Origin of the sequence: Xanthomonas sp. SI (genome assembly GCF_014236855.1) — a bacterium.
In the GTDB taxonomy this organism is placed as follows: domain Bacteria; phylum Pseudomonadota; class Gammaproteobacteria; order Xanthomonadales; family Xanthomonadaceae; genus Xanthomonas_A.
In genome coordinates this window covers 3211979-3327321 of sequence record NZ_CP051261.1, presented here as the reverse complement: position 1 = coordinate 3327321, position 115343 = coordinate 3211979, and the positions used below count along the sequence as shown (strand labels likewise).

Here is a 115343-nt window from a genome sequence, read left to right as displayed (position 1 = left end):
AAAAGGTCGAGGTGCTGTCCGACAACTGGTACGTGCTGCGCAAGGTCACCTTCGATTTCCAGCGCAGCGACGGCAGCTGGCAGACGCTGTCGCGCGAGGCTTACGACCGCGGCAACGGCTCCACCATCCTGCTCTACAGCCGCGCCAAGCAGACGGTGATGCTGACCCGCCAGTTCCGGTTGCCGACGCTGCTCAACGGCAATCCCGACGGCATGCTGATCGAAGCCTGCGCCGGGCTGCTCGACCAGCACGATGCGCAGACCTGCATCCGCAAGGAGACCGAAGAGGAAACCGGCTACCGGATCGAGAACGTGCGCAAGGTGTTCGAGGCGTTCATGAGTCCGGGCTCGGTCACCGAAAAGCTGTATTTCTTCGTGGGCGAGTATTTCGATCGCGACAAGGTCGGCACGGGCGGCGGCGTTGCCGCCGAGGGCGAGGAGATCGAGGTGCTGGAACTGGCGCTCGACGTGGCGCTGGCGATGATCGAATCCGGCGAGATTGCCGATGGCAAGACCATCATGTTGTTGCAGTACGCCAAGCTGCATGGGGTGCTGGGGTAGGGCGTTTTTTTAGTGGTTCTGTATGTGTTTGGGATTGGCTGCGGACAGCCTCGGGCTATCGGCCGCGCCGGTTTCCTCGGGGAATCCTGTCGCGGCTGAAGCCGCTCCTACAGGTGGGGTGTCGGGATCTGAAATGTATTGGCCGTGTCCGCAAGGCGCGCGCATCGTCGCGCCACCGGCCTTGCCATCCGCCCGCACTCAGCGCTTGCCGCCGAAGATGCTGCCGAAGATGCCGCGCACGATCTGCTGGCCGATGCGGTTGCCGACAGTGCGCGAGGTCTGCTTGGCCATCGTCTCCAGCATGCCCTGGCGGCGCTTGGTGCCGAACACCGCGTCCTTGACCGCCTGGCCGAAGCCGCTGTCCTGCGCGTCGTCCTGCTCGCGGGTGCGCGCCGCCGGTGCCGCAGTCTTTTCGGCCACCTGCTCGACCCGGCGCGCCAGCATTTCCGCCGCCGAATCGCGGTTGACCGCGGTGTCGTAGCGGTTGCCGACCACGCTGGCGGCGCGGACCTGCGCACGCTCGGCGTCGGAGATCGCGCCCATCCGGCAGCGCGGCGGCGCGATCAGGGTCTGCTGCACCGGCATCGGCACGCCCTTGTCCTGCAGCGTCGAGACCAGGGCCTCGCCGGTGCCGAGCTGGGAAATGGCCTTGGCCACGTCCAGCTTGGGATTGGCGACGAAGGTCTCGGCGGCGGTGCGCACCGCTTTCTGGTCGCGCGGGGTGTAGGCGCGCAGCGCGTGCTGCACGCGGTTGCCGAGTTGGCCGAGGATGTTGTCCGGCACGTCGTCGGGGAACTGCGAACAGAAGTACACGCCCACGCCCTTGGAGCGGATCAGCCGCACCACCTGCTCGATGCGCTGCACCAGCGCCGGCGGCGCGTCGTCGAACAGCAGGTGCGCCTCGTCGAACACGAACACCAGCTTGGGCTTGTCCAGGTCGCCCACTTCCGGCAATTTTTCGAACAGCTCCGACAGCAGCCACAGCAGGAAGGTGGAGTACAGGCGCGGCTTGAGCACCAACTGCGCGGCGGCGAGGATGCCGATCACGCCGCGGCCGTCGCTGCCGACCCGCATCAGTTCGGCCAGGTCCAGCGCCGGTTCGCCGAAGAAGCCTTCGCCGCCGTCCTGCGCCAGGCGCAGCAGCGCGCGCTGGATCGCCGCCACCGACGGTGCGCTGACCAGGCCGTATTCGGTGGAGACGTCCTTGCGCTGCTCGACCACCAGCGCCAGCAAGGCGCGCAGGTCGTCCAGGTCGAGCAGCAGCAGGCCGCGGTCATCGGCCAGCTTGAACACGATGTCGAGCACCCCGGCCTGGGTGTCGTTGAGTTCCAGGATCCGCGCCAGCAGGGTCGGCCCCATCTCGCTGACGGTGGTGCGCACTGGGTGCCCGAGCTGGCCGTACAGGTCCCAGAACACCACCGGGTTGGCGGCAGGGGCGTAGTCGGCCACGCCGATGTCCCTGGCGCGCTGCAGCACCTTCTCGCTGCCGTCGCCGGCCACCGCCAGCCCGGCCACGTCGCCCTTCACGTCGGCCATGAACACCGGCACGCCGATCCGCGAGAAGCCCTCGGCCAGGGTCATCAGGGTCACGGTCTTGCCGGTGCCGGTGGCCCCGGCGACCAGACCGTGGCGATTGCCCAGGCGCGGCTGCAGCAGCACTGCGATGTCGTCGGTCAGGCCTTTGCCCAGCAGGATCGGGTCCATGAACAGCTCCGCGGTGAGGTGGGCGGATTCTAGGCGTTCGCGCCGGCGCCCGCTCGCGGCGAGGGCGTCAGGGCCGCGGTTTGCCTGGCCTGAGCGATGAACGGATGCCCCGCCGGCGCGGTACCGGCGCGTGCCCGACCTTGCCGCGATGTGACAGCGGCGGCTACCCTGCGGCCTTTCCGTCGCCGCGTCCCATCATGCCCCTTTCGTTCCGTATCACCCATGGATGGCCCGCCGTGGCTGCCTTGGCGCTGGCTTGCGCCGCGCCTTCTGCCCACGCCGAACGCGTCTCCACACGCGACAAGGCCGCCATCGCCGTCCTCGACCAGCGCCTGGCGGCGGCCGAGAAACGCTACAACGACGCGATGGTGCTGGTCGGCAACAGCGACCCCAAGGGCACTCAGGAAAGCGACGCGGCGCTGGAGGACATCGAGGACGTGGTCGATGCCTGCATCAAGCAGCGCGGCTGCCAGGTCGGCACCTACCTGAGCGCGTACAAGCGCCTGCTCAAGGCCAAGGCCGACGCGCAGGGCGCGGCGACCGATGCCGATGCGAGCGACGATGACGCCATGCCGCTGCAGGCCGATCCTGACCACATCAGTCCGCTGGCCGCCAATGTGCCGGAAGCGGCGCGCGCGGCGAGCCTGCTCAACGACCAGCGCCATGCCTTCGACGCGATGGTCGAATACAACCCGGCGGTGCAGGCCGGCATCCGCCGCTGGCTCACCGACATGCGCCCGTCGCTGATGAACAGCTACGAGAACTACCAGAACCTGCGCGCGATCATGTGGCCGGAATGGGAAAAGCGCGGGCTGCCGGAGGCGCTGCTGTTCGGCATCATCGCCAAGGAATCCAATGGTCGCGTGCACGCCAATTCGCGGGTCGGCGCCGCCGGGCTGATGCAGTTCATGCCGGCCACCGGGCGCCGCTTCGGGCTGGGCCCGGACGGCACCGGCTTCGATACCCGCTACGACGCGCGCAGCGCCGCCGAGGCCAGCGCGGTGTACATCAACGAGCGCATGGCCGAGCTCAACCGCAGCATCGAATTGTCGCTGGCCGGCTACAACGGCGGCGAGGGCCGTGCCGCGCGCGTGTACAACCAGATGCAGGGGCGCAGCTTCTGGGATGCCCAGGTGTACAACCAGTTCCCGGCCGAGACCAAGGACTACGTGCCGATGGTGATCGCCGCGGCGTGGATCTTCCTGCACCCGCAGCAGTACGGGGTGGCGTTCCCGAAGATCAACGCGCAGCCGGCGACGCTGCGCCTGGCCAAGTCCACCACGATCTACGAGCTGACCATCTGCCTGGGCAGCGACGGCACCCGCGACGGCTACATGCGCGCGCTGCGCAACCTCAACCCGCGCTATGAACCCGATGGCTGGATCCCGGCCGGGGTCACCATCAACGCCACCACCAAGATCGTCGGCCTGTACAACCGCTATTGCGTCAGCGGCCCGCGTGCCGACCTGGCGCGCGCGCTGATCACCGCCGACGTCAACGCCGCGATCCGCAGTAACACGCCCGTGGTCGCCGATCCCACCGGCAACGTGGCGGTGGGCGACGTGACCCCGGTGGCCGGCGTGCCGACCACCATCGCCACCGGACGCCCGGCGCCGGTCAAGCCCAAGCCCAAGCAGGTGCGCAGCTACCGCGTGGCCAAGGGCGACACGCTGGGCCGCATCGCCGACCGCTACAGCTGCGACATCAAGCAGTTGGCCAAGGCCAACGGCCTGCGCGCGCCGGGCTATGCGTTGAAGCCGGGGCAGTCGCTGAAGATGACCGGCTGCGACAAGTAGCGCTTCCCTTCTCCCATCGGGAGAAGGTGCCCGAAGGGCGGATGAGGGTACGGCGCAGCAGCCAGGCGGGCGACGCTTCCGATAGCAGGGTTAGAACGCAAGCACTGCTGGCGGACGCACCCTCATCCGGCGCTGCGCGCCACCTCCCGAGGGGAGAAGGAGCGTGCGCGCATGCAACGCGTGGTGATGGTCCAGCCGCGCGCACATCAGAAGCGGAGCCATGATGTCCCTCTCCCGTCGGGAGAGGGGTTGGGGTGAGGGTACGGCAGCACCGGGAATGCAAGGCCGCCGGGCGCGCTGTTACCGCCCCAATACCCGCGCGACGATGGAGGAAGCGCCCTGTGTGCCGAGCGTTTAACTGAGTCGGACCGGCGCTTCCGCTGCCAGCGCCAGATCGAGCGTCGCCATGGTTGTCCGCGGCAGCACGATCACGGTGCAGCCGTAATTGAAATCGTGCCGCGCCGCAGGACAAGGACGGCGCCCCTGCGTGCGTCGCGCCGCCGTGCGTCAGCTTTGCATCCGCCTGGCGAGCGCCTGCCCGAGCCGGACCGCGGTTTCCGCCGCCAGTGCCGGATCCAACTGCGCCACCCCCGGCGGCAACAGCACGATCACGGTCGAACCGTAGTTGAAGCGGGCCATCTCCGCGAACCGCTCCAGCACGATGCCCTTGCCACGCCAATCCTTGCGGGTGATACGGTCGCCGTAGCGTGGGATTTCCACGCCGCTCCACACCGTTTCCACGCCGCTGACCAGCAGCGCGCCGACCATCACCGAGGCCATCGGCCCGAACTCGGTGTCGAAATGGCAGACCAGACGCTCGTTGCGCGCGAACAGCCGCGGCACGTTGCGCACGGCGTCCGGGCCGACGCTGAACAGCCGTCCCGGCACGTGCACGGTCTCGCGCAGGGTGCCGGTCCAGGGCATGTGCACACGGTGGTAGTCGCGCGGCGACAGGTACACGGTGGCGTACAGGCCGTTGGCAAACGGCGCGGCCGCGGCCTCGTCGCCGAGCAGCTCGGCAGCGGTGAACGACTGGCCCTTGGCCTGGAAGATGCGCCCGTCCTGGATCGGGCCGAGCTGGCTGATGCGGCCGTCGGCCGGCATCAGCAGCGCCTGCGGGTCCGGATCGGCGACGCGCGCGCCAGGCTTCAGCGCGCGGGTGAAGAAGGCATTGAAGGTCGGGTAGGCGCGCGGATCGGGTTCGGCGGCCTCGGCCAGGTCCACCCCGAAGCGGCGCACCACGGTGTCGATCAGCCATTGCTTCAGCCCCGGCCGCGACGAGTAGGCCAGGCGCCGGGCCAGCGAGGACAGCAGCCGGTGCGGCAGCACGTAGGTCAGCGTGGTCAGCAGGCTCATGGCGCGGTCGCCTTGGTCAGCGCCTGCAGGTCGGCGGCGATCGCCGCCGGCTCGAACGGCGGGCGGATCAGCCCGGTTTGGCGGCCCTGCGGGTCGAGCACCGCGATCGCGGCGGAGTGGTCCATGCTGTAGTCGTTGGGGTTTTCCTGGAAATGCTTGCCGGGCACCTTCTGGAACACGAAGCCCAGCGCGGTGGCGAAACGTTCCAGTTCCGGCACGTCGGCGGTGGCGGCGAGGGTGTCCTTGTGGAAGCCGTGCGCGTAGGCGCCCAGCCGCGCCGGGGTGTCGCGCTCCGGATCGACCGAGACGAACAGCACCCGCGGGCGCAGCGTGTCCGGGATCGATTCCCACTGCTTCTGCGCGCGGGCCAGGTCGGCCAGCGTGGTCGGGCACACGTCCGGGCAGGCGGTGAAGCCCAGGAACACCAGCGTCCAGTGGCCTTTCAGCTCGCCGGGCACCAGCGGCGTGCCGTCAGATTGGCGCAGGTGGAAGTCGGGCAGGGCGCGCGGCTGCGGGTACAGGCGCACGCTGCGGGTCTCGGGCCACGCCGAAGCGCCGCCGCCGAAGTACTTCTGGGCCAGCAGCAGGCCCAGGCCGGCGGCCAGGGCGACCACCAGGACGATGCCGAAGTTGCGGTTGAACATACTGATTTCCCTTGCAACGAACGCTCATGATAGCGGCCGGGCCCCTATAATCGGGGGCCGAATTGCCTTGCCTGTTGCCATGACTGCCGACGCGGCCGCCGAACTCCACACGATCATCGACCTGATCCGCTACGGCACCAGCCGTTTCAATGCCGCCGAACTGAGCTTCGGCCACAGCTACGACAACGCCCTGGACGAAGCCACGCAACTGGTGCTGCACGCGCTGCACCTGCCGCACGACCTGGGCCCGGCCTATGGCGGCGCGCGCGTCACCACGCCGGAAAAGGCGCAGGTGCTGGCGCTGTTCGAGCGCCGTATCGCCGAGCGCATCCCCGCCGCCTACCTGACCGGCGAAGCCTGGTTCGCCGGGCTCAGCTTCAAGAGCGATGCGCGCGCGCTGGTGCCGCGCTCGCCGATCGCCGAGCTGATCGAGGCCGGCTTCGAGCCGTGGCTGGCCGGGCGCGAAGTCAGCCGCGCGCTGGACCTGTGCACCGGTTCGGGCTGCATCGCCATCGCGATGGGCCACTACAACCCGAACTGGCAGGTGGACGCGGTCGACATCAGCGACGACGCGCTGGCCCTGGCCGCGGAGAACAAGGCGCGGCTGCTGGCCGACAACGTCGAGCTGGTCAAGTCGGACCTGTTCGCCGGGCTGGGCGGGCGCCGCTACGAGCTGATCGTGACCAATCCGCCCTACGTCACCCACGCCGAGACCGACGCGCTGCCGCCCGAATACGCGCACGAGCCGGAACTGGGCCTGCGCGCCGGCGACGATGGCCTGGACCTGGCGCTGAAGATCCTGCGCGACGCGCCGGCGCACCTCAGCGAGGACGGCCTGCTGATCTGCGAAGTCGGCGAATCCGAGCGCGCGCTGGTGCAGCTGCTGCCGGAAGTGGATTTCGCCTGGGTCGAGTTCAAGGTCGGGCAGATGGGCATCTTCGCGGTGGAAGCCAGCGAGCTGGTCGCGCACCACGCGCGCATCGCCGACCTGGCCGCGAGCCGGTGAGCCGGCGGCCATGAGCGCGAACAGCTTCGGCACCCTGCTGACCGTCACCACCTTCGGCGAATCGCACGGGCCGGCGATCGGCTGCGTGATCGACGGTTGCCCGCCCGGGCTGGAGCTCGACGCCACCGAATTCGCCCACGACCTGCAGCGCCGCGCCACCGGCAAGAGCCGCCACACCTCGGCACGGCGCGAGGCCGACGAAGTGGAGATCCTGTCCGGGGTCTACGAGGGGCGCACCACCGGCACCCCGATCGGCTTGCTGATCCGCAACACCGACCAGCGCAGCAAGGACTACACCGACATCGCCCGCCAGTTCCGTCCGGGCCATGCCGACTACAGCTACTGGCAGAAGTACGGCATCCGCGATCCGCGCGGCGGCGGCCGTTCCTCGGCGCGCGAGACCACGATGCGCGTGGCCGCCGGCGTGATCGCCAAGAAGTGGCTGGCGCAGCGCTACGGCGTGCGCGTGCGCGGCTACCTGTCCCAACTCGGGCCGGTCCTGCCGCAGGGCTTCGCCTGGGACGCGGTGGAAGACAACGCATTCTTCTGGCCGCATGCGGCGCAGGTGCCGGAGCTGGAAAGCTACATGGACGCGCTGCGCAAGTCCGGCGATTCGATTGGCGCCAAGGTCACCGTGGTCGCCGACGGCGTGCCGCCGGGCTGGGGCGAGCCGATCTACGGCAAGCTCGACGGCGAACTGGCCGCGGCGCTGATGAGCATCAATGCGGTCAAGGGCGTGGAGATCGGCGACGGCTTCGCCGTGGTGGCGCAGAAGGGCACCGAGCACCGCGACCTGATCGCGCCGGACGGCTTTCAGTCCAACCATGCCGGCGGCGTGCTCGGCGGCATCGCCACCGGCCAGCCGATCGTCGCCTCGCTGGCGTTCAAGCCTACTTCCAGCCTGCGCCTGCCCGGCGCCACGGTGGACGTGGACGGGCAGGCGGTGGACGTCATCACCACCGGCCGCCACGACCCCTGCGTCGGCATCCGCGCCACCCCGATCGCCGAGGCGATGATGGCGCTGGTGCTGATGGACCAGGCGCTGCGCCACCGCGCGCAGTGCGGCGACGTCGGCAGCATCGCCCCGCACATCCCCGGCGGTGGCGATGGCTGAGTCGCGGCCACGGGTGTGGGTCAGCCAGCCGCTGTTCGACGATGTCGTCGCACGGCTCGGCGAACATTGCGCGCTGACCACCACCGCGGACGTGACCAAGTATTCGCAGCAGGAGCTGGCCGCGGCGCTGGCGCCGCTGGACGGCGCGCTGGTGACGCTCAACGAGCGCATCGGCGCGGCCGAGATCGCCGGCGCGCCGCGGCTGCGCGCCATCGCCAACGTCGGCGTCGGCTACAACAACCTCGACCTGGACGCGCTCAGCGCGGCGGGCATCGTCGCCAGCAACACGCCCGACGTACTCACCGAAACCACCGCCGACCTCGGCTTCGCGCTGCTGATGGCGGCCGCGCGGCGCATTACCGAATCCGAACGCTGGCTGCGCGAAGGGCAGTGGCGGCAGTGGTCGTTCCAGACCATGCTCGGCGCCGACGTGCACGGCAGCACCCTGGGTATCCTCGGCATGGGCCGCATCGGCCAGGCCATCGCGCGCCGCGCCGCTGGCTTCTCGATGCGCGTGCTGTACCACAACCGCAGCCGCCTGCCGGCCGAGGTGGAGCGTGCGCACGCTGCCGAGTACGTCGGCTTCGACGAACTGCTGGTGCGCGCCGACCACCTGCTGCTGGTGCTGCCGTATTCGCCGCAGTCGCACCACATCCTCGATGCCGCCGCGCTGGCGCAGATGAAGCCGAGCGCCACCGTGGTGAACATCGCCCGCGGCGGCCTGATCGACGAACTGGCGCTGGCCGACGCGCTCGCGCACGGGCGCCTGGCCGCGGCCGGGCTGGACGTGTACGAAGGCGAGCCGGCGGTGCACCCGGAACTGCTGGCCCTGCGCAACGTGGTGCTGACCCCGCATATCGGCAGCGCCAGTGCGGCCACCCGCCGCGCGATGGTGGCGCTGGCGGTGGACAACCTGCTGGCCGCGCTGGGCCTCGGCGCCGACGCCGGGCGTCCGCCGAATGCGTTGAACCTGGATGCGATCGCGACTGGCGCCGGCAAGGGCGACGGCATCATCGCGGGCAAAAAACGATAGGGAACCTCCGGCGACCTGAGCGGCGCGCTCGGGAGGTTCCCCGAATCCAGCTGGCAGTGCGGCTGTTCCCCCTTTCTCCTACCCGATCGAACAATCTCCCATGAGCAACGAATCCCGTCGTTTCAACGTCGCCGTCGTCGGCGCCACCGGCGCTGTCGGCGAAACCATGCTGAACATCCTCGCCGAGCGCGACTTCCCTATCGCCACCCTGTACCCGCTGGCCTCCGAGCGCTCGGCCGGCGGCCAGGTCGAGTTCAAGGGCCAGAAGGTCACCGTGCTAGACCTGGCCAGCTTCGACCCGACCGGCGTGGACATCGCGCTGTTCTCCGCCGGCGGCGGCATCTCCAAGGAATACGCGCCGAAGTTCGCCGCCGCCGGCGCGGTGGTGATCGACAACTCCTCGGCATTCCGCTACGACGACGACGTGCCGCTGGTGGTGTCGGAAGTGAACCCGGAAGCGCTGAAGCAGCGTCCGCGCGGCATCGTCGCCAACCCCAACTGCTCGACCATGCAGATGTTGGTGGCGCTGGCGCCGCTGCACCGCGAGTACAACATCGAGCGCATCAACGTGGCCACCTACCAGTCGGTGTCCGGCGGCGGCCGTTCGGCATTGGAAGAACTGGGCAAGCAGACCGGCCAGTTGCTCAACTTCCAGGCGATCGACCCGCAGCGCTTCCCGGTGCAGATCGCCTTCAACCTGATCCCGCACATCGACGATTTCCTGGAGAACGGCTTCACCAAGGAAGAGATGAAGCTGGTCTGGGAAACGCGCAAGATCCTCGGCGACGACAACATCCAGGTGAACCCGACCGCGGTGCGCGTGCCGGTGTTCTACGGCCACTCCGAAGCGGTGGCGATCGAGACCACGCGCAAGGTCAGCGCCGAGCAGGCGCGCGCGCTGCTGGCCGCGTCGCCGGGCGTGGAAGTGGTCGACGAGCGCAAGGCCGGCGGCTATCCGACTCCGGTCACCCACGCCTCCGGCAACGACGCGGTCTACGTCGGCCGCATCCGCGAAGACATCTCGCATCCGCGCGGCCTCAACCTGTGGATCGTCTCCGACAACATCCGCAAGGGCGCCGCACTCAACGCGGTGCAACTGGCCGAGCTGGTGGCGCAGGAAGGCTGAGCGCTATCTCCCCTCTCCCTGCGGGAGAGGGGCCGGGGGTGAGGGTGCGGGGCGAAGCCCTCGCACTGTTTCGATCCCACGAGGCTTCGCCCGTACCCTCATCCGCCCCTGCGGGGCACCTTCTCCCAAAAAGGGGGCCGTGGTCCCGGTGGGAGAAGGGAGGGTTGCCCGAGCGCGCAACACAACAACCGAAGCCAAGACCCCCTCTCCCATCGGGAGAGGGGTAGGGGTGAGGGTACGGGGCGAAGCCCTCGCACTGTTTCGATCCTACGAGGCTTCGCTCGTACCCTCATCCGCCCCTACGGGGCACCTTCTCCCGGTGGGAGAAGGGAGGGCTGCCTGAGCGTGCAGCACAACAACCGAAGCCAAGACCCCCTCTCCCATCGGGAGAGGGTTAGGGGTGAGGGTACGGGGCGAAGCCCTCGCGATGCCCGATAGCACGCGTGATACCCGTACCCTCATCCGCCCCTGCGGGGCACCTTCTCCCGATGGGAGAAGGGGAGCAAGGCGACGCGTTGCTGCAAGGCTCCGTCGCACAGCCTCGTAGACGAACGCCACAATCCAAAGGGCAACGGCTATATTGCACGCCATGACACCAAGGGCAGGGGCGTGATGCGCCTACAACCACGCTTCTTCCGCCGCCGCCATGGCGGCGAAGGCACTTCCATTGCACTCGGCACGAGCCGCGGCTGGCGCGCGGCGTGCGCGCTGCTGTTGCTGGCCTGCAGCCAGGCCGCGCTGGCGCTGGGACTGGGCGACATCCGCGTCCTGTCCAAACCCGGCCAGCCGTTCCTGGCCGAGATCCCGGTGATCTCCAACGAACCGGGCGAGCTGGAAAACGCACGCGTCGCGCTGGCCTCGCCGGCGACCTTCGCCCGGGTCGGGTTGGAGCGCCCGGACGGCCTGGTCGGCAGCCTGCAGTTCCGCTTCGCGCAGACCAACCAGGGCCGCGCGGTGATCCGCGTCAGCAGCCAGATGCCGGTGGAGGTGCCGTCGCTGAGCTTCCTGATCGAGGTCGATTGGGGCCAGGGCCGATTGATCCGCGAATATTCGGCCTTGCTCGACGCGCCCAACACCGCCGCGGCGATCGACGCGCCGGCGATCGATGCCCCGGCCGCCGCCGCGCCGTCCGACCGCATCGTCCGCAGCGAGCCGTTGCCGGCGCCGGCAACGGCGCCGCCAGCGGTCGTCAACAGCCCGCCGCCTGCGCTGTCGGCCGCGCCCGCCACGCCGGTCCGCAGTGCCCCGGCACCCACTGCGGCGCCGGGCGATGCGCTGGCGCCGGTGCAGCGCGGGCAGACCCTGTCACAGATCGCCGGGCAGCTGGCGCGCAGCGGCGGCCACTCGCTGGACCAGACCATGGTCGCGCTGCTGCGCGCCAACCCGGATGCGTTCATCCGCGGCAACGTCAACCTGCTCAAGCAGGGCGCAGTGTTGCGCACGCCGCGTCAGGAAGAACTGGCCAGCATCGATGCCGCTGCGGCCACCGCCATCGTCCGCGAACAGGCCGCGCAATGGCGCCAGGCGCGTGCGCCAGTGCCGCAGCCGGCACAGGCGCAGCAGGCCGATGCGCCTGCGCCGGCGGCCGCCAAACCCGCCGCCGCGACGGCCACGGCGGCGTCGGGCGCACGCCTGGAAATCGCGCCGGCGGTGCCGGCGCAGCGCGACAACGCAGGAACCAAGTCCGGCACCGGTGCCGGCGACGAGGGAGACATGGTGGCGACTCAACAATTGCAGCAGGCGCGCGAAGATCTCGCGGCACGCGATGCCGAGGTCCAGGAACTGCGCTCGCGGGTCGAACAGCTGGAAAAGCTCAAGGCCCAGCAGCAGCAACTGATCGCACTGAAGGACAGCGACCTGGCCGCGGCGCAGAAGCGCCTGGCGCAATCCGGGCAGACCCAGGCGCAGGCGCAACCCGCGCCGGCTACGGCCTCCAGCGGCTGGCCGCTGTGGCTGTGGGGCGGGCTGGCGCTGCTGGTGCTGGGCATCGGCGCGTTGTTGCTGTCGCGCCGACGCAAGCCTTCGCCGTTGCCGCCGCTGCCGCGGCACGGCTACGACGCGGCGGAACTGGCCGCGGCGGTGCCGGTGGTGGCGCATCGCGAGGTGGACGCGCCGGACCTGCCGCCGCTGGACGAACACGAGCGCGAGGTGGCCGAAGACGCGGCCGCCGAAGACCGGGCATACCAGGACCACGCATTCGAGCGCGAGCTTGCCGGGCATGCGCCGCGTCACGACGACGTCGATGCCGATGCCGACGCCGCGCCTGCCGCGGAGCATGCGCAGTTCGCGCTACGGCCCGATGCCGAGGTCGCACCGCTGACGCAGGCGCCGCTCGACGCCGACGAACCATGGCGGCAGCCGCCGTCGGCGCCGACGCCGGTCGCGCCGGTGGTGGCGGAACGCCAGGAGCCGACCTGGCACCAGGGCGATCTGTCTGCCGCCGCCGAATCGAGCGTCGAACCGGAGCCCACGTATCCGCCGATCGGCCGCGAGCGCCTGGAGCTGGCAGTGGCCTACATGGACCTGGGCGACAACGAAACCGCGCGCACTCTGCTGACCGAAGTGGCGGCCGGCGGCGATCCGGCGGCGCGTGCCGAAGCCCAGCAACTGCTGGCCCGCTTGAGCTGATGCGCGCAGGCGGCGTGCGGCGCAGTCGCCGCCGCGCTGCCTCGACAGGGAATGCGACGATGCGCGAACACCTCCTCGACCTTGCGGTGATGCCGCCGACACGCCGCCAGGCGCTGTCCCGGCTGGCGCGCGAGGCAAGCATGGCGGCGCCGGGGACCTGCATCGCGGCTGCGCTGTTGCCGCGGTTGCGCCCGCCCGCGGCGAGCGCCGCTGGGCCTCGCACGAACCCATATGCGCTAGCGTGCCGCAGCGCAGCGCCATGGCCGCTGTGGCCCGCATTGCGCGTTGTGACGGAGTAGGGCGCGATGCGTTATGCGCTGGGCGTGGAATACGACGGCAGCGAGTTCCAGGGCTGGCAGCAGCTCGGCGAATCCGGCGGGCCGAGCGTGCAGGCGGCGCTGCAGGCGGCGCTGTCGTCGGTGGCCGATACGCCGGTGAGCGTGGTCTGCGCCGGTCGCACCGACGCCGGCGTGCACGGCGAATGCCAGGTCGTGCATTTCGATTGCGATGCGCCACGCGCGCCGCGCGGCTGGATGCTTGGCGCCACCGCGCGCTTGCCGGCGTCGGTGTGCGTGCGCTGGTGCGTGCCGGCCGCGGACGATTTCCATGCGCGCTTCTCGGCGCGCGCGCGGCGCTACCGCTACCGCCTGCTCAACCGCCAGGTACGCCCGGCGCTGTACCGGCAGACCCTGAGCTGGGAGCGGCGGCCGCTGCAGGCCGAGGCGATGCATGCCGCCGCGCAGGCGTTGCTGGGCGAGCAGGATTTCAGCGCGTTCCGCAGCATCCAGTGCCAGGCGCTGCATGCGCGGCGCGAGCTGCAGGCGATCGCGGTGACCCGAATCGGCGAGGTCGTCGAGGTCCAGGTCCAGGCCAATGCATTCCTTCATCACATGGTGCGCAATATCGTAGGCTCCTTAATCATGGTAGGAACGGGCGAGAAGCCGGTTTCCTGGATCGGCGAACTGCTTGCCGGGCGCGACCGCAGCGTCGCCGGCCCGACGGCGCCGCCGCAGGGACTGGTCTTCGTCGGTCCTCTCTACCCCGATATCTGGAAGCTACCGGCCGAGGTCACCCTATGAATCGAACCCTGTATCGCACCCGCATCAAGTTCTGCGGCATGACCCGTGCCGGCGACATCCGCCTGGCGGGCGAACTTGGGGTGGATTCGGTGGGATTCGTGTTCGCCCACGGCAGCCCGCGGCGGGTGGCGCCGGCCGAGGCCCGCGCGATGCGCCAGGCCGCCTCGCCGATGGTCGACGTGGTCGCGCTGTTCCGCGACAACCCCAAGGACGAGGTGCGCGAAGTGCTGCGCACGGTGCGGCCGACCCTGCTGCAGTTCCATGGCGACGAGGACGACGGCTTCTGCCGCGGTTTCAACCTGCCGTACCTGAAAGCGGTACCGATGGGCGGCAGCGACATCAACGCACGCACCCTGCAGTTGCAGTACCCGAACGCGGCGGGCTTCCTGTTCGACAGCCACGCCCCGGGCGAGAGCGGCGGTTCCGGCAAGACCTTCGACTGGACGCGCCTGCCCACCGGCCTGCACCGGCCGTTCCTGCTGGCCGGCGGCATCACCTCCGACAACGTGTTCGACGCGATCATCGCCACCTTGCCGTGGGGCGTGGACGTGTCCAGCGGCATCGAGAGCCAGCCGGGCATCAAGGACGGGCACAAGATGCGCAAGTTCGTCGAGGAAGTGCGCCGCGCCGATTGCCACGAGTTGAACACCAACTGCTAGAGCGGACTGCGCCGCCACGCTAGGTCGTCAAGGCCGCGTACGCAGCAGTATGGCTGCGCAATCGGCCGCTCCGCGCGCCGCCAGATCCAGACGCGCCACCGCCATGGCGCTTGCGCGCCGCGCTGGGTGCGGTCACGCCTTTATCGTATGATCCGGGCCAGGGGTCGGTCGGCGATGCCGCGCCGCGCGTGATGCGCGCTGCCGGCCGATGAGGATGAAGCGACAGCGCACGCGCCTGATGGCGATGTGCGCTGCCCGCACAGGGATGGATGAGGGAATGGCCGAGTTCTTGAGCGTCGCACTGGGGTTTCCCACGCTGCCGTACAGCATTTTGCTGGGATTCTCGGCGATCTATTGGCTGCTGGCCGCGACCGGCATTGCCGATCACCACCTCGCCGACGGGCATCTGCATCTGCATGTGGATGGCGCGCACGGCGCCGAGCACGGCCTGCATGGCATTTCCGGCATCTTCGCGCGGCTCGGCCTGGGCGGTGCGCCGCTGATGCTGGTGGTGGCGTTGCTGTCGTTCTGGGCCTGGACCGGCACCTATTTCGCGCATCTGTTCCTGCTGCAGGGGGTGCCGGACGGGGTGCGCTGGGGCCTGGGCAGCGCGGTCGCGCTGCTGGCGCTGGTGCCGGCGGTGCCGCTGACCTCGTGGATGCTGCGGCCGCTGCGGCGCCTGCTGCTGAAGCTGCGTCCGGTCGCGCAGCAGTCGCTGCTCGGCAAGGTCGGGGTGATCGCCTCGCCGCGCGTCGATGCCGGCAGCGGCTACGCCAATGTCGACGACGGCGGCGCCGGACTGGTGCTGCAGGTGCGCGCGCCGTCCGGCAGCCAGTACCTGCGCGGCGAGCGCGTCGTGCTGGTCGACTACGTGCATGCGCACAATCATTACCTGGTGGCCCGCGAGCAGGATCAGCCGGGTTCGCCGTTACCCCACAGCCTGATTGCGGGCGATAAGGAGATCCACCGATGAGTTTTGCGACGATGGCGCCGTTTCTGATCGGCGTCGGCATCCTGCTGGTGCTGCTGCTGGGATTGGCTGGCCTGTTCAAGGCGTTCTACCGCAAGGTCGACCAAGGCGTGGCATTGATCGTCAACGACATGAGTTCGACGCCGAAGGTGCATTTCACCGGCGCGCTGATCGTGCCGGTGCTGTACCGCGCCGAGCTGATGCGGATCAGCCTGATCACCCTGCAGGTCGATCGCCGCGGCAAGGAAGGCCTGATCTGCCGCGACAACATGCGCGCCGACATCGCGGTCGCGTTCTACCTGCGGGTCAACGAGACCCAGGCCGACGTGCTGCGCGTGGCCAAGGCGATCGGCGCCGACCGTGCCTCTGACAAGCATGCGGTCGACGAGCTGTTCAACGCCAAGTTCTCCGAGGCGCTGAAGACGGTCGGCAAGAAGTTCCAGTTCACCGAACTGTTCGAGAAGCGCCAGGAATTCCGCGATGAGATCATCGCGGTGATCGGCAACGACCTCAACGGTTACGTGCTCGAGGACGTGGCGATCGATTACCTGGAGCAGACCCCGAAGTCGCTGCTGGATCCGCACAACATCCTCGACGCCGAGGGCATCCGCAAGATCACCGAGCTGACCGCCACCCAGAACGTGGTGACCAACGAGCTGGAGCAGAACGAGAAGCTGGCGATCACCAAGAAGAACGTGGAAGCGCGCGAGGCGCTGCTGGCGCTGGAGCGGCAGCAGGCCGAGGCCGAGGCGCGGCAGAAGCGCGAGGTCGACACGATCCGCGCGCGCGAACAGGCCGAGACGCTGAAGGTGCAGGAAGAGCAGCGCCAGCTGTCGGAGAATGCGCGCATCGAGGCGCAGCAGCTGATCGACATCCGCGAGCAGAACCGCATGCGCGAGGTCGAGGTCGCCGAACAGAACCGCCAGCGCGCGGTCGCCATCGAGGTCGAGCGGGTCACGCGCGCGCGCCAACTGGAGCAGGTCACCACCGATCGCGAAGTGCAGCTGCAGGGCGTTGAGCGCGACAAGGTGGTGGAGAACGGCAAGATGGACGTGGCCAACATCACCCGCGAGCGCATCGCCATCGACAAGACCGTGGCCCAGGAAGAGGAGCGGATCAAGGAAGTGCGCGAAGTGGCCGAGGCCGACCGGCACAAGCAGGTGACGATCCTGGAAGCCGAGGCCAAGGCGCAGGAGCAGCTGGTGCGCCAGGTCAAGGAAGCGCAGGCAAGCGAGACCGCGGCCAAGCATCGTGCGGTCGAACTGACCACCCTGGCGCAGGCCGAACACGAGGCCGCGGGCAAGCAGGCCGAAGCCAAGAAGCTGCTGGCCGACGGCATGCGCGCCGAAAAGGCCGCGCCCGGCCTGGCCGACGCACAGGTCAAGGAAGCCTCGGCGCTGGCGATCGAGAAGGTGGGCATCGCCGAGGCGCGGGTGATCGAGGCCAAGGCCGAAGCCAGCTTCAAGCAGGGCAGCAACGATGCGCGCGTGCTGGCCGAGACGCTGCAGGCCAAGGCGCAGGGCGAGGAACAGATGGGCAAGGCCAAGGCCAGCGCGGCCGAGTCGATCGGCCTGGCCGAGGCGAACGTGGTCGAGAAACGCCTGTTCGCCGAGGCCGAGGGCCTGACCCGCAAGTTCGAGGCGATCGGCGCGCTCAGCGACACCGCGCGCGGCCACGAGGAGTTCCGGATGATGCTCGACACCAGCCTCAAGCAGGCGCTGGCCTCGATCGAGGCCGGCAAGGAAGTGTCCAAGGAAAACGCCGAGGTCATCGCCAGCGCGCTGCGCAATGCCGATATCGACCTGGTCGGCGGCGACGGCGGCATGTTCGAGAATCTGATCAAGGCGGTCTCGCTCGGCAAGTCGATCGAGGGCCTGGCCGACAAGAGCCCGATCGTGCAGGACCTGATGCAGCGCTACCTGGGCGTGGAGCGGCACAAGCCGGTTGCGGCGGAGGGCGCCGTCGCGCTGCCCGTCGCGCAGCCGTGAGCCTGGGCCTGGGCTGATCCGCGCGCGCTGCGCGATCCAGCGGCGGCCACGTGCCGCCGGACCCCGCTGAGAACACGGCGCGCGGCGACGCGCGCCGGCCGCATGCAAGCCGGCAGGAGCCGTTGACGATGGCAGCAACCCAATCCCCGACCGATCCGCAGCCCGAGGGCGCCAATCCGTCCCAGGTCGACCAGGCCGTCGCCCAGGGCGGCGCCTACGATGTGCTGCGCCGGCGCCTGGTCGAGCAGGGCGCGCGCCTGCACGAAGCGGTCGAGGCGCTCAACGCGCAGCGCCTGCAGGAATTCGGCGACAGCCGGCTCGAGGTGGTCGGGCGCTTCCGCATCCGCACCGAAAACAACTGCGTCGGCCGCGACATCGTGCAGGTCGGCCAGGACATGCTGCTGTTCGGCTACAACGTGTTCCTCGGGCTCAAGAACCAGACCCGCATCGAGGACGTGTTCGGCCTGTACCGGCTGGTCGAGGGCGCCGACGGCTACGACGTCAGCCCGATCGACGTGGCCGGCAGTTTCCTCGGCCAACCCGGCTTCGTGCACGACTTCGGCGAGCTGTACGCCTACTACAAGCACGCGCGGCTGCTGCAGCTGATCGTCATCGGCGGCAAGTTGCTGGCGTCGTTCCAGATCGGCGAGCGCAGCGCCGACGTGCGCGTGTTCCGCTGGGCGATCGACAGCGCCGGCGAGCTGACCTACATCGACGCACGCGGCGAACGCGACATCGCGCTGCCGCCGCCGTTCGATTTCGAATGGACCCGCGCCACCCGCGAGATGGCGGTGAACGGCCGCCATTCGCACCTGAACATCCTCGACACCCTGTTCGTGGAAACCATCGGCGGCGACCTGACCATCAAGGTCGAGAACAACACCGAGACCGGGCAGGGCATCTACAGCGAGCCGGTCGAGGACAAGACCCAGTCGCTGGACGACGCGCAGTTCGATTTCGCGCGGGTCGGCACGCTGGTCCTGCTCAAGGTGCTGCCGTACCGCGAGACGCAATGGCGCGGGCTGATCTACAACACGCTCAGCGGCCGCATCGTGCGCAACGACGCCATCGTGCAGGCCTGCGTGCAGCTGCCCGAGGACCACGGCATCATCTTCCCCGGCGGCTATTACCTGCAGAACGGCGATCACAAGGCGTTCGACGCGGCGATGGACGGCATGCAGTTCAAGCGCGCGATCCGCTCGCCCAACGGCGAGGACGTGCTGTACATCTTCTACGAGCGCGAAGGCGGCAAGTCGGCGCTGTTCGTCTACAACACCATCCGCCGCGCGCTGCAGAACCCGGTGTTCGGCCATGGCTATGCGCTGTTGCAGGACGGGCGCATGGTGCTGTTCCATGCCGAAGGCACCGAGCCGACCCGGATCCATCCGATGCAGGTCTGGCAGACGCCATTCAGCAGCGACGAATTCGCCGCGCGCCGCACGCCGGGCAACAGCTTCCTCGGCCGCATCGGCAATGCCGAACTGGTGCGCGGCATCTCCAACCTGTTCGGGCTGGCGCGCGCGATCGAGCACGACGAGGTCTCGGTGCAGCGCTACGAGCTGCTGGTCGAGGACGCGCGGCGCCTGTTCGACGCCCACCACTGGCTGGACGACGAACACTGCGGCGGTCTCGGCGGCGTGCTGCGCGGCATCAGCGCCACCGGCGAAGCGGTGCTGGACGAATACGAGAAGGTGCTGTCGATCCGCCAGCAGTCCGAGCAGGCGATGGTCGACGCCGTCGCCGCGCACAAGGCGCTGCTGGCACGGCTGCAGCCAGAAAACTGGACCGGGATCCAGGAGTTCGTCGAGCCGCTCAATGCCATCGCCGCCCAGCGCGGGCAGTTGCTGACGATCCGCGAATACCGCTATATCGATACCGCGGCGATCGATGCGATGGGCGCGGCGCTGCAGCAGGCGCACGAGACGGTCGGCGCGGCCACCGGCCGCTTTCTTGGCAGCGAGACCGCGCTGGCGCCGTTGAACGCACGCCTGGCCGAACTGGACGCGGCGGCGCAGGCGGCGGTTACCGCGCGCACGCTGTCCGAACAGTTGCAGGCGATGCAGGCGCTGTCCAACGACCTGGACCTGCTCTCCGAGCTGATGGCCGGACTCAAGGTCGACGACGCCACCGAGCGCACCCGCGTGGTCGAAACCCTGTCCGAAGTCTATGCGCGGCTCAACCAGGCGCGCGCGCGCGCCGAGCAGCGGCGCAAGACCCTGGGCTCGGCCGAGAGCGTGGCCCAGTTCGCGGCGCAGTTCGCGCTGTTCGGCCAGGCCATCACCAGCGCGCTGTCCTTGTCCACCGATCCCGAGCGCGCCGACGAGCAGCTGTCGCGGTTGCTGCTGCAGCTGGAGGAACTGGAGAGCCAGTTCGGCGAACACGAGCAGTTCCTCGGCGACATCCTCAGCAAGCGCGAAGAATTGATCGAGGCCTTCGACAGCCACAAGCAGGCCTTGCTCGACGAGCGCCAGCGCAAGGCGCGCTCGCTGCTCGACGCCGCCACGCGCATCCTCGATGGCCTGCCCAGGCGCACCGAACGCTTCGCCACGGCCGACGAACTCAATGCCTTCTTCGCCGGCGATCCGCTGATCCTCAAGCTGCGCGAACTGGCCGAACGCCTGCGCGGCTACCGCGACAGCGTCAAGGCCGACGATGTCGAGGCGCGGCTGAAGGGCGTGCGCGACCAGGCGGTGCGCGCCTTGCGCGACCGCAGCGAGTTGTTCGAGTCCGGCGGCAACGTGGTCCGGCTCGGCCCGCGGCACCGCTTCAGCGTCAACACCCAGGCGCTGGATCTGACCCTGTTGCCGCGCGAGGACGGACTGGCCCTGCACCTCACCGGCACCGACTATCTGGAGCCGCTGCACGACGCCGCGCTGGAGGCCACGCGCGCCTACTGGCAGGTGACGCTGGATTCGGAATCGCCGGACCTGTACCGCGGCGAATACCTGGCCGGCAGCCTGCTCGAATCCGCGCTGGCCGGCCGCGACGGACTCGACCTGCCTGGCCTGCAGCAGCAGGCGGCCACGCCCGACGCGCTGGCCCGCAGCGTGCGCGATTTCGCCGCGCCGCGTTATCGCGAAGGCTACGAACGCGGCATCCACGACCACGACGCCACGCGCATCCTGCAGGCCTTGCTGCCGCTGCATCAGGCGGCCGGCACGCTGGTGCATGCGCCGGCCGCGCGCGCGCTGGCGATGGCGTTCTGGGCCGAGCGCCAGCGCGACGCCGCGGTCGCGGCATGGGTCGCGCGGCAAGCCGGCGCCGATGCGATCTTCCGCCTGTTCGGCGCAGGCGAGGGCCGCCAGGCGCTGCAGTCCGAGATGCAGCAGGCGCTGCAGCGCTTCGTCGACGACAGCCTGCTGCCGTTCGATGCCGGCCACGCCGCGGCCGCCGCCGCCTACCTGGCCGCCGAGCTGGCGCTGGGCGAGCCGACCTTCCCGCTCAGCCGCCACGCGCGCGAGTTGCTCGACGCCTTGCATACGCGCTTGGGCGAGGCCGGCCTGCGCGAAGAGTTCGATCGTTCGCTGGAGCGCGTGCGCGGCCAGCTCGCCGCCGGCTGGGCCCTGGCCAGCCATTGGCTGCACGGCCTGTGCCAGGATCCGCGCTTCGTCGCCTATGCCGGCTACGTGCCGGAAGCGGTGGCGATCGTGCTGCTGGCCTCGCGGCTGCGCAGCCAGCACAGCGAGGTGCTGTTGATGACCACGGTGGAGGGCTTGCTCGGCGAGCATCCGCGCATCGAGGGCGGCCGCCTGACCATCGCCATCGACGATTTCCTGGCGCGCCTGCACCGCCACGAGCAAACCTTCGTGCCGGGCTTCCGCCACTACCAGGCCTTGCGCCAGCAGGTCATCGTGCGCGAACGCGAGCAGCTGCGCCTGTCCGAGTTCAAGGCGCGGCCGCTGTCCTCGTTCGTGCGCAACAAGCTGATCAACGAAGTCTATCTGGGCGTGATCGGCGACAACCTGGCCAAGCAGATGGGCACCGTCGGCGAGAACAAGCGCAGCGACCTGATGGGTCTGTTGCTGATGATCTCGCCGCCGGGCTACGGCAAGACCACGCTAATGGAATACGTGGCCAGCCGCCTCGGCCTGGTCTTCATGAAGATCAACGGCCCAGCACTGGGGCACGCGGTGCGCTCGCTGGATCCGGCGCAGGCGCCGGACGCCACCTCGCGGCAGGAACTGCTCAAGCTCAACCTGGCGCTGGAGATGGGCAACAACACCATGCTGTATGTCGACGACATCCAGCACACCCATCCGGAATTCCTGCAGAAGTTCATTTCGCTGTGCGACGGCACCCGTCGCATCGAGGGCGTGTGGAAGGGCCGCACCCGCACCTACGACATGCGCGGCAAGAAGTTCTGCGTGGTGATGGCCGGCAATCCGTACACCGAGTCCGGCGAGGTGTTCAAGATTCCGGACATGCTCGCCAACCGCGCCGACGTCTACAACCTCGGCGACGTGCTCGGCGGCATGGAGGACGCGTTCGTGCTCAGCTACATCGAGAACAGCCTGACCTCCAATCCGGTGCTGGCGCCGCTGGCCACGCGCGAACTGGCCGATCTGTACCTGCTGGTCGAGCGCGCCCGCGGCAAGGAGATTTCCACCAATGCGCTGAGCCACGCCTACAGCGGTGCGGAGATCAACGAGATCGTCGCCACCCTGCAGCGCATGCTGCGCGTGCGCGACGTGGTCTACCGGGTCAACCAGCAGTACATCGCCAGCGCCGCGCAGGACGATCGCTACCGCAGCGAGCCGCCGTTCCGGCTGCAGGGCAGCTACCGCAACATGAACAAGCTGGCGGAGAAGATCTCGCCGGTGATGAACGAGGCCGAGCTGCAGCAGCTGATCTCCGATCACTACCTGGGCGAGGCACAACTGCTGACCAGCGGCGCCGAGGAAAACCTGCTCAAGCTGGCCGAACTGCGCGGCGCGATGGGCGCCGAGGACCTGGCGCGCTGGGAGCAGATCAAGCGCGATTTCCTGCGCAACAAGGCGATGGGCGCGGACGAGGCCGATGTCGGCGGACGCATGGTGGCGCAGTTGGCCGACATCGCCAGCGGCCTGCAGGTGCTGCGCGACGAACCGGCATCGGCGCAGCAGCGCTGGGAGCAGATGCTGGCGCTGCTGCAGCAGGTGTTGGCCGAGCGCGAGCGTGCGCTGCCGGCCCCCGCCGTTTCCGAATCCGCTTCCGCGCCGCCGCCTGCCTCCCCGCCGGCGCCCGAACTGCAGCCGTTGCTGGACGCGCTGGCGCGCTCGCACGAAGGCCACGCCCAGGCCGGGCAGGCGCTCGCGGGCCTGGCCGAGGCGGTCCGCGCCTATCTGCGCGAGCCGGTCACGCCGGCCGCGGTCGCGCCGCGCGAGCGCCGCCCGCGCACGCTGGCCGAACGCCAGCTCGACGAAGCGCTGGCGCGGCATTTCTACGGCGAGGCCGGGGCCGCGCGCGGTGACGATCCGGAGCCCAGCCCGGCGTGAGCGCGGACACCGCCCCGGCGCTGCCGCAGCCGCCTGCCGCGCCGCTGCAGATGGGCGACGCCCAGGCCGCGGCGAGCTACGCGGCGCCGTTGCTGGACGCCGTCGGCCAGGTGCTGGCGCAGCGCGATACCGCAGCCGATGGCGGTGCCGCATTGGTCCGCGAGCTGGAGCACATCCAGCAGGCGCTGCAAGCGCGCGATCCGCAGCGCATCCGTCGCGCCAGCGGCGTGCTCGGGCGGCTGCTCGGGCGCGACCTGGAAGCGCAGGCCGAGGCCGAAACACTCAGTTCGCAGATGGGCGTGGTGCTGCTGCGCGCCGACCAGCAGGCGGCCGGATTGCAGCAGCGTCTCGATGGGCATGGCGCGATGGCTGCCGCCGCGGATGCCGGCGTCGCCGCGCTCGAACGCTGGATCGCCGCCGTGTCGGTGCCGGCCAGCGGCACGCAACTGGCCGAGGCCTGGAGCCGGCGCCTGGATCACCTGCAGCGCGTCGCCGTCGCCTGGCGGCTGGAGGCCGCGCAGTGGCGCCTGCTGCAACAGCAGGGCAACGAGTTGCTGCAGCGCTATCGGCATATCCGCGAGGTGCTGCTGCCGGCATGGCGCCAGGCCGAGTCGGCGCTGCAGGCGGCGCATGGCGCGGCCCACGCCACCCGCGCCGCGCAGGCGCAGCAGCGCATCCTGGCCGAACTCCAGGCGATGCGGGCTAGACTGCGCTGAGCCTGCGCCCGAGCCGCCGCGTCCCGCTATCGAAGGAGAGAAGCACGATGACCCAGGAAAATCCGCTGCTGCCGCAGGTTGCGCCGGCCACACCCGATGCGGCCGAGCTCAAGGCCCTGGGCCTGGTGGCCGACGATCGCGAGCAGATCGCAGCGCTTGCGCAGGGGCTGCGCGAGGTGGCCCCGGGCAGCCTGCACCTGTTCGGCAGCGAGGTCGCCGCGCATACCGCGGCCTTTTCCAGCCAGTTGCTGGAGCAGGTACGCAACCGCGATCTCGAAGCCACCGGCGACAAGCTCGGCGAGGTGGTGCGGATCGCGCGCGCGCTGAAGCTGGACCAGCTCGGCGAACGCTCGCGGGTGCCGCTGATCGGCGGCCTGATCGACCGGCTGCGCGCCTCCAAGGGCGAGCTGGTGCAGAAATTCAGCGACACCAACCGCCAGATCGAACAGTTGCTGCGCGATGTCGGTGCGCAGCAGACGAGCCTGAGCCAGCGCGTGGGCGAGTTCGATCGCATGCATCAGATGGTGCAGGCCGAACGCCGCGAGCTGGGCTTGCACGTGGCTGCCGGCAAGCTGCGACTGGCCGAACTGCAGCACCAGCATCTGGCGCTGGCGGGGCAGGACGATCCGCAGGCGCGCGGACAGCGCGCCGAGATCGACACCGCCATCCGCCTGCTCGACAAGCGCGTCGGCGACCTGCAGGTGATGCAGCACGCCGCCGACCAGGCGCTGCCGATGATCCGCCTGATCCAGGCCAACGCGCTGCAGTTGATCGAGAAGTTCAACACCGTGCGCGACATCACCATCCCGTCGTGGAAGCGCCAGTTCGCGATCCAGCTGTCGCTGAGCGAGCAGCAGAACGCGGCGGCGCTGTCCAACGCCATCGACGACGCCACCAACGACATCATGCGCCGCAACGCCGAACTGATGCGGCAGACCTCGGTGGACACCGCGCGCGCCAACCAGCGCGCGGTGATCGACATGGACACGCTGCGCCACGTACACGAGCAGTTGATCGCCACGGTGGAAGAAGTGCGCGAGATCCACCGCGACGGCATGCAGCAGCGGCGCGCGGCCGAGGTCGAACTGGCGCGGTTGCGCGACGAGCTGCAGCAGCGCCTGGCCGCGCCGACCCCTGCCGGCTGACGCGGTCGCGCCGACCGCGCGCAGCGGCCGATGCCTTTCAGCAGCCGGGGAGCCCCTGTAGGAGCGGCTTCAGCCGCGACAGACATCCGACAACGCGTCGCACGCTAGGCCGTAGCCGCTTCGCGTCTCCGGAGGCATCTCTGCAACGCTAGTCGCCGGCAACCAGGCGAAAGAAATTGCTTAGCCGCCGTCCTGCTGCAACTCGCCAGCCAGCCACCGCGCCAGCGCCTGCACCCGCGGGTCCTGCTGTTCCCGGCGCGCACACAGCGCCCACTGCCCGCCGGTCTCGGCGAAGCCCCACGGCGCCAGCAGGCGGCCGTTGGCCAGGTCATCCGCGACCAGCGGCTGCGGCGCGATCGCCACGCCGATGCCGGCCAGCGCCGCTTCGAGCAGGTAGTACAGGTGTTCGAAGCCGGTGCCGTAGCGCAGCGCGGTAGGGTCCACGCCATGCGCCTGTGCCCAGGACGGCCACGCCTGCGGGCGCGAGGCGGTGTGCAGCAGCTGTTGTTGCAGCAGTGCCGAGGGCGGACCGGCCGCCAGTGTTTGTGCCTGCGGCAGCGCCGGGCTGAGCACCGGGCCGATTCGCTCCGGCGCCAGCACGTGCACCTGCCAACCGTCCGGCCACGGCGCCTGGCCGAGCAGCAGCGCGGCGTCCAGGCCGTCCAGCTCTGCGCCGAATTCGCCTTCGTGCGCGGACAGGTGCAGGGTCAGCGCGGGCAGGTCGCGCTGCAGCGCCTGCAGCCGCGGAATCATCCAGCGCGCCAGGATGCTGCCCGGGCAACCCAGCACCAGCGCGCTGGGCCGCGCCGGCCGGCGCAGTTCCGCCACCGCGTCCTGCAACTGGGCGAAGGCGCCGCCGGCCGCGTCGCGCAGCCGCTCGCCGGCCGCGGTCGGGCGGATGCCGCGGCCCTCGCGCTGCAGCAGCGCCAGCCCCAGTTCCTCTTCCAGCAGCCGGATCTGGCGGCTGACCGCGCCGTGGGTGACGTGCAGCTCGGCCGCCGCGCCGCCGACGCTGCGCAGCCGCGCGGCGGCCTCGAACGCGCGCAGGGCATTCAGCGAGGGCAGGCGGCGCAGACCGGACATGTGAGATTTCCTGACGGATATGCGCAGACTTTATCGGTTTTTGCCGGGCGACGCGTGCGCTAAAGTGCAGGCCTGTCCTACTTGCCGTGATCGCCATGTCCTCCGCCCCCATCAGCGACTTCCACGCCTATCCCGACGCCAACGGCCACTTCGGCCGCTACGGCGGCCGCTTCGTCGCCGAGACCCTGATCGGGCCGCTGCAGGAACTGGCCGCGGCCTACGACCAGGCGCGCCAGGATCCGGCCTTCATCGCCGAGTACGACAAGGACCTCAAGCACTACGTCGGCCGGCCCAGCCCGATCTACCACGCCGAGCGGCTCAGCCGCGAAGTCGGCGGCGCGCAGATCCTGCTCAAGCGCGAGGACCTGAACCACACCGGCGCGCACAAGATCAACAACACCATCGGCCAGGCGCTGCTGGCCAGCCGCATGGGCAAGACCCGCATCATCGCCGAGACCGGCGCCGGCCAGCACGGCGTGGCCAGCGCCACGGTGGCCGCGCGGCTGGGCCTGGAGTGCGTGGTGTACATGGGCGCCACCGATATCGAGCGGCAGAAGATCAACGTCTACCGGATGCAGCTGCTCGGCGCGCGGGTGGTGCCGGTGACCTCCGGCTCGGCCACGCTCAAGGACGCGCTGAACGAGGCGATGCGCGACTGGGTGACCAACGTGCAGGACACCTTCTACATCATCGGCACCGTCGCCGGCCCGGATCCGTATCCGCGCATGGTGCGCGACTTCAACGCCATCGTCGGCCGCGAGGCGCGCGCGCAGATGCTCGAGGACTACGGCCGCCTGCCGGACGCGATCAGCGCCTGCGTCGGCGGCGGCAGCAATGCCATCGGCCTGTTCCACGCCTTCCTCAACGATCCGGGGGTGAAGATCTACGGCGCCGAAGCCGCCGGCGACGGCATCGCCAGCGGCCGCCACGCCGCCTCGATCGCCGCCGGCCGGCCCGGCGTGCTGCACGGCAACCGCACCTACGTGATCTGCGACGACGACGGCCAGATCATCGAAACCCATTCGGTCTCCGCCGGCCTGGACTACCCGGGCGTCGGCCCCGAGCACGCGTTCCTGTCCGACAGCGGCCGCGCGGTCTACCAGGGCATCACCGACGACGAGGCGCTGGCCGCGTTCCATCTGTTGGCGCATACCGAGGGCATCCTCGCCGCGTTGGAATCCAGCCACGCGGTGGCGCAGTCGATCAAGCTGGCGCGCGAGTTGCCCAGGGACGCGCTGGTGCTGTGCAACCTGTCCGGTCGCGGCGACAAGGACGTGCACACCATCGCCGCGCGCGAAGGCATGGTGCTGTGAGCGAACGCGGCGGCGGCAACGATCTTTATCTGACTTGGCGCGACCCGCAACATGGGTTCGCGGTCCGCTACGACACCGGAGAAGGCAACGTGACATCGATGTACTGGGGAAGCTGGAACGCCGTGCAATTGGTGGAGGGCTGCGCATGAGCCGCGCCGCGAACCGCATCGCCGCGCGCTTCGACGCGCTGCGCCAGGCCGGGCGCAAGGCGCTGATCCCGTTCGTCACCGCCGGCGATCCGTCGCTGGAGGCGACGGTACCGGCGATGCATGCGCTGGTCGAGGCCGGCGCCGACGTGATCGAACTCGGCGTGCCGTTCTCCGACCCGATGGCCGACGGTCCCACCATCCAGCGCAGCTCCGAGCGCGCGCTGGCGCGCGGCGCCGGCCTGGCCTACGTGCTGGAGACGGTCAGCGCGTTCCGCCGCGACGATGCGGCCACGCCGGTGGTGCTGATGGGCTACCTCAACCCGGTCGAGATCCACGGCACCGCACGCTTCGCCGAGGAAGCGGTGGCGGCCGGCGTGGATGGCGTACTGCTAGTCGACCTGCCGCCGGAAGAGTCGGCCGAAACCCTGGCGATCTTCGCCGCTGCCGGCCTGGACCTGATCGTGCTGGCCTCGCCGACCACCAGCGACGCGCGCATCGGCCTGTTGTGCGATGCGGCGCGCGGTTACCTGTACTACGTCAGCTTCGCCGGCGTCACCGGTGCCGACCACCTCGACACCCGGGCCGCCGGCGACCGCCTGCGCCAGCTGCGCGCACGTTCGGCGGTGCCGGTGGTGGCCGGGTTCGGGATCAAGGACGCCGCCAGCGCCAAGGCCATGGCGGTGGACGCCGACGGCGTGGTGGTCGGCAGCGCGCTGGTCGCGGCGCTGGCCGAGGCGACGACCCTGGAGGCGGTGCGCGAACGCGCGCTGGCGTTCCTGGCGCCATTGCGGCAGGCGTTGGACCAGGGGTGAAGGCCTGGATCTGCCGGCGGTTGGCGCCGTCCGGTGGCAAGGTCGGCAGGCGTTTGCGGTAGCGGCTCGGCTGCCGGTTTTCTAGGCCCGAGAGGTAGGCTGCGCGGCTTCGCCCATACCTTCGCCGCTGCGCCCGCTCCGCGGCCCGGCCCGCACCAATGGCGTGGCGCTTCACGGCATGCATGCCGTGCTCTCTCGCCCGTCAGGAGCGGGGAGGCAAGCCCCCGCTTGCTATGCGACCTGATTGCGCGCCGGCAACGGGGTAGGGATGTTGCGGCGCATCAACCGGCGTGGCGCTGCGGCCCGCATGACGTCGTTGCGGCGCGATATCTAGCACCGCGCTAGACTGTCGCCCCTTGGCGGCCTGGTGGGCCGCGCGACTGGATCGTCATTCCGCATGAGTTGGCTCAGCAAATTGATGCCCTCCGGCATCCGCACCGATAGCACGCCCAGCAAGAAGCGCAGCGTCCCCGAAGGCCTGTGGGAGAAATGCCCCAACTGCAGCGCTGTGCTGTACCGGCCGGAGCTGGAGGAGAACCTGGAGGTGTGCCCGAAGTGCGGCCACCACATGGCGATCCGCGCGCGCGCGCGCCTGGCCTCGCTGTTCGATCCGGACACCACGCCGACCGAGATCGGCGCGCGCCTGGGCCCGACCGACGCGCTGAAGTTCAAGGACCAGAAGAAGTACAGCGAACGCATCAAGATCTCGCAGAAGAGCACCGGCGAGTACGACGCGTTGATCGCGATGCAGGGCCTGCTCAAAGGGCAACCGCTGGTCGCCGCGTCGTTCGATTTCGCCTTCATGGGCGGCTCGATGGGCTCGGTGGTCGGCGAGCGTTTCGCGCTGGCCGCGGAGACCGCGCTGCAGATCGGCGCGCCGTTCGTGTGCTTCTCCGCCAGCGGCGGTGCGCGCATGCAGGAAGGCCTGTTGTCGCTGATGCAGATGGCCAAGACCTCGGCCGCGCTCGGCCGCCTGCGCGAAGCCGGCCTGCCGTACGTGTCGGTGCTGACCCATCCGACCACCGGCGGCGTCTCCGCCAGCTTCGCCATGCTCGGCGACATCAACATCGCCGAGCCGTACGCGCTGATCGGCTTCGCCGGCCCGCGGGTGATCGAGCAGACCGTGCGCGAGACCCTGCCGGAAGGCTTCCAGCGCTCGGAGTTCCTGCTCGAGCACGGCGCGATCGACCAGATCTGCGACCGCCGCGAACTGCGCGACCGCCTGTCCGAACTGCTGGCGATGATGATGCGCCAGCCGGCCCCGGCGAAGACCGAGGTGGTGGCATGAAGGCCGGGATTCGGGATTCGGGATTCGGGATTCGTGGTCCCGCGCGGCCGATGGATTGCGCATCTAGCGCGCGTTTCGTTGGGCCGGCGCAATTCCCGGGCTTTGCCCCATTCCCGATTCCCCATTCCCCATTCCCAGCCGCATGAGCACCCGCAAATACTTCGGCACCGACGGCATCCGCGGCCGGGTCGGGCAGGGCGCCATTTCCGCCGATTTCGTGATGCGCCTGGGTAATGCGTTGGGCCGCGTGCTCGGCGCCGGCGCCGCCGGCACTGCGCGGCCGACGGTGGTGATCGGCAAGGACACGCGCATCTCCGGCTACATGTTCGAATCGGCATTGGAGGCCGGGCTGGTCGCCGCCGGTGTCGACGTGCAACTGCTCGGGCCGATGCCGACTCCGGCGGTGGCGTTCCTGACCCGCACCCTCGGCGCCGACGCCGGCATCGTGATCAGCGCCTCGCACAATCCGCACTACGACAACGGCATCAAGTTCTTTTCCGCCGAGGGCGAGAAGCTCGACGACGCCACCGAGAGCGCGATCGAAGCCGCGCTCGACGCGCCGTTCGCCACGGTGGAATCCGAGCGCCTGGGCAAGGCGATGCGCGCGCGCGACGCGATCGGCCGCTACATCGAGTTCTGCAAGGCCAGCGTGCCGCGCGGCTTCGACCTGCGCGGGCTGAAGGTGGTGCTGGACTGCGCGCATGGCGCGACGTACCACATCGCGCCGCTGCTGTTCCGTGAGCTGGGCGCCGAGGTGATCGCGATCGGTGCCGCGCCGGACGGGCTCAACATCAACGCCGGGGTCGGCTCGATGCACATCGACAACCTCGCCAGCAACGTGCGCCAGCATGGCGCACAGCTGGGCATCGCCTTCGACGGCGACGGCGACCGCGTGCTGATGGCCGACGACCAGGGCAACCCGGTCGACGGCGACGACCTGCTGTACGTGCTGGCCTGCGGCTGGCAGGCCAGCGGCCGCCTGCGCGGGCCGGTGGTCGGCACGCTGATGACCAACTACGGGCTGGAACAGGCCCTGGCCGCGCTGCAGCTGCCGTTCCTGCGGGTCAAGGTCGGCGACCGCTACGTGCACCAGGCGCTGGTCGAGCACGGCGGCGTGCTCGGCGGCGAGACTTCCGGGCACATGCTGTGCCTGGACCGCGCCACCACCGGCGACGCCATCGTCAGCGCGCTGCAGGTGCTGGAGGTGCTCAAGCGCTCGCGGCAGAGCCTGCGCCAGGCGCTGCAGGGCCTGCGCAAGGTGCCGCAGCAGACCGTCAACGTGCGCCTGCAGCAAGGCGCGCGCCCGGCCGAGGCGGCCAGCGTGCAGGCCGCGCTGGCTGCGGCGCAGGCGGCGGTGCAGGGGCGCGGGCGCGCCTTCCTGCGTCCGTCCGGCACCGAGCCGGTGCTGCGGGTCACGGTCGAGGCCGACGATGCGGCGCTGATGCGCGACACCCTGGAAAAGCTCGCCGAGGCGGTCCGTGACGCGGCGTGAGTCGATCGCCATCGGCATCGTGGTGGTCATCGCCAAGGCGGCCACCTTCTACCTGCTGTACCGCCTGCTGATCTGATCGCGGCGTTTCTCCCTTCACCACGACGGTTCCTGCCATGACTGCGCGCATTCCGACCCTGGACATCACCCGCTTCGACACAGACCGCGACGCCTTCGTCGCCGAACTGGGCGCGGCCTATCGCGAGTGGGGCTTCGCCGGCATCCGCAACCACGGCATCGCGCAGGCGCAGATCGATGCGGCCTATGGCGTGTTCAAGGCGTTCTTCGCCTTGCCGGAGGAGGTCAAGCGCAAGTACCACGTGCCCGGCAGCGGCGGCGCGCGCGGCTATACCGCGTTCGGCGTGGAGACCGCCAAGGACTCCAAGCACTTCGACCTGAAGGAGTTCTGGCACATCGGCCGCGAGATTGGCGAGGATTCAAAATATCGCGACGTGATGCTGCCGAACCTGTGGCCGAGCGAAGTGCCGGGCTTCCGCGAGCACGGCTACGGCCTGTACCAGGCGCTGGACCAGCTCGGCGCGCGCGTGCTGGCGGCGCTGGCGTTGCATATCGGCCTGCCCGAGCACTACTTCGCCGACAAGACCGATTCGGGCAACGCGATCCTGCGCCCGATCCACTACCCGCCGATCACCGCCGACGACATCCCCAACGTGCGCGCCGGCGCGCACGAGGACATCAACCTGATCACCCTGCTGGTCGGCGCCAGCGCCGCCGGCCTGGAAGTGAAGTCCAAGCACGGCGAGTGGGTGCCGTTCACCTCCGACGCCGACACCATCGTGGTCAACATCGGCGACATGCTGCAGCGCCTGACCAACCACGTGTATCCCTCGACCACCCACCGCGTGGTCAATCCGCCGGGCGAACAGGCGCGGCAGCCGCGCTACTCGGTACCTTTCTTCCTGCACCCGAACCCGGATTTCGTCATCGACGTGCTGCCCTCGTGCATCAGCGCCGACAACCCGAGCCGCTACCCAGAGCCGATCACCGCGCAGGGGTATCTGGAAGAGCGGTTGCGCGAGATCAAGCTGAAATAGTCGGGATTGGGGATTCGGGATTGGGGATTCGCAAAAGCGGGGCGTGCGCTGCGGATACAAGCGCTGGCTCGGGAATCCGCTCTTGCGAATCCCTAATCCCGAATCCCCAATCCCGGCCTCACAACGGCCTGATTCGTTGGGAGCCGCGTCGCATCACTCTCAGCAGCAGCGCATTCGGCAGCAATGCGACCAGGCCCAGCAGTGCGCGGTAGAACGCGCCCGGCACCACCCGCACGCGGCCGTGTTCGGCGCCGTCGATGCCGGCGCGCGCGACCGCGGCGGTCTGCAGCCAGGCCCAGCTTGGCAGTTTGTTCATCTGCGCGCGGGTGCCGGTCACGTCGTGGAATTCGGACCAGGTGAAGCCCGGGCACAGTGCGCAGACGTTGACGCCGCGGTCGGCGTTTTCCAGCGCCAGCGATTCGCTGAAGCGCAGCATGAAGCTCTTCGCCGCCGCGTACAGGGTCTGGCCGTCGGCGCCGGGCACCAGCGCGGCGAACGAGGCGACGTTGAGGATGCGGCCCTGGCCGCTGGCGCGCAGTGCCGGCAGCAGGCGCCAGGTCAGTTCGCAGACCGCGCCGACCATCACCTGCAGGAACGCGGCGTGGGTAGCCCAGTCGCTGTCGGGAAAGCGGCCCGGCACGCCGTAGCCGGCGTTGTTGACCAGGATCCGCACCGCCAGGCCGCGCCGTTCCAGTTCGGCCACCAGCGCGGCCGGTGCCGCCGGGTCGGCCAGGTCGGCGACCACGATCTGCACCGGCACCTGCGCGCGCAGTTCCTCGGCCAGCGCCTGCAGCAGCGCCTCGCGCCGCGCGCTGAGGATCAGCGGCACGCCGCGGCGCGCGTATTCGCGGGCGATCTCGCGGCCGATGCCGCTGGAGGCGCCGGTGATCAGGGCATGGCCGGAAGGCTGGGGCATGGCGGTCTCGCAGAGGCGGCAAAGGGTGGGGCGGGGCGGCAGCGGAGGCGGCGAAGCGGGGCGCCGGCGCCGGGCCTCACCGCGCATGGGCTATCCTTTCGGCACTTTTTCGCCGGAGAACGCGCCGATGCGACGCAAGATCGTAGCCGGAAACTGGAAGCTGCACGGCAACCGCCATTTCGCCACCGCGCTGGTGCAGGAGGTGGCCGCGGGCCTGCCCGCCGACGGCGTGGAGGTGGTGATCCTGCCGCCGCTGCCGTACCTGGGCGACCTGATCGAGGATTTCGAGGACCATGCGTTGCGCTTCGGCGCGCAGGACGTGAGCAGCAACGAGAAGGGCGCCTACACCGGCGAGGTGTCGGCGGCGATGCTGGTCGATGTCGGCGCCGAGTACGGCCTGGTCGGGCATTCGGAGCGGCGCCAGTACCATCACGAGAACAGCGAGCTGGTCGCGCGCAAGTTCGCCGCGGCGCTGCATGCCGGGCTGATCCCGATCCTGTGCGTGGGCGAGACCCTGGAGCAGCGCGAGGCCGGCCAGACTGAATCGGTCATCGCCGCGCAGCTGGCGCCGGTGCTGGCGCTGGTCGGCGCGCAGGGCTTCGCCCAGGCCGTGGTCGCCTACGAGCCGGTGTGGGCGATCGGCACCGGGCGCACCGCCAGCCCGGCCCAGGCGCAGGCGGTACACGCCTTCATCCGTGGCGAAGTCGCCGCCCACGATGCTAGAATCGCTGATTCGCTGCCGCTCCTGTATGGGGGCAGCGTCAAGCCCGACAACGCCGCCGAGCTGTTCGCACAGCCGGACGTCGATGGCGGGCTGGTCGGCGGCGCTTCGCTGGTCGCCCAAGAGTTCCTGGCCATCGCGCGAGCGGCGGCCGCCCGTTAACCGAACGGTCGCCGTGCTGGCGGCCGCTCGCTACTCAAGTCGCAACTGTCCGGACGGATTTCGAAATGCTGATGGTCATCCTCAATGTGGTCTACGTGCTGGTGGCGATCGCGATGATCGCGCTGATCCTGATGCAGCGCGGTTCCGGCGCGGCGGCGGGTTCGGGCTTCGGCGCGGGTGCGTCCGGCACCGTGTTCGGATCGCGCGGCGCGTCCAACTTCCTGTCCAAGTCGACCAAGTGGCTGGCGGTGGTGTTCTTCGGCATCAGCCTGTTCATGGCCTGGTATGCCGGCCACAGCGCGCGCCCGGCCGCGGAGGCCAATCTCGGCGTGATGTCGCAGGCCGCGACTCCGTCGCCGGCCGCGCCGGCCGGCGAGCTGCAGATCCCGCAGGCCCCGGCCTCGACCGCGCCGGCCGCTGCCGCACCTGCCGCTGCGGTGCCCGCGCAGCAGCCGCCGGAAAATGCACAACAAAAGTCGCCTGCCCCATCGCAGAAAGACTGAAGACGGTTACAATATGTTGCGCGGCGGGATGCCGCGCGCGATACGCAAGCCCAGGTGGCGGAATTGGTAGACGCACTACCTTGAGGTGGTAGCGACTTAGGTCGTAGGGGTTCGAGTCCCCTCTTGGGCACCATTGTTTGGCTACGGTTTCTGCGCAGGAACGTCACGTCCCTTGCCGGAAGATCGTCTATCCCATGCCTGCGCGGCACGCGCGCGGGCACAGGCAAGAGAGAATTGCGAGTGCTGGCCGAATATTTGCCCACCCTACTGTTTCTGATCGTGGCCACCGGAATCGGCGTCGCGCTGATGCTGGTGGGACGGTTCCTCGGTCCCCGGCGTCCCGACGCGAAGAAGCTCTCGCCCTACGAGTGCGGCTTCGAGGCCTTCGAAGACGCGCGCATGAAGTTCGACGTGCGCTACTACCTGATCGCGATCCAGTTCATCGTCTTCGATCTGGAAATCATCTTCATCGTGCCGTGGACGCAGGTGTTCATGGACCTGGGCGCTCGCTCCCTGGTCACCATGGGCCTGTTCGTCGGCATGCTGTTCCTCGGTTTTATCTACGTGTGGAAGAAGGGAGCGCTGGAATGGGAGTGATTCAGACCCTGGATCGCCTGATGACCAACCCGATCCCGGAAGGGCGGGTCGACGACATCCTGCGTCCCGAAGGCGAGAACCCGTTGCTCGAGAAGGGCTACGTGACCACCAGCGTCGATGCGCTGCTGAACTGGGCGCGCACCGGCTCGATGTGGCCGATGACCTTCGGTCTGGCCTGCTGTGCGGTCGAGATGATGCACGCCGGCGCCGCGCGCCTGGACCTGGACCGCTACGGCGTGGTGTTCCGCCCGTCGCCGCGCCAGTCCGACGTGATGATCGTCGCCGGCACCCTGGTCAACAAGATGGCCCCGGCGCTGCGCAAGGTCTACGACCAGATGCCCGACCCGAAGTGGGTGATCTCGATGGGCAGCTGCGCCAACGGCGGCGGCTACTACCACTATTCGTATTCGGTGGTGCGCGGCTGCGACCGCATCGTGCCGGTGGACATCTACGTCCCGGGCTGCCCGCCGACCGCCGAAGCGCTGGTCTACGGCATCTTGCAGCTGCAGAAGAAGATCTGGCGAACCCAGACCATCGCGCGCTGATTCCTCTTACTTCTTAAGAGCACGCCAAGCCCCCATGGCAGAGCAAGCATCTTCCTTTAGCGACCGACTCGGCGCCCGTTTCCCCGGCAGCCAGGTGTTCGTGGTCCTCCCGCGTGGCGAAGTCACCCTGGAAGTGCCGGCCGACGCCTGGCACGCCACCTGCCTGGCGCTGCGCGACGAGTTCGGTTTCGAGCAATTGTCCGACCTGTGCGGCGTGGACTACCTGGGCTACGGCAGCGACGAGTGGGATACCGCCGACGTGTCGTCGCAGGGCTTCAGTCGCGGCGTCGAAGGCAAGGGCATGGGCCGTTTCGGCTGGGGCGAGTTCCCCAGCGGCGAGACCGCCGGTGACATCCAGCCGTTGCCGGTGCCGCTGCAGCGCTATGCGGTGCTCGCGCAGCTGATCTCCTATCGCCACAACCAGCGCCTGCGCGTGCGCTGCTATGCGCCGAACGAAGACCTGCCGGTGGTGGCCTCGGTCACCGACATCTGGCCGGGCGCGAATTGGTTCGAGCGCGAGGCGTTCGACCTGTTCGGCGTGGTCTTCGCCGGCCACCCGGACCTGCGCCGCATCCTCACCGACTACGGCTTCGTCGGCCATCCGTTCCGCAAGGATTTTCCGCTGATCGGCAACGTCGAAGTGCGTTACGACGAAGAGAAGCAGCGCGTGGTCTACGAGCCGGTGACCTCGGTCGAGCCGCGGGTCGGCGTGCCGCGCGTGATCCGCGACGATGCGCGCTACCAGACCGCCGCGGGCGAAGCATTCAAGGAGCCCGCCAAGTGAGCGAGTACCACCAGGCGCACGACGCCTTCGCCAGCAATCCTGCCGAAAGCAAGCAGGAGATCCGCAACTACACCATGAACTTCGGCCCGCAGCATCCGGCCGCGCATGGCGTGCTGCGCCTGATCCTGGAAATGGACGGCGAGACCGTGGTCCGCGCCGATCCACATATCGGCCTGCTGCACCGTGGCACCGAGAAGCTGGCCGAGTCCAAGCCGTTCAACCAGTCGATCGGCTACATGGACCGCCTCGACTACGTGTCGATGATGTGCAACGAGCACGCCTACGTGCGCGCGATCGAGACCCTGATGGGGATCGAGGCGCCGGAGCGCGCGCAGTACATCCGCACCATGTTCGACGAGATCACCCGCATCCTGAACCACCTGATGTGGGTCGGTTCCAACGGCCTGGATCTGGGAGCGATGGCGGTGATGCTGTACGCGTTCCGCGAGCGCGAAGAGCTGATGGACTGCTACGAGGCGGTGTCCGGCGCGCGCATGCACGCGACCTACTACCGGCCCGGCGGCGTCTATCGCGACCTGCCGGACCGCATGCCCAAGTACAAGGAATCGCGCTGGCACAAGGGCAACGCGCTGAAGCGGCTCAACGCCGCGCGCGAAGGCTCGCTGCTCGACTTCCTGGAAGACTTCACCAATACCTTCCCGGGCCGGGTCGACGAATACGAGACCCTGCTCACCGACAACCGCATCTGGAAGCAGCGCACCGTGGGCATCGGCGTGGTCACGCCGGAGCAGGCCTATGGCTGGAGCATGACCGGGGTGATGCTGCGCGGCTCGGGCATCGAGTGGGATCTGCGCAAGAAGCAGCCCTACGCCAAGTACGACGCGGTGGATTTCGACATCCCGGTCGGCACCAACGGCGACTGCTACGACCGCTATCTGGTGCGCGTGGCCGAGATGCGCGAATCCAACCGCATCATCCAGCAATGCGTGAAGTGGCTGAAGGCCAATCCTGGCCCGGTGATGGTCGAGAACTTCAAGGTCGCCCCGCCCAAGCGCGCGGAGATGAAGGACGACATGGAAGCCTTGATCCATCACTTCAAGCTGTTCAGCGAAGGCTATTGCGTGCCGGCCGGCGAGACTTATTGCGCGGTCGAGGCGCCGAAGGGCGAGTTCGGCTGCTACCTGGCGTCCGACGGCGCCAACAAGCCGTTCCGCGTGCACCTGCGTGCGCCGGGCTTCGCCCATCTGTCCTCGATGGACGCGATCGTGCGCGGGCACATGCTGGCCGACGTGGTGGCGATGATTGGTACCTATGATCTGGTGTTTGGTGAGGTCGACCGATGAAGGCGACAGGTAATTTCGAAGCGGCGCGCGACGTCGATCCGATGCTGGTGCTGAGCGACAAGACGCGCGCGCACATCGATCACTGGCTGGCCAAGTTCCCGCCGGACCGCAAGCGTTCGGCGGTGCTGCAGGGCCTGCACGCCGCGCAGGAGCAGAACCAGGGCTGGCTGACCGACGAGCTGATCGTCGGCGTGGCCAAGTATCTGGAGCTGCCGCCGGTGTGGGCCTACGAGGTCGCCAGCTTCTACTCGATGTTCGAGACCGAGAAGGTGGGCCGCAACAACGTCGCCTTCTGCACCAACATCAGCTGCTGGCTCAACGGCGCCGAAGACCTGGTCGCGCATGCGGAGAAGAAGCTCGGCTGCAAGCTGGGCCAGTCCACCGCCGATGGCCGCGTCTACCTCAAGCGCGAAGAAGAATGCCTTGCCGGCTGCGCCGGCGCGCCGATGATGGTGATCAACGGCCACTATCACGAGCAGTTGACCAAGGACAAGGTCGACGCGCTGCTGGACGGGTTGGAGTAACGGCAATGGCACAGCATCCCCACGCTCCCACCGGCCCGGTCGGGCCGGCCCCACTGCCGCACCAGGTCGTGCTGACCACGCTGCACTACGACACCCCGTGGTCGTACGAGAGCTACCTGAAGACCGGTGGCTACGCCGCGCTGCGCAAGATCCTCGAAGAGAAGATCGCGCCGGAGCAGGTGGTCGAGATGGTCAAGCAGTCGAACCTGCGCGGCCGCGGCGGCGCCGGCTTCCCGACCGGCCTGAAGTGGTCGTTCATGCCCAAGGGCGCGCCGCAGAAGTACATCCTGTGCAACTCGGACGAATCCGAGCCGGGCACCTGCAAGGACCGCGACATCCTGCGCTACAACCCGCATTCGGTGGTGGAGGGCATGGCCATCGCCTGCTACGCCACCGGCAGCACGGTGGGCTACAACTACCTGCGCGGCGAGTTCCACCACGAGCCGTTCGAGCACTTCGAACAGGCCCTGGCGGACGCCTACTCCAACGGCTGGCTGGGCAAGAACGTGCTCGGCAGCGGCGTGGACATCGACATCTACGGCGCGCTCGGCGCCGGCGCCTACATCTGCGGCGAAGAGACCGCACTGATGGAGTCGCTGGAAGGCAAGAAGGGCCAGCCGCGTTACAAGCCGCCGTTCCCGGCCAACTTCGGCCTGTACGGCAAGCCGTCGACGATCAACAACACCGAGACCTACGCCTCGGTGCCGGCGATCATCCGCAACGGCCCGGAATGGTTCCTGGGCCTGAGCAAGACCAAGAACGGCGGGCCGAAGATCTTCTCGGTCTCCGGCTGCGTGCAGAAGGGCGGCAACTTCGAGGTGCCGCTGGGCACCACCTTCGACGAACTGCTGGAAATGGCCGGCGGCCTCAAGCCGGGCCGCACGCTGAAGGGCGCGGTGCCGGGCGGCGTGTCGATGCCGGTGCTGAAGGCCGAGCAGCTCAAGGGCCTGCAGATGGACTACGACACCCTGCGCGCGCTGGGCACCGGCCTGGGCTCGGGCGCCATCGTGGTGCTCGACGACAGCGTGTGCTGCGTCAAGTTCGCCTGCCGCATCTCGCAGTTCTTCCACAAGGAATCCTGCGGTCAGTGCACCCCGTGCCGCGAGGGCACCGGCTGGATGCACCGCGTGCTCGAGCGCATCGTCGCCGGCAAGGCCACGATGGAAGACCTGCACCAGTTGAGGACGGTGGCCGGCCAGATCGAAGGCCACACCATCTGCGCGTTCGGTGAAGCGGCGGCATGGCCCATCCAGGGTTTCCTGCGCCAGTTCTGGGACGAATTCGAGTACTACATCGTCAACGGTCATTCGATGGTTGACGGCAAGAAGCTGGAGGCAGCCGCCGCATGAGCGCGCAACCCAACAATCCTGGCGCGACCCCGGCCGTGGTGCCGGAGGGACATGTGACCGTCGAGATCGACGGCCAGTCCCTGGTCGTGCCCAAGGGTTCGATGATCATCCAGGCCGCCGACAAGGCCGGCATTCCGATCCCGCGCTTCTGCTACCACGAGAAGCTGCCGATCGCGGCCAACTGCCGCATGTGCCTGGTCGACGTGGAGAAGTCGCCGAAGCCGTCGCCCGCGTGCGCGACGCCGGTGATGGACGGCATGAAGGTCGCCACGCGCAGCGAGAAGGCGCTGAAGTACCAGCGCAGCGTGATGGAGTTCCTGCTGATCAACCACCCGCTGGACTGCCCGATCTGCGATCAGGGCGGCGAGTGCGAACTGCAGGACGTGTCGCTGGGCTACGGCCGTTCGGTCAGCCGCTTCAACGAGCGCAAGCGCGTGGTGGCCGACGAGGACATCGGTCCGCTAGTCGCCACCGAGATGACCCGCTGCATCCAGTGCACGCGCTGCGTGCGCTTCACCGCGGACATCGCCGGCACCTACGAGCTGGGCGGCATGTACCGCGGCGAGAACCTGCAGATCGGCACCTATGACGGCAAGCCGCTGACCACCGAGCTGTCGGGCAATGTCATCGACGTGTGCCCGGTCGGCGCGCTGACCAACAAGGTGTTCCAGTTCCGCGCGCGTCCGTGGGAATTGACCGCGCGCGAATCGCTCGGCTACCACGATGCGATGGGCTCCAACCTGTTCCTGCACGTGCGCCGCGGCGAAGTGCTGCGCACCGTGCCGCGCGACAACGAAGCGGTCAACGAGTGCTGGCTGTCCGACCGTGACCGCTATTCGCACCAGGGCCTGTACGCCGCCGACCGCGCCACGCGGCCGCTGCGCAAGATCGATGGCCAGTGGCAGGAAGTGTCCTGGGCCGATGGCCTGGCCGCCGCCGCCGACATCCTGAAGAACAACCGCGGCGATGCGCTGGGCGTGCTCGCGCACCCGGCCACCTCCAATGAGGAAGGCGCCTTGCTGGCGCGCCTGGCCGAGGGCCTGGGCAGCGGCAACCTGGACCACCGCATCGGCAACCGCGATTTCTCCGACGCCGCCGTGGCCGAGCCGTTCGCGGTGCCGCTGGCGCAGATCGAGCAGGCCGACGTGATCGTGGTGCTGGGCAGCAACCTGCGCCACGAGCTGCCGCTGCTGCACGCCCGCATCCGCAAGGCGCGGATGCAGCGCCAGGCGCGCGTGTATTCGATCAACCCGGTCGATTTCGATTTCGCCTTCGACCAGGCCGGCAAGCAGATCGTGGCGCCATCCGGCTTCGCCGCCGCGCTCGCCGATGCGGCGTTGCGCGAAGCGGTGCAGGGCGCCGCCGGGCGTGCGGTGCTGATCGTCGGTGCGCTGGTCGAGAACCATCCGCAGGCCGCCGCGCTGCGTGCCGCCGCGCGCGACTTCGCCGCCGCCACCGGCGCGGCGCTGTGCCGCGTGCCGCAGGGCGCCAACGCGGTCGGCCTGGCCAAGCTGGGCGTGCTGCCGAGCGCGCGCGACGTGGCCGGCATGTTTGCCGAGCCGCGCAGCGCCTATGTGCTGTACGGCATCGAGCCGGGCCTGGACTTCGCCGATGCCGGCGCCGCGCGCGCCGCGCTGGGCGCGGCCAAGGTGGTGGCGTTCAGCCAATTCGCCTGCGCCTCCACCCGCGACGTCGCCGACGTGATCCTGCCGATCGGCGCGTTGCCGGAAATCGACGCGACGCTGACCAACCTGGACGGCGTCGAGCAGCTGGCGCGTGCCGCCGGCAAGCTGCCGGATCAGGCGCGCGAAGGCTGGCGGGTGCTGCGTGCGCTTGGCGGCGAACTGCAGCTGGCCGGCTTCGACTTCACCGACCTGGCCGGCCTGCGTGCCGGCGTGCAGCCGCGCAGCGTGAGCCTGCGCGGTTCGGCGCAGGCCGCGGCGGCGGGCGAGGGCATCGAAGTGGCGGCGACGCCGGCGATCTACCGCACCGATGCGGTGGTGCGCCGTGCGCCCGCGCTGCAGGCGCATCCGCTCAACGACGCGCCGGCGATCCGCCTGCATCCCGAGCACGCCGCGCAACTGGGCGTGGCCGCCGGGCAGGTGGTCAAGGTCGGCAACGCCGTCGGCAACGCGACGCTGCCGGTGGTGCTGGATCCGCGGGTCGCGGCAGGGGTGGCCTGGATCGAATCCGGCCATGGTGCGACGGCGCCGATCGGTGCCGGCCGGGTAACGGTGGTGGCTGCATGAACGAGATGCTGTTGAACGTGGTCGATCCGCTGCACCAGTGGTTCGTCGGCCTGGGCGCGATCGGCGTGGTCCTGTGGATCGTGCTGAAGATCCTGCTGATCACCATGCCGGTGATCATCTCGGTGGCGTTCTACGTGGTCTGGGAGCGCAAGCTGATCGGCTGGATGCACGTGCGCCACGGGCCGATGTACGTGGGCATGGGCATCTTCCAGGCCTTCGCCGACGTGTTCAAGCTGCTGTTCAAGGAAATCATCCAGCCCAGCAGTTCGCACAAGGCGATGTTCGTGATCGCGCCGCTGATCACCCTGGCGCCGGCGTTCGCGGCCTGGGCGGTGGTGCCGTTCGACGCCAAGCTGGTGCTGTCCAACGCCAACGCCGGCCTGCTGTACCTGCTGGCGATGACCTCGCTGGGCGTGTACGGCATCATCCTGGCCGGCTGGGCGTCCAACTCCAAGTACGCGTTCCTGGGCGCGATGCGCTCGGCCGCGCAGGTGGTCAGCTACGAGATCGCGATGGGCTTCGCCCTGGTCGGGGTGATGATCGCCGCCGGCAGCCTCAACCTGAGCATGATCGTGGCGGCGCAGGCCGGCAACTCCGGCTTCTTCGACTGGTTCCTGGTGCCGCTGTTCCCGCTGTTCATCGTGTACTGGGTGTCCGGCGTGGCCGAGACCAACCGCGCGCCGTTCGACGTGGTCGAGGGCGAGTCGGAAATCGTAGCCGGGCACATGGTCGAGTATTCGGGCGGCGCGTTCGCGCTGTTCTTCCTGGCCGAATACGCCAACATGATCCTGGTCAGCTTCCTGGTCTCGATCTTCTTCCTGGGCGGCTGGCTGAGCCCGATCCAGGGCTGGGTGACCGCGGACATCTCGCCGTGGGTCAACTGGATCTGGACCGGCGGCTGGCCGTGGCTGCTGATGAAGGTGTTGTTCTTCGCCAGCGCCTACATCTGGTTCCGCGCCAGCTTCCCGCGCTACCGCTACGACCAGATCATGCGCCTGGGCTGGAAGGTGTTCATCCCGCTGACGATCGTGTGGATCGCGGTGACGGCATTGATGGTGTTCTACGGCGTGATCCACAAGGGCGTGTAAGCGATGAATAAAGTCACCCATTACTTCAAGAGCCTGCTGCTGCTCGAGCTGCTGGGCGGCCTGTGGCTGACCCTGAAGTACACGTTCCGTCCCAAGTACACCGTGCTGTACCCGATGGAAAAGTTCCCGCAGTCGGTGCGCTTCCGCGGCCTGCACGCGCTGCGCCGTTATCCCAACGGCGAGGAACGCTGCATCGCCTGCAAGCTGTGCGAGGCGGTGTGCCCGGCGTTGGCGATCACCATCGATTCGGCCAAGCGCGAGGACGGCACCCGCCGCACGACCCGCTACGACATCGACCTGTTCAAGTGCATCTACTGCGGTTTCTGCGAGGAAAGCTGTCCGGTGGACTCGATCGTGGAAACCCACGTGCTCGAGTACCACTTCGAGAACCGCGGCGAGAACATCGTCACCAAGCCGCAGCTGCTGGCGATCGGAGACCGGCTGGAAGCCGAGATCGCCGAGCGCCGCGCCGCCGACGCCGCCTTCCGTTGAGGTCCTGAAATGGATTGGGTAAATATCGCTTTCTGGATCTTCGCCACCACCGCCGCGGTCTCCGCCGGCGCGGTGATCAGCGTGCGCAACTCGGTGTACGCAGTGCTGTGCCTGATCCTGACCTTCTTCTCCATCGCCTGCGTGTGGCTGCTGGTGGGCGCCGAGTTCCTCGGCGTGACCCTGGTGCTGGTCTACGTCGGCGCGGTGATGGTGCTGTTCCTGTTCGTGGTGATGATGCTCGACATCGATACCGCGCGGCTGCGCCAGGGCTGGGTACGCTACCTGCCGGTCGGCTTGGTCGTGGCGGTGGCGATGCTGGTGCAGATGATCACCCTGATCGGGGTCAAGGCGCGCACCGCCACTCCGTTCCCGGCCGACAACGCCGCTGCGCAGGCCGCCGACACCTCCAACATCACCTGGTTGGCCAAGACTCTGTTCACCCAGTTCCTGCTGCCGTTCGAATTCGCCGCGATCATCCTGACCGTGGCGGTGGTGGCGGCGGTGATGTTGACCCTGCGCAAGCGCACCGGCATCAAGACCCAGAACCCGGGCGAGCAGGCGCGGGTCAAGGCCGGCGACCGCTTGCGCATCGTCAAGATGGATGCCGAAAAGCCCACGCTGCACACCCCGGCTCCGGCGCCGCAGGAGGGCCAGCCATGATCACCCTAGGCCACATGCTGGCGCTCGGCGCGGTGCTGTTCTGCATCAGCCTGGCCGGCATCTTCCTCAACCGCAAGAACGTCATCGTGCTGCTGATGTCGATCGAGCTGATGCTGCTGTCGGTCAACATCAATTTCGTCGCGTTCTCGCGCGAACTCGGCGACGCCGCCGGCCAGCTGTTCGTGTTCTTCATCCTGACCGTGGCCGCGGCCGAGGCCGCCATCGGCCTCGCCATCCTGGTGACGCTGTTCCGTACCCGCCACACGATCAACGTGGCCGAAGTCGATTCGCTGAAGGGCTGACCCGTAGATGGAAATCACTCTCTCCAAGAGTCTGTTGATCGCGGTGGTGCTTGCGCCGCTGTTCGGCAGCATCGTCGCCGGCCTGTTCGGTCGCCAGGTCGGCCGCAAGGGCGCCCAGTCCGTCACCATCCTCGGCGTGGCGGTCAGCTGCGCGCTGTCGTGCTGGACCCTGTACCAGCTGGTCGGGCAGGGCGCGTCGCCGTTCAACCAGAACCTGTACACCTTCTTCGAAGTCGGCCACTACTCGGCCCACGTCGGCTTCATGGTCGACCGGCTGACCGCGATGATGATGGTGGTAGTGACCTTCGTGTCGCTGCTGGTGCACATCTACACCATCGGCTACATGGCCGAGGACCCGGGCTACCAGCGTTTCTTCAGCTACATCTCGCTGTTCACCTTCTCGATGCTGAGCCTGGTGATGAGCAACAACTTCCTGCAGCTGTTCTTCGGCTGGGAAGCGGTGGGCCTGGTGTCCTATCTGCTGATCGGTTTCTGGTTCAAGCGTCCGAGCGCGGTGTTCGCCAACATGAAGGCGTTCCTGGTCAACCGCGTCGGCGATTTCGGCTTCATCCTCGGCATCGCCGGCGTGCTGCTGTGGTTCGGCACGCTCGACTACGCCAGCGTGTTCGCCAATGCCACCGCGGTGCTCGGCAACGAGGCGGCCGGCGGCCTGGCCCAGGTACAGCTGTTCCAGGGCCACCCGTGGAACGTGGCGACGATCATCTGCATCTGCCTGTTCATCGGCGCGATGGGCAAGTCGGCGCAGGTACCGCTGCACGTGTGGCTGCCTGACTCGATGGAAGGCCCGACCCCGATCTCGGCGCTGATCCACGCCGCGACCATGGTCACCGCCGGCATCTTCATGGTGGCGCGCATGTCGCCGCTGTTCGAGCTGTCGCAGACCGCGCTGAACTTCGTGCTGTTCATCGGCGCCACCACCGCGTTCTTCACCGGCCTGATCGGCATCGTGCAGAACGACATCAAGCGCGTGGTCGCCTACTCGACGCTGTCGCAGCTGGGCTACATGACCGTGGCGCTTGGCGTGTCGGCGTACTCGGCGGCGGTGTTCCATCTGATGACCCACGCCTTCTTCAAGGCGCTGCTGTTCCTGGCCGCCGGCTCGGTGATCGTCGGCATGCACCACGAGCAGGACATGCGCAAGATGGGCGGCCTGCGCAAGTACATGCCGGTCACCTACTGGACCAGCGTGATCGGCACCCTGGCGCTGGTCGGCACCCCGTTCTTCGCCGGCTTCTATTCCAAGGACACGATCATCGAGGCGGCCGCGCACCATGCGCACGAATCGCACAACTGGATCGCGACCTACGGCTACTGGGCGGTGCTCGGCGGCGTGCTGATCACCAGCTTCTACAGCTTCCGCCTGCTGTTCCTGACCTTCCACGGCAAGGAACGCTTCCGCGATGCGCATGCGCACGACGTGCATGCACACCACGACAGCGCGCACACCGATGCCGAGGTGCAGGCGCATGCGCATGACGACCATGCGCACGACGATCACGGCCACGGCCACCATGGCGCGCACGAGCCGCACGAATCGCCGTGGGTGGTGACGGTGCCGCTGGTGCTGCTGGCGATCCCGTCGATCGCGATCGGCTTCTTCACCATCGGCCCGATGCTGTTCGGCACCGATTGGGCGGGGCACCATGCCGCGGTGGCGATCAAGGGCCAGGCGGTCGGTTTCTTCAGCGGCATCATCGACTTCTACAACCCGGCGCGCGACAGCGTCGGCGCGCTGGCCGAAGAGTTCCACGGCCCGGTCGCGTTCGCGCTGCACGGCCTGACCCAGCCGCCGTTCTTCCTGACCCTGGCCGGCTTCGCCCTGGCCTGGATCCTGTACCTGTGGAAGCCCGAGTTGGCGGCGAAGGCGCGCAAGACGTTCTCGCTGCCGGTGTGGATCCTCGAGAACAAGTACGGTTTCGACAAGCTCTGGATCGACGGCTTCGCCGGCGGCGGGCTGGGCCTGGGCAAGGTGTCGCGCGCGGTGGATACGCATGTCGTGGACGGCGTCATGGTCAACGGCACCGCGCGCGTGATCGACCTGGCGGCCAATCTGCTGCGTCGCACGCAATCCGGTTTCCTCTATCACTACGCCTTCGCGATGATCATCGGTCTCATTGCCCTGTTGGGCGTGCTGATGCATTTCTGGCGTTGACCTGTACGGAATAAGAACACGTGTCGAACTGGCCCCTACTGACTCTCCTGATCTGGCTGCCGATCCTCGGCGGCGCGCTGATCCTCGCGTTGCGCGACGCCAAGGCGGCGCGCTGGGCGTCGCTGCTGGTCGCGTTGCTGACCTTTGCCCTCAGCCTGCCGCTGCTCACCGGCTTCGACTACGCCAGCGACGCGCTGCAGTTCGTCGAGACCCATGCGTGGATCCCGGCCTACGACATCGGCTACAACCTCGGCGTCGACGGCATCGCGATCGCGCTGATCGTGCTGACCACGCTGGTAACGGTGCTGGCGCTGATCGGCGCCTGGACCTCGATCGAGAAGCGGGTCAACCAGTACGTGGCCGCGTTCCTGATCCTGGAAGGCGTCACCGTCGGCATCTTCGCCGCCACCGACGCGATGCTGTTCTACGTGTTCTTCGAGGCGATGCTGATCCCGATGTTCCTGATCATCGGCATCTGGGGCGGCCCGCGCCGCATCTACGCCGCGGTCAAGTTCTTCCTGTACACCTTCCTCGGCTCGGTGCTGATGCTGGTCGGGTTGATCTACCTGTACCTGAAGGGCGGCAGCTTCCAGCTCGCCGACCTGTACCAGCTGTCGCTGACCTCCAAGGAACAGACCTGGTTGTTCTTCGCGTTCCTGATCGCGTTCGCGGTCAAGGTGCCGATGTTCCCGGTGCACACCTGGCTGCCGGACGCGCACGTCGAGGCGCCGACCGCCGGTTCGGTGATCCTGGCCGCAATCGCGCTGAAGATCGGCGGCTACGGCTTCCTGCGCTTCAACCTGCCGATCCTGCCCGACGCCAGCAACGAATGGGCCTGGCTGGTGATCGCGCTGTCGCTGATTGCGGTGATCTACGTCGGCTTGGTCGCGCTGGTGCAGGACGACATGAAGAAGCTGATCGCGTATTCGTCGATCGCGCACATGGGCTTCGTCACCCTGGGCACCTTCATCGCCTTCGCCCTGGTCGGTTTCGGCAGCGCCGATGCGGCGCGCCTGGGCCTGCAGGGCGCGATGGTGCAGATGATCTCGCACGGCTTCGTGTCCGGCGCGATGTTCTCCTGCGTCGGCGTGCTCTACGACCGCATGCATACCCGCCGCATCGCCGACTACGGCGGCGTGGCCAACGTGATGCCGTGGTTCGCCGCGTTCTCGATGCTGTTCTTCATGGCCAATGCCGGCCTGCCGGGAACCAGCGGTTTCGTCGGCGAGTTCATGGTGCTGATGGCCAGCTTCCAGACCCATCCGCTGCTGGCCGTCGGTGCGGGCACGACCCTGGTGATCACCGCCGCCTATACCTTGTGGCTGTACCGGCGCGTGTTCTTCGGCGAAGTGGCCAATGCGCACGTGGCCGAGCTGAAGGACATCAACGGCCGCGAGGCGCTGGTGCTGGGCGTGTTTGCGGTGGGCGTGCTGGTCCTGGGCCTGTATCCGAAGCCGCTGACCGACCTGATGGAACCCTCGATCGCAAAGCTGGCGGCGCAGATCGCCACCAGCAAGCTGTAATCGGGCCGTCGAGCGAAATGATTCCAGAGATTTGATGATGACCACCCCTGCGCTACTGCCCCTGACCGCCGTCGACCTGCCGCCCCTGCTCCCCGAGCTGGTGCTGACCGGCGGCGCCTTCGCCCTGCTGATGCTCGATCTGTTCGTCAGCGAGCGCAACAAGGCCTGGACCCACATCGTCTCGGTGGCGATCCTGGTCGCGGTGTTCGCGATGCTACTCGCCGGCGTGGGCGGGCAGGGCGAGGTGTTCAACGGCATGTTCGTGCGCGACGCCGCCGCCGACGTGATGAAGACGGTGATCGTCGGCCTCAGCGCGCTGACCCTGATCTACGGCTGGAGCTACCTGCGCGAGCGCAAGCTGTACCAGGGCGAGATCCCGGTGCTGGTGCTGTTCGCCACGGTCGGCATGATGATCCTGGTCTCGGCCGGCAGCCTGCTGATGGTGTACCTGGGCCTGGAACTGCTGGCGCTGTGCTCCTACGCGCTGGTCGCGTCGAACCGCGACAACGGCATGGCCACCGAGGCGGCGATGAAGTACATCGTGCTCGGCTCGCTGGCCTCGGGCCTGCTGCTGTACGGCATGTCGCTGATCTACGGCGCCACCGGCACGCTGAGCCTGACCGGCATCCACGAGGCGATCGGCTCCACCCACGAGCGCACGTTGCTGCTGACCGGCACCATCTTCATGATCGCCGGCGTGGCGTTCAAGCTCGGCGCCGCGCCGTTCCACATGTGGCTGCCCGACGTGTACCAGGGCGCGCCGGCACCGATCGCGCTGTTCATCAGCTCGGCCTCGAAGCTGGCCGCGTTCGGCATGGCCTACCGGCTGCTGGAAGTGGGCGTCGGCCCGCTGGCCGAGCAGTGGCACTGGGTGATCGGCGGCCTGGCGGCGCTGTCGCTGCTGGTCGGCAACCTGATGGCGCTGGCGCAGAGCAACCTCAAGCGCATGCTGGCGTATTCGACTGTCTCGCACATCGGCTTCCTGCTGCTCGGCGTGGCCGGCGGCGGCGAGCGCGGCTATGCGGCGGCGCTGTTCTACGCGATCTGCTATTCGGTGATGTCCACCGCCTCGTTCGGCGCGATCATCGCGATGTCGCGCAAGGGCTTCGAGGCCGAGCACATCGACGACTTCAAGGGCCTGAACGCGCGCAACCCGTGGATGGCGCTGCTGGTGCTGTGCATCATGGCCTCGCTGGCCGGCGTGCCGCCGTTCCTGGGCTTCTGGGCCAAGCTGGCAGTGCTCGGCGCGGTGCTCGCAGTGCCGACCGACAACCTCTGGTGGACCGGCCTGGCGATCCTGTCGGTGCTGTGTGCGGTGATCGGCGCGTTCTACTACCTGCGCGTCATCAAGGTGATGTATTTCGACGAGCCGGTCGGCGAACCGTTGCCGGCCAACGACGACCGCGTGCTCGGCGTGGTGCTGGGTGTGAATGCGATCGGCTTGCTGGCACTGGGTCTGGCCTGGAGCCCGCTGATGGCGTGGTGCCAGCGCGCGTTCGCGCACCTGGCCTGATCGCGCGCGAAGCGCTGTTTTCAAGCTGTTTGCGACAACGCCGCCATCTTGGCGGCGTTGTCGTTTGTGCATCGAGCGATGCTATCGCTATTCCGTTATCGGTCGCTTGCGGTTATCATGTCGCTCGAAGACCGGCGGCATCGCCACCGGGTCGGATGAAAATCAGGGCTTGCAATAATCGCGCTGGTTCTTCATAATTCCGCTTCTGCTGCGGGGTGGAGCAGTCTGGCAGCTCGTCGGGCTCATAACCCGAAGGTCGCAGGTTCAAATCCTGCCCCCGCTACCATATTTGTCTACAGCGGCAACCAGTTCACCGGTTGCCTGCGGTAGGGAAATTTGGGCTTCGCGAAGACGCATGTTCCCGTCTTTGCAACCGGAATCCAGTTTTACCGGAGTCGTACCGGAAAGGGGCCCAACGGGCCCTTTGTCGTTTCCGGGGTCCGGGAAAACCGCCAGGACCGATTGATTTCATTCATTCAAATGCAAGGCAGGCTGTGAGCGACAAGGCAAACGAAATCGCGAATCTGCTGGGCCCGACCGTGGACGCGTTGGGCCTGGAACTGCTGGGGGCGGAATACCTGCCGGCCCCGGGCGGCGCCACGCTGCGCCTGTATATCGACGTGCCGCTGGCCGAACAGCCCGAGCGCATCGTCAATGTCGACGATTGCGAGCGGGTCAGCCGCGAAGTGTCGGCGCAGCTGGACGTGGAAGATCCGATCAGCGGCAACTACACGCTGGAAGTGTCCTCGCCCGGCGTGGACCGTCCGCTGTTCACCGCCGCGCAGTTCGCGCGCCATCAGGGCGAGTCGGCCAAGGTGGTGTTGAAGCTGCCGCAGCAGGGCCGTCGGCGCCTGCAGGGGCGCATCGCCCAGGTGGACGTGGACGCCGGCCGCATCGTGTTCGAGGTCGACGGCGCCGAACTGGCGGTGGACTTCGACAATATCGACAAGGCGCGGATCCTGCCCGACTGGGCGGCCCTGGGCCTGGCCCCGACCAAGCCGGGCAAGCCCCCCAAGCAGCCGGGTAGCACTCCCAAGCTGCCGGCCAAGCGCCCCACCAAGCGCCCCAAGCCGGCCGGCAAGACCGCAAAACCCAATAAGAAACCATCCAACGAACCGGCAGCCGACAAGGCTGCGCGCGGAGCGAAAGAATGAGCAAGGAACTGTTGCTGGTAGTCGACGCGGTGGCCAACGAAAAAGGCGTGCCGCGCGAAGTGATCTTCGACGCGATCGAGGCCGCCCTGGCCTCGGCGGCGAAGAAGCGCTACCCCGATCAGGACGTGTTAACGCGCGTCACCATCGATCACAAGGACGGCAATTACGAAACCTACCGCCGCTGGGAAGTGGTGGCCGACGACGTGGTGATGGAATCGCCGGACCGGCAGATCCGTCTGATGGACGCGGTCGACGAAGCCGAAGGCGTGGATGTGGGCGACTACATCGAAGAGCAGATCGAGAACCCGGATTTCGGGCGCATCGCCGCGCAGGCCGCCAAGCAGGTGATCGTGCAGCGCGTGCGCGAGGCCGAGCGCCAGCAGGTGGTGGACGCGTGGAAGGACCGCATCGGCGAACTGGTCACCGGCATAGTCAAGCGCGCCGAGCGCGGCAACATCTATGTCGATCTGGGCGGCAACGCCGAGGCCTTCATTCCCAAGGACAAGGGCATTCCGCGCGACGTGTTGCGTGCCGGCGACCGCGTCCGCGGCTACCTGGCCGAAGTGCGCTCGGAGCCGCGCGGCCCGCAGCTGTTCATCAGCCGCGCCGCGCCGGAATTCATGATCGAGCTGTTCAAGCTGGAAGTGCCGGAAGTGGGCCAGGGCCTGGTCGAGATCAAGGCCTGCGCGCGCGATCCGGGCGACCGCGCCAAGATCGCGGTGCTGGCGCACGACACCCGCACCGACCCGATTGGCGCCTGCATCGGCATGCGCGGTTCGCGCGTGCAGGCGGTGTCCAACGAGCTCAACGGCGAGCGCGTGGACATCGTGCTGTGGAACGACAACCCGGCCAATTTCGTCATCAACGCGATGGCGCCGGCCGAGGTGCAGTCGATCATCGTCGATGAAGAAAAGCACTCGATGGACCTGGCGGTGGCCGAAGACCGGCTGGCCCAGGCGATCGGCAAGGGCGGCCAGAACGTGCGTCTGGCCAGCCGCCTGACCGGGTGGCAGCTCAACGTGATGACCGCCGAGCAGGTCGCGGCCAAGTCCGAGGCCGAGCAGACCGTCGCCCGCCAGCTGTTCATGGAAAAGCTGGAAGTGGACGAGGAAATCGCCGCGATCCTGGTCGCCGAGGGCTTCAACTCGGTCGAGGAAATCGCCTACGTGCCGGTCGGCGAGTTGCTGGCGGTGGAAGGCTTCGACGAGGACATCGTCGAGGAGCTGCGGGCCCGCGCGCGCGATGCGCTGCTCAACGAGGCGCTGGCCGCCGAGGAAAGCGACGACAGCGGCGTGCCGGCGGCGGATTTGCTGGCGCTGGAAGGTATGGACGAGGCTACCGCGTACGCGCTGGCCAGCCATGGCGTGCGGACCAGCGAGGACCTGTCGGATCTGGCTGCGGACGAAATCCTCGAGTTCGGCATCGAGGATGTGGACCAGGAGCGCGCCGCTGCGCTCATCCTGGCAGCCCGTGCCGAGGAGATCGCCCGATTGGAACGCGGCGAATGAGTCAGCGATGAATGCCGCCCTGAACCGATCAGGGCTTAGAATCCGCGCTACCTTCGCACGCGAGGGGGCGCCAACCAGATCATAGGATCCGAATGTCGCAGCAAACCACCATCCGCAAGCTGGCCGAACTGGTGAATACGCCGGTCGATAAACTGCTGGTTCAACTGGCCGAGGCCGGAATGAAGTTCAGCGGTCCCGATCAGGTCGTGACCAGTACCGAAAAGATGAAGCTGCTCGGCTTCCTGCGCCGTACCCACGGCAAGACCGACAAGCCGGTCGAGGAAGAAGCTCAGGCCGCGCCGAAGAAGATCACCCTGAACCGGCGCAAGCTGCAGGAAGTGACGGTCAGCGCCGGTCGCAGCAAGACCACGGTCAACGTCGAGGTCCGGCAGAAGCGTACCTACGTCAAGACCGCCGAAGACCTCGCTGCCGAGCGCGCGGGCATGTCGTCGGGCGGACGGGTGGATGACGAGCGCGCCGAGATCCTGCGCAAGCTGGAAGCCTCCAAGCAGCGCAACCTGGCCGAACAGCAGAAGCTTGCCGAGCAGGACCGTGCGCGCGCCGATGAGATCGAGCGCAAGCGCAAGGAAGAGCAGGATGCGCGCGACCGCGTGGAAAATGAGCGCAAGGCCGCGCAGGCCGCCTTGGAAGCCCAGTCGGCGCCGCCGGCTGTTGCGTCCGCGGCTGCGCCTGCCTCCGCTGCGACCCCGAATGCCGGTGCCGGCACCGGTGCCGCCGCCGCGCCGCGCGCGCCGCGTCCGGCCAGCGCGCCGCACCATCCGCCGAAGCCGGCCGCGCCGCGCAGCGACGACCGCAACGCCGGCAACAAGCACAAGACCCGCGGCTCGCACGTGATGGTCGCCGGCGTCGAGGACGACGACAGCACCAGCCGCTTCGCCGGCCAGCTGCACCTGTCCGCCGCCGATCGCGCGCGCCGTTCCAACGTGCGCGGCAAGCCGCGTGGCGGCAACAGCGGCGGCCGTCGCCAGCCCGAGGTCTCGCGCAGCGGCGGCGGCGCGCATGGCTTCGAGCGTCCGACCGCACCGGTGGTGCGCGAAGTGGCGATCGGCGAGACCATCACCGTGGCCGACCTGGCGCAGAAGCTCGCGCTGAAGGGCGGCGACGTGGTCAAGGCGCTGTTCAAGATGGGCGTGATGGCCACCATCACCCAGTCCATCGACCACGACACCGCGGCGCTGATCACCGAGGAGCTCGGCCACAAGCCGGTGCGCGCGGGCAGTGCCGATGCCGAGGACGCGCTGCTGGCGCACACCGAGGACGAGCAGGGCGAGAAGCGCTCGCGGCCGCCGGTGGTCACCATCATGGGTCACGTCGATCACGGCAAGACCTCGCTGCTGGATTACATCCGCCGCACCAAGGTCGCCTCGGGCGAAGCCGGCGGCATCACCCAGCACATCGGCGCGTACCACGTCGAAACCGATCGCGGCGTCATCAGCTTCCTGGATACCCCGGGCCATGCGGCCTTCACCTCGATGCGCGCGCGCGGCGCCAAGCTGACCGACATCGTGGTGCTGGTGGTGGCGGCCGACGACGGCGTGATGCCGCAGACGATCGAGGCGGTCAAGCACGCCAAGGCGGCCGGCGTGCCGCTGATCGTGGCGGTCAACAAGATCGACAAGTCTGGCGCCGATCCGCTGCGGGTCAAGAACGAACTGCTCTCGCAGGACGTGGTCGCCGAAGAATTCGGTGGCGACACCCAGTTCGTCGAAGTCTCGGCCAAGACCGGCGCGGGCATCGACACGCTGCTCGACGCGATCTCGCTGCAGGCCGAAGTGCTGGAACTGAAGGCGGTGTTCGATGGCCGCGCCAGCGGCGTGGTGATCGAATCCTCGCTGGACAAGGGCCGTGGCCCGGTGGCGACGGTGCTGGTGCAGCAGGGCAGCCTGAAGCGCGGCGACTACCTGGTGTGCGGCGTGCAGTACGGCCGCGTGCGTGCGCTGTTCGACGAGACCGGCGGCCAGCCGGCCGAGGCCGGTCCGTCGATCCCGGTGCAGGTGCTGGGTCTGTCCGGCGTGCCGGATGCCGGCGACGACTTCGTCGTGGTCGACGACGAGCGCCTGGCCAAGGACGTGGCGCAGCAGCGCGAGGCCAAGCGCCGCGAGTCGCGCCTGGTGTCCTCGGCGGGCAGCCGCATGGAAGACATCATGTCGCAGCTCGGCAAGGGCGAAGGCCAGCTGTCGCTGAACCTGGTGATCAAGGCCGACGTGCAGGGTTCGGTGGAAGCGCTGAAGCAGTCGCTGGTGGCGCTGTCCAACGAGCAGATCCGCATCAACGTGATCCACTCCGGCGTCGGCGGCATCACCGAGTCCGATGCGAACTCGGCGCTGGCCTCCAAGGCCACGGTGATCGGCTTCAATGTGCGTGCGGACGCTTCGGCGCGGCGCATCATCGAAACCAACGGCGTGGACCTGCGCTACTTCTCGATCATCTATGACGTGATCGACCAGGTGAAGCAGGTGGCGTCCGGTCTGCTCGGCGTGGAAATCCGCGAAGAGATCATCGGTACCGCCCAGGTGCGCGACGTGTTCCGCAGCTCCAAGTTCGGCGCCGTCGCCGGCTGCATGGTCATCGAGGGCGTGGTCAAGCGCAACAAGCCGATCCGCGTGCTGCGCGACAACACCGTGGTGTTCGAGGGCGAGCTGGAATCGCTGCGTCGCTTCAAGGAGAACGTCGACGAGGTCCGCAACGGTACCGAGTGCGGTATCGGCGTGAAGGCCTACAACGACGTCAAGCCGGGCGACCAGATCGAGTGCTTCGAGCGCATCGAAGTGCAGCGCACGCTGTAAGAAGCCGGGAGTCGGGATTCGGGAATCGGGATTGGGAAAGCGGCGGCCTGGTGCGCGTCGCTCGTTCCCGTCCTTTCCCGGGTCCCGCGCTCCGAACAGAGAGATTCCGGACCATGGCAACAAAATCCTTTCACCGTACCGATCGCGTTTCCGCGCAGATCCGCCGCGACCTTGGCACGATCGTGCATTCGGCCGTGCGCGATCACGGCCTGCCGTCGGTCAGCGTTTCCGATGTCGAAGTCACCCGCGACCTGGCACATGCCAAGGTGTTCGTCACCGCATTGCTGCCCGAGCGCTCGGTCGAGGCGGTCAAGGGCCTCAAAGAGCTGGCGCCGCAACTGCGTAGCGAACTGGCACGGGCGATGAAGTTGCGCCACGTGCCCGAACTGCATTTCCACTACGACGATTCGGTCGATCGCGGCGAGCGCATCGACAACCTGCTGCGCGACATGCCAGAACTGCAGCAAACCGAAGACCACGACGGCGACGGCGACAACGAGCCGGCTCCGTCCAAGGAGTGAGCGGTCGCACGATGCGCAAGCATCGATGCCGTATGCAAGTCGTGTTGACGAGCGGCAAGCAGGTCTTCTGTGCATCGGTGGCCGTGCTGCTGCAGCATCATTGCCTGCCGTAGTCGCATCCGCTGTCCGCTGCCGCTCGGCGGCTATTTCCCCAAGTCCGGCCTGCAGCATCGCAGGCCTCACCGTCCGACTCCCGATTCGCTTTTCCGAGTCCCGAGTCCCGAGTCCCCGGTCCCGATTGCCCCATGCCCGTCTTCGGCCCCCGACTGCCCCGCATTTCCTTCCGCCGCCTCGACGGCATCGTGCTGCTCGACAAGCCGGCCGGCATGAGTTCCAACGCGGCGCTGCAGGCGGCGCGGCGGCTGTTCCGTGCCGAGAAGGGCGGCCATACCGGCAGCCTGGATCCGCTGGCCACCGGCCTGCTGCCGCTGTGCTTCGGCGAGGCGACCAAGCTGGCCGGGCTGCTGCTGGGATCGGCCAAGGCCTATGAAGCCGAGATCGTGCTCGGCGTGAGCACCGACAGCGACGATGCCGATGGCGCGGTGCTGCGCACCCGGCCGGTGCCGCCGATCGATGCGGCGACCCTGCAGGCGGCGCTGGCGCCGCTGCGCGGACGCATCCGCCAGCGCGCGCCGATCTATTCGGCACTGAAGCAGGGCGGCGAGCCGCTGTACGCCAAGGCGCGCCGCGGCGAAGCCATCGAGGCGCCGGAGCGCGAGGTCGAGGTCCACGCCATCGACGTGCTCGCCCATGAGAGCGAGCGCCTGCGCCTGCACGTGGCCTGCGGCTCCGGCACCTATATCCGCAGTCTGGCCCGCGATCTGGGCGAGGCGCTGGGCTGCGGCGCGCATATCGCCGGGCTGCGGCGCCTGTGGGTGGAGCCGTTCCGGCAACCGCAGATGGTGACCCTGGAGCGGCTGCAGCAGCTGGCCGCGAAGGAGCCGGAGGCCTTGGAAGCGCTGCTGCTGCCGCTGGCCGCCGGCCTGGTCGACTTCCCGCCGTTGCGCCTGGACCCTGCTGCGGCGCAGCGTTTCCGCATGGGCCAGCGTCTGCGCGATGCCGCCTGGGCGCCGGGCGCGGTCGCGGTGTTCGGCGACGACGGCCTGCCGCTGGGGCTGGGCCAGGTCGATGGCGGCGGGCTGCTGGCGCCGCAGCGCATGTTCAACCTCTGATCCGCGGCCTGCCGAGCGGCCCGGCGCGAGCCGCCATGGCGCCGGCCAGGTCGTGACGCGGCGTTAACACCTTGTTCGTCCGGGCTGGGGCCGGTACAATTCGGCGGCCTTTACGGCAACCCTGCGCTCCGGCGCATCCTTCGCAATCGGCGAGCCAGGCGGTGCGTCTCATCAGCACGTTCCTGCCGGCCCCGCATCTTTAGAGAAAACACACCATGTCCATCGACACCCAGAAAGTCATCGAAGAAAACAAGCGCGGCGCCGCCGACACCGGCTCCCCGGAAGTGCAGGTCGCCCTGCTGACCGCGCGCATCGAGCTGCTGACCGGCCACTTCAAGACCCACAAGAAGGACCACCACAGCCGCCGCGGCCTGCTGCAGATGGTCAACCGCCGCCGCAGCCTGCTCGACTATCTGAAGAAGAAGGATGGCGAGCGCTACAAGGCGCTGATCGAGAAGCTCGGCCTGCGTCGCTGAGGCAACGAACCCCACCGCGGCGCAGTGATGCGCCGCGGTTTTGTTTTGGGTAGTACCGTGGCCCGGGGAATGCTCCGCGCCGCCGGCCGGATCCTCCCGGCCACCCGCCAGCGGCATGGGCCGTCAGCGGTCCATTCGAAGACAGCATCATCCAAGGAAACCCCGTGGCAAAAATCACCAAAACCTTCCAGTACGGCAAGCACACCGTCACCCTCGAAACCGGCGAGATCGCCCGCCAGGCCGGCGGCGCCGTCATCGTCAAGATGGACGACACCGTACTGCTGGTCACCGCCGTCGCCGCCAAGAGCGCGCGCGAAGGTCAGGACTTCTTCCCGCTGACGGTCGACTATCAGGAGAAGTTCTACGCCGGCGGCCGCATCCCCGGCGGCTTCTTCAAGCGCGAGGGTCGTGCGACCGAGAAGGAGACGCTGATTTCGCGTCTGATCGACCGTCCGATCCGTCCGCTGTTCCCGGAGGACTACAAGAACGAAGTGCAGATCATCGCCACGGTGATGTCGATGAACCCGGACATCGACGGCGACATCGCCGCGCTGATCGGCGCCTCGGCCGCGCTGTCGCTGGCCGGCACCCCGTTCAACGGCCCGATCGGCGCTGCCAAGGTCGGCTACAAGAACGGCGAGTACATCCTCAACCCGACCATCACCGAGCTGAAGGATTCGCAGCTGGAGCTGGTCGTGGCCGGTACCGCCAACGCGGTGCTGATGGTCGAGTCCGAAGCGGCGCTGCTGTCGGAAGAAGTGATGCTGGGCGCGGTCACCTTCGGCCATCGCGAGATGCAGAAGGTCATCAACATCATCAACGAGCTGACCGTCGAAGCCGGCACCAAGCCGTCCGACTGGGTCGCCCCGGCGAAGAACGAAGGCATGATCGCGGCGCTGAAGGAAGCGGTCGGCGATCAGCTGGCCTCGGCCTTCCAGGTGCGCGACAAGCTGCAGCGTCGCGACGCGATCTCGGCGATCAAGAAGGACGTGCTGGCGCAGCTGACGCCGCGCGCCGCCGTCGAAGGCTGGGTCGTTGCCGACCTGTCCAAGGAATTCGGCGAGCTGGAATACCAGACCATGCGCGGCTCGGTGCTGAGCACCAAGGTGCGCATCGACGGCCGTGCGCTGGACACGGTGCGTCCGATCAGCGTCAAGGCCGGCGTGCTGCCGCGTACCCATGGCTCGGCGCTGTTCACCCGCGGCGAGACCCAGGCGATCGTCATCACCACGCTGGGCACCGCCCGCGACGGCCAGGTGATCGACGCGGTCAGCGGCGAGTACAAGGAAAACTTCCTGTTCCATTACAACTTCCCCCCCTACTCGGTGGGCGAGTGCGGCCGCTTCGGCGCGCCGAAGCGTCGCGAGATCGGCCACGGCCGCCTGGCCAAGCGCGGCGTGCTGGCAGTGATGCCGAGCATGGAAGAGTTCCCGTACACGATCCGCGTGGTCTCGGAAATCACCGAGTCCAACGGTTCCTCGTCGATGGCCTCGGTGTGCGGCAGCTCGCTGGCGCTGATGGACGCCGGCGTGCCGGTGAAGGCGCCGGTCGCGGGCATCGCGATGGGCCTGGTCAAGGAAGGCGACGACTTCGTGGTGCTGTCGGACATCCTGGGCGATGAAGATCACCTGGGCGACATGGACTTCAAGGTCGCCGGTACCGCCGAAGGCGTGTCCGCGCTGCAGATGGACATCAAGATCGAAGGCATCACCGAAGAGATCATGAAGCAGGCCCTGGCGCAGGCCAAGGCCGGCCGCCTGCACATCCTCGGCGAGATGGCCAGCGCGCTGACCACCCCGCGTTCGGAGCTGAGCGACTACGCGCCGCGCCTGCTGACGATCAAGATCCACCCGGACAAGATCCGCGAAGTGATCGGCAAGGGCGGCTCGACCATCCAGGCGATCACCAAGGAAACCGGCACCCAGATCGACATCCAGGACGACGGCACCATCGTCATCGCCTCGGTCAACGCGATCGCTGCGCAGGCCGCCAAGGCGCGCATCGAGCAGATCACCTCGGACGTGGAGCCGGGCCGCATCTACGAAGGCAAGGTCGCCAAGATCATGGACTTCGGTGCGTTCGTCACCATCCTGCCGGGCAAGGATGGCCTGGTGCACGTGTCGCAGATCTCCAGCGACCGCGTCGAGAAGGTCAGCGACGTGCTGAAGGAAGGCGATCTGGTCAAGGTCAAGGTGCTGGAAGTCGACAAGCAGGGCCGCATCCGCCTGTCGATGAAGGCCGTGGAAGAAGGCGAGGGCGTGACGGCCGAGTAAGCCGTCGGCGTCAACGCTGCACCAAGGAAAAAGCGGGCTTCGGCCCGCTTTTTTCATGCGCGGCGTTTGCGCGCGATGCGCTCCGTGAGCGGGCGGAATGCGGCAGGCCGCAATCACCCGCGATTCCCTGCGATCCCCCTGTAGGAGCGGCTTCAGCCGCGACCGGGCGTTACCAGGAAGAAGGAAGACATCGGTCGCGGCTGAAGCCGCTCCTACAGGATCGATCCAGAAGTTCTACCGAGGGACTCAGTCCGCCTCGTCGCCGATCGCCGCATAGCGCGCCAGGTGCGCCGACAGCGGCCCCGGATGCGCCAGTTGGTAGCCTTGCCCGTAGCGCGCACCCAGCGCCTGCAGCGTGGCCAGTTCGCTCTCGGTCTCGATGCCCTCGACAATGACGCTGGCATCGGTCTCGGCGGCGAAGGACAGGATCGCCAGCGCCAGCCGCTGGCGCCGCGGTTCGGCGTCGATGCCGCGGGTCAGGGTCAGGTCCAGCTTGATGATGTCCGGCGACAGGTGCAGCAGATGGCGCAGGCTGGCAAAGCCGGTGCCGGCGTCGTCCAGCGCGATGCGCAGGCCCTGCCGCTGCAGCGCGCCGATATGCTCGGACAGGCGCGGATAGTCCGGCGCCTGCAATTGCTCGGTGATCTCCAGCACCACCCGCGACAGGTCGTGGCCGTGCAGCAGCGCCTCCAATTGCGGGTGCAGCAGGGTCTGCGCGGAGACGTTGATCGCCAGGTACAGCGGCGCCGGCAGCTGCGCCAGCAACTGCAGCGCCTTGCGCGCCGCGGCCAGCTCCAGTTCCAGCGCCAGCCCGACCTTGCTCGCGTCGTCGAACCAGCGCAGCGGCGCCAGGCCGGGATTGGACGGGAACCGCGACAAGGCCTCCACGCCGACGATGCGCTGCGTGGACAGCGTCAGCACCGGCTGGGTCACGATCTGCAGGCGCTCGTTGGCGACCACCTCGCGGATCCGCGTGGCGATCGCGGCCTTCTCGCGGAACGCGTGCTTCTCCGCGTTCTGGCGGCGCGCGATGTCGGTCTGCAGCGCGGCGCGGTCCATCGCCAGCGCCAGCGTCGCGCCGACCAGGGTCGCCAGCATTTCCAGCGTGCGCACGTCCTGCGGGGTGTAGCTGCAGGGGTAGGGCGACATCACCTTGAGCACGCCGATGCCGCGATCGCCATAGCTGAGCGGCACCACCAGCATCGAGCGCAGGCCGACCTTGCGGCAGGCATCGAGATTGACCCGCGGGTCCTGTTCCGAATCGTCGCACTGCAGCACCTTGCCGCTGCGCATGCACAGTCCGGACAGGCTGCCGTTGCTGGGCAGGCGCAGGCCCAGATGCTGTTCGGCGGTGCCGCTGGCCGACCAGTACAGCATGTCGTTGCCGTCGCACATCTCCACCACCGCGCCGTTGGAGCGGGTCAGCTCCTGCGCGCGGCGGGTCACCACATCGACCACTTGCAATGGGTCGCTGCCGGCGGCGGCGATCTCGCCCTGGGCGAGGATGATCCGCGACAGCAGCAACGCATCCTCGCTCATCGCCGAGGCAACGGGGCCACGTTCGGCAGCGGTATCGGCAGGGCGCTGGACCCAGTCCGAAACGTCGGGTTCCTTGGTCATGCCGCGATCATGCGCTCATGGTTCGGCGCAGGGCAATCGGCACGCGCCAGAGGTGCGCTAGCGAGGCACGGAATTGCCGTGCGCATCACGATGCGTCGCGCGATGCCGTGTCGCGGCGCTCAGCCCGTGGCGCCCTTGCGCGGCTTGCCGTACAGGCTGCGCAGTTCGTCCTTGGCCTGTTCCAGCACTTCGCGGCGCTGGGCCGGCAGCTGCTTGCCGGCGCGGTTGATGTAGAAGGTCAGCATCGACATCGCCGAGCGGTAGGGACCGGTGCGGCGCCGCGCGCTCTGGTCGGCGGAGTGCTTGAGCGAACGGGCGATGGACACCGGGTCGTCGCGTTCGAACACGCTGGGCGTGAGCTCCAGCGCATCGCTGCTCTCGTTGACGCGCTGCACCCAGTGGGCGGTGGAAACATTCGAGCTGCTGTGTGCCATTGGTGATGCTCCTTGGCTAGTGAAGTGAAGAGGTGGAGTCGACGCGGAATCGCCATGCCGCCGATGGCGAGCGAATGGATGGAGCGGAGAAACGATCGTCGCCAGTGCGGACGTTGCCGCGATGTCCGCCGATGCCGCGCACGCGCGTCGCGATGCGCTGTTGCGCGTTGACGCCAGCGCGGACCATGCGTGCGTTGCGCAATGCCACCGCCTGCGCGCAGGCATGTGCCGCGACGGCGTGGCTGCGTCGGCGTCGACGCGGTTGTTCGATCATGCTGCCATGCTGCATGCAAGGCTCCCCGAAGCGAATTTCACGTCCATTGCGCGAATCCTGGATGCGCAGACGTGACGTCATCGACAACATAACCGCGCATGTCGGGGTGCGTGGTAGACAGCGACGCTTTCACTGAACCATTAACCGAAACCCCCTTGAAAACAGCTGCGCCGCGCAGGCGCGCTTGATCTGCGTTGGTAACGTCACCATGTTTTCGATTACGCGATTGACTCGATTGTCGTACCGAGGACAATCCGGACATTCCCTCTTTTCGCCGCAGTGCATTCGATCGCGACGGTGCGTCGCAGGAGACCGCATGTCGTTCGTGCAAGCACGCTTCCATCCTGCCGTCGCCCGTTGGTTCGAGCGCTGTTTTGCCGCGCCGACGCCAGCGCAGCTGGCAATACCGGCGTGGTGTTCCTGACCCTGAAGCCGTTCGCCAAGCGCCATCGCAGCGCGCTGGAGATCAACGCCGAAATCAACCAGCGCATCTCGCAGCTGGGCGAAGGCATGGCGTTTGCGTTCATGCCGCCGCCGATCCTGGGCCTGGGCAACGGCAACGGCTACCAGTTGTTCATCGAGGACCGCGCCAACCTGGGCTACGGCGCGCTGCAGAACGCGGTCAACGCGATGCAGGGTGCGGTGGTGCAGACCCCGGGCATGAGCTATCCGATCGGCACCTACCAGGCCAACGTGCCGCAGCTGGATGCCGAGGTCGACCGGGTCAAGGCCAAGGCGCAGGGCGTGGCCCTGACCGATCTGTTCGATACGCTGCAGACCTACCTGGGCTCGACCTACGTCAACGACTTCAACCAGTTCGGCCGTACCTGGCAGGTGATCGCCCAGGCCGACGCGCCGTTCCGCGAGAGCGTCGAAGACATCGCGCGGCTGCGCACCCGCAACGCCGCCGGCGAAATGGTGCCGATCGGCTCGATGGTCACGGTCAAGCAGACCTTCGGTCCGGATCCGGTGCTGCGCTACAACGGCTATCCGGCCGCCGATCTGGCCGGCGAGGCGGATGCGCGCATGCTGTCCTCGGCCGAAGCGATGGCCAAGCTCACCCAGATCGCCAAGCAAGTGCTGCCCAACGGCATGGAGATCGAATGGACCGACCTGAGCTACCAGCAGGCGAGCCAGGGCAAGGCGGCGATGGTGGTGTTCCCGCTGGCGGTGATGTTGGCGTTCCTGGTGCTCGCCGCGCTGTACGAAAGCTGGACGCTGCCGCTGGCGGTGATCCTGATCGTGCCGATGACGCTGCTGTCGGCGCTGTTCGGGGTGTGGCTGACCGGCGGCGACAACAACGTGTTCGTGCAGGTCGGCCTGGTGGTGCTGATGGGCCTGGCGTGCAAGAACGCGATCCTGATCGTCGAGTTCGCCCGCGAACTGGAACTGCAGGGCAAGGGCATCGTCGAATCGGCGCTGCAGGCCTGCCGCCTGCGCCTGCGCCCGATCGTGATGACCTCGATCGCGTTCATCGCCGGCACCGTGCCGCTGGTGTTCTCGCACGGCGCCGGCGCGGAAGTGCGCTCGGCCACCGGCATCACGGTGTTCGCCGGCATGCTCGGCGTGACCCTGTTCGGTCTGTTCCTGACCCCGGTGTTCTATGTCGCCCTGCGCAAGCTGTCCGGGCGTCCCCTGGTGTCGCATGCGCCGGCGCACGCCGAGGCGCCGACCCACGCTTGATCCTTTCGTTCCCCCTTTTCAGGAAATCCGCATGAACACGACCCACAAGATCGCCCTCGTCACCGGGGCCACCCGTGGCATCGGCCTGCATACCGTGCGCCAGCTGGCCGAGGCCGGCGTGCACACGCTGCTGGCCGGCCGCGACTCCACCCGCGCCACGGCCGCCGCGCTGGAACTGCAGGGCGAAGGTTTGCCGGTGGAAGCGCTGACCCTGGACGTCACCGACGCCGCCAGCATCGCCGCCGCAGTGGCGGCGGTGCAGGCGCGCCACGGCCGGCTCGACATCCTGGTCAACAACGCCGGCATCATGATCGACGACATGAAACTCGCGGTCTCGCAGCAGAGCCAGGACACCTGGCGCAAGACCTTCGACACCAACGTGTTCGGCCTGATTGCGGTCACCCAGGCGTTCCTGCCGCTGCTGCGCGCCGCGCCGGCCGCGCGCATCGTCAACGTGTCCAGCCTGCTCGGCTCGCTCGCCCTGCACAGCCAGCCCGGCTCGCCGATCTACGACTTCAAGGTGCCGGCCTACAACGTGTCCAAGAGCGCGGTGAACGCGTGGACCGTGCAGCTGGCCTACGAACTGCGCGACACCCCGATCAAGGTCAACACGATCCACCCCGGCTACGTGAAGACCGACATGAATTCCGGCGAAGGCGAACTGGAAGTGGCCGACGGCGCGCGCAGCAGCGTGATGATGGCGCTGCTCGACGCCGATGGCCCGACCGGCAGCTACACCCATGTGGGACAGGTGCTGCCATGGTGATCCGTCCCGCGATCGGCGCGCTGGCGTTGGCGCTGCTCAGCGCCTGCGCCAGCGTCGGCCCCAACTACCACGCGCCGGAACAGGCGCCGGTGACGCTGCAGGGTGCGGCGGCACCGGTGTTCGCGACCACTTCGCCGGTGGCGTCGTGGTGGGCGCAGTTCGACGACCCGGTGCTGGAACAGCTGGTGCACCAGAGCCTGGCCGCCAACCTCGACCTGCGCATCGCCCTGGCGCGGGTGCACGAGGCGCGCGCGGTCTTCGCCGAACGGCGCCTGGACCAGGCGCCGCACGTCACCGCCAACGGCGACTACAGCCGCGGCAAGGCGCCCGATGCGGACGCCGGCGGCGCGCGGGTGCTGACCGAGAGCTACAGCCTGGGCTTCGATGCCGGCTGGGAACTCGATCTGTTCGGACGCCAGCGCCGCGCCAGCGAGGCGGCGCGCGCCGACCTGGAGGCCGAGCAGGCCGGCATGGCCGATGCGCAGGTCACCGTGGCCGCGGAAGTGGCGCGCAACTACTTCGAGTTGCGCGGCGCGCAGAAGCGCATCGCGGTGGCGCGCACCACGCTGGACAACCTGCGCGATACCCAGCGCCTGACCGAGACCCGCTGGCAGCTGGGCGCCGGCAGCGAACTGGACGTGCAGAGCAGCCGCGCGCGGCTCAAGGCGATCGAGGCCGACATCCCGTTGCTGGAAGTCAGCGAGGCGCAGGCCCGGCATCGGCTGGCGGTGCTGCTGGGCCGCCCGCCCGGCGCGCTGGACGAGCTGCTGGCGCCGCGTGCGACGCCGGCCTACGCCCGCGCGCTGCCGCTGGGCGATACCACCCAGTTGCTGCGCCGGCGACCGGACGTGCGTATCGCCGAGCGCCGGCTGGCGTCGGCGACGGCGCGGATCGGTGTGGCCACCGCCGACCTGTTCCCGCGGATCAGCCTCAGCGGCTTCGTCGGCTTCCTGTCCGGCGATGCCGGCTCGCTGCTGCAGGGCAGCAGCAAGGCCTGGTCGCTGACCCCGTCGATCAGCTGGGCGGCGTTCGACTTCGGTACCGTGCGGGCGCGGTTGCGCGCCAGCGAAGCGCAGGCCGACGGTGCTGCCGCCGACTACGAGAAGGCGGTGCTCGGCGCGCTGGAGGACACCGAGAACGCGTTGACCTCCTACGCCAAACAGCAGGCGCGGCTGGCGATCGTCGCCGAGCAGGCGCAAGCGGCCGGCCGTGCCGAAGCGCTGGCGCAATTGCGTTACCGCGAAGGGTCGGAAGATTTCCTGACCCTGCTCGATACGCAGCGTACCAAGCTGTCCGCCGACGATGCCCTGGCCGACGCCGAGGCGTCGGTCAACGTCGGCGTGGTGCGGGTCTACAAGGCGCTCGGCGGCTGGGGCCAGGATGCGGTGCTGCCGCCAGAGGTGGCGCTGGCAACGCCGCCGCCGGCGCCGGTCGCGCACTGACGGCGGGCGTCTGCTTTCGGTTGGTCACAGGCCGCGGGATCGATCCGCGCGAAGCCGCTTCAGTCGCGATGGGCCGCAGCAACGACGCCCATCGCGACCGACGGCTTGCGCCAGGCGAGGGCGCTGCGGCTGGAATGCCGCGGCGCCTGCGCGGCAGCGCAGAGCGAGAACGCGCATGGCGGTGGCATCGGCATCCGGCTCGATGCGATCATGCTGCCGTCACCCATGCACCGCGATCGCTCACTCCTGGATCAGGTCCTCGGCGATCACGTAGGTGTCGCGGCCGCCGTTCTTGGCCTGGTACAGCGCCGCGTCCGCGCGCGAGAACCAATCCTGCCAGTGCTGCTCGTCGCACAGCATGGCCGCGCCGAGGGAGACGCTGATGCGCCCGCCGGGGCCACGCAAGGCCTCGCGCGTGACCTGGTGCAGGCGCTTGGCGAAGGCGGCCAGCTCGTTGCGCGACTGCAGTCGCGTCACCACCACGAATTCCTCGCCGCCGAAGCGGAACACCTCGTCCGGCGCGCGCACCTGGAAGCGCAGCAGTGCTGCCAATTCGGCCAGCGTACGATCGCCGGCGGCGTGCCCGTAGAGGTCGTTGACCTCTTTGAAGTGATCGATGTCGATCACGATCAGCCCATGCCGGCGCGTCTTGCGGCGCGTATCGGCCACGCGCTGCGACAGGCTGCGTTCCAGCATGCGCCGGTTCGGCAGCCCGGTCAGCGCGTCGTGCGACGCCAGTTGTTCCAACTGCACGCGGTCGCCCTCCAGCCGCAGCGACAGCACATAGCCCAGGCCGGTGATCAGCAGCGACACGGCGATCAGCGAGAACGTGTGCTCGGCGCCGAGCAGGGTGCCCGGGGTGACCAGCATGATCACGATCAAGGTGGCGTTGCAGGCCAGCCCGACGCCGCGCGCGACCACGAAGAAGTTGCTCATCATCACCAGGTACAGCCACGGCACCGCGGCCTGCTGCAGGGCATGGCTGGCCAATGCGCTGCCCAGCAACCAGCTCAGGGTCAGCAGCGGGTCCATGCGGCCGTCGCCGCGGCGCAAGGCCAGCGAGGTCGCCAGCGCCGCCAGGCCGGCCAGCGTGGCGCCGGCGGCGGCGCTCCAGGCATGGCCCTGGAGCCACCGATAGGCCCCGAACAGCAACAGCACCGCGGCCGTGGTCGGCCCGAGGATCCTGATGATGCCGAGCCGGAAGTGCCGGCGCATCGAGGCGCTCACGGCCTTGCGGCGCTCTGCATGGCGCGCGCTATCGGCCTGGCGACGACAGGCTGGAGAAAGGCGAGAAAGGCGTACATGCGGGCATCGCGCTGCGTTAGGGTCGCAGTGGAGAAGCAAATTGTGTGCCGTCCGCCGCATCGGCCGCGTGAGTGCGGCAGCGCGGGCCGATCGCCGGGCAGCTGGCCTTGCCCTCGGGCGGTGCCGCGTGCCGATCCGCCATGCTCCTTAATTGGCAAAAGGCGTGAGCCGGCGCAGGGTGGGCGTTGCCCTTGGGCTTCACTCCCGCTGAGGCACGGGTACCGCAGCCGCTGCGGGAACGGTGCCGGCGACGCGGGCCATTTGCAGCCTGGCCGCCTGGCTCTGGTCGGCCGCCAGCCGCTGGCAGTCGTGGTGGAACGTGGCCTGCGGCAGGCGTTCGGCCAGGAAATCGACGAAGCTACGGATCGCCGGCAGCAGGCCGCGGCGGCTCGGGTAGACGAAATGCAGCAGGCCCTGGGCGGTGCTGTAGTCCGGCAACACCCATTCCAGCATGCCGTTGTCGAGCAGCGGGGCGCAGTATTGCTCGGGTAGCAGCGCCACTCCGCAGTGTTGCACGGCGGCGGCGATCAGCACCGAGAAATCCCCGCTGACCAGCCGTGGCACGACCTCGATCGCGGTCTTGTTGCCGTCGCCGTCGAGCAGTTCCCACAGCTGCGCGCCCTCGTGCTCGAACATCGACAACGCCGGCAACTGGGCCAGCTCCTGCAGGGTCTGCGGACGGCCATGCGTGTCCAGGAACGCGCGGCTGGCCACCAGCATGCTGCGCGCATGGCCGATGCTGCGCACCACCAGGGTGGCATCGGTATCGAGTTTGTCGCGCACGCGGATCGCCACGTCGTAGCCTTCGCCGATCACGTCCACGCGGCGGTTGGTCGCGGTGAGCCGCACCTGCACCTTGGGGTGTTCGAGCAGGAACGCCGGCAGGATCGGGCCCAGCACGTTCTGCGCCAGCGACACCGGGCAGCTGACCCGCACCACGCCGCGCGGCTCGGTGCGCAGTTCGTCGACCGCCTCCTGCGCGGCGCGCGCTTCTTCCAGCACCGCGCGGCAGTGCTGGTAGAAGCGCGTGCCGACCTCGGTGACCACGAAACGCCGTGTGGTCCGCTGCAGCAGGCGCACGCCGAGGCGCTCCTCGAGTTGGGCGATGCGCTTGCTCAGCCGCGACTTGGGCAGGCCCAGCGCGCGCCCGGCGGCGGAAAATCCGCCGTGTTCGACCACCGAGGCGAAGAAATACAGATCGTTGAGGTCGTGCAGGACGCCGTCCATCGTCGGGCTCATCGTTTCTCGTTGCGAACGATCAGTGTACTTTAGACGGGCTAATCGTTGGATTGTTTCGCGCGTATCGTCTTTGCCATGCCGCTACGCGGTCAACGCAAAGGAACCTCCATGAAACTCCTGCACATCGACAGCAGCGCGCTTGGCGCGCATTCCGTCTCGCGCGGCCTGACCGCGGCCATCGTCGCCGAGTTCGTCGCCGCGCATCCGGGGGTGGACGTCGCCTACCGCGACGTGCATGCCGCGCCGCTGAGCCACTGGGCGCCGCCGGCCGGCGATGCCGAGCCGGCGGCCATCGAAAACAGCCAGGTACTGGAAGAGTTCCTGGCCGCCGACGTCGTCGTGATCGGCGCGCCGATGTACAACTTCGGCATCGCCAGCTCGCTGAAGGCCTGGATCGACCGCCTCGCCGTGGCCGGCAAGACCTTCCGCTACGGTGCAGCCGGTCCGGAAGGCCTGGCAGGCGGCAAGCGCGTGATCGTCGCGTCTTCGCGCGGTGGCATCTACAGCCCGGGCAGCCCGGCGGCGGCAAACGATTTCCAGGAAACCTACCTGCGTGCCGCGTTCGGCTTCTTCGGCATCACCGACATCGAGTTCGTCCGCGCCGAAGGCGTGGCGATGAGCGACGATCACCGCACCCAGGCGATCGGCGGCGCGATCGCCGGCATTGGCGGCTTGTTGCGCGAAGCGGCGTGATCTGCCGCGTCGCGCGTTGCCGGAAAGTCTTCCGGTAGAGCGGGGCGTCGGTGATCCTGAAGCGGCCGGGCGCGTTTGCGCCCGGCCGCTTTCGCATGCGCGCCAGGGGCGGCAGTGAGCGCCTCGCACAGGACATCGCCAAGCGCATGCACGGCCGCGATGGCGATGCTGCTGCGTAGTCCATGCCGAAGAGAGCTGGATATGCGCATCCAGCCGATGGCGCCCATGCCACCGCGTGCGGCCGTTTCCAGCGCCGGGATACGGCTCTGTGACGCTTTACTGGGCTTCGTCGTCGATCAGGCGTATGCCTTGCGGGCTGAGCGCGATGTCGCCGTCTTCGCCTTGCGCGGCGTAGTTTTCGCGCACGGCCCAATTCGCCTCTTCTTCGGTGACGGGCTTCGTGGCATGAATGTCTTGCAGAATGCGCAGTTGTTCGTTGGTCAGTTGCATGGCGAACCAGAGTCGGCAATCGATGCCGTCACCGTACAGACCGCGCGTGATGGGTATGTCGCCGGCACTGGCCTGGGCAGGCTGCGTTTCTTAGAGCGGTGCAGCGACGCGCGCCGCGAATTGTGGGATACGCAACGCAAGGCTGGACATCGTTCCTTGCATGTCGTCGTTCCGACACGCGGCGAGGACATCTTCCTAACAGTGCCTGCCGCATCCTTCCCTCACCAGCTGTGCGGCCGTAGGTAAAATCTCAGGGCTGCTTCAAGGGTGCAGGCATCCGCGGCTGGACCATCTTCTTTCGACGTGTTGCAGATGCATCCATCGCGATGCAGCCTCGCAACCTTCAGCTGCGCCGTGCGCTACCGGCGCTCCTCATAAACGACTGGTAACACCTCGATCCGTTCACTTGCAGCGTCGAATCGGTGTGCTGGGCGATGGTGTTCGCTGCGAATGCTGCCGTCGCGATTGCTCCGCGGTAGACCGCGCTGATTCCGGCAACGCCCACAGGCGCATCGCGCATGCCGGCCAAGGCACGTCTTGTCGATGGCGGGTACAAACAAAAAGGGCCAGATTGCCCTGGAATCCAGGAAAATCCGACCCTTGTCGTACGTCCGCGAATTGCTGCGAACGTTCAGATGGTGGAGGTGGGCGGAATCGAACCGCCGTCCGAAGGCACTCCATCCCCGGCACTACATGCTTAGCTCATCGTTAGATCTCATCCCGGAACAGCACGATGTGCGAAGCGCATCCCGGGACCAGCCTGCTTTATTTAGCCAATGGTTGACAGGCAGCCACCACCGGCGATTCCGTGATAATGACCCTACGTCGCGAGCACGGACACAAGCGATTTCGGGGCTAGGCCTTAAGCGGCCAGTGCGTAGTTGTCGTCGTTGGCAACTATAAGTTTGCTGCTGGATTTACGAGGAAAGCGGCCCCCTCGGCATGCGCCAAGCGATTTTGCAACCCCCGTCGAAACCAGTGCACCCCCGGGGAAAACGTAAAACGCTGACCGACACAGTGTAGGGATCGGGGAGGGCAGTCACAAGTCTTGCGACAGGGGCGGCTTAAGCTGGCTTCACTCGGCGCGCAGCTGGCGGTAGGCGCCGACGGATCTCCCCCAGGCATGGAGCACCGCGATGGCAACCAGGCAACAGCGTGCGCGCGACGGCGGGCGCGATGGGAAACCAGCGGCCACGGCAGCGGCCGCCGCAGCGAAACCAGCGAAAGCGTCCGCCCAGGCCAGCCGGGCGGCGCCTGCCCGGGATGGCGTTGCGGCGAAGAGGGCCACGCCCAAGAAGGCCGCCGCGCAGCGGGCCGAGGCGAAGAATGCGGAAAAGACGGTCGTGCGGTCGAGCGGGCCGGCGCGGCGTACAGCGGCGAAGACAGTGGCTGGCGACAAAGCCAGGACAGGCGCGCCCAAGGCGGCCAAGTCCAGGGCAGTCAAGCCCAAGACGGCCAAACCCGGGACAATTAAGCCGCAGGCAGCCGCCAAGCGTGCGCCGTCGTCTCATCTCGGCGCAGGTGTCACCACCGCCGCCAGCACTCCGGCGCCGGCGCGCACCACCAGGCCCAAGGCCACCGGCCAAAGCTCGCTGGCACAGGGCCAGGCGCGCACGGTCGTCTACATCCATGGCATCGGCAACAAGCCGCCGGCCGAGGTGCTGCGCTGCCAGTGGGATCGCGCCCTGTTCGGTCGCGAGATGGGCGAGCGCACGCGCATGGCGTACTGGGTCAGCCGCGAGCGCTATCCGTCGCCGGAGCCGGGCAGTTGCCAGGACCAGGACCGCGGCCCGGCGTTGAACCAGGCCGAGCAGCGGGTGCTCGGCGCGCTGGGCGTGGTGCCGCAGCTGGCCGATCTGCGCCAACTGGCCGATACGCTGGCCGGCAGCGACGCCGAACGCGCGTGCCTGCGGCAGTTGCTGGACGAGGTGCAGGCCGCCGCACCGGAGGCCGCCGGCCTGCATGCGCAGGGTCCGATCGACGTGCTGAACCGGATGCTGCTCAAGCTGATCTCCGCCGCGCTGCTGCAGGACGTGCACGATTTCTTTTTCGTGCCGGCGCGGCGCGCGCAGATGCGCGAAAGCCTGCTGCAGCGCATGCGTGCCGGTGGCGGTCCGTTCGTGGTGATCGCGCACAGCCAGGGCTCGCTGATCGCCTACGACGTGCTGCGCGAGTTCGAGGCCGAGGACTGCGAGGTGTCGCTGTTGCTGACCCTGGGTTCGCCGCTGGGCCTGCCGGTGGTGCGCAGCATGTTCAAGCAGTGGACCGGCACGCCGAAGTTGCCGTTTCCGGCCTGCGTGAAGCGCTGGGTCAACGTCGCCGAGCGGCGCGATCCGGTGGCGCTGGACGACGATCTGAGCGACGACATCGCCGATGCGCAGGGGCGCTTCCACAACATCGCCGGATCGCGCATCAATCCGGATTGGCAGCGCAATCCGCATTCCGGCTCCGGCTATCTGTCCATCCCCGAGGTCCGCGCCGAGGTGCGGCGCGCGGTGGGCGTCGGCTTCGGCCAGCCGATCGCGCATCCGGTGCTGATCAAGGACCTGTCCGACCAGTTGGAGGCGCACGCGCCGGACTATCGCCACGAGGTGCTGATCGAACTGGACCGCCTGCCGGATGCGCGCGAGCCGGCGCAGTTGAAGCGCGAGCTGGTCGCGGCGCTGCGCGAGCTGACCCAGGCGTCCACCGGGTTGAAGGGCGAGGCGCTGGACGCGGCGATCGAGCTGGAGGACACGCTGCAGCGCTACGTGTCGGCGCGCCTGACCCGCTTCGAGATCGAAAGCCTGCGCGAGCGCTATCGCACGTTGAGCCTGAAACGGCTGTGGCGCGACGCCGGCAAGCGCGCCCTGATCTACCAGTCGCGCAGCACCGTGCAGGCCGACGCGGCGCAGGTGGCGTACCGCGCGCTCGGCAGCGGCATCGGCTGGGCGGTGCTGGACAGCGGCATCGCTGCGGCGCATCCGCATTTCCAGCAGCCCGGTCTGCCGGAAACGGTGCTGGCGCAATGGGACTGCACGCAGCGCGGCCGCGCCCGCGAACTTCGCCGCGACGACGGCACCGGCTTCGCTGCGCTGGACGGCAACGGCCATGGCACCCACGTGGCCGGGATCATCGCCGGGCAGTGCGAGGCGCCGCTGCCTGGGGTGGCGCCGGCCACGCCGCTGCGCTTCGCCGGCATGGCGCCGCAGGCGCGGCTGTACGGGCTGAAGGTGCTGGACGACGACGGCAACGGCCGCGACTCGTGGATCATCAAGGGCGTGCAGCAGGTCGCCGAGATCAACGAGCGCGCCGGTGAGCTGGTCATCCACGGGGTCAACCTGAGCCTGGGCGGCTACTTCGATGCGGAAAGCTACGGTTGCGGCTTCACCCCGCTGTGCAACGAACTGCGCCGGCTATGGCGGCAGGGCGTGGTGGTGGTGATCGCGGCCGGCAACGACGGCCTGGCCTGGCTGATGCAGGACGATGGGCAGGCCTACCCGATGAACCTGGACCTGAGCATCGGCGACCCGGCCAACCTGGAGGAGGCGCTGGCGGTGGGTTCGGTGCACAAGAGCAGCCCGCACAGCTACGGCGTGTCGTACTTCTCCTCGCGCGGCCCGACCGCCGACGGCCGGCACAAGCCGGACCTGGTGGCGCCGGGCGAGAAGATCGTCTCGACCCACCATCGCTACGATGCCGACGACCCCGGCACCTGGATGGTGGAGATGAGCGGCACCAGCATGGCGGCCGCGCACGTGTCCGGGCTGATCGCCGCGTTCCTGTCGGTGCGCCGCGAATTCATCGGCTTTCCGGACCGGGTCAAGCAACTGCTGTTAGACCAGTGCCTGGACCTGCAGCGCGATCCCTACATGCAGGGACGTGGGTTGCCGAGCCTGATGCGGATGCTTGGCGGGACGTGATGGGGCAGGGATTGGTGATTGGAGATTGGAGATTCGTAACGGCAGCATCTCGCTTGCCGCGTTTGCGAATCCCCAATCCCGAATCACGCGTTCTTGTTGTGACGCCGCATGATCCGCTGCTTGTCGCGGGCCCAGTCGCGGTCCTTGGCGGCGTCGCGCTTGTCGTGGTCCTGCTTGCCCTTGGCCAGCGCGATCTCGAGCTTGATCTTGTTCTTGCTCCAGTACATCGCGGTGGGCACCAGGGTGTAGCCGTCGCGCTCGACGCGGCCGATCAGCTTGTCGATCTCGCTCCGGTGCAGCAGCAGCTTGCGGGTGCGGCGGTCGTCGGCGACCACGTGGGTGGAGGCCTGGATCAGCGGGGTGAACTGCGCGCCGAACAGGAACAGTTCGCCCTGGCGCACGAACGCATAGCTCTCGCCGATGTTGGCGCGGCCGGCGCGGATCGACTTGACCTCCCAGCCCTGCAGGGCCAGACCGGCTTCGTAGCGGTCCTCCAGGTGGTATTCGTGGCGCGCACGCTTGTTCAACGCGATGGTCTTGTTGGCCGTCGCGCCGTTTGCTTTATCCTTGGCGGGTTTCTTGCTCATCTTGCTATTGTCTCCGATTCGGGGCCTCCCGAACGTCTTGGTCCACTTTCCCCGCACCGAATGCCTATCATCCGCCGCAGCGCCCTGGTCGAACACCCCGCAACGCGCATGTTCGACCTGGTCAATGATGTCGCCGCCTATCCGCGCCGCTTCGCCTGGTGCGATGCGGCGCATGTGCTCGAGCACAGCGACCAATACCTGGTGGCGCGGCTGGACCTGGGCGTGGGCTCGTTCCGTACCTGGTTCACCACCGAAAACCGGCTGCAGCGCCCCGACCGCATCGATATGCTGCTGCGCGACGGCCCGTTCAAGCGCCTGCAGGGGCAGTGGGAGTTCCAGGGCTTCAACGACCACGCCAGCAAGGTCAGCCTGACCCTGGACTTCGAACCGGCCTCGCGGCTGTTGGGACCGGCGCTGGCGCTGGGCTTCCAGAGCCTGGCCGACCGCATGGTCAACGACTTCGTGCGCGTGGCCGACCGCGAAGACGCATGAGCGGGCTGCGGGTCGAAGTGGTGCTGGCCTGGCCGGACCACTTCGTCGCGCGCGCGCTGCAATTGCCCGAAGGGTCCACCGTCGCCGATGCGTTGCGCGCAGCGGCCTTGGCCGGGGCGACGCCGGGCATGCCCTGCGCGATCCATGGCAGCGTCGCCGCGCCGACCCAGCTCCTGCACGACGGTGACCGGGTCGAACTGCTCAGGCCATTGCTGGCCGATCCGAAAGACGCCCGGCGGCGGCGCGCGAAACCGCGCTAGCGCCGCCAGGCGCGTTGCCGGCGACGCTTACTCGCTGCGGCGCTGCTTCTTCTTGTCCTTGGCCAGGTTGCGGCCGAACTGGCGCACGCTGTTCTTGGCCAACTCCGAATCGTTGTCCGGGAAATAGTCGCCTTCCCAGCGGGTCACCGTGTCGTTGTCGAAGTAGACGACGAAATTCTTGATCTCGGTCCGGCCGAGGCGATCGAGGCGCTCGGTCGCGGTGTAGTCCCAGCGTTGGGCATGGAACGGATCCGGGATCGACGGGGTGCCGAGCAGCGCGTTGACCTGCTGCTTGCTTTGGCCGACCTTGAGCTGATCGACGGCCGCCTGCTTGATCAGGTTGCCTTGGTAGATAGGCTGCTTGTAGATGATCCCGCAGCCAGCGGTGGACAGGGCAACAGCGGCGACCAGCAAGAGATTGCGCATCGGGGACAGTACTGAGGGAAATCGGGTCGATGATACACTCCCGATGACCGCCGCGACCCATCCCGAGGCAGCTGGCGCTAAACCAGCTATGAATGGAGACGCCATGGAATCCCACGATCTGCGCAAAGTCGGCCTGAAGGTCACGCATCCCCGGATGCGCATCCTGGAGCTGCTAGAGCAGAAGTCGGCGCGCCACCACATGACGGCGGAAGAGATCTACCGCCAGCTGCTCGATCACGGCGACGAGATCGGCCTGGCCACGGTGTACCGGGTCCTGACCCAGTTCGAGGCGGCCGGGCTGGTGCTCAAGCACAATTTCGAAGGTGGCCAGGCGGTGTACGAACTGGACCGCGGCGGCCATCACGACCACATGGTGGACGTGGACACCGGCAACGTCATCGAATTCGAAAGCGCCGAGATCGAGGAACTGCAGCGCAAGATCGCCGCCGATCACGGCTACGAGCTGGAAGAGCATTCGCTGGTGCTGTACGTGCGCAGCAAGCGCCCGGCCGGCAAGAAGGGCTGAGTTCGGCCAGTGCGGGCGCGGTAGCGTTCGACGCAGGGCCATCGCCACGGACCGCGTGGAGAGGAAGGGCCTGAGTGGCTTCGGTTTCCACGGATTGCCGGCTGTCACTGATCTCCCAGCTCCGCTCGTCGCGACTGAAGTCGCTCCCACAGGAGGCTTGCGGCGAGCCGGCTGGGTGCACTGTGGGAAGGGCTTCAGCCCCGACTGCTTCCGAGACCGGAACAACTGGTGGCTCCGTTCGTCGCGGCTGAAGCCGCTCCTACAGGGACTCGCGACGGACTGGCTCGGGTGCACTGTAGGAGGGGCTTCAGCCCCGACCCGACACCATCCGAAGCCAGCAAGCTTCATATCCCCTGATGGCCTGAGTCACACGGCTCAAGTCGCCCGATGGCTCCTACAAGGGGCTTGCGGCTAGCCGGCTGGGTGCACTATGGGAGGGACTTCAGTCCCGACGCCTTCCGCCCCCTGGGTCGTCGGACGGCTCTGCTCGTCGCGGTTGAAACCGCTTCTACAGGGAACTCGCGACGAACTGGCTGGGTGCACTGTAGGAGGGGCTTCAGCGCCGACCCGACACCATCCGAAGCCTGCAAGCTTCATATCGCCTGATGGCTCGAGTCACAGGGTTCGAGTCGCCTGATGGCTTGAGGCGACCCAGCGCCATGCGCACAGTGGCGCCCAGCTACCGAACCGAAGCCCAGTCCCAGTTCCAGTCCCAGTCCACCAGCCGACCAGTCCCGGCCCACCAGCCCGGCGCAGCCTGCCGGAGCGCCTCAACCAGCGCTCTGCAACAGCCGCTTGGCCGCCGCGCGGGCTTCCTTGCTGACCTCGACCCCGCCCAGCATCCGCGCCAGTTCTTCCTCGCGCTGGCGCGGCGCCAGCAGTTCGACCGAGCTCTGGGTCATGCCCTCGACCGGCGCCTTGCTGACCCGGTAATGGGCATGGCCCTGCGCCGCGACCTGTGGCAGGTGGGTCACGCACAGCACCTGGCGCTGCTCGCCGAGCGCGCGCAGCTTCTTGCCGACGATGTCGGCGACCGCGCCGCCGATGCCCGAGTCCACTTCGTCGAACACCATCGTCGGCACCGCGTCCAGGCCCAGCGCGGCGACCTCGATCGCCAGCGAGATGCGCGACAGCTCGCCACCGGAAGCGACCTTGCGCAGCGCGCGCGGCGGCTGCCCGGCGTTGGCCGCGACCAGGAACTCGACGCGCTCGGCGCCGGCCGGGTCGGGGCGCTCGGCCTCGTGCGGCTCGAGCTGGATCTCGAAGCGCCCGCCGCCCATGCCCAGTTCGCCGATCAGCGCGGTGGTGTCGCGCGACAGCGCCTGCGCGCCACGCTGGCGGGTGCCGCTGAGCGCGGCGGCGGCGTCGCGCCAGGCCTGGGTGGCGCGGGCGATCTCCGCATCCAGCACGTCCAGCCGTTCGCCGGCGCCGCGCAGGCCCTCGACTTCGGCCAGCAGCGCGTCGCGGTGCTCGCCCAGCGTGTCCGGGGTGACCCGGTGCTTGCGCGCCAGGTCGTGCAACCGGCCCAGCTTGCGTTCCATGTCCTCGAACTGCGCCGGATCGGCGTCGAGGTCGTCGCGCACCCGGTCGACCAGCGCCAGCGCCTCTTCCAGCTGGATCGTGGCGCTGTCGATCAGCGCGTCGACCTCGGCCAGGCGCGGCTCGTATTCGCCGACCTTGCCCAGTTCGTGGCGGGTCTGCTGCAGCAGTTCCAGCACCGCCGGCGCCTCGTCGCCGTTGAGCCGCTGCGCGGCGCCCTCGCAGGCACCGATCAGCGCCGCGGCATGGGCCTGGCGGCGATGGTTGGCGTCCAGTGCGGCGATCGCCGCCGGCGCCAGGTCCTCGCGCTGCAGCTCGGCCAGCTGGTGCTCGAGGAAGCCGATGCGGTCGGACACGTCGCCCTGCGCCAGCAGCGTCTCGCGCTCGGCCAGCAGCGCCTGCCAGCGCACGGCGGCGGCGCGCACCGCGGCGCGTTCGGCCTCGTTGCGGGCGTAGGCGTCGAGCAGGCCGAGCTGGCTGCCGCGCGACAGCAGCGCCTGGTGTTCGTGCTGGCCGTGGATCTCGACCAAGTGCCCGGCCAGCTCAGCCAACTGCGACAGGGTCACCGGGCGGCCGTTGATCCAGGCGCGCGAGCCGCCGTCGGCGCGGATCACCCGGCGCAGCTGGCATTGTTCGTCGTCGTCGAGCTCGTTTTCGCGCAACCAGGCGCGCGCCGGGGCGGCCTCGGGCACGGCGAACTCGGCCGACAGCTCGGCGCGGTCGGCGCCGTGGCGGACCACGCCGCTGTCGGCGCGCAGCCCGGACAGGAAGCCGAGTGCGTCCACCATCAGCGACTTGCCGGCGCCGGTTTCGCCGGACACCACGGTCATGCCAGGGCCGAATTCCAGTTCGGTCCCGCGGACGACGGCGAAATCCTTGATCGAGAGATGTCTGAGCATGGGGGTCGGAATCCAGGGGCGCGCAACGCTAGCACGCGGGGGTAGGTGGGCCAATCACTTGCCAAGCCGGCATGCAGCCATTATCTAGTGTCCAGTCTCACGGATTGATTGCATGCGCGCCTCCCCGGTCCACTCCTCGCTCGACCCACGCGCCCGGCAGCTGTTGCGCACGCTGATCTCGCGCTATATCCGCGACGGCGAACCGGTCGGCTCGCAGACCCTGGCCCGCCACGCCGGGCTGGACGTGAGCCCGGCGACGATCCGCAACATCCTCGCCGATCTGGAGGACGCCGGCCTGCTCAGCTCGCCGCACACCTCGGCCGGGCGCATTCCCACCGCCACCGGCTACCGGGTGTTCGTCGACAGCCTGGTGCAGATGCGCCCGCCGGGCGAGAGCGAGGTGGCGCGGCTGCGCGCGGAGATGAGCAACGCCGCCGGCACTCAGGCGCTGCTCGGCAGCGCCTCGGAGCTGCTGTCGGCAATGACCCATTTCGTCGGCGTGGTCAGCGCGCCCAAGCGCGAGCAGTTCGCGTTCCGGCACATCGATTTCGTGCCGCTGGACGCGCGCCGGGTGCTGGCGATCCTGGTGTTCGCCGACAACGAGGTGCAGAACCGGGTCATCGAACCGCGCAAGGCCTACGAGCCGGCCGAGCTGGAACGGGTGGCCAATTACCTGAACGCGCATTTCGCCGGGCGCGCGCTGGCCGACATCCGCGCCAGCCTGGTGCGCGACCTGCGCCACGCCCGCGACGAGATGGAGCTGCTGCTGGCGCACAGCGTGGAGCTGGCCGAGCAGGCGTTGGCCCCGGCCGGCGACGACATGGTGCTGGCCGGGCAGACCAAGCTGATGGGGGTGCAGGACCTGTCGGACCTGGAGCGGCTGCGCGAATTGTTCGAGATCTTCGCCAGCAAGCGCGAGATCCTGCAGCTGCTGGAGCGCACCATCCGCGCGCCGGGGGTGCGCATCTTCATCGGCGAGGAAACCGGGGTGGTGCCGCTGGAGAGCGTGTCGCTGGTCACCGCGCCATACATGGCCGGCGGCCAGGTGCTGGGCGTGCTGGGGGTGATCGGCCCCAAGCGCATGGACTACGACCGGGTGATCCCGCTGGTGCAGACCGCCGCCGAAGTCCTCGGCGCGGCCCTGGACCCGACCCCGCCGACAGAGCGCTAGCCGGGCAGGGAGGAGCGGGCATATGGCAGCCGGCGCGTGCCGTGGCGCCGCTCCGACCAATCCCGAATCCCCAATCTCCAATCCCGAAGATGCAACACAGCATCTTGAATCCGCCCCGTACGCCCACATAGGTGGTCCGGTAGGGCGGGTGCATCTCCCGCCAGGGAACCGGAAATGAACCAAGACCACCCCGAATTCGATTCTGAACACCTGTCCGAGGCCCAGCAGCCGGCGACCGATCCGCTGCAGGCGCAGATCGAGACGCTGCGCAGCGAGCTGGCGCTGCTCAAGGCCGACGTGCTGCGCGAGCGCGCCGACCTGGAAAACCAGCGCAAGCGCATCGCCCGCGACGTCGAACAGGCGCGCAAGTTCGCCAACGAGCGCCTGCTCGGCGACCTGCTGCCGGTGTTCGACAGCCTGGACGCCGGCCTGAGCGCCGCCGGCAGCGAACCCAGCCCGCTGCGCGATGGCCTGGAACTGACCTACAAGCAGCTGCTCAAGGTCGCCGCCGACAACGGCCTGACCCTGCTCGACCCGACCGGGCAGCCGTTCAACCCGGAGCACCACCAGGCGATCAGCCAGGCCGAGGCCGACGGCGTCGCCCCCGGCCACGTGATCCAGGTGTTCCAGAAGGGCTACCTGCTCAACGAACGCCTGCTGCGGCCGGCGCTGGTGGTGGTCGCCAAGCACGATTGACGCGTGCCGCCAGCGGTCCGCGCCTGAATCCGGCGCGGCCGCGGCAGAACGCTAATTTGCGGTGATGGCTTGAATGACCTGCGGCCATCCCTATATCCGAACCAGACCCCGGCAGCGGCCGGATACCAGAAATTTTCAGGAGTCATCCAATGGGCAAGATCATCGGCATCGACCTGGGCACGACCAACTCGTGCGTGGCGATCATGGACGGCGGCAAAGCCCGCGTCATCGAAAATTCCGAAGGCGACCGCACCACGCCCTCGATCGTCGCCTACACCAAGGACGGCGAAGTGCTGGTGGGCGCCTCGGCCAAGCGCCAGGCGGTCACCAATCCGAAGAACACTTTCTACGCGGTGAAGCGCCTGATCGGCCGCAAGTTCACCGACGCCGAAGTGCAGAAGGACATCGGCCTGGTCCCCTACGGCATCGTCCAGCACGATAACGGCGACGCCTGGGTGGCCACCGCCGACGGGCGCAAGCTGGCCTCGCAGGAAATCTCCGCGCAGGTGCTGGAGAAGATGAAGAAGACCGCCGAGGCGTTCCTGGGCGAGACCGTCACCGAGGCGGTCATCACCGTGCCAGCGTACTTCAACGACAGCCAGCGCCAGGCGACCAAGGACGCCGGCCGCATCGCCGGCCTGGACGTCAAGCGCATCATCAACGAGCCGACCGCCGCGGCGCTGGCCTACGGCCTGGACAAGGGCCAGGGCGGCGATCGCAAGATCGCGGTGTACGACCTGGGCGGCGGCACCTTCGACGTGTCGATCATCGAGATCGCCAACGTCGACGGCGAGAAGCAGTTCGAGGTGCTGGCCACCAACGGCGACACCTTCCTGGGCGGCGAAGACTTCGACAAGCGCGTCATCGACTATCTGGTCGAGGAATTCAACAAGGACCAGGGCATCGACCTGCGCAAGGATCCGCTGGCGCTGCAGCGCCTGAAGGATGCGGCCGAGCGCGCCAAGATCGAGCTGTCGACCTCGCAGCAGACCGAAGTCAACCTGCCGTACGTCACCGCCGACGCGTCGGGCCCGAAGCACCTCAACATCAAGCTGACCCGGGCCAAGCTCGAGGCGCTGGTCGAGGACCTGGTCAAGCGCACCATCGAGCCGTGCCGCACCGCGCTCAACGACGCCGGCCTGCGCGCCAGCGACGTGACCGAGGTGATCCTGGTCGGCGGCCAGACCCGCATGCCGAAGGTGCAACAGGCGGTGTCCGAGTTCTTCGGCAAGGAGCCGCGCAAGGACGTCAACCCCGACGAGGCCGTGGCGCTGGGCGCGGCGATCCAGGGCGGCGTGCTGGCCGGCGACGTCAAGGACGTGCTGCTGCTCGACGTGACCCCGCTGAGCCTGGGCATCGAGACCCTGGGCGGCGTGTTCACCAAGATCATCGAGAAGAACACCACGATCCCGACCAAGGCTTCGCAGACCTTCTCCACCGCCGAGGACAACCAGTCCGCGGTCACCGTGCACGTGCTGCAGGGCGAGCGCGAGCAGGCCCGCTACAACAAGTCGCTGGCCAAGTTCGACCTGTCCGGGATCGAGCCGGCGCCGCGCGGCCTGCCGCAGGTGGAGGTGTCCTTCGACATCGACGCCAACGGCATCCTGCACGTGTCGGCCAAGGACAAGAAGACCAACAAGGAACAGAAGGTCGAGATCAAGGCCGGCTCCGGCCTGTCGGACGACGAGATCCAGCGGATGGTCGCCGACGCGGAAGCCAACCGCGAGGAAGACAAGAAGTTCCATGAGCTGGTGCAGGCGCGCAACCAGGCCGATGGCCTGATCCACGCCACCCGCAGCGCGATCACCGAGCACGGCAGCAAGGTCGGCGGCGACGTGATCGGCAAGGTCGAGTCGGCGCTGGCGGACCTGGAAACGGCGATGAAGGGCGACGACAAGGGCCAGATCGAGGCCAAGACCAAGGCGCTGGAAGAGGCCGGTCAGTCGCTGTACGCGGCCGCGGCCGCCGGCGAACAGCAGCCGGGCGCGGCTCCGGGCGGTGCGCAGGCCGCCGGCGACGACGTGGTCGACGCCGAGTTCACTGAAGTCAAGGATGACAAGAAGGCGTGATCCAGCCTTAGGGAATCGGTTCTCGAAGGAGCGGTGCTCAGGCTCCGCTCCTTCGCCGTTTTAAGGTTCCCGGTTTCATTGCCGCTATGACTAATCGCTACAGGATGCCTGTTTTGAACCATTCCCCATTCCCCATCGCCCATTCCCAGCCATGAGCAAACGCGACTACTACGAAGTGCTGGGCGTGGCCCGTACCGCCAACGATGACGAGCTGAAGAAGGCCTATCGCCGTTGCGCGATGAAGCACCACCCTGACCGCAACCCGGGCGACCAAGCTGCCGAAGCCGCGTTCAAGGAGTGCAAGGAGGCCTACGAAGTCCTGTCCGACGGCAACAAGCGGCGCATGTACGACGCACACGGCCATGCCGCGTTCGAGCATGGCATGGGCGGGATGGGCGGCGGTGGCGGTGCTGGCGGCCCGGACATGGGCGACATCTTCGGCGACATCTTCGGCAACATCTTCGGTGGTGCCGGCGGCGGTGGTGGCCGTGCGGCCCGGCGCGGTGCCGATATCGGTTACGTGCTGGAACTGGATCTGGAAGAGGCGGTGGCCGGGATCGAGCGCCGCATCGAGATTCCGACCCTGGGCGAATGCGAACACTGCCATGGCAGCGGTTCGGAGGACGGCAAGGTCGAGACCTGTACCACCTGCCAGGGTCGCGGCCAGGTGCGGATCCAGCGCGGCATCTTCGCGATGCAGCAGAGCTGCCCGCATTGCGCCGGGCGCGGCCAGATCGTGCAGAACCCGTGCGGCACCTGCCACGGCGCCGGGCGCGTCGAGGAAACCAAGGTGCTGTCGGTGAAGATCCCGCCCGGTGTGGACAACGGCGACCGCATCCGCCTATCCGGCGAAGGCGAGGCCGGTCCGGCCGGCACCCCGCCTGGCGATCTGTATGTGGAAGTGCGGGTGCGCGAGCACGCGATCTTCCAGCGCGACGGCGACGACCTGCACTGCGAAGTGCCGATCCGCATCTCCCAGGCCGCGCTCGGCGACACCGTGCGCGTGGCCACGCTGGGCGGCGAGGCGGAGATCCGCATTCCGGCCGAGACCCAGACCGGCAAGCTGTTCCGCCTGCGCGGCAAGGGCGTGCGTTCGGTGCGCAGCCGCAGCGAAGGCGACCTGTACTGCCGCGTGGTGGTGGAAACCCCGGTCAATCTGACCGCCGACCAGCGCAAGCTGCTGGAGCAATTCGAATCCACCTTCACCGGCGAGGACGCGCGCAAGCACTCGCCGAAGTCGGCGACCTTCATCGACGGGGTGAAGGGGTTCTGGGACCGGATGACGTCGTAGAGCCGGGAGTGGGGATTGGGGATTCGCAACGGCGGGTCCCGAGCGGCGGTCGAGAGTGTGTGGAACGATGCAAGAGGCACGTGCAGGGCGAGAGCCCGGTACGTGCCTTTTCGGTTTTCGGGATTGCGGTCGATTGCCTGCGAATCGAATGCCGGGTGCGGGAGGGGACGCCGCGGTGTTGCTGTTACGAATCCCCAATCCCGCATTCCCAATCCCAGCCCTTGAACTACGGCGGTGAACGCACCTGCCGGGGGTGAAGTGGTTCTGGGGACCGGATGACCTTTTTATCCTTTCAGCATGGCAGCGCCGGTGCACTGCCGGCGCGGCCGCGCTGGCGCGCATCGCTAGCGTGCGCCCTTTGCGCCGCGTCACCGTCCGTGGCGCGGTCCGGCATGCGAACATGCCGCTACGCCGATCGCGGCGCATCTCGCTTGCAGAGCCCGCCATGGATATCGGCCGTTCCGTTGTTGCCCGCCTTGCCGCGCTGCTGCTGTGCGCTTGCTTTGCCGCACCCGCGCTCGCCAGTTCCGATGCCGGGTGCGAGTCCAGCCTGCTGCTGGATTTCGGCGACTACAGCGGATGCCAGAACACCGTCGCGCTGGCACCGGGCAGCGACACCCGGGTCAACCTGCTGCTGTTGATGCGCGATGGCGCAGCGCCGGCGGTGGCGCCTGCCAGCCCGCTCGAACCGGCGTTCACCTGGGAGGCGGCGGTCCAGGCGCTGCAAGCGCCGGCGACCGATCAGGCCACCGCCGCCGATGGGGTGCTCGATGGCGAGGCGAACCGCTGCAACAGCAATGCACGCGGCGTCAGCGCGTTCAACGACGCGCTGAACGCGAACGCGCGCGTGCCGGCGGCGGAAAAAGCGCACTTGGCCCAGGCGCGGCCGGCGCAGTGTCCGGACCAGCAAATCGCTGCGCCGGACGGCGTGTCGTCGGCCGCAGGCAGGGAATTCGCGCAGTACCTGCAGGCCGCCAGCGCGTTCTACGCCGGCGCCTTCGACGCGTCCGCGCAGGGCTTCGATGCGCTGGCCAAGGCGGCCGACCCCTGGATCAGGGAGACGGCGCGCTACATGTCGGGGCGGGTGGCGCTCAATGCGGCGCAGGTCGATGGCTTCGACGAATACGGCGTGCAGCGCGAGCCGATGCAGTTCGACAAGGCCGCGCTGGCGCGCGCCGAGCAGGCGTTCGCGCAGTACCTGCACGACTATCCGCAGGGGCGCTACGCGGCTTCGGCGCATGGATTGATGCGGCGGCTGTACTGGCTCGGCGGCGACACCGGGAAACTGGTAGCCGAATACGAGCGGCTGCTGCGGCTGCCTGCCGCGCAGCGCGGCCTGTCCGACCCGGAGCTGGCCCAGGAAATCGACAACAAGCTGCTGGGTAGCGTCGATCCTGCGACGCTGACCACGCCGCTGCTGCTGGCGGTGGCCGATCTCAAGGCGATGCGCGGGGGCGATGGCAGCAACGGCCAGGGACTGTCGCTGGACGCGCTGCAGGCGCAGCGGCCGCACTTCGCCGACGAACCGGAGCTGTTCGCGCTGTTGCTGTCCAGCTACCAGTATTACGTGGCCGGGTCGCCGACGCAGGCGCTGCGCCTGCTGGAGACGGGCCAGGGCGGAAGCAGGCGCGGCAGCGTGGCCTTCGCCACGGCCATGCTCAAGGGCTTGGCGCTGGAGGACAGCGGTGCGCCGGAGTTGGCGGCCTACTGGCGGCGCCTGCTCGGCAGCGCCGAGCCTGGGGTGCAGCAACCGCTGGTGCAGCTGGCGCTGGCGCGGCGCCTGGAGCGCGACCGTGCGCTCGACCAGGTGTTCGCCGCGGATTCTCCGATCGTCAACCAGTCCATCCGCGACCAGCTGCTGATCTATGCCGCCGGTGCCGATCTGCTGCGCCGCCACGCGCTGGCGCCGAGCGTGCCGGCGCACGAACGCGAACTGGCCGGCTTCGTGCTGCTGTACAAGGAGCTTTCGCGTGGCCAGTCCAAGGCGTTCCTGCAGGATCGCGTGCTGCTCGCCGACGTCCCGCTCGACAGCAGCGAGCCCCGGCTCGGGCCTTACTGGTTGCCGCAGTCGTCGCCACCGCTGGCGGTGTTCTCCGGCACATTCGAGCAGGGCGAGGATGCATGCCCGGCGATCGAGGCGGTGGCCAAGACCCTGGCCGCTGCCCCCGCCGACGCCCATGCGCAGTTGTGCGTGGCCGAGTTGGTCCGGGTCATGAACTGGGATGACTTGCCGATCAACTGGCAACCGCCGGCCGCCGAGCTTGGCGGAGCGCCTTCGCAATTTCCCGGCGCTGCGTATTTCCGTTTGCCGGTCTACCAACGCGTCATCGATGCTGCGAACGTGCCTGCCAACGACAGGGCCTATGCGCTGTACCGCGCCATCCAGTGCTATGCGCCCAGCGGAAACAACGATTGCGGCGGCAATGACGTGCCGGTGGCCGAGCGCAAGCGTTGGTTCCAGCGCCTGAAACGGGAATTCCCGTCCTCGACCTGGGCGCAGGACCTGAAGTACTACTGGTGAGCGGCGCCATGCGCGTGCGCTGCGCCGTGCTGTTGGCGCTGTGCCTGACGATGGTCGCGGCCAACGCCGCGCCGGTGGAGGCGCGCCGCTACGATGCGTTCTGGTTGTGGGCCGGGGTGCGGCCGCAACCGGTGCTGGCCAACGCGCGCCGCGTGTACCTGCTGCAGGCCGAGGTGCCGCTGGACGCCGACGCGCCGGCAAGATTGGTCGCGCAACGCGCCGCGTTGCCGCAACTGCGCCACTGCCAGGTATGGATGGTGTTGCGGGTGGAGCGCATCGACTGGACGCCGGCATTGTTCGACGCGGTGCTGCTGCAGTTGCAGCGTTGGCGCGCGGCCGGCAACGACGTGGCCGGCCTGCAGATCGATTTCGACGCCGGGACCGGCCACCTCGAGCAGTACGTGGCGTTCCTGCGCACCTTGCGCGGGCGCTTGCCGGCCGACTACCAGCTCGGCATCACCGGCCTGCTGGACTGGAGCGTCAACGGCCGCGCCGAGGCGTTGGCCGGATTGCGCGGCGTGGTCGACGAGGTGGTGCTGCAGATCTACCAGGGACGCGCGGTGATTCCCGACTATCCCGTCTATGTCGCCAGGCTGGGCAGATTGCAGGTGCCGTTCCGCATCGGCCTGCTGCAGGGCGGCGACTGGCAGCCGCCGCAGGGCCTGCGGGACAATCCGTGGTTCCGCGGCTACGTGGTGTTCCTGCGCAACCCCTGAGCGCGCCGGTACTCCGCCGTCGATTGCCGCGGCCTAGAATGTGCGGATGAACGCATCCACTGCCAGCCATCTTCTCCACGGCCGCCGCCAGCGTCCGCACGGGCCTTCGCCGATCGACGTGATCTCGGTGCAGTCGCAACTGGTCTACGGCCATGCCGGCAACAGCGCGGCGGCGGTGCCGCTGCGCGCGCTGGGCCTGCGCGTGGCGGAAATTCCGACCACCTTGCTGAGCAATGCGCCGTTCTACGACACCTTGCGCGGCAAGGTGCTGCCGTCGGACTGGTTCGCCGACCTGCTGCTCGGCGCCAGCGAGCGTGGCCTGCCGCAGCGTGCGCGGATGCTGGTGTCTGGCTATTTCGGCAGCGTCGGCAACGGCACTGCGTTCGCCGACTGGCTCGACGCCACGCTGCCGCAGTGCCCGGCGTTGCGCTATTGCCTGGATCCGGTGATCGGCGATACGCATACCGGCCCCTATGTCGAGCCGGGCCTGGAAGTGGTGTTCGCCGAACGACTGTTGCCGCATGCCTGGCTGGTCACCCCGAACGCGTTCGAACTCGGCCGCCTGACCGGCCTGCCGGCGCTGGCCCAGGACGATGCCATCGCCGCGGCGCGCGTGCTGCTGGCGCGCGGGCCGCAGTGGGTGTTGGCGCACAGCGTCAGTGGCGACGCAGGGCAGCTGGTGACCCTGGCGGTGAGCCGCGAGGCGGTCTACCGCTGGTGCTCGCCGCTGTTGCCGGTGGACGTGGCCGGCACCGGCGACGTGCTGATGGCACTGCTGGTCGCGTTCCTGCTGCGCGGCGACGCGTTCGAACTGGCGATCGGCCGCGCCATCGCCGGCGTGCATGCGGCGCTGGAAGCGACCCTGGCCAGCGGCTACGAGGAACTGGACGTGCTCGCCGCCGCGCCGGCGGCGCTGGCCACGCCGCTGCGCTTCGCCGTGGAGCGCCTGGCGTGAGCCTGCGCCCGGTGGTCGGCATCGTCGGCAGCGCCGGCGCCTATGGCTGCTGGCTGAGCCGATTCTTCCGCGAGCGCATGCAACTGGAGGTGGTCGGCCACGATCCGGCCGATCCGCAGTCGCTGGATCCCGATGCCTTGCTGCAGCGCGCGCAGGTGCTGATCTTCTCCGCGCCGATCCGGCACACGCCGGCGCTGATCGGCGACTACGTGCGCCGCGCCGGCGGGCGCGAACGCGATCAGCTGTGGCTGGACGTGACCTCGGTCAAGCGCGAACCGGTGGCGGCGATGCTGGCCTCGCAGGCGGAGGTGGCAGGGCTGCATCCGATGACCGCGCCGCCGAAGTCGCCCACGCTCAAAGGCCGCGTGCTGGTGGTGTGCGAAGCGCGGTTGTCGCGCTGGAGCGCGTGGCTGCAGCAGCTGTGCACGGCGCTGGAAGCCGAATGCGTGCGCAGCACGCCCGATCACCACGACCAGGTGATGGCACTGGTGCAGGCGATGGTGCACGCCAGCCATCTGGCGCAGGCCGGCGTGTTGCGCGAGCACGCGCCGACGCTGGGGTCGCTGGAGGCGTTGATGCCTTATCGTTCGGCCTCGTTCGAACTGGATACCGCGATCATCGCGCGCATCCTGGCGTTGAATCCGGCGATCTACGAAGACATCCAGTTCGGCAACCCGCATGTCGGCGGCGTGCTCGACGGCTTGATCGCGCAACTGGCGCGGCTGCGCGAGCAGGTCGGTCGCGGCGACGATGCGGCGCGCGCGCAGTTCCGCGCCGATTTCCTCGACGCCAATCGCCAGGCGCTGGGCGATGCGGCGATCGCGCACGGCAACTACAGTTACGAGCGCGTCGGCTATCTGCTCGCGGACCTGACCGAGCAGCTCACGCTCAGCGTCTATCTGCCCGAGGACCGTGCCGGCTCGCTGCGGACCTTGTTGTACGTGTTCGAGCGCCACGGCGTCAGCCTGGCCTCGATCCATTCCTCGCGCACGCCGGCCGGGGAACTGCATTTCCGTATCGGTTTCGATCCGGCCACCGTGGCGACGGCATTGGACGCCGCAGCGGCGGAGATCGACACCAGCGGCATCGGCCGGGTGTTGCCGCGCTAGTCCGACGCAGGCGGGCCACCTGTAGGAGCGGCTTCAGCCGTGACAGGCATTGCCGATCAAGCGATTGGTTGTGGTTGGTGGGCAGCGCGTTGTGCAGCATGTCCGTGTCCAGTAGTTCCGGTCGCGGCTGAAGCCGCTCCTACAAGGGGCAGGGAACATCTGGCTGTCGCAATCCATCGGCTTCGATCCGGCCACCGTGGCGACGGCATTGGACGCCGCGGCAGCGGAGATCGACGCCAGCGGCATCGGCCGGGTGTTGCCGCGCTAGTCCGACGCAGACGGCCAACCTGGAGGAGCGGCTTCAGCCGCGACAGGCATTGCCGATCAAGCGATTGGTTGTGGTTGGTGGGCAGCGCGTTGTGCAGCATGTCCGTGTCCAGGTAGTTCCGGTCGCGGCTGAAGCCGCTCCTACAAGGGGCAGGGAACATACGGTTGCCGCAGCTGCGCTTCATCCACAGGCAGTGTGGATGGAATGCGCGCAAACATGTGGATAAGTGTCTGCGCGCCTTGCTGGGTGGGCGTGTCAAGAGGCTTGGTCAATAATTGACCACTGGTCGTCGCGCGCACCGCACACGGGGCGGACAGATCGCACTGCCGCTCGTCGTCGCTGCGCGGCAGCGCGCGCGTCACACCGCGGTCAGGGTCAGTTCGCCGCCGGTGGTGGTGAACTGCTGGCCGCGGCGGATCAGTTTGCGCCCGTCGGCCAGTTCGTAGCGCAGCGCCGGCGTGGATGGCGCGTCGTGCTGCGCCTGCTGCTGATGCTGGGCTTCGTCCTGGAACTCGGTGATCAGATAGGCCTCGCCGTCGGGGCCGAGGGCGGGCAGTTGGCGAAAGGACATGGCGTGTCTCCTGTCGAAGGCGATTCGTCGAACCGGATTGCGCCGGAAACGCTGCCGGCGCCTTGCGCCGCCGCCGTGGCGTGGGGCGCAGCGGGACCGTAGTCCCGCCGGTGTTAGCGCGGCGTGCTCAGTCGATGAATTGCAGGCGTGCCAGTTCCGCGTACAGGCCGCCTTGCGCCAACAGCTCGGCATGGGTGCCCTGGGCGACGATGCGGCCGTGGTCCATCACCACGATGCGGTCGGCCTTGAGCACCGTCGCCAGGCGGTGCGCGATGACCAGGGTGGTGCGCCCGGCCATCAGCCGTTCCAATGCCTGCTGCACGGCGTATTCGCTCTGCGCATCCAGCGCGCTGGTGGCTTCGTCCAGCAGCAGGATCGGCGCGTCCTTGAGCAGGGCGCGGGCGATGGCGATGCGCTGCTGCTGGCCGCCGGACAGGCGCGCGCCGCGCTCGCCCAGTTCGCTGGCGTAGCCGTCGGGCAACTGGCCGATGAAGGTGTCGGCTTCGGCGGCGCGCGCCGCGGCTTCGATCTCGGCATCGCTGGCCTCGAGCCGGCCGTAGCGGATGTTGTCGGCGGCGCTGGCCGCGAACAGGGTCGGATGCTGCGGCACCAGGCCGATGCCCGCGCGCAGCTGCGCCGGATCCAGCTCGCGCAGGTCGGCGCCGTCCACCCGCACCACGCCCGATTGCGGATCGTGGAAGCGCAGCAGCAGCGACAACACGGTGCTCTTGCCGGCGCCGGAGGGGCCGACCAAGGCCACGCTCTCGCCGGGCCGCACGTGCAGGTCGAAGCCGTCCAGCGCCGGATGGTCGGGGCGCTGCGGATAGCGGAACACCACGTTCTCGAAGCGCACCTCGCCGCGCAGCGGCTGCGGCAGCGCGCGCGGCTGCGCCGGCGCCAGCACCTCGGGGCGTTCGGCGAACAGTTCGGCGATGCGGCCCATGCCGCCGGCCGCGCGTTGCAGGTCGTTCCAGACTTCGGCCAGCGAGGCCACCGAGCCGCCGCCGAACATCGCGTACAGCACGAACTGGCCGAGCGCGCCGGCACTCAATTCGTGGGCCGCCACTTCGTGCGCGCCGGACCACAGCACCAGCACGATCGCGCCGAACACCAGCACGATCGCCACCGCGGTGATCAGCGCCTGCGCGCGCACCCGGCGCCGCGCCACGTCCACCGACAGGGCAAGCGCTTGGCCGAAGCGGCCACGTTCGTAGGGCTCGCGCGCATGCGCCTGCACCGTGCGCACCGCCCCCAGGGTTTCGGCGGCCAGTGTGTTGGCATCGGCGACGCGGTCCTGGCTGGCACGCGAGATCTTCTGCAGGTGGCGCGCGCCGAGCACGATCGGCAACACCGCCAGCGGGATACCGATCAGCGCGTAGGCGGCCAGGTGCGGGCTGGTCACGAACAGCATCACGATGCTGCCGATCGCCGTCACCGTGCTGCGCAGCGCCACCGACATGGTGCTGCCGATCACCCCGCGCAGCAGTTCGCTGTCGGCCGACAGCCGCGACACCAGCTCGCCGCTGCGGGTGCGGTCGTGGAAGCCGGCGTGCAGGCCGATCAGGTGCGCATACAGCCTCCCGCGCAGGTCGGCGACGACTTTCTCGCCCAGCAGCGACACGAAATAGAAGCGCAGCGCGGTGGCGATCCCCAGCACCACCGACAACGCGAACAGCAGCGCGAAGGACTTGTTGATCCTGCTGCCGTCGCTGAAGCCGTGGTCGATCATCTGCCGGATCGCCACCGGCATGCTCAGCGTCGCGCTGGAGGACACCGCCAGCGCCAGCAGCCAGGCGCCGAACAGGCCGCGCTGGCGCTGCACGAACGGCCACAGGGTACGCAGGCTGCCGAGTTTGCGCAGCGACTTGGCCTGGTCGGCCGACGGATCGTTCATGCGGGGGAGGTTTCCGAACAGCGGACCCTGTTCCGAGTGGCGTCGCGCAGCCGCGTTTTCAAGGCGTCGACGCGATCGCTGGGCAGGCGCAGGCGCAGTTCGGCGCCGTCGGCGTCGAAGCGTTCATCGAGTTTTTCGGCGGCGCAGGCGCTCAACGCCGCATGGACGGTGCCCAGATCGTCGAAACCGCAGTGCAGGGTGATCAGGCTCAAGGCCAGCAGCGGCTGCCGCGGCGCAAGCCGCAGGCACTCGGCGGCGCTGCCGCTGTAGGCGCGGACCAGGCCGCCGGCGCCGAGCTTGATGCCGCCGTACCAGCGCGTGACCACCACCGCGACGCGGTCGAAGCCCTGGCCGTCGATCGCCGCCAGGATCGGGCGGCCGGCGGTGCCGGCCGGCTCGCCATCGTCGCTGGAGCGGTAGTCGTCGCCGTGGCGGTAGGCCCAGCAGTTGTGGGTGGCATCGGCCACCGCGACCCGCTGCACGAACGCCAGCGCCGCGCTGGCGTCGGCGATCGGCGCCGCCTGCGCCACAAAGCGGCTGTGCTTGATGTCCACGCTGTGGCTGACGGGGTGGGGAAGCGTATCGGGCATCGGCGCCATTCTAGTCGAGGCGCTGCGGCGAGCTGCGCTCGACTGGGGTTCGGCGGCGCGCCGCGCAGCCGGTTGCCCGCGATGCGCACGACCGCGGCGTCGCGCGCACTGGCGGCGGTGCGCAGCGTCTTCGATGGCGGAAGGCGGGTCAGTCGCCGAGCAGCTCGCGCAGGTCATCGGGGATGCGCGCGTGCGGATGCTCGCGTTGGAAGCGCTGCAGGCTGGCGCGCGCGGCGGCCTGCTCGCCGGCGTCGCGGCGCTCACGGATGCGTGCCAGCCAGCGCCGCGGCGACAGGCGCGCGTCGTTCTGCGCAGCTGCCGCAAGCGCCGGATCGGTGCCGGAGGCGCGCGCGGATGCCGCCAACGGTGCGGTGTCCGCTGCGATCGGCGCAGCCGGCATTGCGGCTGGTGCCGGTGCCGGCGTTGCGCTGAGTTTGCCTTCGACGCGCGCGGCGTATCCCTCCGCTTCCTGTGCCTGTGCGCTTGCCGCGTCGCTGCCGTCGCGTTCGGCGAGGTCTTCGCTGCGTTGTTGCAGCATGCGCCGGTCTTCGCGCTGCATGGCGTTCGCCTCGCGCGTGCGCGCCGCCGGCTTCGCCAGCGCCTGCGGTGCCTGCGCGGGAGGCGTCAGCGCTTTTGCCGGGGCCGGCGGCGCAGGCGGTGCAGGGGGCGAGACCATGGCCGGCGCGGGAGGCGGCGGCGCCACCATCGGTGCCGGCTCGGCCGCAGCGGGGGCGTCCGCGGGTGCTGCCGATGGCGCGGGAATGGCGCGCATCGAGTCGAGGTCGTTCGCTGCCGGCGCCAGCTTCTGCACGGATGCTGGCGGAGGCGGAGGCGGAGGTGGCGGCATGTCGGTGGGCGTGGGTGCCGTGTCGGACGCGACCGCCGCGTCTTCGGCATCGGCCGGCTGGGCGGCAGCGGCTTGCTCGGCCGCCGCATCGGAGGCGGCTGGTGCGGGAGCGACCGCTTCGGGCGCGACCGGCGCGGCCACCGGCGGTGTCGGCGTGCGCAGCTGCCAGGCGATGCCGACGGCCAGCGTCAACGATGCCGCCAGCGCGGTCCAGGCCTGCCAGCGCGCGCGGCGCCGCGGGACCGTGCTGGTACGGGCACGGTCCGCCGGCGCTGGCGCGGTTGCGCTCGCAACGGGTGGCGCCGCTACCGGCTCGGCGGCGACGCTGTGCGACGCCGAGGACGCAACCGGCGCAGGCGCCACCGCGGCGCGCGCCGCAGCCAGGATCGCGGCGTCCAGCGCCGCCGACGGCGCCGCCTGCCGGCCCAGCCGCAGGCGTTCGGCGAGGGCGCGTTCTTCCGGCGTCAGCGGTTCGTCGGCACTCATCCGCCCAGCCTCGCGCGCAATTTGTCCATCGCATAGCGCAGCCGCGACTTGACCGTCTCGCGGCCGACGCCGGTGATCTGTGCGATCTCCTCCAGGCTCAGTTCCTGTTCCAGGCGCAGCAGCAGCACTTCGCGTTGATCCTCCGGCAAGTCGTCGAGCGCCAGTTGCAGTTGGCGCCGCTGTTCGAACGCGGACAGCTGCCGCTCCGGGGTATCCGGATCCGGCACGCTGGCGGTGCGCAGTTCGGCATCGGCCGGCGCGGCCGGGCGGTGCTTGGCCGCGCGCCAGTGGTCGCCGAGCCGATTGTGGGCGATGCGCAGCAGCCAGGTACTGAACGCGGCCTGCGGTTGCCAGCCCTGGCGTGCGGCGATGACCCGCTGCCATACGTCCTGGAACATCTCCTCGGCCAGCGCCACGTCGCGCAGCTGGCGCAGCAGGTAGTGGTAGAGGCGGCCGCGGTGGCGCGCGTACAGGGTTTCGAACGCGCCGGCGTCGCCGGCCGCATAGGCCAGCATCAGGGCTTCGTCGCTCGTTTCGACCAGGGCATCCACGGCGGCAAGCCTAAGCGTTCGCCGGCCCGGCGCATAGCGTGGCGTGAGGGCTGTGGCGGCGGGCAGGGGCGGAATGGCAGCGGGCATCGTAGACAGTGAACGCGCCAGCGGCGCGCATGGGGTCATCGCGCGTGCGCCTGTTCACGTAAAAGGTATGCTGGCGTCTAAGGGGGAGGCGTGGGGCAGGTCCCGCGTCATGCAGGAGTTGTTGTCGATGTTGTTTGAGCCGTCCGCGATCGACCGCCAGGATCACCCCGACGGCCCCGCTTCCATGCAGACCGCGATTGCCTTATGCGGCTTGCTGCCGCCCGGTAGCGATGTGGCCATCGCGTGCGGCGACGGCACCGTCGGCGGGCGCCTGTTCGGCGCCACGCCGGATGCGCCGGCATGGCTGTCGACGCTGGTCCAGCGCTGTCTCGCCGAGACCGTGCCGGCGCCTGCGCACGCCCTGCTGCATGTGCTGAAGACGCCCGACGGCGCCTGCGTGGCCGTGGCCGCCCGGCTGCAGCAGCCGCTGTCCGAGCCGCAGCGCGCCGCCTGGTGCGAGATGGCGGCCGCGTTCGGCCTGGCGCTGCTGGAAGCCGAGAGGATGCGTGCGCGCATCGAGGGCCTGGAGAAGTCCAAGCAGCTGCAGCAGGCCTTGTACGAGATCGCCGACCTGGCCGGTGCGGATCTGGAAATGTGGCAGATGCTGCAGCACGTGCATTCGGTGCTGGACTCGCTGATGTATGCGGAGAACTGCTACATCGTCGAGTACGACGAAGAACAGCAGAGCATGCGTTTCCTGTATTTTTCCGACCGGCACGACGATTTCGTCGCCGATCCGGAACGGCTGTACTACCAACGCGATATGCCCAACAGCCTGACCTTCGCCCTGCTGCGCCACGGCCAGGCGGTGCGCGGGCCGTCGCCGCAGGTGCGCGACCGCCTGCGGGTGGGCTATGACGCCCTGCATGGCCCGGACAGCAAGGACTGGCTGGGCGTGCCGATGCTGCGCGAGGGCCGCGTCTGCGGCGCGATCGTGGTGCAGAACTACGACCGTGCGCTGCACTACACCGATGCCGACCGCGCGCTGCTGGCGTACGTCGCCCAGCACGTGCTGACCGCGATGGACCGGCGTCATGCGCAGGTGCAGCTGGAGCGGCGCGTGCAGTTGCGCACCCAGGAACTGCAGCGCGCCAACCACGACCTGCAGGACGAGATCCAGGAGCGCAAGCGCGCCGAAACCCTGCAACTGGCCCTGTTCCGCATCGCCGAACTGGCGATCCGCTCGGAGAGCCTGCAGCAGTTCTACGCCGAGGTGCATGCCATCGTCGGCGGGCTGATCGATGCGCGCAATCTGTACATCGCGCTGCTGTCCGACGACGCCAAGATGCTGGAATTCGTCTATTCGGTGGACGAGCACAGCCCGCGGCGTCCGCTGCGGCGGCGCGGCAGGGGACTGACCGAGTACGTGATGCGCAAGCGCCGGCCGATGCTGCTGGAACTGGCGGAAATCGAAGCGCTGGTCGCGCAGGGCGAGGTGCAGGAATACGGCACGCGCTCGCACAGCTGGCTGGGCGTGCCGCTGTTCGACGAGGGCGAGGTGGTCGGCGCGATCGTGGTGCAGAGCTATACCACGCAGGTGCGTTTCACCGAATACGACCAGCGCCTGCTGACCTTCGTCGCGCACAACGTCGGCGGCGGCCTGGCGCGGCAGCGCGCGCAGGAACGGCTGCGGCTGGCGCATGCCGAACTGGAGCAGCGGGTGGCCGAGCGCACCCGCGAACTGGCCGAGGTCAACCAGCAGCTGCTGGCGCAGATCGCCGAGCGCTGGCGTGCCGAGCAGCGGCTGACCCATCAGGCGCTGCACGATGCGCTGACCGGCCTGCCGAACCGCTCGCATCTGCTGGATCGGCTCGGCGAAGCGATCAACCGCGCGCGCAACGGCGACGGCATGGCGTTCGCGGTGCTGTTCCTGGACCTGGACCGGTTCAAGCTGGTCAACGACAGCATCGGCCACGCCGCCGGCGACGACATGCTGGTGGAGGTGGCCAAGCGCATCGTCTCCACGCTGCGCAGCGACGATGTGGTCGCGCGCCTGGGCGGCGACGAGTTCGCGATCCTGGTCAGCTGCGAAGAGGGGCTGGAAGGCGTGCGCGAGTTGGCGCAGCGCCTGCTCGGGGTGCTCGGCCAGCCGATGTGGGTGGCCGGCCGCGAGCTGTTTCCGTCCGGCAGCCTGGGCATCGCCGCCTGGCACCCGCGCTATCGCAGCGGCGAGGAGCTGTTGCGCGACGCGGACGCGGCGATGTACCGGGCCAAGGCGCAGACCCAGGATCGCTGCGCGGTGTTCGACGAGGAGATGCGCGAGGCGGCGCTGCGCAGCCTGGACCTGGAGGCGGACCTGCGGCGTGCGATCAAAAGCGGCGACTTCGAGCCGTTCTACCAGCCGATCGTGCGCTTGATCGACGGCGAGGTGGTGGGCCACGAGGCGTTGCTGCGCTGGCGCCACGAGAGCCGCGGACTGCTGGTGCCCAGCCAGTTCATCGATCTGGGCGAGGACAGCGGGCTGATCGAGCAGGTGGACTGGCTGCTGTACGCGCAGGTGATCCAGCGTCTGGCCCGAAGCGGCACCGGCTACGTGTCGGTCAACGTCTCGCCGCGGCATTTCCGTTCGCCGGATTTCACCGATCGGCTGTTCGGCTTGATCGATACCGCTGGTGCGGATCCGCGGCGGTTGCGGGTGGAGATCACGGAGGTGGCGCTGCTCGACGATGCGCCGCGCACGTTGACGATCCTGCAGGCGCTGCGTGATCGCGGGGTGTTGGCGCAGTTGGACGATTTCGGCACGGGGTTTTCGGCGCTGTCGTATCTGCACCGGTTTCCGATTTCGGCGTTGAAGATCGATCAGAGTTTCGTTGCCGGGTTGCATGGGGAAAGCGGTGCGGGGAGCTATGCGCTGGTGCGCAGCATTCTGGCGTTGGCCAGTACGCTTGGCATCGAGACCATTGGCGAAGGCATCGAGACCGAGCAACAGTTGGATACGTTGCGCGAGTTGGGTTGCGACTATGGGCAGGGGTATCTGTTGGGACGGCCTGCGCAGCACGATTGATGGCGAGTGTGCGCGTTGGTTGGCTCGAATAGTTTCGGCATGCGTGTTGAGGCTAATGCGGTGCGGACAGTGCCGATGTCTATCTGTTACTGATGCTTTGCTTCTGCTGCTGTTTAAGGCTTAGATGCGAGCAAAAGCTTTCGCGCTTTGGCGCGAGTCACTTTTCTTTGCTCGCGCAAAGAAAAAGTAACCAAAAGAAAGCGCGCCCTGCCTCGCGCCCTCCGCGCTGCGCGCTCCGGGTCCGCGTCCATGACGGGGATTCGCGGAAGGGGCATCCTGCCCCTGCCGCGAACGGCGCACATCCCTGTGCGCCGCCCTTCGGGTTTTTCCCCGCCATGGCCGCCGCTGCGGAAGGGAACCCGGTAAATCAAAAGCAAGAGCAACAGCAGCAGCGCAGCAACAGCAACAGGAGCAGCAGCAACGGCAGCTGTAGCAACTGGCCTGGCAGAAGCCCCTTGTGGGAGCGACTTCAGTCGCGACGAACGCAGTGGGAAATCTCCAGACTTCATGGCGCACCGACCGGCGCTCCGAAGTCCCTGTAGGAGCGGCTTCAGCCGCGACAGACGTCGTCCGCATGCGGCGGAATGTGCGGCTTCCCGGGACTGAAACCTATGCCGGGGATGCTGGGCGCGTTGCCGCGCGTCCTGGGGTGCAGCTGTTTAAGAGTCGTGGGTTTCAGCGCAGCGCGTTGCGGCGCTTTTCGTCGATCCACTTCGATGCCTGCGCCGGGGTGTAGTCGTGCATCCAGGCCAGCATGGTGTCGATGTCGTTGCCGTACCACAGGTCGGCGCGCTGGTCCGGGTGCAGGAAGCGTTCGGCGACCATGCGGTCGATCATGCCGATCAGCGGGGCGTAGAACTCTTCCACGTCCAGGAACGCGCAGGGCTTGTTGCCGATGCCGAGCTGGCGCCAGGTCAGCATCTCGAAGATCTCTTCCATCGTGCCGAAGCCGCCGGGCAGGGCGATGAAGCCGTCGGACAGGTCGAACATGCGCGATTTGCGCTCGTGCATCGAGCCGACGATTTCCAGTTCGGTCAGGCCGCGGTGCGCCACTTCCCAGTCGGCCAGTTGCTTGGGGATCACCCCGGTGACCTGGCCGCCGGCGGCGAGCACCGCATTGGCCACGGTGCCCATCAAGCCGACGTTGCCGCCGCCGTAGACCAGGCGCAGGCCCTGCTCGGCGATGCGCGTGCCCAGCGCGGTGGCGCGCTCGGCGTAGGCGGGTTTGTTGCCGGCGTTGGAACCGCAATAAACGCAGATCGATTTCATTGAGCTTTTTCCGTCGATGCGACCGAGAGGTCGGTCATTCAGTCGGTGTCCGTTCTTGTTTTTTGGTCTTGGCGCGCAGCAGCCACGACGCGCCGATCGCGACGAACATCGCGCCGCATCCGGCAAAGGCCAGTTGCCTGCCGAACGCGGCGGCGACGAAGAACATCAGGCCGGCGGCGACGAACAGAATGCCGCTGAGGGAGGTGTGGGTTGGAACTGCCATGGCGGGGTTCCTTTACTGGGAAACGAAAGAAGGCTTCGTCGCGAAACGAAGCCTTCTGCAACGACGAGCCACCTAGGTGGCTCAATTGGCCTTGTGGATGGCTCGCTTACTGACCGCCATCGCGGCGTCGTGGATCGCCTCGGACAGGGTCGGATGGGCGTGGCAGATGCGCGCCAGGTCGTCGGCCGAGCCGTTGAACTCCATCGCCAGCACGCCTTCGTGGACCAGTTCGGAGACGCCGACGCCGACCAGGTGCAGGCCGAGCACGCGGTCGGTCTCGGCATGCGCGATGACCTTGACGAAGCCGGCCGGCTCGCCCATCGCCACCGCGCGGCCGATCGCCGCGAACGGGAAGCTGCCGGTCTTGTACGGCACGTCTTCGGCCTTGAGCTGCTGCTCGGTCTTGCCGACCCAGGCGATTTCCGGCTCGGTGTAGATGACCCATGGAATCGTGTCGAAGTTGACGTGGCCAGGCAGGCCGGCGATCAGTTCGGCGACCGCGATGCCTTCCTCGAAGCCCTTGTGCGCCAGCATCGGCCCGCGCACGCAGTCGCCGATCGCCCACACGCCGTCGACGCCGGTGTGGCAATGCGCATCGACCTCGATCTGGCCGCGCTCGTTGACCTTGACCCCGGTGCCTTCGGCCAGCAGGCCCTTGGTCGCGGCACGGCGGCCCACGGCCACCAGCAGCTTGTCCACGGTCAGGCTCTTCTCGCCTTCGCCATCGGTATAGGTGACGACGACTTCCTGCTTCTTGCCCTTGCCGGTGACCTCGGTCTTGGAGACCTTGGCGCCCAGCTTGATGTCCAGGCCCTGCTTCTTGAATTCCTTCAGCGCGGTCTTGGCCACTTCGGCATCGGCCAGGGCCAGGAAGTCCGGCAGCGCCTCGAGGATGGTGACCTCGGCGCCCAGGCGCTTCCACACGCTGCCCAGTTCCAGGCCGATCACGCCGGCGCCGATCACCGCCAGGCGCTTGGGCACTTCGCTGAAATCGAGCGCGCCGACGTTGTCGACGATGGTGGCGCCGTCGAACTTGGCGAACGGCAGTTCGATCGAGTCCGAACCGGCGGCGATGATCACGTTGGTGCCCTTGAGCTCCACCTCGCTGCCGTCGTGTTGCTTGACCTTGACCACGTTGCCCGCCTGCAGCTCGCCGAAGCCGTAGTACGGGGTGATCTTGTTCGCCTTGAACAGCATCGCGATGCCGCCGGTGAACTGTTTGACGATCTTGTCCTTGCGCCCGACCATCGCCTCGACGTCGATCTTGGCGTCCTTGAAGCTGATGCCGTGTTCGCCGAACAGGTGGCCCATGTTCCAGAACTGGCGCGAGGAATCCAGCAGCGCCTTGGATGGAATGCAGCCCACACGCAGGCAGGTGCCGCCCAGCGCCGGTTTGCCGTCCTTGCCCAGGGCCGCGTCGATGCAGGCGACCTTCATGCCCAGCTGTGCGGCACGGATTGCAGCGTGATAACCGGCCGGACCGGCACCGATGACGACGACGTCGAAGTTTTCAGCCATTTCAGATTCCTTTGCCTTTCCCTTCTCCCGCCGGGAGAAGGTGGCGCGTAGCGCCGGATGAGGGTACGGCGGAGCGGAGCGAGCTGCCGGGGTGCTTTGAAGGGTGGGCGCTGGGCGATGTCCAGTGCGGTCGTACCCTCACCCCAACCCCTCTCCCGGTGGGAGAGGGGCTTCAGGCGCTTACAGACCGAACAGCATCCGGCCCGGGTTTTCCAGCTGGTTCTTGATGTCGACCAGGAACTGCACCGAGTCCTTGCCGTCGATGATGCGGTGGTCGTAGGACAGCGCCAGGAACATCATCGGCGCGATCACGACCTGGCCGTTCTCGGCGATCGGGCGCTCCTTGATCGCGTGCATGCCCAGGATCGCGCTCTGCGGCGGGTTGATGATCGGGGTCGACAGCAGCGAGCCGAAGGTGCCGCCGTTGGTCACGGTGAAGGTGCCGCCCTGCAGTTCTTCCAGGCTCAACTTGCCGTCGCGCGCCTTCTTGGCGTAGTCGGCGATGCCCTTCTCGATCTCGGCGAACGACTGCCGCTCGACGTTGCGCAGCACCGGCGTGACCAGGCCCTTCTCGGTCGACACCGCGATCGAGATGTCGCTGTAGCCGTGATAGATGATGTCTTCGCCGTCGATCGAGGCGTTGACCAGCGGGAAGCGCTGCAGCGCGTTGGCGGCGGCCTTGACGAAGAAGCTCATGAAGCCGAGCTTGATGCCGTGGGCCTTCTGGAACTCGTCCTGCAGCTCCTTGCGCGCGGCCGAGACCTTGGCCAGGTTGACCTCGTTGAAGGTGGTCAGCATCGCGGTCGAGTTCTTCGACTGCATCAGGCGCTCGGCGATGCGCTTGCGCACGCGGGTCATCGCCACGCGCTCTTCCGGACGCGCGCCGGCGGCCTTGCCGGCACCGCCGTTCTTGGCGTAGTTGAGGATGTCTTCCTTGGTCACCGCGCCGCGGCGGCCGGTGCCGTCGACCTGCGCCGGATCCACGCCTTCGGTGATCGCCGAGAAACGCGCGCCCGGGGGCAGGCTGGAGACGTCGCCGGCGGCCTTGGCCGACTCGACCTTGGCCGCCTTCGGCGCTTCGGCAGCGGCGGCCTTCGGCGCTTCCGCCTTCGGCGCGTCGGCGACCTTGGCCTCGGCCGGAGCCGCAGCGGCGGTCGCGCCTTCCTCGATGATCGCCAGGATCTGCGAGCTGGTCACGGTGGCGCCGGCCTCGAACTTGATCTCCTTCAGCACGCCGTCGACCGGGGAGGGCACTTCCAATACGACCTTGTCGGTCTCCAGGTCCACCAGGTTCTCGTCGCGCTTGACCGCGTCGCCGGCTTTCTTGTGCCAGCTGGCGATGGTGGCATCGGATACGGATTCGGGCAGTACCGGAACTTTGACTTCGGTGGCCATTGCAGAGGGCGTCCTAGTGGGTCTTTTGGAAGGGGAAGGAGGTTTATTCAGCGACTTGGTCGTTGAACGGATTCAATAGCGCGTCGGCGACCAGCTTCAGCTGCTCTTCCAGGTGCTCGGCGAAATGGCCGGCAGCGGGAGACGGCGAGCGCGGGCGGCCGGCGTAATGCAGGCTCTGCCCGTCGGCCAGGCAGGCCTGCAGGTGGTGCTTGATCTGGTACCAGGCGCCCTGGTTCTGCGGTTCTTCCTGGCACCAGACCAGGTCGGTGGCGTTGCTGTAGCGCTTCAGCTCCGCGGCCAGCAGCTCGCGCGGGAACGGGTACAGCTGCTCCACGCGCAGGATGGCGACGTCGTCCTGGCCGCGCTTGGTCTGGTCCTCGAGCAGGTCGTAGTAGACCTTGCCCGAGCAGGCCACGACGCGCTTGACCTGCTTCGGATCGGCCTTCGCATCCGGGATCAGGTGCTGGAACTCGCCGTCGGCCAGTTCCTCCAGCGTCGACACCGCCAGCTTGTGGCGCAGCAGCGACTTGGGCGTCATCACCACCAGCGGCTTGCGCGTGGTCATGCGCATCTGCCGGCGGATCATGTGGAAGCACTGCGCCGGCGTGGTCGGCACGCAGACCAGCATGTTCTCCAGCGCGCATAGCTGCAGGAAGCGCTCCAGGCGCGCGGAGCTGTGCTCCGGGCCTTGCCCTTCGTAGCCATGCGGCAGGAACAGCGACAGCCCGCTGATGCGGCCCCACTTGGCTTCGCCGGCGGCGATGAACTGGTCGATCACCACCTGCGCGCCGTTGGCGAAATCGCCGAACTGCGCTTCCCAGATGCACAGCGCATTGGGATCGGTGGTCGAGTAGCCGTACTCGAAGCCCATCACCGCTTCCTCGCTGAGCAGCGAGTCGATCACGGTGGCGTCTTCCGGGTTCTCGACCAGCTGGCGCAGCGGCAGGTAATAGCTGTCGGTCTTCTGGTCGTGCAGGATCGCGTGACGGTGGAAGAACGTGCCGCGGCCGGCGTCCTGGCCGACCAGGCGCAGCTTGTGGCCCTCGCCGAGCAGGGTGGCGTAGGCCAGGTTCTCGGCGAAGCCCCAGTCGCCCGGCAGGTCGCCTGCGGCCATCTTCACGCGGTCGTCGTAGATCTTGGCCACGCGCGGATGCAGTTCCACGCCGGCCGGGATCGTGGTGATGATCTTGGCCAGCTGGTCCAGGGTCTTGCGCTTGACCGTGGTATCCACCTTGTCGGCGAGCTTGCCGGACAGGTAGTTGCTCCAGTCGATGGCGAATTCGTCCGGCTTGCGGGTCGCCAGCTCGGTGGTGTATTCGCCCGAATCGAGCTTGTTGCGGTAGCTGTCGACCAGCGCCTGCGCCTGGCCGGCCTGGATCACGCCTTCGCTTTCCAGCTGCGCGGCGTACAGCTCGCGGGTGGTCTTGTGCTTGCGGATGGTCTGGTACATCACCGGCTGCGTCGCCGCCGGCTCGTCGGCCTCGTTGTGGCCCCAGCGGCGGTAGCAGACCAGGTCGATGACCACGTCCTTCTTGAACTGCTGGCGGAAGTCGTAGGCCAGGTTGGCCACGAACGCCACCGCGTCAGGATCGTCGCCGTTCACATGGAACACCGGCGCGCCGATCATCTTCGCCACGTCGGTGCAGTACAGCGTGGAGCGGGCGTCGTCGCGGGCGCTGGTGGTGAAGCCGATCTGGTTGTTGATGACGATGTGCACGGTGCCGCCGACCGCGAAGCCGCGCGCCTGCGACATCTGGAACAGCTCCATCACCACGCCCTGGCCGGCGAACGCGGCGTCGCCGTGGATCACCACCGGCAGCACCGTCTTGCGCGCGGCGTCGCCGTAGCGCTCCTGGCGCGAACGCACGCTGCCGACCACGACCGGGTCGACGATTTCCAGGTGCGAGGGATTGAACGCCAGCGCCAGGTGCACCGAATTGCCGTCGGCCACCGCCACATCGGCGGAGAAGCCCATGTGGTACTTGACGTCGCCGGTGTGGGCGCGGTCGTCGTGGGCGTGCTCGAACTTGCCTTCGAATTCGTCGAACAGCTTGCGCGGGTTCTTGCCCAGGGTGTTGACCAGCACGTTGAGGCGGCCGCGGTGGGCCATGCCGACCACGATGTCCTTGACCGCATCGGCGCCGGCGCGGCGTACCACCACGTCCATCATCGGGATCAGCGCATCGCCGCCTTCCAGCGAGAAGCGCTTCTGGCCGACGTACTTGGTGTGCAGGTAGCGCTCCAGGCCTTCGGCGGCGGTGATCCGCTCCAGCGTGCGGCGACGGCTGTCGGCGTCGCCGGCGATGTTGCCGCCGGCGTTCTCCAGCCGCTGGTAGATCCACTGGCGCTGCTCGAATTCGGGGATGTGCATGAATTCGCTGCCGATCGACCCGGTGTAGGTCGCCTTCAGCCGCGCCAGCAGGTCGCGCAGCTTCATCCGCGGCTGGCCGCCGAGGCCGCCGGTGCTGAACTCGCTGCCCAGGTCGCTTTCCGACAGGCTGTGGAACGGCAGGCCCAGGTCCGGCGGATTGATCGGCGGGGTCAGCCCCAGCGGATCGAGCCGGGCGCCGAGGTGGCCGCGCGAACGGTAGGCGGTGATCAGCCGGCCGACATGGCGCTCGCGCTCGTCGCCGCCGGGGCTGGTGCCGCTGTTGGCGGCCTGGCGCGCTGCGCTGGCGATGTGCGCGATGACCGCGGAGTGGGGAACGTCACCGGCATCGCGGCCCTGGAAGCCGTCGAAGTAGGTCTTCCACTTGGGGTCGATGCTGTCGGGAGAGACCAGGTACTGCTCGTACAGGTCTTCGATATAGGCGGCATTGCCGCCGGCGAGTTGCGATGACTGCGCAAACTGCTTTAGGAGATTGTCCACGATGGTGGGGTCGGGTCGCTTTGTGGGTTGGCTTGCGGTTGGAACCGGCGGACGCGTGGCCTGCGCGGGCGTAATCAAGCGAAAAAATTATACCCCCATGCGCAAGCCGGGGTGTGCATTTCGGATACACAGAGGCTACGCGGGGTTCATTCGTCGCGCCATCGGCAGCGGCCGTGCGACGCTACCAGCCCAGCGCGCGCAGCTCGCTGCAGTCGCGCGAACGCTCCCAGACCCGCGCGAACGCCTCGCGCAGCTGGCGCGCGCGGCCGCCGCCGAGCAGGTCGGTCTCGCCGTCGTAACGGTGACCCAGCGCACGGAAGTAGTAGCCGCCACCGTCGTTGACCAGGTACGCGGCGGCGTAGCCCTGGTCCACCGGGTCGACCACTTCGCGGAAGCGGAACACGCTGGGCAGGCGTTGCGCCAGGGCCAGCAGCGGCGCGGCGGCGCGTTGCGGGGCGGCCGCGTCGTGCAGCAGCACGCGCACCTGCTTGTCGTGCGTGGCCACCGCGAAGCGGCGCAGTTGCTCGAGCAGCGGCGCGCTGTCCAGCAGGCCCGGATCCAGCGCACGGCTGTAGATCAGCAACTGGCGCCGCGCCTGCGCGATCACCGCGGCGCTGGCCGCGATCGCCACGGCCGCATCCTCCACCGCGGCGGCGGCGCCGAGCACGCGCCGCATCGGTTGCCGTTCGCCGCCGCCATGGGCGTCGGCGCTGCGCGCGCCGAGCGGCAGGAAGCCATTCCGCGCGTAGAAATCGAGCGCGGCCGGCGGCGCCAGCAGGTCCAGGCGCGGCCAGCGCCGGCGCTGCGCTTCTTCGATCAACGCGGCCAGCAGCGCGCTGCCGACGCCGCGACCGCGCCAGGCCGGCAGCACCGCCATGCCGTCGATGCGCTGCTCGGGGCTCAGCCGCGCGCTGCCGAGCGGCTGGCCGTCGTCGGCGCGCGCCAGCACGTGGTGGCTCAGCGCATTCAGGGCCTGGCCGGCCGCGTCCGCAGGCGTCGGCACGCCGGCCTGTTCGCGCAGCGCGCGCAGTTCGCCGGCCTGGCGGGCCGGGTCGAGCGTTTCGATGCGGAAGCCTGGGGCGGCGGGCATGGCGGGCGGCTCAGTCCTGCGCGTCGGCATCCTCGTCGCCGTGCTCGGCCTCGTCCAGCGGCTGATAGAAGCCGGCTTCGACCAGCTGCAGCAGGGTTTCGCGGCCGGCGGCGGACAGCGCCGCGTAGTCGCTGCCTTCGAAGTGCTCGGCCGCGGCCAGGCGCCGCGCGTCCTTGATCGGCAGGGCGAATTCCAGGCCGCTGCAGAACAGGGTGGCGCCGCGCGTGGCCCGGCGCCAGGCCGGCCGCGCCCACGGGTGGCGCTGCAGGATCAGGCCCTGTTCCAGCGCCGCGGCCACTTCCTGCGGCGCCGGCGGGTTGGCCGGCGGCAGGATCTCGCCGGCGGCGCGATAGGTGGTGATGAAGCGGCCGAACCAGGCGCCGAGGCGGTCGGGATCGTTCATGCGCAGCGCGTTCAGCGCCTCGACCACGCGGCCCATCGCCGCCGCATCGATCTCGTACGGATCGGCCGGCACCTGCAGGTCCTCGTCGTGATAGCGCAGCGCCTCGTCGGCGCCGTCGATCAGGGTGTCCAGGTAGTCGCCGATCAGTTCGGCCGAGGACGGCGCGCGCGTGCCCACGGAGAAGGTCAGGCAGGCGTTTTCGGCGACGCCGTGGTGCGGCACCAGCGGCGGCAGGTACAGCATGTCGCCGGGACCGAGCACCCACTCGTGGGTGGGGCTGAAGCTGCGCAGCAGCTTCAGCTCGACGTCCTCGCGGAAGTCGGTCGGCGGCGCCGTGCGGCCCATCGAGGCGCTGGCGTCGATCTGCCAGCGGCGGTGGCCGTGCGCCTGCAGCAGGAACACGTCGTAGTGGTCCACGTGCGCGCCGACCGAGCCGCCGGGCGCGGCGAAGCTGACCATCACGTCGTCCACGCGCCAGCGCGGCAGGAAGCGGAACTGCTCGAGCAGGGCACGGATGTCCGGGTCCCATTTGTCGACGTCCTGCACCAGCAGGGTCCAGTCGTGGTCGGGCATGCCGGGGAATTCGCTTTCCTGGAACGGCCCGCTGCGCACGCTCCAGCGGTCGTTTGCGCGGTCGTGCACGATCAGCCGCGACAGCGCGGCCTCTTCACAGGCCAGGCCGGCCAGGTCGCCCGGTTCGATCGGCGAGACGAAGCCGGGGAAGGCGTTGCGGATCAGCAGCGGGCGCTTGTGCCAGTAGTCGCGCAGGAAGCGCGCGGCGGGCATGCCCAGCGGCTGTTGCCGGGTGGCGTCGATTTCGATCGGGAACGGGGCGGATTTCTTCATGGGCAGGCAGTCCGGCAGGGGCGAGGCCGACGTGGAGGCCGGCGATGGCCGCCATTGTCGCCCAGCCCGCCGCACGCTGCGTTGTCCGTGCGCATGGCGGCGACTCCGGCGGCGTGCTTGCGGGCACGGCGGGCCGCCGTGCCCGTGCCGTTGCAGTTCGCGCGCCGGTGCGGCGCCGGTTTGACAAGCGGCCTGCGCGCAGGCTGAAGTGCGCGCCTCAGGACCAGGAGGGAAGGGAATGCGTTCACTGCCGATCTTGCTGTCGTCGTTGTTGTTGGCCGGGTGCGGGGCTGCGGACAAGCCGGGTACGCCGTCCGCGCCGGCAGCTGCCGCGGCCAAGGCCTCCGCCACGCCCGATACCACGGTCGCCGCTGCGGCGGCGGTGCCGGAGTTCCCTGCCATTCCGCTGATCGTGGTCCCGGAAATCCTCGGGGTGACGCCTGCGCAGCGTGCGCTGGAAGCCTCGATGAAGGGCGCGCTGGATCCGATCCAGGGCGTCAGCATCGCGCCGGCGCGCTGCGCTAGCGACGGCGTGCTGGTCAACGATGCCGGCATCACCGGCGTCGATGCGCAGGGCAATCTGCTGCGCAACGGCGAGGACGGCCTGTTCAAGATCAACGCCGACGGCAGCGGCACGGCCAATTTCGAGGGCGGCCTGGTGCAGGTCAACGCCGACGGCAGCGGCACCATCAACGGCACCGTCGGCGACGGCGAGGACGCGATCGTGCGGGTGCAGGCGGATGGATCGGGCAGCTACAACGGCCTGGCCGGGCTGATCACGCTGGACGGCAGGGGCGCAGGCACCTGGAACGGCGGCAGCGGCCTGATCCAGAACAATGGCGACGGCAGCGGCACCTGGAACGGACCCGAAGGCCTGGTGACCATCAATGCCGACGGTTCCGGCACCTGGAACGGTGAGCACGAAATGATCCGCAACAACGGCGACGGCACCGGCATGATCGGCACGCCCGGGCGCAAGGTGGCGATGGCGCCGCTGCCCAAGGTGCCACCGGCCGGGCGCTTCCCGCCGCTGCGCAAGTTCGCGCCGCCCGGCGCGCCATGCGGCTATCTGATCACCTTGAACGATCGGGTCCTGTTCGACTTCGACAAGTCGCAGATCCGCGCCGATGCCGCAAAGGTGCTCGACACGCTGGCGACCGCGCTCGGCACCGTGCAGGCGCGCGATCTGGAAGTGGGCGGGCATACCGACGGCAAAGGCGGCGACGATTACAACCAGGCCTTGTCCGAACGCCGTGCCGCGGCGGTGCTCGAGGCGCTGCGGGCGCGCGGACTGGTGCTGAAGGCGTCCGCCAAGGGCTACGGCGAATCGCGTCCGGTGGCGCCGAACCAGTTGCAGGGCCAGGACAATCCCGCAGGACGGCAGTTGAACCGGCGCGTGGAGATCTTCGTCAGAACCTGAGCGCGCTGCGCGGTCCGGCCGCGGGCGGCCGGCCGCGTGGCGTCGGCACGCTCAGTTGCCGGCGATCTGATTGTCGCGGCCGTAGTCCTGGACTTGCGCCGTGCCGGTTTGCTGGGTGAGCTGGTTCTTGCTGCCGTGCAGGGTCGCAGAGCCGATGGCGACCGCGCGCAGCTGGTTTTCGTCGCCCGGCACCGCCAGCGTCTCGATGCGGCCCATCTGCAGGTTGCCGTGGCGGCCGAACAGCTCGACATTCTTGGCGTCGCTGCGCATGACCACCTGCGCGTTGTCGCCGACCACGCGCACGCCTTCGGCATGCTCGATCTGCAAGGTGCCGTTCGCGCCCAGCAACGCGATCATGCCGCACTGTCCGCGCAGCACGAGCCTGGCATCGCGGCCGGTGATGTCCACGTTGTGGCCGTCGCAGTCGATCGTGCCGCTGGTCGAGGTCACCATCAGCGTCGGGCGTTCGCCGTCCGGCTGGCCGCTGGCCTGCGCGTCGCTCGTCGCCTGTGCCGACATGCTGGGGACTGCAGGCACCGGCGCGATCGATGCCGCGGCCGTCGTGGCGGCGGCAGGCGCGGCCGCTGCAGGTGTGGTTGCAACGGCGGCATCGGTGCCGGAGGGTGAGGGCTGCTGTGTGCAGGCTGCCAACGCCAGCAGCGGCAGGCAGAGAAACAGATTCCGTGTCATCGCATATCTCCTTGTCGGGGTTCGAAGGCGGTGTTGCCGCGCCGGCGAGGGGGCGACCGGCGCGTCTGGCTCAGATCGCGCGCGCCAGGCGCTCGGCCAGGCCGATGTAGCCGCCTGGGGTCAGCGCCCGCAGGCGTTGCTTGGCGTCCTCCGGCAGTTCCAGGGTTTCGACGAAGGCCTGCATCGAGGCGGCGGTGATGCCCTGGCCGCGGGTCAGCGCCTTGAGCTGCTCGTAGGGGTTGGGCAGGCCGTGGCGGCGCATCACCGTCTGCACGGCTTCGGCCAGCACTTCCCAGGCGGCGTCGAGGTCGCCGTCCAGGCGTTCGGGATTGACGGTCAGCTTGCCCAGGCCCTTGGCCAGCGAATCCAGCGCCACCTGGCTGTGGCCGAACGCGGTACCGAGCGCGCGCAGCACGGTGGAGTCGGTGAGGTCGCGCTGCCAGCGGCTGATCGGCAGCTTGGCGCTGAAGTGCTCGAACAGCGCATTGGCGATGCCGAAGTTGCCTTCGGCGTTCTCGAAGTCGATCGGGTTGACCTTGTGCGGCATGGTCGAAGAGCCGACTTCGCCTTCCTTGAGCTTCTGCTTGAAGTAGCCCAGCGAGATGTAGCCCCAGATGTCGCGGGCCAGGTCGATCAGGATGGTGTTGGCACGGCGGGTGGCATCGCCGAGTTCGGCGACGTTGTCGTGCGGCTCGATCTGGGTGGTGTAGGGGTTGAACACCAGGCCCAGGCCTTCCACGAAGCGCTGCGCGAAGGCCGGCCAGTCCACGTCCGGATAGCTGGCCACGTGCGCGTTGTAGTTGCCGACCGCGCCGTTGATCTTGCCGGTCAGCTCGACCGCGGCGATCTGCCGGCGCTGGCGTTCCAGGCGCGCGACGACGTTGGCGATCTCCTTGCCCAGCGTGGTCGGCGAGGCGGTCTGGCCGTGGGTGCGTGACAGCATCGGCTGCGCGGCCTGGGCATGGGCCAGCGCACGCAGGGTGGCGGCGACGCCGTCCAGCGTCGGCAGCAACACCTCGCGCCGCGCCTGCTCCAGCATCAGCCCGTAGCTGAGGTTGTTGATGTCCTCGCTGGTGCAGGCGAAATGCACGAATTCCAGCGCCGGGCCGAGTTCGGCGTCTTCCTTCAGCTGCTCCTTGATGAAGTACTCCACCGCCTTGACATCGTGGTTGGTGGTGCGCTCGATCTGCTTGACCCGCGCCGCGTGCTCGACGCCGAAGCCGTCGGCCAGCGCACGCAGCCGCTGCGTGGCGGCCGCCGAGAACGCGGGCAGCTCGGCGATGCCCGGCTCGGCGCCCAGCGCCAGCAGCCATTCGATTTCCACCTTCACCCGGGCCTTGATCAGGCCGTATTCGGAGAAGATCGGCCGCAGGGCATCGACCTTGCCGGCATAGCGGCCATCGAGCGGGGACAGGGCGAGCAGGGCGGAATCCGACATGGGCAGGGGCAGGGCGGCAGCGGTGGGGCGCATATTCTACGCCGGCCGCGCACTGGCCATGCCGTGCCGACGGCCGCAGCACATCGGCGAGCAGGCGGACGCTCGCGGGCACGACCGCCGCGGCGGACCGACGTCCTGTTCCGCGACGTGTGTGCGCTGGCGCATGACAAATGCGTGTTGCTAAAATGCGCGGCTGTAACCGTTTTCAACAAGGACGTGCTTCTATGACTTCCCGCCTCCGCCTGGCTGCGCTGGCCGCTGCCGTCTCCGTTTTCCTGGTCGCCTGCGGCGGCAAGCCCTCGGCTGCTCCTGCCGGCCCGGCCGATGGCAAGGCGCCCGCCGACCAAGCCGCGAGCGATCCGCACGAGGCGCTGACCATCAAGCTCAACGCGTACATCGAGTGCTTCAACAAGGTCGATGCGGACATCCACCGCGGCGCCCAGTCCTATGTCGGCTGGATGAAGGATCCCGCCGCCGGTCCCACCGGCAAGGAAACGAGCGTGTACGGGCCGGCCAAGATCGACGAGTACGACATGAAGGTCTGCGATGCGCCGATGCAGCAGGCGGTCGCCGCCAAACCGCTGCTGCCGGCCCTGGATGCCGCCGCGAAGCGTTACGCGACGGCGCTGAAGGCGCTGCAGCCGCTCGGCAACCAGGTGCGCGATTACTACGAGCGCGAGGACTATCAGGACGACGGATTCGCCAAGGGCAAGCAGCTGCATGCGCCGCTGATGGCGGCACTGTCCGAATTCTCCGAGGCGAGCCATGCGTTCAGCGCCGAACTGGATGCGCAGAACGACGCCGCGCAGCGCGAGCAACTGAAGGCCATGGAAAAGGTCGAAGGCCGCACCCGCGACTTCTACCGGATGTCGATGATGCTCGAGGCCAAGGACATCGTCGCCCTGTTGCAGGAGGATGCGTTCGATACGGCCAAGGCCACGGCCTTGCTCGACGGCTTCAACACGCTGTCCGACGAAGCGCACGCCAAGGTCGCCGACCAGGAACCGGGCAAGCTGGACTGGAACAGTTTCGAAACCGCCGCGGAGAACTTCCGCAAGGAAGGCAAGGCGCGGATCAAGCGGGTCGTCGACAAGACCCCGTACAGCCGCATGGAACAGGGCTGGCTGGACAACCCGACGCTGGCGCCGGAAGGCTCGCCGGGACGGCTGCTGAAGAAGTACAACGACCTGGTCTTTCAGAGCAACCGCCAGTAACCGCAGGTCGCGGCGGCCGGCGGCAACGCGGCCGCCGCTGCGCCTGGATCGGGAACCCGGTCGCGCGGCGATGTCGTGCCGGCCGCTGCCGAAGTGCCCAGGCCTTCGCCACCGCTGGCCGATTCCCACGTTCGATCCGATCGCATCCATGCCAGGCGCGCTTGGCGCGCTCGGCCAACGCCTGGCCGCCGCTTCACTTCCTGCGCGGTACTGGCCAAGACTCCGACATCCGCGAGGCATGCATCGGCAGCGGCATGGCTGGGTGATGCGTGCCGTCCGCATCGCCATGCGGCGGCTGCGCCGCGCCTCCAGGCCTTGCTAACAACCCTTGGCGCACACTGCTGACGCCGGGCGCTGTGCCGCGGATAATGCCTGCGCCAGCCGCAGCTCCGCCAGCCTGCCTTCCCCGGACGTCCCTCGCGACAGCGCCGGGTGGAATTCCTCTTATGCAGATGTGGAGATTGCGCAATGAGCGACAAATTCAGGGTCGAGCACGACAGCATGGGCGAGTTGCAGGTGCCGGCCGAGGCGCTGTGGGGTGCCCAGACCCAGCGTGCGGTGCAGAATTTCCCGGTGTCCGGGCAGCCGATGCCGCGCGGCTTCATCCGCGCGCTGGGCCTGATCAAGGCTGCCGCGGCCGGGGTCAACGCCGACCTGGAGCTGCTGCCCAAGGCCGTGGCCAAGGTGGTGCAGGCGGCCGCGCTGGAGGTGGCCGACGGCAGGCACGATGCGCACTTCCCGATCGACATCTACCAGACCGGCTCGGGCACCTCGTCCAACATGAATGCCAACGAGGTCATCGCCACCTTGGCCTCGCGCGCGGCCAAGCCGGGCGCGCCGGCGGTGCATCCGAACGACCACGTCAACCTCGGCCAGAGTTCCAACGACGTGGTGCCGACCGCGATCCGCGTCTCCGCCCAACTGGCCACGCAGGAACAGCTGCTGCCGGCGTTGAAGCACCTGCGCAAGGTCATCGACAAGCGCGCCAAGCAACTGGATAAAGTGGTCAAGACCGGGCGCACGCACCTGATGGATGCGATGCCGCTGACCTTCGGCCAGGAGTTCGGGGCGTGGTCGGCGCAGCTGGCCTCGGCGCAGGAGCGGCTGCAGGACAGCCTCAAGCGGCTGCGCCGGCTGCCGTTGGGCGGCACCGCGATCGGCACCGGGATCAACGCCGATCCGCGCTTCGGCGGCAAGGTGGCCAAGGCGCTGTCCGCGCTGACCGGTTGCAAGTTCGACAGCGCCGACAACAAGTTCGAAGGCCTGGCGGCGCAGGACGATGCGGTGGAACTGTCCGGCCAGCTCAATGCGCTGGCAGTGGCGCTGATCAAGATCGCCAACGACCTGCGCTGGATGAACGCCGGACCGCTGGCCGGCCTCGGCGAGATCGAATTGCCGGCGCTGCAGCCGGGCAGCTCGATCATGCCGGGCAAGGTCAATCCGGTCATTCCCGAGGCCACGGTGATGGTCTGCGCGCAGGTCATCGGCCACCACACCGCGATCACCGTAGCCGGGCAGACCGGCAACTTCCAGTTGAACGTGGCGCTGCCGCTGATCGCGGCCAACCTGCTGGATTCGATCAACCTGCTGGCCAACGTGTCGCGGCTGCTGGCCGATTCGGCGATCGCCGGGCTGAAGGTGCGCGAGGACCGGGTCCGCGAGACCCTGGACCGCAATCCGATCCTGGTCACCGCGCTGAATCCGATCATCGGCTACGAAAAAGCGGCGGCGATCGCCAAGCGCGCCTACAAGGAGAACCGCCCGGTGCTGGAGATCGCGCTGGAGGACAGCGGCCTGGGCGAAGCCGAACTGCGCAAGCTGCTCGACCCGGCGGCGCTGACCAAGGGCGGCATCCACGCCGGCGCGGGCGGCGGCGGCTGAGGCATGCCCGCATGGTGCGGCGGGTGCCGTGCCATGCGGGCTGGCGTGTCGCATTTGAAATGCGGATGTGGGTGGCCGGAGGCCGTCCGCCGAGGTGTAAACCGGAGCCACTAGACGAGCTTCCGGCAGATCGGCCAATCAGCCGCGACACAGTTCCGAAGCCTGTACCTTCACGGCTTCGCGCGTCGCGACTGAAGTCGCTCCCACAACTGGGTTATGGGAGCGCCAGCTAGATGCACTGTAGTAGGGGCTCCAGCCTCAAGGGTATCGAAGCCGGAACCTTTGCCACCGTGCTTGTCGCGGCTGAAGCCGCTCCTACAGGGAAGCCTGCGATGAAATATCCGGGTGCACTGTAGGAGCGGCTTCAGCCGCGACAGAATCCGGCGTTGCACGTCCATCGTCACCGCCGCGGTCGCGACCGATGGCGTGTGTGCGGCAGGCGCCAGCTACCTCAGCGCCGCTCCGCCTGCAGGTTGCCGAAGCTTTCCTGGTACGGCTGCAGCGACGGGATGTCGTGCAGCAATGCGCTCTGCAGGGCGCTGATCTCCGGCGTGGTGGCGAAGCCGACCGAGCGCATGTTCGGGTCCGGCGCCGCGGTTTCCAGGGTGCGCTGGCGCTGCATCTGCAAGTGCATGAACAGCTGTTGCAGCTGGGTGCGTTGCGCCTGCGGCAGCGGCAGTTCGATGTCGTCGATGCGCAGGCTGCCGTCGGGGCCGATCGAGGCGTTGGCGGCCGGCGCGCGGCGCAGCATCACGCTCATGCTGTCCACCGACACGCGCGGCTTGCCGCGCTCGGCGCGCGAGGACGAGGCTGCGCCGTCGCGCGCGCCGCACGCCGCCAGCAGCAGGCACAGCGAGATCAGGGAAAACCAGGCGACTAGCGTCTTCTTCATCGATCGATTCGGAGCAGGAGGGTCCCGGCCATTTTAGGCCGGGACCGCCGCAATTACTTGACCGATTTGTCGCAGTCGCTGATGTCGCTGGCGTCCAGGCTGGCGTAGGGGCGGAACGCCGGCACTTTCTGCGCCAGCGTGTCCTGCGCCTGGCGCAGCGTCGCCACCTGCGCGCAGATCTTCAGCGCTTCCTGCTTGAGCTTCTCGGCCTGCGCCTCGATGTGCTCGCCGACATGCTCGGTGTTGCCGCTGATGACTCCGGCCAGCGCGTCGCCGGCCGCCTTCACGCCCAGCGCCGCGCCTTGCTTGCCGACCTCCAGGCCCTGCATGCCGACCGCGCCGAGTTGTTCGCGATAGCGAGCCAGCACGGCGTGCTGTTCAGCGTCGAGCGCGACCTGCTTGCCGTCGATCAGCAACTCGCCGGTGCGGGTGATGGTCGCCGGCGGTTGCCCGGACACCTTCAGGGTGATGTCGCCATTGTCGAAACTCAGGCTGCGCGCGCTGGACGTGTTGCTGGTGGTCCTGTCCGACTGCGGGGTCGAGGGCTGGCAGGCAGCCAGGGCCAATAGCGCGATCAGGGCGATGCCGGCCAACGGCAGGGAACGATGCTGCATGGGTGAGTCCTCGGTCGAAGCGAGAAGGGAAGGCCGCGGCTCAGCGCGGCTTGGGCACGTTGACGCTGCCGCGCACGCCGCTGTGGTGGATGTCGCCGCTGCCGACCCGCTCCACGGTGAGGTTGCCACCGACGCCGTTGACTTCCAGGTCGCCGGAGCCGATCGATTGCAGCGCCACGCTGCCGGTCACGTCGCGCAACTGCGCATCGCCGGAGCCGATGCTGCCGATCTGCACCGCGCCGCGCACGCCGTGCACGGTCAGGTCGCCGGAGCCGACGGTGCCGATCTTGACGTCGCCGCCCACCTGGCTCGCCTTGACGTCGCCCGAACCCAACGTCGGCAGGCTGAGGCTGCCGATGTCGCGCAGTTCGATGTCGCCCGATCCCACCGTGGCGCTGACCGCGCCGCGCACGCCGTGCGCATGCAGGTCGCCGGAGCCGACCGTGGCGTCGAGCGAGGCCACGCCGCCGATGTCGGCATCGCCGGAGCCCAGGCGCAACTGCACGGGCAGGGAACTCGGCACGCTGCCAGCCAGGTCCAGGTAGGCGTAGCGGGTGCCCGAGCTGATGCCGTGGATCTTGCCGTCGTGCTGCAGGGTCACGATCAGTGTGTCACCTTCGCGGCGCTGGCGCACGGTCAGCTCCTTGAGCATGTCCGCATCGGAGGCGCAGGCGCGGCCGCGCAGTTCGAACGCGGCACCGCTGGCGCCGGTCAG

General features: G+C 68.5%; 94 protein-coding genes, 2 tRNA genes, 1 other RNA gene and 1 pseudogene (2 of these 98 running past the window's edge). 65 read left to right on the top strand and 33 right to left on the bottom strand.

Annotation, left to right across the window (positions count from 1 at the left end; genetic code table 11):
- On the top strand, positions 1-560 hold the 3' portion of the coding sequence (nudK, locus tag HEP75_RS13895; protein WP_185823914.1) for a GDP-mannose pyrophosphatase NudK. The gene continues 40 nt to the left of window position 1, outside the view; only the last 560 of its 600 coding nucleotides appear in the window; the start codon falls outside the window, past its left edge; its stop codon occupies positions 558-560.
- 198 nt (positions 561-758) lie between these two features.
- Here the strand turns inward: nudK and HEP75_RS13890 are convergent, their stop codons facing one another.
- A complete protein-coding gene (locus HEP75_RS13890; RefSeq protein ID WP_185823913.1) occupies positions 759-2264 on the bottom strand; it encodes a helicase HerA-like domain-containing protein in 1506 nt (501 codons plus the stop codon).
- A 197-nt stretch (positions 2265-2461) separates the two neighbouring features.
- Here HEP75_RS13890 and HEP75_RS13885 point away from each other — a divergent pair, with 197 nt between their 5' ends.
- Complete coding sequence (locus HEP75_RS13885; RefSeq protein ID WP_185823912.1) at positions 2462-4060, top strand: transglycosylase SLT domain-containing protein; 1599 nt, start codon at positions 2462-2464, stop codon at positions 4058-4060.
- Positions 4061-4567: 507 nt separating this feature from the next.
- On the opposite strand, the gene asd is transcribed toward HEP75_RS13885, so the two are convergent.
- Positions 4568-5416 carry an archaetidylserine decarboxylase gene (gene asd, locus HEP75_RS13880; RefSeq protein ID WP_185823911.1) on the bottom strand — a complete coding sequence of 283 codons (849 nt, stop codon included), beginning with the start codon at positions 5414-5416 and terminating at the stop codon, positions 4568-4570.
- Positions 5413-6060: an SCO family protein gene (locus tag HEP75_RS13875; protein WP_185823910.1), complete on the bottom strand. Its 648-nt coding sequence runs from the start codon at positions 6058-6060 to the stop codon at positions 5413-5415. The genes asd and HEP75_RS13875 overlap by 4 nt, the downstream gene beginning before the upstream one ends.
- 79 nt (positions 6061-6139) lie before the next feature.
- Between HEP75_RS13875 and prmB the strand changes: the two genes are divergently transcribed.
- The 12 genes from prmB to HEP75_RS13815 all read left to right on the top strand — a co-directional run bounded on the left by prmB (position 6140) and on the right by HEP75_RS13815 (position 24998).
- Complete coding sequence (gene prmB / locus HEP75_RS13870; RefSeq protein WP_185823909.1) at positions 6140-7066, top strand: 50S ribosomal protein L3 N(5)-glutamine methyltransferase; 927 nt, start codon at positions 6140-6142, stop codon at positions 7064-7066.
- A gap of 10 nt (positions 7067-7076) precedes the next feature.
- The gene (gene aroC, locus HEP75_RS13865; RefSeq protein ID WP_185823908.1) at positions 7077-8180 is read left to right on the top strand and encodes a chorismate synthase; all 1104 of its coding nucleotides are present in this window, start codon (positions 7077-7079) and stop codon (positions 8178-8180) included.
- The gene (locus HEP75_RS13860; protein ID WP_185823907.1) at positions 8173-9213 is read left to right on the top strand and encodes a D-glycerate dehydrogenase; all 1041 of its coding nucleotides are present in this window, start codon (positions 8173-8175) and stop codon (positions 9211-9213) included. Before aroC ends, HEP75_RS13860 begins: the two co-directional genes overlap by 8 nt.
- Before the next feature lie 100 nt (positions 9214-9313).
- The gene (locus HEP75_RS13855) at positions 9314-10339 is read left to right on the top strand and encodes an aspartate-semialdehyde dehydrogenase (RefSeq protein WP_185823906.1); all 1026 of its coding nucleotides are present in this window, start codon (positions 9314-9316) and stop codon (positions 10337-10339) included.
- A 708-nt stretch (positions 10340-11047) separates the two neighbouring features.
- Positions 11048-12967, top strand: a complete 1920-nt coding sequence (locus HEP75_RS13850; RefSeq protein WP_185826607.1) for a FimV/HubP family polar landmark protein — start codon at positions 11048-11050, stop codon at positions 12965-12967.
- Positions 12968-13272: 305 nt separating this feature from the next.
- The gene (gene truA, locus HEP75_RS13845; protein WP_185813294.1) at positions 13273-14046 is read left to right on the top strand and encodes a tRNA pseudouridine(38-40) synthase TruA; all 774 of its coding nucleotides are present in this window, start codon (positions 13273-13275) and stop codon (positions 14044-14046) included.
- Positions 14043-14705 (top strand): phosphoribosylanthranilate isomerase, encoded by a 663-nt coding sequence (locus tag HEP75_RS13840; protein ID WP_179563833.1) that lies wholly within the window; start codon positions 14043-14045, stop codon positions 14703-14705. Before truA ends, HEP75_RS13840 begins: the two co-directional genes overlap by 4 nt.
- Positions 14706-14982: 277 nt before the next feature.
- The gene (locus HEP75_RS13835) at positions 14983-15678 is read left to right on the top strand and encodes a hypothetical protein (protein WP_185823905.1); all 696 of its coding nucleotides are present in this window, start codon (positions 14983-14985) and stop codon (positions 15676-15678) included.
- Positions 15675-17663 (top strand): hypothetical protein, encoded by a 1989-nt coding sequence (locus HEP75_RS13830; RefSeq protein WP_185823904.1) that lies wholly within the window; start codon positions 15675-15677, stop codon positions 17661-17663. The genes HEP75_RS13835 and HEP75_RS13830 overlap by 4 nt, the downstream gene beginning before the upstream one ends.
- Before the next feature lie 128 nt (positions 17664-17791).
- Entirely contained in the window at positions 17792-23137 is a 5346-nt protein-coding gene (locus HEP75_RS13825; RefSeq protein ID WP_185823903.1) for a DNA repair ATPase, read from the top strand.
- Entirely contained in the window at positions 23134-23853 is a 720-nt protein-coding gene (locus tag HEP75_RS13820; RefSeq protein ID WP_255423856.1) for a hypothetical protein, read from the top strand. Before HEP75_RS13825 ends, HEP75_RS13820 begins: the two co-directional genes overlap by 4 nt.
- Before the next feature lie 47 nt (positions 23854-23900).
- Complete coding sequence (locus tag HEP75_RS13815) at positions 23901-24998, top strand: toxic anion resistance protein (RefSeq protein WP_185823902.1); 1098 nt, start codon at positions 23901-23903, stop codon at positions 24996-24998.
- A gap of 180 nt (positions 24999-25178) precedes the next feature.
- Here the strand turns inward: HEP75_RS13815 and HEP75_RS13810 are convergent, their stop codons facing one another.
- The gene (locus HEP75_RS13810; protein WP_185823901.1) at positions 25179-26081 is read right to left on the bottom strand and encodes a LysR family transcriptional regulator; all 903 of its coding nucleotides are present in this window, start codon (positions 26079-26081) and stop codon (positions 25179-25181) included.
- 95 nt (positions 26082-26176) lie between these two features.
- Here HEP75_RS13810 and trpB point away from each other — a divergent pair, with 95 nt between their 5' ends.
- The 6 genes from trpB (at position 26177) to HEP75_RS13780 (ending at position 32187) form a co-directional block, all read left to right on the top strand.
- Positions 26177-27394 (top strand): tryptophan synthase subunit beta, encoded by a 1218-nt coding sequence (gene trpB, locus HEP75_RS13805; RefSeq protein ID WP_185823900.1) that lies wholly within the window; start codon positions 26177-26179, stop codon positions 27392-27394.
- Complete coding sequence (locus tag HEP75_RS13800; protein WP_185826708.1) at positions 27391-27543, top strand: hypothetical protein; 153 nt, start codon at positions 27391-27393, stop codon at positions 27541-27543. The genes trpB and HEP75_RS13800 overlap by 4 nt, the downstream gene beginning before the upstream one ends.
- On the top strand, positions 27540-28355 hold the full coding sequence (gene trpA / locus HEP75_RS13795; protein WP_185823899.1) for a tryptophan synthase subunit alpha: 816 nt from the start codon (positions 27540-27542) through the stop codon (positions 28353-28355). The genes HEP75_RS13800 and trpA overlap by 4 nt, the downstream gene beginning before the upstream one ends.
- 397 nt (positions 28356-28752) lie before the next feature.
- Positions 28753-29643 (top strand): acetyl-CoA carboxylase, carboxyltransferase subunit beta, encoded by an 891-nt coding sequence (accD, locus tag HEP75_RS13790; protein WP_185823898.1) that lies wholly within the window; start codon positions 28753-28755, stop codon positions 29641-29643.
- 142 nt (positions 29644-29785) lie between these two features.
- Complete coding sequence (gene glmM, locus HEP75_RS13785) at positions 29786-31135, top strand: phosphoglucosamine mutase (RefSeq protein ID WP_185823897.1); 1350 nt, start codon at positions 29786-29788, stop codon at positions 31133-31135.
- A 113-nt stretch (positions 31136-31248) separates the two neighbouring features.
- A complete protein-coding gene (locus tag HEP75_RS13780; RefSeq protein WP_185823896.1) occupies positions 31249-32187 on the top strand; it encodes an isopenicillin N synthase family oxygenase in 939 nt (312 codons plus the stop codon).
- 118 nt (positions 32188-32305) lie between these two features.
- On the opposite strand, the gene HEP75_RS13775 is transcribed toward HEP75_RS13780, so the two are convergent.
- Positions 32306-33103, bottom strand: coding sequence for an SDR family NAD(P)-dependent oxidoreductase (locus HEP75_RS13775; RefSeq protein ID WP_185823895.1), 798 nt, complete (start codon positions 33101-33103; stop codon positions 32306-32308).
- A 127-nt stretch (positions 33104-33230) separates the two neighbouring features.
- Here HEP75_RS13775 and tpiA point away from each other — a divergent pair, with 127 nt between their 5' ends.
- The 25 genes from tpiA to pnp all read left to right on the top strand — a co-directional run bounded on the left by tpiA (position 33231) and on the right by pnp (position 59503).
- Positions 33231-33986 (top strand): triose-phosphate isomerase, encoded by a 756-nt coding sequence (gene tpiA, locus HEP75_RS13770; protein ID WP_185823894.1) that lies wholly within the window; start codon positions 33231-33233, stop codon positions 33984-33986.
- Between the two features lie 65 nt (positions 33987-34051).
- Entirely contained in the window at positions 34052-34489 is a 438-nt protein-coding gene (secG, locus tag HEP75_RS13765; RefSeq protein ID WP_185813282.1) for a preprotein translocase subunit SecG, read from the top strand.
- A 48-nt stretch (positions 34490-34537) separates the two neighbouring features.
- Positions 34538-34622: transfer RNA gene (locus HEP75_RS13760), tRNA-Leu, on the top strand.
- A gap of 107 nt (positions 34623-34729) precedes the next feature.
- Positions 34730-35086, top strand: coding sequence for an NADH-quinone oxidoreductase subunit A (locus HEP75_RS13755; RefSeq protein WP_179563846.1), 357 nt, complete (start codon positions 34730-34732; stop codon positions 35084-35086).
- The gene (locus tag HEP75_RS13750; RefSeq protein ID WP_003467428.1) at positions 35077-35631 is read left to right on the top strand and encodes an NADH-quinone oxidoreductase subunit B; all 555 of its coding nucleotides are present in this window, start codon (positions 35077-35079) and stop codon (positions 35629-35631) included. Before HEP75_RS13755 ends, HEP75_RS13750 begins: the two co-directional genes overlap by 10 nt.
- A 34-nt stretch (positions 35632-35665) precedes the next feature.
- The gene (locus HEP75_RS13745; RefSeq protein WP_003467426.1) at positions 35666-36415 is read left to right on the top strand and encodes an NADH-quinone oxidoreductase subunit C; all 750 of its coding nucleotides are present in this window, start codon (positions 35666-35668) and stop codon (positions 36413-36415) included.
- The gene (locus HEP75_RS13740; RefSeq protein WP_185813281.1) at positions 36412-37719 is read left to right on the top strand and encodes an NADH-quinone oxidoreductase subunit D; all 1308 of its coding nucleotides are present in this window, start codon (positions 36412-36414) and stop codon (positions 37717-37719) included. The genes HEP75_RS13745 and HEP75_RS13740 overlap by 4 nt, the downstream gene beginning before the upstream one ends.
- Positions 37716-38243 (top strand): NADH-quinone oxidoreductase subunit NuoE, encoded by a 528-nt coding sequence (gene nuoE / locus HEP75_RS13735; protein WP_185813280.1) that lies wholly within the window; start codon positions 37716-37718, stop codon positions 38241-38243. Before HEP75_RS13740 ends, nuoE begins: the two co-directional genes overlap by 4 nt.
- Before the next feature lie 5 nt (positions 38244-38248).
- The gene (gene nuoF / locus HEP75_RS13730; RefSeq protein WP_185813279.1) at positions 38249-39592 is read left to right on the top strand and encodes an NADH-quinone oxidoreductase subunit NuoF; all 1344 of its coding nucleotides are present in this window, start codon (positions 38249-38251) and stop codon (positions 39590-39592) included.
- Entirely contained in the window at positions 39589-41841 is a 2253-nt protein-coding gene (gene nuoG / locus HEP75_RS13725) for an NADH-quinone oxidoreductase subunit NuoG (RefSeq protein WP_185823893.1), read from the top strand. The genes nuoF and nuoG overlap by 4 nt, the downstream gene beginning before the upstream one ends.
- Complete coding sequence (gene nuoH, locus HEP75_RS13720; RefSeq protein WP_185823892.1) at positions 41838-42929, top strand: NADH-quinone oxidoreductase subunit NuoH; 1092 nt, start codon at positions 41838-41840, stop codon at positions 42927-42929. The genes nuoG and nuoH overlap by 4 nt, the downstream gene beginning before the upstream one ends.
- A gap of 3 nt (positions 42930-42932) precedes the next feature.
- Entirely contained in the window at positions 42933-43421 is a 489-nt protein-coding gene (nuoI, locus tag HEP75_RS13715) for an NADH-quinone oxidoreductase subunit NuoI (RefSeq protein WP_003467418.1), read from the top strand.
- A 9-nt stretch (positions 43422-43430) separates the two neighbouring features.
- Positions 43431-44081: an NADH-quinone oxidoreductase subunit J gene (locus tag HEP75_RS13710; protein WP_185823891.1), complete on the top strand. Its 651-nt coding sequence runs from the start codon at positions 43431-43433 to the stop codon at positions 44079-44081.
- Positions 44078-44383 carry an NADH-quinone oxidoreductase subunit NuoK gene (nuoK, locus tag HEP75_RS13705; RefSeq protein ID WP_179563852.1) on the top strand — a complete coding sequence of 102 codons (306 nt, stop codon included), beginning with the start codon at positions 44078-44080 and terminating at the stop codon, positions 44381-44383. The genes HEP75_RS13710 and nuoK overlap by 4 nt, the downstream gene beginning before the upstream one ends.
- A gap of 7 nt (positions 44384-44390) precedes the next feature.
- The gene (gene nuoL / locus HEP75_RS13700; protein WP_185823890.1) at positions 44391-46556 is read left to right on the top strand and encodes an NADH-quinone oxidoreductase subunit L; all 2166 of its coding nucleotides are present in this window, start codon (positions 44391-44393) and stop codon (positions 46554-46556) included.
- Positions 46557-46576: 20 nt separating this feature from the next.
- A complete protein-coding gene (locus HEP75_RS13695) occupies positions 46577-48079 on the top strand; it encodes an NADH-quinone oxidoreductase subunit M (RefSeq protein WP_185813274.1) in 1503 nt (500 codons plus the stop codon).
- 37 nt (positions 48080-48116) lie between these two features.
- Positions 48117-49592 (top strand): NADH-quinone oxidoreductase subunit NuoN, encoded by a 1476-nt coding sequence (nuoN, locus tag HEP75_RS13690; RefSeq protein WP_185816628.1) that lies wholly within the window; start codon positions 48117-48119, stop codon positions 49590-49592.
- A gap of 209 nt (positions 49593-49801) precedes the next feature.
- Positions 49802-49878 (top strand) — tRNA-Met (locus tag HEP75_RS13685).
- Positions 49879-50086: 208 nt separating this feature from the next.
- Complete coding sequence (rimP, locus tag HEP75_RS13680; RefSeq protein WP_185823889.1) at positions 50087-50746, top strand: ribosome maturation factor RimP; 660 nt, start codon at positions 50087-50089, stop codon at positions 50744-50746.
- On the top strand, positions 50743-52254 hold the full coding sequence (gene nusA / locus HEP75_RS13675) for a transcription termination factor NusA (protein ID WP_185813272.1): 1512 nt from the start codon (positions 50743-50745) through the stop codon (positions 52252-52254). The genes rimP and nusA overlap by 4 nt, the downstream gene beginning before the upstream one ends.
- Positions 52255-52346: 92 nt before the next feature.
- Positions 52347-55061: a translation initiation factor IF-2 gene (gene infB, locus HEP75_RS13670; RefSeq protein ID WP_185823888.1), complete on the top strand. Its 2715-nt coding sequence runs from the start codon at positions 52347-52349 to the stop codon at positions 55059-55061.
- 113 nt (positions 55062-55174) lie between these two features.
- The gene (gene rbfA / locus HEP75_RS13665) at positions 55175-55582 is read left to right on the top strand and encodes a 30S ribosome-binding factor RbfA (RefSeq protein WP_185823887.1); all 408 of its coding nucleotides are present in this window, start codon (positions 55175-55177) and stop codon (positions 55580-55582) included.
- Between the two features lie 245 nt (positions 55583-55827).
- Complete coding sequence (truB, locus tag HEP75_RS13660) at positions 55828-56754, top strand: tRNA pseudouridine(55) synthase TruB (protein ID WP_185823886.1); 927 nt, start codon at positions 55828-55830, stop codon at positions 56752-56754.
- A gap of 215 nt (positions 56755-56969) precedes the next feature.
- On the top strand, positions 56970-57230 hold the full coding sequence (rpsO, locus tag HEP75_RS13655; protein WP_003467392.1) for a 30S ribosomal protein S15: 261 nt from the start codon (positions 56970-56972) through the stop codon (positions 57228-57230).
- 164 nt (positions 57231-57394) lie between these two features.
- Positions 57395-59503: a polyribonucleotide nucleotidyltransferase gene (gene pnp, locus HEP75_RS13650; protein WP_185820457.1), complete on the top strand. Its 2109-nt coding sequence runs from the start codon at positions 57395-57397 to the stop codon at positions 59501-59503.
- 246 nt (positions 59504-59749) lie between these two features.
- On the opposite strand, the gene HEP75_RS13645 is transcribed toward pnp, so the two are convergent.
- The 3 genes from HEP75_RS13645 to HEP75_RS13635 all read right to left on the bottom strand — a co-directional run bounded on the left by HEP75_RS13645 (position 59750) and on the right by HEP75_RS13635 (position 61912).
- Positions 59750-61123 carry an EAL domain-containing protein gene (locus tag HEP75_RS13645; RefSeq protein ID WP_185813267.1) on the bottom strand — a complete coding sequence of 458 codons (1374 nt, stop codon included), beginning with the start codon at positions 61121-61123 and terminating at the stop codon, positions 59750-59752.
- 119 nt (positions 61124-61242) lie between these two features.
- Positions 61243-61557 (bottom strand): DUF3175 domain-containing protein, encoded by a 315-nt coding sequence (locus tag HEP75_RS13640; protein WP_185813266.1) that lies wholly within the window; start codon positions 61555-61557, stop codon positions 61243-61245.
- A 16-nt stretch (positions 61558-61573) separates the two neighbouring features.
- A complete protein-coding gene (locus HEP75_RS13635) occupies positions 61574-61912 on the bottom strand; it encodes a hypothetical protein (protein ID WP_185813265.1) in 339 nt (112 codons plus the stop codon).
- A gap of 321 nt (positions 61913-62233) precedes the next feature.
- Here HEP75_RS13635 and HEP75_RS13630 point away from each other — a divergent pair.
- The 3 genes and pseudogenes from HEP75_RS13630 to HEP75_RS13620 form a co-directional block, all read left to right on the top strand.
- A pseudogene (locus HEP75_RS13630) lies at positions 62234-63514 on the top strand (efflux RND transporter permease subunit); the annotation flags it as partial.
- Positions 63515-63545: 31 nt separating this feature from the next.
- A complete protein-coding gene (locus tag HEP75_RS13625; RefSeq protein ID WP_185823885.1) occupies positions 63546-64280 on the top strand; it encodes an SDR family oxidoreductase in 735 nt (244 codons plus the stop codon).
- A complete protein-coding gene (locus HEP75_RS13620) occupies positions 64274-65722 on the top strand; it encodes a TolC family protein (protein WP_185823884.1) in 1449 nt (482 codons plus the stop codon). Before HEP75_RS13625 ends, HEP75_RS13620 begins: the two co-directional genes overlap by 7 nt.
- Positions 65723-65781: 59 nt before the next feature.
- On the opposite strand, the gene HEP75_RS13615 is transcribed toward HEP75_RS13620, so the two are convergent.
- The 3 genes from HEP75_RS13615 to HEP75_RS13605 all read right to left on the bottom strand — a co-directional run bounded on the left by HEP75_RS13615 (position 65782) and on the right by HEP75_RS13605 (position 68266).
- Positions 65782-65949: a hypothetical protein gene (locus HEP75_RS13615; RefSeq protein ID WP_185822995.1), complete on the bottom strand. Its 168-nt coding sequence runs from the start codon at positions 65947-65949 to the stop codon at positions 65782-65784.
- Positions 65950-65962: 13 nt separating this feature from the next.
- The gene (locus HEP75_RS13610; RefSeq protein WP_185826605.1) at positions 65963-66937 is read right to left on the bottom strand and encodes a GGDEF domain-containing protein; all 975 of its coding nucleotides are present in this window, start codon (positions 66935-66937) and stop codon (positions 65963-65965) included.
- 288 nt (positions 66938-67225) lie between these two features.
- Positions 67226-68266, bottom strand: coding sequence for a LysR substrate-binding domain-containing protein (locus HEP75_RS13605; RefSeq protein ID WP_255423731.1), 1041 nt, complete (start codon positions 68264-68266; stop codon positions 67226-67228).
- Positions 68267-68374: 108 nt separating this feature from the next.
- Between HEP75_RS13605 and HEP75_RS13600 the strand changes: the two genes are divergently transcribed.
- A complete protein-coding gene (locus HEP75_RS13600; RefSeq protein ID WP_185823883.1) occupies positions 68375-68959 on the top strand; it encodes an NAD(P)H-dependent oxidoreductase in 585 nt (194 codons plus the stop codon).
- 276 nt (positions 68960-69235) lie between these two features.
- Here the strand turns inward: HEP75_RS13600 and HEP75_RS13595 are convergent, their stop codons facing one another.
- Both HEP75_RS13595 and ssrA read right to left on the bottom strand, forming a co-directional pair.
- Complete coding sequence (locus HEP75_RS13595; RefSeq protein WP_185816167.1) at positions 69236-69409, bottom strand: hypothetical protein; 174 nt, start codon at positions 69407-69409, stop codon at positions 69236-69238.
- Positions 69410-70045: 636 nt separating this feature from the next.
- Positions 70046-70397: a transfer-messenger RNA gene (gene ssrA, locus HEP75_RS13590) on the bottom strand.
- Between the two features lie 397 nt (positions 70398-70794).
- On the opposite strand from ssrA, the gene HEP75_RS13585 reads away from it, so the two are divergent.
- Positions 70795-73311 (top strand): S8 family peptidase, encoded by a 2517-nt coding sequence (locus HEP75_RS13585; RefSeq protein ID WP_345776765.1) that lies wholly within the window; start codon positions 70795-70797, stop codon positions 73309-73311.
- Between the two features lie 83 nt (positions 73312-73394).
- Here HEP75_RS13585 and smpB read toward each other — a convergent pair whose 3' ends face one another.
- On the bottom strand, positions 73395-73898 hold the full coding sequence (gene smpB / locus HEP75_RS13580) for an SsrA-binding protein SmpB (RefSeq protein WP_003467984.1): 504 nt from the start codon (positions 73896-73898) through the stop codon (positions 73395-73397).
- Between the two features lie 60 nt (positions 73899-73958).
- Between smpB and HEP75_RS13575 the strand changes: the two genes are divergently transcribed.
- Both HEP75_RS13575 and HEP75_RS13570 read left to right on the top strand, forming a co-directional pair.
- Positions 73959-74390: an SRPBCC family protein gene (locus tag HEP75_RS13575; protein WP_179565174.1), complete on the top strand. Its 432-nt coding sequence runs from the start codon at positions 73959-73961 to the stop codon at positions 74388-74390.
- Complete coding sequence (locus tag HEP75_RS13570; protein ID WP_185823882.1) at positions 74387-74650, top strand: RnfH family protein; 264 nt, start codon at positions 74387-74389, stop codon at positions 74648-74650. Before HEP75_RS13575 ends, HEP75_RS13570 begins: the two co-directional genes overlap by 4 nt.
- 27 nt (positions 74651-74677) lie before the next feature.
- Here the strand turns inward: HEP75_RS13570 and bamE are convergent, their stop codons facing one another.
- The gene (bamE, locus tag HEP75_RS13565) at positions 74678-75076 is read right to left on the bottom strand and encodes an outer membrane protein assembly factor BamE (protein ID WP_185816169.1); all 399 of its coding nucleotides are present in this window, start codon (positions 75074-75076) and stop codon (positions 74678-74680) included.
- A gap of 103 nt (positions 75077-75179) precedes the next feature.
- Here bamE and fur point away from each other — a divergent pair, with 103 nt between their 5' ends.
- Positions 75180-75602 carry a ferric iron uptake transcriptional regulator gene (gene fur, locus HEP75_RS13560; protein ID WP_179565169.1) on the top strand — a complete coding sequence of 141 codons (423 nt, stop codon included), beginning with the start codon at positions 75180-75182 and terminating at the stop codon, positions 75600-75602.
- Positions 75603-76372: 770 nt separating this feature from the next.
- On the opposite strand, the gene recN is transcribed toward fur, so the two are convergent.
- Positions 76373-78040, bottom strand: a complete 1668-nt coding sequence (gene recN / locus HEP75_RS13555; RefSeq protein ID WP_185823881.1) for a DNA repair protein RecN — start codon at positions 78038-78040, stop codon at positions 76373-76375.
- A 112-nt stretch (positions 78041-78152) separates the two neighbouring features.
- Here recN and hrcA point away from each other — a divergent pair, with 112 nt between their 5' ends.
- The 8 genes from hrcA (at position 78153) to HEP75_RS13515 (ending at position 88568) form a co-directional block, all read left to right on the top strand.
- Positions 78153-79211, top strand: a complete 1059-nt coding sequence (gene hrcA, locus HEP75_RS13550) for a heat-inducible transcriptional repressor HrcA (protein WP_185823880.1) — start codon at positions 78153-78155, stop codon at positions 79209-79211.
- A gap of 174 nt (positions 79212-79385) precedes the next feature.
- Entirely contained in the window at positions 79386-79907 is a 522-nt protein-coding gene (grpE, locus tag HEP75_RS13545; RefSeq protein ID WP_185816172.1) for a nucleotide exchange factor GrpE, read from the top strand.
- Between the two features lie 149 nt (positions 79908-80056).
- On the top strand, positions 80057-81976 hold the full coding sequence (gene dnaK / locus HEP75_RS13540; protein WP_185823879.1) for a molecular chaperone DnaK: 1920 nt from the start codon (positions 80057-80059) through the stop codon (positions 81974-81976).
- A gap of 151 nt (positions 81977-82127) precedes the next feature.
- Positions 82128-83267: a molecular chaperone DnaJ gene (gene dnaJ, locus HEP75_RS13535; RefSeq protein ID WP_185823878.1), complete on the top strand. Its 1140-nt coding sequence runs from the start codon at positions 82128-82130 to the stop codon at positions 83265-83267.
- 253 nt (positions 83268-83520) lie between these two features.
- On the top strand, positions 83521-85788 hold the full coding sequence (locus HEP75_RS13530; RefSeq protein ID WP_185823877.1) for a hypothetical protein: 2268 nt from the start codon (positions 83521-83523) through the stop codon (positions 85786-85788).
- Positions 85785-86504, top strand: coding sequence for a DUF3142 domain-containing protein (locus HEP75_RS13525; protein WP_221899266.1), 720 nt, complete (start codon positions 85785-85787; stop codon positions 86502-86504). Before HEP75_RS13530 ends, HEP75_RS13525 begins: the two co-directional genes overlap by 4 nt.
- A 46-nt stretch (positions 86505-86550) precedes the next feature.
- Positions 86551-87459, top strand: coding sequence for a pyridoxal kinase (gene pdxY / locus HEP75_RS13520; RefSeq protein ID WP_185823876.1), 909 nt, complete (start codon positions 86551-86553; stop codon positions 87457-87459).
- 11 nt (positions 87460-87470) lie between these two features.
- The gene (locus HEP75_RS13515; RefSeq protein ID WP_255424104.1) at positions 87471-88568 is read left to right on the top strand and encodes a prephenate dehydrogenase; all 1098 of its coding nucleotides are present in this window, start codon (positions 87471-87473) and stop codon (positions 88566-88568) included.
- 626 nt (positions 88569-89194) lie between these two features.
- Here HEP75_RS13515 and HEP75_RS13510 read toward each other — a convergent pair.
- The 5 genes from HEP75_RS13510 to HEP75_RS13490 form a co-directional block, all read right to left on the bottom strand.
- On the bottom strand, positions 89195-89407 hold the full coding sequence (locus HEP75_RS13510; RefSeq protein WP_185816178.1) for a hypothetical protein: 213 nt from the start codon (positions 89405-89407) through the stop codon (positions 89195-89197).
- A 127-nt stretch (positions 89408-89534) separates the two neighbouring features.
- The gene (locus HEP75_RS13505) at positions 89535-91301 is read right to left on the bottom strand and encodes an ABC transporter transmembrane domain-containing protein (RefSeq protein ID WP_185823874.1); all 1767 of its coding nucleotides are present in this window, start codon (positions 91299-91301) and stop codon (positions 89535-89537) included.
- Positions 91298-91891, bottom strand: a complete 594-nt coding sequence (locus tag HEP75_RS13500) for a YigZ family protein (RefSeq protein WP_185823873.1) — start codon at positions 91889-91891, stop codon at positions 91298-91300. The genes HEP75_RS13505 and HEP75_RS13500 overlap by 4 nt, the downstream gene beginning before the upstream one ends.
- A 148-nt stretch (positions 91892-92039) precedes the next feature.
- Entirely contained in the window at positions 92040-93224 is a 1185-nt protein-coding gene (locus tag HEP75_RS13495) for a hypothetical protein (RefSeq protein WP_185823872.1), read from the bottom strand.
- Entirely contained in the window at positions 93221-93775 is a 555-nt protein-coding gene (locus HEP75_RS13490) for an RNA polymerase sigma factor (RefSeq protein WP_053841824.1), read from the bottom strand. Before HEP75_RS13490 ends, HEP75_RS13495 begins: the two co-directional genes overlap by 4 nt.
- A gap of 214 nt (positions 93776-93989) precedes the next feature.
- On the opposite strand from HEP75_RS13490, the gene HEP75_RS13485 reads away from it, so the two are divergent.
- Complete coding sequence (locus HEP75_RS13485; protein WP_185823871.1) at positions 93990-96866, top strand: EAL domain-containing protein; 2877 nt, start codon at positions 93990-93992, stop codon at positions 96864-96866.
- A 675-nt stretch (positions 96867-97541) separates the two neighbouring features.
- Here the strand turns inward: HEP75_RS13485 and HEP75_RS13480 are convergent.
- The 7 genes from HEP75_RS13480 to HEP75_RS13450 form a co-directional block, all read right to left on the bottom strand.
- Positions 97542-98135: a TIGR00730 family Rossman fold protein gene (locus HEP75_RS13480; protein WP_185823870.1), complete on the bottom strand. Its 594-nt coding sequence runs from the start codon at positions 98133-98135 to the stop codon at positions 97542-97544.
- A 34-nt stretch (positions 98136-98169) separates the two neighbouring features.
- The gene (locus HEP75_RS13475; protein WP_185816184.1) at positions 98170-98358 is read right to left on the bottom strand and encodes a hypothetical protein; all 189 of its coding nucleotides are present in this window, start codon (positions 98356-98358) and stop codon (positions 98170-98172) included.
- 81 nt (positions 98359-98439) lie between these two features.
- Positions 98440-99876: a dihydrolipoyl dehydrogenase gene (lpdA, locus tag HEP75_RS13470; RefSeq protein ID WP_185823869.1), complete on the bottom strand. Its 1437-nt coding sequence runs from the start codon at positions 99874-99876 to the stop codon at positions 98440-98442.
- A gap of 180 nt (positions 99877-100056) precedes the next feature.
- Positions 100057-101271 (bottom strand): dihydrolipoyllysine-residue succinyltransferase, encoded by a 1215-nt coding sequence (sucB, locus tag HEP75_RS13465; protein WP_179565129.1) that lies wholly within the window; start codon positions 101269-101271, stop codon positions 100057-100059.
- A gap of 43 nt (positions 101272-101314) precedes the next feature.
- Positions 101315-104140, bottom strand: coding sequence for a 2-oxoglutarate dehydrogenase E1 component (locus HEP75_RS13460; protein WP_185823868.1), 2826 nt, complete (start codon positions 104138-104140; stop codon positions 101315-101317).
- Between the two features lie 181 nt (positions 104141-104321).
- Positions 104322-105230 (bottom strand): GNAT family N-acetyltransferase, encoded by a 909-nt coding sequence (locus tag HEP75_RS13455; protein WP_185823867.1) that lies wholly within the window; start codon positions 105228-105230, stop codon positions 104322-104324.
- Positions 105231-105240: 10 nt separating this feature from the next.
- Positions 105241-106479, bottom strand: a complete 1239-nt coding sequence (locus HEP75_RS13450) for a cupin domain-containing protein (protein ID WP_185823866.1) — start codon at positions 106477-106479, stop codon at positions 105241-105243.
- 238 nt (positions 106480-106717) lie between these two features.
- On the opposite strand from HEP75_RS13450, the gene HEP75_RS13445 reads away from it, so the two are divergent.
- Complete coding sequence (locus HEP75_RS13445; protein ID WP_185823865.1) at positions 106718-107899, top strand: OmpA family protein; 1182 nt, start codon at positions 106718-106720, stop codon at positions 107897-107899.
- A 51-nt stretch (positions 107900-107950) separates the two neighbouring features.
- Here HEP75_RS13445 and HEP75_RS13440 read toward each other — a convergent pair whose 3' ends face one another.
- Positions 107951-108589, bottom strand: coding sequence for a DUF3060 domain-containing protein (locus HEP75_RS13440; RefSeq protein WP_185823864.1), 639 nt, complete (start codon positions 108587-108589; stop codon positions 107951-107953).
- A gap of 70 nt (positions 108590-108659) precedes the next feature.
- On the bottom strand, positions 108660-110027 hold the full coding sequence (gene purB, locus HEP75_RS13435) for an adenylosuccinate lyase (RefSeq protein ID WP_185823863.1): 1368 nt from the start codon (positions 110025-110027) through the stop codon (positions 108660-108662).
- Positions 110028-110251: 224 nt separating this feature from the next.
- Here purB and HEP75_RS13430 point away from each other — a divergent pair, with 224 nt between their 5' ends.
- Together HEP75_RS13430 and HEP75_RS13425 are read left to right on the top strand one after the other, a co-directional pair.
- Entirely contained in the window at positions 110252-111241 is a 990-nt protein-coding gene (locus HEP75_RS13430; RefSeq protein ID WP_185823862.1) for a YiiG family protein, read from the top strand.
- A gap of 468 nt (positions 111242-111709) precedes the next feature.
- Positions 111710-113122, top strand: coding sequence for a class II fumarate hydratase (locus HEP75_RS13425; protein WP_185823861.1), 1413 nt, complete (start codon positions 111710-111712; stop codon positions 113120-113122).
- Between the two features lie 451 nt (positions 113123-113573).
- On the opposite strand, the gene HEP75_RS13420 is transcribed toward HEP75_RS13425, so the two are convergent.
- The 3 genes in view from HEP75_RS13420 to HEP75_RS13410 are tightly spaced (at most 53 nt apart) and all read right to left on the bottom strand, a layout consistent with a single transcriptional unit that may run on beyond the window.
- A complete protein-coding gene (locus HEP75_RS13420) occupies positions 113574-114014 on the bottom strand; it encodes a hypothetical protein (RefSeq protein WP_185823860.1) in 441 nt (146 codons plus the stop codon).
- A 53-nt stretch (positions 114015-114067) separates the two neighbouring features.
- On the bottom strand, positions 114068-114628 hold the full coding sequence (locus HEP75_RS13415; RefSeq protein ID WP_185823859.1) for a DUF2884 family protein: 561 nt from the start codon (positions 114626-114628) through the stop codon (positions 114068-114070).
- Positions 114629-114668: 40 nt separating this feature from the next.
- Positions 114669-115343 carry the 3' portion of a DUF2807 domain-containing protein gene (locus HEP75_RS13410; RefSeq protein ID WP_185826602.1) on the bottom strand. 150 nt of this gene lie beyond the right edge of the window, so 675 of the gene's 825 nt are visible here — the last part of the coding sequence; the start codon falls outside the window, past its right edge; it ends in the stop codon at positions 114669-114671.

What these genes read in the sequence shown, in the direction of transcription:
- HEP75_RS13890 (WP_185823913.1), bottom strand. Translation starts at nt 2,264, where the DNA reads ATGGACCCGATCCTGCTGGGCAAAGGCCTGACCGACGACATCGCAGTG.
- HEP75_RS13885 (WP_185823912.1), top strand. Translation starts at nt 2,462, where the DNA reads ATGCCCCTTTCGTTCCGTATCACCCATGGATGGCCCGCCGTGGCTGCC.
- asd (WP_185823911.1), bottom strand. Translation starts at nt 5,416, where the DNA reads ATGAGCCTGCTGACCACGCTGACCTACGTGCTGCCGCACCGGCTGCTG.
- HEP75_RS13875 (WP_185823910.1), bottom strand. Translation starts at nt 6,060, where the DNA reads ATGTTCAACCGCAACTTCGGCATCGTCCTGGTGGTCGCCCTGGCCGCC.
- prmB (WP_185823909.1), top strand. Translation starts at nt 6,140, where the DNA reads ATGACTGCCGACGCGGCCGCCGAACTCCACACGATCATCGACCTGATC.
- aroC (WP_185823908.1), top strand. Translation starts at nt 7,077, where the DNA reads ATGAGCGCGAACAGCTTCGGCACCCTGCTGACCGTCACCACCTTCGGC.
- HEP75_RS13860 (WP_185823907.1), top strand. Translation starts at nt 8,173, where the DNA reads ATGGCTGAGTCGCGGCCACGGGTGTGGGTCAGCCAGCCGCTGTTCGAC.
- HEP75_RS13855 (WP_185823906.1), top strand. Translation starts at nt 9,314, where the DNA reads ATGAGCAACGAATCCCGTCGTTTCAACGTCGCCGTCGTCGGCGCCACC.
- truA (WP_185813294.1), top strand. Translation starts at nt 13,273, where the DNA reads ATGCGTTATGCGCTGGGCGTGGAATACGACGGCAGCGAGTTCCAGGGC.
- HEP75_RS13840 (WP_179563833.1), top strand. Translation starts at nt 14,043, where the DNA reads ATGAATCGAACCCTGTATCGCACCCGCATCAAGTTCTGCGGCATGACC.
- HEP75_RS13835 (WP_185823905.1), top strand. Translation starts at nt 14,983, where the DNA reads ATGGCCGAGTTCTTGAGCGTCGCACTGGGGTTTCCCACGCTGCCGTAC.
- HEP75_RS13830 (WP_185823904.1), top strand. Translation starts at nt 15,675, where the DNA reads ATGAGTTTTGCGACGATGGCGCCGTTTCTGATCGGCGTCGGCATCCTG.
- HEP75_RS13825 (WP_185823903.1), top strand. Translation starts at nt 17,792, where the DNA reads ATGGCAGCAACCCAATCCCCGACCGATCCGCAGCCCGAGGGCGCCAAT.
- HEP75_RS13815 (WP_185823902.1), top strand. Translation starts at nt 23,901, where the DNA reads ATGACCCAGGAAAATCCGCTGCTGCCGCAGGTTGCGCCGGCCACACCC.
- HEP75_RS13810 (WP_185823901.1), bottom strand. Translation starts at nt 26,081, where the DNA reads ATGTCCGGTCTGCGCCGCCTGCCCTCGCTGAATGCCCTGCGCGCGTTC.
- trpB (WP_185823900.1), top strand. Translation starts at nt 26,177, where the DNA reads ATGTCCTCCGCCCCCATCAGCGACTTCCACGCCTATCCCGACGCCAAC.
- trpA (WP_185823899.1), top strand. Translation starts at nt 27,540, where the DNA reads ATGAGCCGCGCCGCGAACCGCATCGCCGCGCGCTTCGACGCGCTGCGC.
- accD (WP_185823898.1), top strand. Translation starts at nt 28,753, where the DNA reads ATGAGTTGGCTCAGCAAATTGATGCCCTCCGGCATCCGCACCGATAGC.
- glmM (WP_185823897.1), top strand. Translation starts at nt 29,786, where the DNA reads ATGAGCACCCGCAAATACTTCGGCACCGACGGCATCCGCGGCCGGGTC.
- HEP75_RS13780 (WP_185823896.1), top strand. Translation starts at nt 31,249, where the DNA reads ATGACTGCGCGCATTCCGACCCTGGACATCACCCGCTTCGACACAGAC.
- HEP75_RS13775 (WP_185823895.1), bottom strand. Translation starts at nt 33,103, where the DNA reads ATGCCCCAGCCTTCCGGCCATGCCCTGATCACCGGCGCCTCCAGCGGC.
- tpiA (WP_185823894.1), top strand. Translation starts at nt 33,231, where the DNA reads ATGCGACGCAAGATCGTAGCCGGAAACTGGAAGCTGCACGGCAACCGC.
- secG (WP_185813282.1), top strand. Translation starts at nt 34,052, where the DNA reads ATGCTGATGGTCATCCTCAATGTGGTCTACGTGCTGGTGGCGATCGCG.
- HEP75_RS13750 (WP_003467428.1), top strand. Translation starts at nt 35,077, where the DNA reads ATGGGAGTGATTCAGACCCTGGATCGCCTGATGACCAACCCGATCCCG.
- HEP75_RS13745 (WP_003467426.1), top strand. Translation starts at nt 35,666, where the DNA reads ATGGCAGAGCAAGCATCTTCCTTTAGCGACCGACTCGGCGCCCGTTTC.
- nuoE (WP_185813280.1), top strand. Translation starts at nt 37,716, where the DNA reads ATGAAGGCGACAGGTAATTTCGAAGCGGCGCGCGACGTCGATCCGATG.
- nuoF (WP_185813279.1), top strand. Translation starts at nt 38,249, where the DNA reads ATGGCACAGCATCCCCACGCTCCCACCGGCCCGGTCGGGCCGGCCCCA.
- nuoG (WP_185823893.1), top strand. Translation starts at nt 39,589, where the DNA reads ATGAGCGCGCAACCCAACAATCCTGGCGCGACCCCGGCCGTGGTGCCG.
- nuoH (WP_185823892.1), top strand. Translation starts at nt 41,838, where the DNA reads ATGAACGAGATGCTGTTGAACGTGGTCGATCCGCTGCACCAGTGGTTC.
- nuoI (WP_003467418.1), top strand. Translation starts at nt 42,933, where the DNA reads ATGAATAAAGTCACCCATTACTTCAAGAGCCTGCTGCTGCTCGAGCTG.
- HEP75_RS13710 (WP_185823891.1), top strand. Translation starts at nt 43,431, where the DNA reads ATGGATTGGGTAAATATCGCTTTCTGGATCTTCGCCACCACCGCCGCG.
- nuoK (WP_179563852.1), top strand. Translation starts at nt 44,078, where the DNA reads ATGATCACCCTAGGCCACATGCTGGCGCTCGGCGCGGTGCTGTTCTGC.
- nuoL (WP_185823890.1), top strand. Translation starts at nt 44,391, where the DNA reads ATGGAAATCACTCTCTCCAAGAGTCTGTTGATCGCGGTGGTGCTTGCG.
- nuoN (WP_185816628.1), top strand. Translation starts at nt 48,117, where the DNA reads ATGACCACCCCTGCGCTACTGCCCCTGACCGCCGTCGACCTGCCGCCC.
- nusA (WP_185813272.1), top strand. Translation starts at nt 50,743, where the DNA reads ATGAGCAAGGAACTGTTGCTGGTAGTCGACGCGGTGGCCAACGAAAAA.
- infB (WP_185823888.1), top strand. Translation starts at nt 52,347, where the DNA reads ATGTCGCAGCAAACCACCATCCGCAAGCTGGCCGAACTGGTGAATACG.
- rbfA (WP_185823887.1), top strand. Translation starts at nt 55,175, where the DNA reads ATGGCAACAAAATCCTTTCACCGTACCGATCGCGTTTCCGCGCAGATC.
- truB (WP_185823886.1), top strand. Translation starts at nt 55,828, where the DNA reads ATGCCCGTCTTCGGCCCCCGACTGCCCCGCATTTCCTTCCGCCGCCTC.
- rpsO (WP_003467392.1), top strand. Translation starts at nt 56,970, where the DNA reads ATGTCCATCGACACCCAGAAAGTCATCGAAGAAAACAAGCGCGGCGCC.
- HEP75_RS13645 (WP_185813267.1), bottom strand. Translation starts at nt 61,123, where the DNA reads ATGACCAAGGAACCCGACGTTTCGGACTGGGTCCAGCGCCCTGCCGAT.
- HEP75_RS13640 (WP_185813266.1), bottom strand. Translation starts at nt 61,557, where the DNA reads ATGGCACACAGCAGCTCGAATGTTTCCACCGCCCACTGGGTGCAGCGC.
- HEP75_RS13635 (WP_185813265.1), bottom strand. Translation starts at nt 61,912, where the DNA reads ATGACGTCACGTCTGCGCATCCAGGATTCGCGCAATGGACGTGAAATT.
- HEP75_RS13625 (WP_185823885.1), top strand. Translation starts at nt 63,546, where the DNA reads ATGAACACGACCCACAAGATCGCCCTCGTCACCGGGGCCACCCGTGGC.
- HEP75_RS13620 (WP_185823884.1), top strand. Translation starts at nt 64,274, where the DNA reads ATGGTGATCCGTCCCGCGATCGGCGCGCTGGCGTTGGCGCTGCTCAGC.
- HEP75_RS13615 (WP_185822995.1), bottom strand. Translation starts at nt 65,949, where the DNA reads ATGGGTGACGGCAGCATGATCGCATCGAGCCGGATGCCGATGCCACCG.
- HEP75_RS13610 (WP_185826605.1), bottom strand. Translation starts at nt 66,937, where the DNA reads ATGCGCCGGCACTTCCGGCTCGGCATCATCAGGATCCTCGGGCCGACC.
- HEP75_RS13605 (WP_255423731.1), bottom strand. Translation starts at nt 68,266, where the DNA reads ATGAGCCCGACGATGGACGGCGTCCTGCACGACCTCAACGATCTGTAT.
- HEP75_RS13600 (WP_185823883.1), top strand. Translation starts at nt 68,375, where the DNA reads ATGAAACTCCTGCACATCGACAGCAGCGCGCTTGGCGCGCATTCCGTC.
- HEP75_RS13595 (WP_185816167.1), bottom strand. Translation starts at nt 69,409, where the DNA reads ATGCAACTGACCAACGAACAACTGCGCATTCTGCAAGACATTCATGCC.
- smpB (WP_003467984.1), bottom strand. Translation starts at nt 73,898, where the DNA reads ATGAGCAAGAAACCCGCCAAGGATAAAGCAAACGGCGCGACGGCCAAC.
- HEP75_RS13575 (WP_179565174.1), top strand. Translation starts at nt 73,959, where the DNA reads ATGCCTATCATCCGCCGCAGCGCCCTGGTCGAACACCCCGCAACGCGC.
- HEP75_RS13570 (WP_185823882.1), top strand. Translation starts at nt 74,387, where the DNA reads ATGAGCGGGCTGCGGGTCGAAGTGGTGCTGGCCTGGCCGGACCACTTC.
- bamE (WP_185816169.1), bottom strand. Translation starts at nt 75,076, where the DNA reads ATGCGCAATCTCTTGCTGGTCGCCGCTGTTGCCCTGTCCACCGCTGGC.
- fur (WP_179565169.1), top strand. Translation starts at nt 75,180, where the DNA reads ATGGAATCCCACGATCTGCGCAAAGTCGGCCTGAAGGTCACGCATCCC.
- recN (WP_185823881.1), bottom strand. Translation starts at nt 78,040, where the DNA reads ATGCTCAGACATCTCTCGATCAAGGATTTCGCCGTCGTCCGCGGGACC.
- hrcA (WP_185823880.1), top strand. Translation starts at nt 78,153, where the DNA reads ATGCGCGCCTCCCCGGTCCACTCCTCGCTCGACCCACGCGCCCGGCAG.
- grpE (WP_185816172.1), top strand. Translation starts at nt 79,386, where the DNA reads ATGAACCAAGACCACCCCGAATTCGATTCTGAACACCTGTCCGAGGCC.
- dnaK (WP_185823879.1), top strand. Translation starts at nt 80,057, where the DNA reads ATGGGCAAGATCATCGGCATCGACCTGGGCACGACCAACTCGTGCGTG.
- dnaJ (WP_185823878.1), top strand. Translation starts at nt 82,128, where the DNA reads ATGAGCAAACGCGACTACTACGAAGTGCTGGGCGTGGCCCGTACCGCC.
- pdxY (WP_185823876.1), top strand. Translation starts at nt 86,551, where the DNA reads ATGAACGCATCCACTGCCAGCCATCTTCTCCACGGCCGCCGCCAGCGT.
- HEP75_RS13510 (WP_185816178.1), bottom strand. Translation starts at nt 89,407, where the DNA reads ATGTCCTTTCGCCAACTGCCCGCCCTCGGCCCCGACGGCGAGGCCTAT.
- HEP75_RS13505 (WP_185823874.1), bottom strand. Translation starts at nt 91,301, where the DNA reads ATGAACGATCCGTCGGCCGACCAGGCCAAGTCGCTGCGCAAACTCGGC.
- HEP75_RS13500 (WP_185823873.1), bottom strand. Translation starts at nt 91,891, where the DNA reads ATGCCCGATACGCTTCCCCACCCCGTCAGCCACAGCGTGGACATCAAG.
- HEP75_RS13495 (WP_185823872.1), bottom strand. Translation starts at nt 93,224, where the DNA reads ATGAGTGCCGACGAACCGCTGACGCCGGAAGAACGCGCCCTCGCCGAA.
- HEP75_RS13485 (WP_185823871.1), top strand. Translation starts at nt 93,990, where the DNA reads ATGTTGTTTGAGCCGTCCGCGATCGACCGCCAGGATCACCCCGACGGC.
- HEP75_RS13480 (WP_185823870.1), bottom strand. Translation starts at nt 98,135, where the DNA reads ATGAAATCGATCTGCGTTTATTGCGGTTCCAACGCCGGCAACAAACCC.
- HEP75_RS13475 (WP_185816184.1), bottom strand. Translation starts at nt 98,358, where the DNA reads ATGGCAGTTCCAACCCACACCTCCCTCAGCGGCATTCTGTTCGTCGCC.
- lpdA (WP_185823869.1), bottom strand. Translation starts at nt 99,876, where the DNA reads ATGGCTGAAAACTTCGACGTCGTCGTCATCGGTGCCGGTCCGGCCGGT.
- sucB (WP_179565129.1), bottom strand. Translation starts at nt 101,271, where the DNA reads ATGGCCACCGAAGTCAAAGTTCCGGTACTGCCCGAATCCGTATCCGAT.
- HEP75_RS13455 (WP_185823867.1), bottom strand. Translation starts at nt 105,230, where the DNA reads ATGCCCGCCGCCCCAGGCTTCCGCATCGAAACGCTCGACCCGGCCCGC.
- HEP75_RS13450 (WP_185823866.1), bottom strand. Translation starts at nt 106,479, where the DNA reads ATGAAGAAATCCGCCCCGTTCCCGATCGAAATCGACGCCACCCGGCAA.
- HEP75_RS13445 (WP_185823865.1), top strand. Translation starts at nt 106,718, where the DNA reads ATGCGTTCACTGCCGATCTTGCTGTCGTCGTTGTTGTTGGCCGGGTGC.
- HEP75_RS13440 (WP_185823864.1), bottom strand. Translation starts at nt 108,589, where the DNA reads ATGACACGGAATCTGTTTCTCTGCCTGCCGCTGCTGGCGTTGGCAGCC.
- purB (WP_185823863.1), bottom strand. Translation starts at nt 110,027, where the DNA reads ATGTCGGATTCCGCCCTGCTCGCCCTGTCCCCGCTCGATGGCCGCTAT.
- HEP75_RS13430 (WP_185823862.1), top strand. Translation starts at nt 110,252, where the DNA reads ATGACTTCCCGCCTCCGCCTGGCTGCGCTGGCCGCTGCCGTCTCCGTT.
- HEP75_RS13425 (WP_185823861.1), top strand. Translation starts at nt 111,710, where the DNA reads ATGAGCGACAAATTCAGGGTCGAGCACGACAGCATGGGCGAGTTGCAG.
- HEP75_RS13420 (WP_185823860.1), bottom strand. Translation starts at nt 114,014, where the DNA reads ATGAAGAAGACGCTAGTCGCCTGGTTTTCCCTGATCTCGCTGTGCCTG.
- HEP75_RS13415 (WP_185823859.1), bottom strand. Translation starts at nt 114,628, where the DNA reads ATGCAGCATCGTTCCCTGCCGTTGGCCGGCATCGCCCTGATCGCGCTA.